The following is a 113,721-nucleotide window of genomic DNA, read 5'->3' on the forward strand; positions in this document are numbered from 1 at the left end:
TCGACCGGCAAGCGCGGAGCCTATTCGACGCCGGCCCGCAAACCCTTCTCCGGCCTGCTCGCTGGCTTTGCCCATGAAGCGGAGCCTGCACAATGACCGGCCCCGTGATCCGCCAGCTCACCACGGCGGAAGTGGAACAGCTTATCGGCTGGGCTGAGGCCGAAGGCTGGAACCCCGGCCTTGACGATGCCGCGGTGTTTCAGGCCGCCGATGTCGGCGGCTTCCTGGGCGCCTTCGCCGAAGGGGAAATGGCTGCCGGGATCTCGGCCGTCCGCTATGGTGAGGACTTCGGCTTCATCGGGCTTTACATCTGCCATCCGGACTTTCGCGGGCAAGGCTATGGCAAAGCCGTCTGGAACGCCGGCCTCAGACACCTTGAGGGCCGGACCATCGGGCTTGATGGTGTGCCGGAACAGCAAGCGAATTACCGCTCAATGGGCTTCGTCTCACAGTACAGGACCATCCGCTACAGCGGACACTCTGCCCACGCGGACAAAGCTGGCGGCATCCGCCCGCTGGAAAGCGCAGACATGCCGGCCGTCGAAGCCTTCGACCGCGCATATTTCCCTGCGCCAAGAACCGGGTTTCTCAGCCAGTGGCTGACGCGGCCGCGCCGGGCGCTTGCCGCGTTCGAGGGCAGCACCTTGCGTGGGTATGGGGTGGCGCGCCCCTGCCGCGAGGGCTGGAAGATCGGCCCGCTCTTCGCCGGAGATGCAGCCGTTGCCGGATCCCTGTTCACAGCGCTCGCAGAAGGATGCGAGGGCGGCATCCATATCGACGTCCCGGAGACGGCCGGAGACTTCATCCGCTTTCTGGAAGACGCCGGATTTGCCCCCGGCTTCGAGACGAGCCGCATGTGCTGCGGTCCAGCCCCTGCCATCCGGCTGGATGGTGTGTTCGGGATCACGACCCTCGAACTGGGCTAGCAACAGATCCATGCGGCCCGGCTTTTCTTAGCCCCGGCGGGCAAGCACCAGATGGCCGGGCACCGGCTCGCCTTCTTCCAGGCGCACGGTGATCGGGTCCATGGCCAGAATGGTGAAGCCATGCGCTTCGAGCACGCGGGTCAGATATCCCTGGGAATGGGCATAGCGCCGCTTCGGGCCGACGAGATAGTCCTTCCCGCCCAGCGCTTCGTCCGGCAGGGTCTCGGTCGAGAAGCCGAGAACGCCGCCCGGGTTCAGCCGGTCTGCGGCGGCTGCCACAATCCGCTCGACCTTGCCGAGATAGGGGAAGACGTCCGTTGCCGCGATCAGGTCATAGACCGGGCGCTGGCCGTCGTCGTCCTCGAACTCCTCCAGAAAGGCGACCGCCTCGCCGACGTAAAGGTCGGTATAGACCTCCCGGTCGAAGGCGATCTCGACGATCTTTTCGGACAGGTCGACGCCGGTCATCACCTCGCAGATATCGCCCAGCGCCTCACCGGTGAGCCCCGTGCCGCAACCCAGATCCAGCCCGGTGTTGTAAGGCCCCGGCGCATGGCTGCGCAGCTGCTCGCGCAGCAGGAGCGGCACGCAGTAGCCGAGCTGATCGACGAGAATGGCCTCGAACACATCTGCATGCTGGTCGAAGAGCGTCGCCACATAGGCTTCCGGCATGGCATCGGGCGCCGTGTCCCGGCCCATGGCGGCCAGGCGCACGCTGGCGCCGCAATGGTCCGCCGGATCGATGGTCAGGGCTTCCCGGTAGGCGGCTTCCGCACCATCCAGATCCCCGGCCTTTTCGAGCTCGAGGCCCCGGTTATAGACCCCGGCCAGCGCATCCTCGTCGAAGGATGCGGTCTCTTCTTCTTCGGCCATGGTCAGCCCTTTCCTGCGTGCGGTATTTCTGATCGCCTCTTACCGCTCTCCGCCCGAAAAGGACAGGCGCAATCACCATGCTGGGGAGCGGATCAAAGATCCGTCAACAGCCGGCTCCAGCTTTCGGAGGCAAAGCCGCCCGCATAAAGATCCCCGCGGCGCGCGGCGTCATTGACGCTGGCAAACCGGCTGCCAATGCAGAACAGGCCGCGCGGGGAAAAGCTGATCCAGCGCTGGGAAAGAAGCGCGCGCATCAGGCTGGGTTTTGCCATGCCCTCGGCCATTGTCAGACCCTCAGCCTCGAAGGCGGCCAGCATGGCGGCCGCGGCGTCGAGCTCCCGGCCCTCTTCTGTCAGCAGATGCAGAACCGTTGCCCTGCGCCCATCGCTGTACCAGGCCAGAGCCGCAAAGCTGCCCTTGCCATCTTTGGCCAGGGCAAAGCGCAAGGTTCCGAGCGCAAGGTTCCGGGCGGCAAGGCCGGTCAGCCAGGCAAACTCTTCATCCGGCCACAGGGGATGAACCGGGAAGCGGGCAAGCAGCGGTCTTGCGGCCTGCAGGAAACCGGCAGCATCCGTTTCTTCCACACCAAGCCCGGTCAGCTCTTCCGGGATAAGCGCAGGCTTCAGCCGCCGGGCAAGAGCATCAACCGCACCACAAGGCAGCAACCCCAGCAAGGGACGCAGACGCGGCAGGCTCTGACCAGCGATCAACCGGGCTGCCGAGGCGGGCCGCATCACCCGCCGCCATGCCAGGCTCTGCGTCGTCAGCACCTGACCGCCACCGGCAATCCAGTGGCTGGCGCTGAGCGGCGAGGCGCTGTCGGACAGAAGGAGATCCTGTGTGCTGGCCCTCAAGCAGCGCGCAATCCGCGCGGCGCCCGACTGCCCCTCCCGCCCTTCCGACATGAAGGAGCACAAAAGCCGCGCCGTGACAGGCCGCCCCTCGACGCTGAAGGCCATGGGAATGGCGAGCACCGCCGCCTTGATGCCGGAACAGGGATGGTCATGCACGAGGCTGCCGGATGCCTCGCTGTAGGATGGGCTGCCGAACAGCAATTCGCCGAGATAGGCTTCGAGCGCGGCCGCATCCCTGACCCCGGAGGGCCGGAACACACGGCCAAAGAGCCCAGCGACGACCGGAAGATCATCCCGACGCATCGGGCGCACCAGGCGGGCAGCCATGGGCTCCGGCACTTCAGCCAGGTGATCATTCAACGCGGCCCGCATCTGGCTCCCTTCCATGTCTGGTAGAGCAAAGCTAACGCGAAGGCATTTACATTTCCGTTTAGGCCGCCGCAGAAAACGGCAATCTTCCTAGAAAAGATCAAGCTGACCGGAATTGCCACCGTCTTCTTGCGCCTTTCTACGGGCGGGACGGGTTTTCGGAGCTTTTTCAGAGGCAGCATCGGGCGCCGCCCCGGCGGCCCGCTCGGTCAGCCCCGGATCATCCTGCGCGGCACTGTTGACGCGGGACGATACGGGGATGAACTCCAGATAGTCATCCGCCACCGGCCGCAGCAGGCGGCGCGCTTCCTCCGCCCTCACCTGCCCCGTATCCAGCCAGGCGTCGAAATCCTGTTCGAAAAGAATGGCCGGCATGCGGTCGTGCACGGCCTGCATGGCGCGGTTGGCAGGCACGGTCAGCAGGGCGCCGGTGTCGATCTCGCCGCCCGACGGATCGGACCATGTGTCCCACAGCCCGGCCACCGCCATCAACCCACCGCCCGCAGGCCGGATGAAGAAGGGCTGCTTTTGCCCGCCTGTCCGCCGCCATTCGTAAAAGCCGTCCATCGGCACGAGGCAGCGGTGATGGCGCATGGCCGCACGGAACGAAGGCTTTTCCGCTGCCGTCTCCGCCCTTGCATTGACCAGGAGGGTAAAGCTGGCCGGATCTTTCACCCAGCCGGGAATCAATCCCCAGCGCACCAGCGCGAACCGCCGCTGGCCATGCTCATGCCGGACGGTGGCAACCGGCTGGGTGGGGGCAATATTGTAGCGCGGCGGAAAGTCCGGCCGGTCCCGGTAGTCAAACAGCTGCTCCAGCGCTTGCGGGGATGACGTCAGGGTGAAGCGTCCGCACATGAAAATCCTTGCAGTGATCTGATTAGTTCTTTGGCAACAAAGGCAGGTTAGGTTCGGGAGAAGTAGAGTTCAACCGGGGGGATGGCATGACGCAGGAGGATCCAGTGCTGGGCACCGGCGATCTGTCCGCCGAGCGGCTTGTCAAAGCCAATATCAACCCGGCGACTGGCCTTGCAACCGACTATCTGAACCACTTCAACGAAGTGGTGATGCTGCTCGAAATGCTCCCGGCCATGCCGGAATGCGCCGAGGACGTGCTCGCCTGGAGCCCGGCGGACTACGAGACCCATTTTGAGAACTCCAGTTTCTCCGAACGCCAGCTGGCCATTGAGGCCTATCATGCCGCCCCCGTGCGTCTGCGCGCGCATCTGGAAACGCTCGTTTCCGGAATCAATTCGGCGGTGCTGAATTCGCAGGACATGATTCGCAGCGCTGTGTCACCGTCGGAGGTCGCCTTTGAGCTGGCGGAGAAGGCGACAAACGAGATCAAGCCGCTGATCGCCATGGCCAGCGGCGTCATCCACGGCCATATCAGCGCGCAGGATGTCCCCGCCCACGAAGGCTCGGAAGCGCAGGCGGAAATCGACGCCCTGTTTGCCTGAAGCCGGTTTGCCTGAACCATGTCCGGGACGCTCCCTCCTCCTCCACTTGTTCCCGGCGTCAGCATCCTCTGCCACAGGAATGGGGACGTTCTGATCATCCGGCGGGGCAAGGCGCCCTATGCAGGATGCTGGAGCCTGCCGGGCGGCAAGCTGGAGGCTGGTGAGACTCCTCTGCAGGCGGCACAGCGCGAACTTCTGGAGGAAACCGGCGTCACCGCAGAGCTGGGAGAGCCGGCCGGAACGCTTACCATCGACAGCCGGGACGAAAGCGGGGCGATTCGGGCCCGGTTTCATCTGACCATCTTCATGGGCGCACATGTTTCAGGCGAACCCATCGCGGGCGATGATGCGGCAGAGGCCTGTTTCAAGCCGCTCTCCGCGCTCGGCAGCCTTGAAATGACTCCCGGCACTGCCGAACGCATCCGGAAACTGATGGCCTGTTGACGGGGCAACCGCGGCCTTGCACCGCCGGTCCTTGCAGCCCATTATCCTGCCGGACAGGCAGGGACCCAATGGACTCCAGCACACACACCAGCGCCCGGCGCCGCATGACCATAAGAGCCCTTGCCGGCCTTGCAGCGGCTGTCCTGATGCTCGCGGCTTTGCCGGTTCGCGCGCAGGATCCGCTGTCCGAAGCCCCTTATGAACGCCAGTTGCTCCGCCTGTCGGAAATCCTCGGCGCTCTGCATTTCCTGCGCCCCCTGTGCGGACGCGATGATGCGCCAAGCTGGCGGGAGCGGATGGAAGACCTGCTGGCAGCCGAAATGCAGGGGGAAGTGCGCAAGCGCCGCCACATCGAGCGCTTCAACCTCGGCTATCGCGGATTTTCTTCGGTGTATCAAAGCTGTACGCCCGCTGCACGGGCTGCCATGAACGCCTATGTCCAGGAAGGCGAGAAGCTGAGCCGCGATGTTGCGGCCCGTTATGCGCGCTAGCCGCGCTCCGTTACCAAAGGCTTAACCCTCCACGTATAATTTGTGGGTGGACGTTAAGAAGGCCTTCACACTCGCTTCCCGCGTAGTCTTCCCATGGTAAGGTCTTCGCAGATTCGGGGAACGGCACCGACTCATCCGAAGCGAAAGCGGCAAAGACCTAAGGGACAGCATGACCAACGACGAATTCAGCGAGATGTCTGCGGACGTCCAATACCTTGAAGACGACGATATTCGCCGTGCTGCGCTTGGTTTCATTCAGGATGCATGGTCCGAGGCGATTGCCTGCGGCGTTGATACGGATGCTGTTGCCCACGCAGCCATGTTTACTGCGCTTGCCGATCTTGTTTCCACTTACGGCGAAGATGCAGTTGCCAAGCTGGCAGAAGGCCTGCCGGAGCGTATTCTGCGCGGTGACTATTCGGTCAATCGCGTCCTTCAGTGACGCCGGCGAACGGCGGAGCGCGAGACACGGCCCCTGCGCTCCCCCAATGATCTTTTTTGATCCTCTGATCAGCCTTTTCCAGCCCGTTACGCTCAGAATACGCCCAGCAGGCTGACAAGGATTCCGGCCGCAAAGAGAATCAGCACGGCACCGGCGGCCCGGTTCACCATTTCAAGCCAGCGGTCTGTAAAGCGATCACGCAGCGCGCTTGCCCCTCCGGCCACGACGGCCCACCACAGGCAAGCCCCCGCCGCCACACCGCAGATCATGCTCAGTGCATCCAGATGCCTGCCCGGCTGCGGAGCCCAGTCGCCAAGACTGCCGAAGATCGCCAGAAACCCCAGGATCGCACCCGGATTGGTGATTGTCATGACAAAGGCAGCCAGGGCATCACGCAGCAGGGTGTGATCGAATTTGCTTTTCTGCGTATCCATGTGCGGATGGCTGCGCAGCACCGCAATGCCAAATACGACCAGAACGCTCGCCCCCACCAGCTTGATGGCCGTCTCGTGCAGTTCGACGAACTCGGCCACAACCGAAATGCCGAAAAGTGCGGCGGCGGCGAACAGCGTGTCTGCCGCAACGGCCCCAAGACCGACGAGAAAGCCAGACCGGAAGCCCCGGTGAAGGGCCCTTCGCAGCGCCATGATGTTCACGGGCCCGACGGGAGCGCTGGTCATCACGCCAATTGCCAGTCCAAGCAGTGCATATGAAAGCGATGGCGTCATGCAGGAAAACTCTGGCAAAAATGGCACATGTGCCTGCGGTTTAACGAAAGGAGGACAGGATGCCAAGCGCGCAGGCTCTTTTGAATGGCCTTTCCGCTGCGGCTGCGTATAGTCGTTGAAAATCTTCCCGGCTGAGTCTGACCATGCTGCGCAACTGCATTGCCACCCTCTGTTTTGCACTCCTGCTGCTTCCGGCTGCGGAAGCTGCGACCGTGAGAACCGAGACGATCCTGGTCACCCCGTCGGAGCAGAATGCCTCCGGTAACCCGGCCATTCCGCCGGAAGATCTCTTGCCCCCAATCCCCGATGAGGCCGGCGCGGATGATGCGGGCGGCCCCATGGATGAGGCTGATCCGGCCGAGGGCATCGAAAGCCCGGAAGAAGGGCAGTCTTCTGAAGTCTCTCCGCAGAACCTGCTCCCTGTCCCCGAGGTGCATTACGGACCCGAGGGCCTGCCGGCGCCTGTCGCCCGCATGCGGGACCAGTTGATGGAAGCGGCCCGCAGCGGCGACGTCGAGCGCATGCGCATGGTGCTCGAAGGCAACGAGATGATGCCGACCCTGTCCCTCGCGGAAATCGGTGACCCGATCGAGTTCCTGAAGCACAGTTCCGGCGATGGGCAGGGCCAGGAAATCCTGGCGATCCTTCTGGACGTGATGGAAGCGGGCTGGGTGCATGTGGACGCCGGAACCCCGCAGGAAATGTACATCTGGCCCTATTTCGCCCGCTACCCCTTCGACAAGCTGACACCGGAGCAGAAGGTGGAGATGTACCGTATTGTCACCGCCGCCGATTTCGCGGAAATGGACGCTTACGGCGCTTGGCTGTTCTACCGTGTCGGCATTGGTCCGGACGGCACGCTGCATTATTTCGTCGCAGGCGAATGAAACCAGCTCCCGGTGAGCAAGGCTTATCGGGAGTTGGACAAACTCCTGCTGTGGCCGTTCAAACGCGGGTGACTTCCGCCCAGACCGAATAACCGCGATAGAGCGAACCGGCCTCAAAGCGCGCCTTGTGCTGCCCGGCAAGAGCCTCCACGGCGCCGGACAGATCCGCCCGTGGCGTGACGTGGAATTTCGCCAGCCAGGCATGCAGCAGGCGGCGGAAGAGGCCCGGCAGACGCTCCTGCTGGCCGAAATCCACCACCGACAGTTGCCCACCCGGCGCCAGCGCCGCAAAGCCTGCTGCCATCGCCTCGCGCCAGGGCGGGATCATCGACAGGGTGTAGGACATGAACACCCGGTCGAAGCTGTCCCGGCCAAACAGGGCTTCTGCATCAAAGTCCGAAGCATCGCCGCAGGCGAGCCGGATACGGTCCTCCAACCCGGCGCGGCGGATATTCGCGTCTGCCGTTGCCAACATCTCGCGCGAAATGTCGAGGCCGTAGAACCGGGCGTCGGGATAGAGCCGCGCCGCCTCGATCAGGTTGCGGCCCGTGCCGCAGCCCAGTTCCAGCACGGAACCACCTGCAGGCGGCACCAGCCGGGCGATCAGCCGGTCGCGGCCCAGAAGGTAATATTTGCGCGTCAGGTCATAGATGTGCCGCTGGTTGCGGTACACGCTGTCCATCAGCGCAGCGGAGGCGCCGCTCTGGCTGCGGGGTTCATCCATTGAAGACATAGAGATGGAACCCGCCATAGATGGAGGAACGGTCGCGGCGGCCCAGCTCAAGGCTCTTCTCCGCCTCATAGGTCCAGCGGTCCAGAATGGCATCGTGCACGCGGCCCGGCAGGAGCGTCGGCTCTGCGGCGGTGCGGAAGATGACGCGGGCGCCGGGGCGGGCGGTGCGGGTGATCTGGGTCCACAGAGCGTTCAGCTGCTCGTCGGTCATCCAGTCCTGCGCATCGAGCAGGACATAGGCGTCGAGTGTGGCCGGAACTTCGCCTTCCAGATGTTCGGTGAAGCTGCGGTTGACCACCTCGACGCGGGAGGCCCGCTCGCGGATGGCATCGAAATGCTCGCGCTTCAGATAGGGCGGCAGCGGACCGGAGGCACCCGTGCTCTCATCCCCGCCCTGCGGCGCATAGCCCCGGTTGAAGGCCTGCCAGGCGAAATAGTTGTCCGAGAGCGAGAAATCACAGGCAAGCTTCTGCAGCCGCTGCTTCAACACATCGGACATGTCGCCCGTCGGGCTGGCGGAAACCAGCGCCTCATACTGGGCGGGCGGAATGCCGAGGCCGTAGAGCGACATCTTCTTGGAGGTTGCCCAGCGCACCAGCCGCTTGTCGAACAGGGGCGCCAGCGCCGTCTCGAAATAGCTGCGCTGCTCATCCAGCGTGCGGGCGCGGACGAAATGCTTCGGGTCGATGCCATAGAGGCGGGCGACGAAATGGCCCACGCCGATGAAATAGCCCAGCAGACCGTGGTGATAGAGATCCCGCGAGAACAGGGTGATGCGGCGGCGGCCAAGCCCGCTGATGCCACGGCCTTCCCAATAGCTGCGGGTTTCCGCATCCAGCTTGTCACGCAGGAAGCGCTCGTAGGCGGCGATGTTCGCCTTCTCGTCCGCTTCGCCGAAGAAGCGATAGAAGCTGTCATGGTTCGGCAGGTGCTGCGCGGCAGCCAGCTTCAGCCGGCCCAGCGCCACATGGGCCCGGTTGAGATCCACCGCCGTGATCGCCGCCGGATCGGCCGTCAGATAGGACATGACGTTGCAGCCGCCGGAGGCGATGGTGACCATGCGCGAATGCGGCTTGAGCTGCAGCGCCTCCAGATCCACATCCGGGTCTTCCCAGATCTGCGGATAGACCAGCCCCTTGAAGGCGAAGGTGAACATGCGCTCCAGAAAGCCCTCGCGGGACGTGGCGCTGGACCGGTGGACGGCCTTCTTCAGTCTGGCTTTCGATGCTTCAAGCGTGCTCACCGGCATTGTTCGCTCCCTCAGGGACTGCCCACCGGCGATTCTTCCGCCGGATAAGAACCTGAGGGGGAGCGATACTGCAGACACGCGACAGAGACATGACGGCCGGGACATGACGGTAGGAACGGCCAGCCGGCCGTTCCGGCGGATCACTTCGCCGTCGTCACCACGAAGTCGGTGCCAAGGCCGGTGTTGCGCAGGAACGACCGGTCCGTGACGATGAGCGAGGAGCCCGGCGTCAGCATGGCGCCAACCTCCTTGCGCACATTGGCGGGCATGTCGATCCGGTCGAGAATGCGCGCCGGCGTCATGCCTTCGGCCTCTTCCGCCACCACGGCCATCCAGCCGGTTTCGCTGTCTCCGGGCTTGAAGCCCAGCGCGGTGAAGATGACGGTGCCGATGGGCGCCTTCGGATCCTTCAGGGTGACGCCTGCCTGATAGATGTCCTTGAACTTCGCCCGGATGCGCAGTTCCGCGTTCAGAGGCAGATCCTCGCCCGCCTCGCGGTAGACCCGCTTCAACAAGCTGAGGCTGTAATTGCCGGTGACCGGCAGCTCGTAGCCTTGCTGGAACAGACGGATTGCTTCCCGCGTCTTGCGGCCCATGACCCCATCGACGGGGCCCGCCTCGAAACCGAGCCGGTTCAGCATGGCCTGCAGGTCGTGGATTTCCCGGCCCGAGGGGCGGGGCAGGATGATCATGCGCAGCGGCGTACCGAAATCGGCCGCAGCAGCGCCCTGCGCCGGTGTCTGAGGCTCGATGGAGCCGGTGACGATCGATCCCGTGCCGCTGTCCGTCATGATGGAACCGCGCAGCCCCTGCCCTTCCGGCAGGATGGCCTCATCCAGGCTCGCCACCGCCGTACCCGGCTGATAGGGCTGCGGCAGCGCGGAATGGGCAATCGCGGCGGGCAAGGCTTCACCATCGGTGATCACCACATGCATGCCGTGCCGGGTCATGGTGAAGAGGTCCTGCGCAAAGCGCATGGGCATGCGCACACAGCCGTGCGAGGCCGGATAGCCGGGCAGCTTGCCTTCATGCAGGGCGATGCCGGACCAGGTCAGCCGCTGCATATAGGGCATCGGCGCGTTGTCATAGAGATTGGAAAAGTGCTTGCGGCGCTTTTCGAGAATGGAGAACACACCCGTCGGCGTGCTGTGCCCGGTCTTGCCGGAGGAGACCGGCGTGGAGGTGACAAGCTCCAGCCCGCGATAGACCTTGAGGTTCTGCTCGCGCAAGGACACGACGATCTGCATCGGATGCTCGGGATCGCTGATCTCAACGGCCCCCTGCAGCGTTTCCGCTGCACCGGCGGTCATGCTGGCTTCGGCAGGCTTCGCCAGCCCCGCGATCTGCTTCAGCACGGCCGGGCCTTCGGCTCTCGCCTGCGGAACTGCGAAATGCATCATGGCAAGAGCACAGCCCGTCATCAGCGCCACGCGCCAGATGCGCTCGCGCATCGCTCCGCCGTCCACCAATCCTGTTGCCGTCTCCATCACCATGCGAGCCTCATCTACGCCATACCCGTCAGCCCGCACTCACCTTACCCACGCTCCGTGTACTTAGGGTTAGGGAACAGGGTTACCGAAGTATGCGAATTTGACCGGTTCCGGTCATAGAAGCTTAACCCTGAACCCGCTGTGGCGCCCGTCACATTTTCGCCGGATTTGAAGAGGGAGAGGCACGCGAACGGCGCGGCCGCAGGCTTCTATGCATCAACCGCCCGAAGTGATGCACCTGGTTCGCGGCTGAACGTCTCCGCCCCCCTCCCCCTCGTGGGGAGGGGTAAGGGGTGGGAGGCTCTGAGCCGAAAACGACATGAAAAACAGTCAGATACCTGAAAAAGCATCAGGAGGAGCAGCTGTGTGAAATTTATGAATACTCTGCCAGCCGGAAAGGCCCTTCCCCCCACCCCTAACCCCTCCCCACCAGGGGGAGGGGGGCTGAAACGCCGTGCCGTAAAGGCCAGACCGCCACCCCGCCCTGCCAGCCTGACAGCTCGGGCTACTTCCCTCAGCCCTGCGGCTGGAGGGCGTCCTGGAAGTGGACGGTTTCGCCCTGTGAGGGAGTGCTCAGCTCGCCCTGCCACATCACCTTGTGGCCGCGCACGAAGGTGCCGACGGGCCAGCCGGTGACTTCCACGCCGTCATAGGGCGTCCAGCCCACGCGGGAGGCGATCCACTCGTTGCGGATGGTTTCCTTGCGCTTCATGTCGACGATGGTGAAATCGGCGTCATAGCCAACGGCAATGCGGCCCTTGCGCGCCATGTTGAACAGGCGGGCGGGGCCGGCGCTGGTCATGTCGACGAAACGCTCCAGCGTCAGCCGCCCGGCATTGACGTGATCGAGCATGGTCGGCACCAGCGTCTGCACGCCGGTCATGCCGGAATGGGAGCCCGGATAGGCGTGGTCCTTTTCCTCGCGGGTGTGCGGGGCATGGTCGGAGCCGAGAATATCGGCAACACCCTGATTGACGCCCCACCACAGGCGCTTCTGATGCGATAGATCACGCACCGGCGGGTTCATCTGGGTATAGGTGCCAAGCCGCTCGTAGCAGTCCGGGGCAAACAGCGTCAGGTGATGCGGCGTCACTTCCGTGCTGGCCACATCACGGTGATCCGCCAGATATTCCATCTCGTCGCCGGTGGAAATATGCAGCACATGCACCCGCTTGCCGAGGCGGCGGGCCAGCGTCACGAGGCGCTGGGTGGCCAGCAGCGCCGCCGTTTCATCGCGCCAGACCGGGTGCGAACGGGGATCACCCGGCACGCGCAGGTTCATCCGGTCGCGCAGGCGCATTTCGTCCTCGCAGTGGAACGAGGCGCGGCGGGTGATCTTCTTCAGGATCTTTGCCAGGTTCTCGTCATCCTCCACCAGCAGGTTGCCGGTTGACGAGCCGATGAAGACCTTGATGCCGGCTGCGCCCGGCAGCTTTTCCAGCATCGGAATTTCTTCGATGTTTTCCGCCGTGCCGCCGACGAAGAAGGCAAAGTCGCAGTGCATGCGGTGATGGCCGGCCGCCACCTTTGCCGCCAGCGTTTCGGCCGTGGTGGTGTTCGGGTTGGTGTTCGGCATCTCGAACACCGCCGTCACACCGCCCATGACGGCGGCGCGGGAACCGGTTTCAAGGTCTTCCTTGTGGGTGAGGCCCGGCTCGCGGAAATGCACCTGCGTGTCGATGACGCCCGGCAGAATGGTCAGGCCCTTGCAGTCGATGACTTCCGCCGCTGTCTCGCTGCGCAGATCACCGATGGCGGAAATGCGCCCGCCGCGCACGGCCACATCACGGATGGCCGTGCCGTCCTGATTGACGATCGTCGCGCCGGTGAGAATGAGATCATGGGCAGCAGACATTGATGACTCCTCTTCCATCTTCGGCGCGGGCCTTGGCGCACGGCTTTTTCTGGCGCGCTTATACGATTGGCAGGGCGCACGGGTCCACAGGCTTTTCGGGAAAGAGCCTGCCCGGCAACGCCGCGCCTTGCCGCCGGGCAGGCGCGGGGCTATCTCAACGGGAGAGATATACGCAGTTTCACTGGAGGCCTTCATGTCCGCTGCCCGTTTTGCCCTTCTGCCTGACCGAGGCCTCGTGCGGGTGAGCGGGCCGGAAGCCACGCATTTCCTGCAGAACCTGCTGACCCGCGACGTGGAAGGCCTGACCACGGGCGAAGCAGCCTTTGCCGCCTTGCTGACACCGCAGGGCAAGATCCTGTTCGATTTTCTGGTGCTGAAGGATGCGGATGGCTTCCTGCTCGACACGCCGGCCTCGCAGGTGGCAGCGCTTGTGAAGCGGCTCGGTTTCTACCGGCTTCGCGCCAAGGTGACGCTGGAGGATAGCACCAGCACCCACGAGGTGGCGGTGGCCTTCGGCGGTGCCCTGCCCGCTATGCCACTGGCGCCGGATGTTCTGGCCGCGAGCGACCCGCGCCTTGCCGCGCTGGGGCTGCGGGTTGCCGGGCCGAAGGGGCTGGCAGGCATTCTGGAAGGCCTCGGCTTGCAGGCGGCAGAGCCCGCAGATTGGCATGCCCACCGCATCGGCCTTGGCGTGCCGGAGGCCGAAAGCGACTTTGCCTATGGCGAGATCTTCCCCCATGACGCGGACATGGACCAGCTGAACGGCGTCTCCTTCCGCAAGGGCTGCTACGTGGGGCAGGAGATCGTCTCGCGCATGGAGCACCGCTCCACGGCCCGCAAGCGCTTCGTCATGGTGGAAGCAGCAGAGGCCCTGCCCGCCATGGGCAGCCCGGTGCTGGCCGGGGAGCAGGAGGTGGGCACGCTTGGATCCTCCTCAGGCGGCCGGGGACTGGCGCTGCTGCGGCTTGACAAGGTGAAGGCGGCCCTCGACAAGGGCGTCCAGCTGACCGCTGCCGGAACGGCGCTTGATGTGACGCTGCCCGGTTGGGCGCGTTTCACCTGGCCCGAAAGCGGCAGCGGCGCAGGCACGGACAGCGCCTGATCAGCCCTTCAACCCTTTCGCCGCACCGGCCCAAGACTGATGGCCCAAGACTGACGGAGCATCCATGGCTGCCGACCGCCCCGAACTTCCGCCCCGCGCCTGGCAGCGCATGCTTTCCGGCCGCAGGCTCGACCTGCTGGACCCTTCGCCGCTGGATGTGGAACTGTCCGACATTGCCCACGGCCTTGCCCGTGTCGCCCGCTGGAACGGCCAGACGCACGGCGACCACGCCTTTTCCGTCGCCCAGCACAGCCTCGTGGTGGAAGACATCGCCCTGCAGCTGAAGCCGGACCTGACGCCGCAGTGGCGGCTGGCCGTGCTTTTGCACGATGCGCCGGAATATGTGATCGGCGACATGATCTCCCCCTTCAAGGCGGTGATGGGCGGCGACTACAAGCTGGTGGAAGGCCGTCTGCAGGAAGCCATCCACAGGCGTTTCGGCCTGCCGGGCAAGCTGCCGGAGGCTGTCAAGAAACTGGCGAAGAAGGCCGATATCATCTGCGCTTACTTCGAGGCGGTGGAACTGGCAGGATTCGGTGATGAGGAGGCAGGCAAGATCTTCGGACGGCCCAAGGGCTTCGGCACCGGCCCGGCCAATGCTCCGCGCCTTGGCCTTGAACCGATGCCCGCAGCTGCCGCCCAGATTGCCTTCACCGAACGCTTCGAGGCCATAGCCGCCCTTGCCGCAAACACGCCGCAGAAGGCTGCGCGCGGGCGGTGACGCAGGGGTGTAAAAAGGTTACTCTTCAAAGACACAGTTTCAGGATGACCAATTGATGCTTTACGTGTCTTCTCTTTCCCGCCTCAAGGAAACGGTGGAGTGGACGGGCGCCACCCGCATGGTCAGCCTGATCAATGCCGGCACGCCGGTGGAACGGCCCCAGTCCATTGCGGCGGACAATCACCTGTTCCTTGGCTTCAACGACATCGTGGACCCGGTGGAAGGCCTCGTGCCGCCCGGCGAAGCGCATGTGAGCTCGCTTCTGGACTTCGTGCAGGACTGGGACAAGGCCGCCCCGCTGGTCATCCATTGCTGGGCGGGAATCAGCCGGTCTACGGCGGGCGCCTTCATCACCGCCTGTGCGCTGACGCCGGATGCGGATGAGGCGGAGCTTGCCTCGGTTCTGCGCGCCCGTGCCCCCTCCGCAACGCCCAATGCCAGGCTGGTGGCGATTGCCGACCGCATGCTTGCCCGCGACGGGCGCATGATCGAGGCGATCCGGGCCATCGGCCGCGGGGCTGATGCCTTCGAGGGCACGCCCTTCGAAATGCCTCTGGCCTGAAGGAGCGGGCGCGGATGAACCAGACCACGGCAACCATCGAGATCGGCCTGAATGCCGTGATCGTTGCCGTGCGCGAGGGCGTGCCGCAGGTCGTCACCTTTGCCGGTGGCGGAGAGGACGAGGCCGAGGGCCTGCCCTTCGGCCCTTTCGATCCGCTGCATCACCGCACCTTTGAAAGCGGGTTGCGCACCTGGGTGGAGGAACAGACCGCCCTCACCATCGGCTATGTGGAGCAGCTGTACACCTTCGGCGACCGGGGCCGCCACATGACCAGCGGCGACAGCGGCCCGCATGTGGTGTCCGTCGGCTATCTCGCCCTCACCCGCAAGAGCGCGGACAGCGAGGATGTGCTGTCGCAGCATCATTCGTCCTGGCGGTCCTGGTATGACTATTTCCCCTGGGAAGACTGGCGTGACGGGCGGCCTGCGATGCTCGACCGCGATCTTCTGCCCGCGCTGCACGCTGCCTCCGGCCGCATGCCGCCGGAAGCGCCACACAGCGGCCTTGGCCGGGCCGAGCGCATCCGCCTTGCCTTTGGCGAGGATGAAGGCAGCTGGGACGAGGAGCGGGCGCTCGACCGCTATGAACTGATCTATGGCGCCGGGCTTGTGCAGGAGGCCCTGCGTGACGGGCGGCCCGAGGCGCTGGCCTGCCCGGATCTGCCGAAATTCGGCCGCCCCATGCGTTTCGATCACCGCCGGGTGCTGGCCACTGCCCTCTCGCGCCTGCGCGGCAAGCTGAAATACCGCCCGGTGATCTTCGAGCTGATGCCCGACACCTTCACCCTCACCGAATTGCAGCAGACGGTGGAAGCGATCTTCGGGCGGCACCTGCACAAGCAGAACTTCCGCCGCCTCGTGGAAAACGCCGAGCTGGTGGAGCCCACCGGCGCCACCTCCACCGCCACCGGCGGCCGCCCCGCCGCCCTCTTCCGCTTCCGCCGCGAAATCCTGAAGGAACGTCCCGCCCCGGGGCTCAGGGTTGGCGGGCGGTGAGGCAAGAGAGACAAAGGCACATCCTCTCCATCGTCATCCCGGATCGCGTAGGCGCGCCCGGGATGACGATGGAGAGGTAGAGGTGCAGATCACTCACTCCGCCGCAGCGAGGCGGGCGACGGGTTGTTCGCGGATCGGCCAGTGGACGATGGCCGCGAGAAGGCCGAGGGCGATGCCGAGCCACCAGACCGCATCATAGGAGCCCAGCTCGTCATAGAGCTTGCCGCCCAGCCAGACACCGAGGAACGAGCCGAGCTGGTGCGACAGGAAGACGAAACCGAAGAGCGTTGCCATGTAGCGCGGGCCGAACATGACCGCCACAAGGCCGGACGTGGGCGGCACGGTGGACAGCCACAGAAAGCCCATGGCCGCCGAGAAGATCAGCACCGAGGCCGGTGAGGCCGGGGCCATGAGGAACAGGGTGATGGCGACCGCACGGGCAAAGTAGATCAGCGACAGGAAATGCGGCTTGGAATGGCGCGTGCCGATATAGCCCGACGCCAGCGATCCAAAGACATTGCACAGGCCGATGAGGGCGATGGCATAGCCGCCCCAGCGTGCCTCAAGTCCAAGGTCGGAGATGTAGGGCGGCAGATGCACGGTGATGAAAGCCACATGGAAGCCGCAGACGAAGAAGCCCAGCGTCAGCAGCAGATAGCCGCGTGTCCTGAAGGCTTCTGAAATGGCCTGACCCAGGTTCTGGTCGGCGCTTGTCCCGGCATAGGCGGCTGCATCCGGCTTGCCGCGCAGGGCGATGGCGAGCAGCGGGAGAAGCGCCATCAGGCCGGAGAAGGCCAGTAGCGTGTTGTGCCAGCCGATTTCGGCAATCAGCCCGGCCCCCAGCGGCGCAAACAGAAACTGGCCCAGCGAACCGGAGGCCGTGCCGACACCAAAGGCGAGGGAGCGCTTTTCCGGCGTCACCGTGCGGGCAAAGGCGGCGAGCACCATGGAGAAACTGGAGAAGGCAATGCCAAGGCCGATCAGCACGCCGCCGGTCATGTGCAGCGCCACCGGCGAGGTGGCGTCCGCCATCAGCCACAGGCCCGAGCCATAGAACACCGCGCCAAGGGCAATCGTCTTCCACGTGCCGAACCGGTCGGCAAACATGCCCGCCACCGGCTGGCCGATGCCCCACATCAGGTTCTGGATGGCGATGGCCAGCGAGAAGATCTCCCGCGACCAGTCGCGCGCTTCGGTCATCGGCTGGAAGAACATGCCCATGGTCGAGCGCGGCCCGAAGGACAGAAGCGCAATGGCACAGCCGCAGATGATGATCAGCGGAATATTGGCCCTTGCAGGCGTTGAAGCTGCGGACATGCCCGGTTTCTCCGATTCACACACTCCGGGCCGTGTGATGAGCCCCTCGCCCGCTACTATGCGCCTGCGCCTTTGTCACTCAAGTGAATGTTTGTGATGCAGGGATGAGAGCTTCTTATGGGCCGTTTGAACAGGGGCTTTGTTTTGGAACGGCCTCGCCTCCAATCCGCAACCCATTGCCAGCACACAAACAAGCCTCTGGAAAATATCATCTTTTCAAAAATATGACACTTTTCTGCAGAAAGTGTGGATTTGGTCTGCGGGCAGGACTATATAAGCTCAGGAAGAGCAAAAGACGGTGGCAGGCAAGGGGCGGTCAGTCCCGTTTTCTTTTACCGGCCATATGCTCAAAATGAGCATAATAGATCTGAGCTCCAAAGGGAGTACGGCCCTATGGCTACCACGCTGATTTCCTCACGTTCCGCCTGCGAGGTCAGGCCTGCAGCGGAGCTGGCGATTGACCGTCATGGTGCGGTGAACCGTCCGGACCTGGCCTATACGGAAGAGGTGGCGCGCGAGACGGCGCCCATCTACGAGAAGGTCAAGCACATCATCCCCGCCATCGAGTGGCCCGCTCTTGCGCCGACGATCCATGCGATCAACAAGCTCAAGAAGGAGCGCAACGCCGTCATCCTGGCGCATAACTACATGACGCCGGATATCTATCACGGCGTGGCGGATGTGGTGGGCGACAGCCTGCAGCTGGCCATCGAGGCAACCCGCACCAGTGCGGACGTGATCGTCCAGTGCGGCGTGCATTTCATGGCCGAGACCTCCAAGATCCTCAATCCGTCGAAGACGGTGCTGATCCCCGACAGCCGCGCCGGCTGCTCGCTGGCCGAGTCCATCACTGCTGAAGATGTGCGTGCCCTGCGCGAGCGCAATCCCGGCGTGCCGATCATCACCTATGTGAACACCTCTGCCGCCGTGAAGGCCGAGTGCGACATCTGCTGCACCTCGTCCAACGCCGTGCAGGTGGTGGAAAGCCTTGGCGTGGACCGCGTGTTCCTGATCCCGGACAAGTATCTGGCCGCCAACGTCGCCCGCAAGACCAACGTGGAAGTGCTGGTCTGGGATGGCGCCTGCGAGGTGCATGAGCGCTTCACCGCGCAGGAGCTGCGCGACTACCGTAAGATCGATCCGGACGTGAAGATCATTGCCCATCCGGAATGCCCGCCGGAAGTGGTGGACGAGGCCGACTTTGCCGGCTCGACCAAGCACATGATCGACTGGGTGAAGGAAAAGAAGCCCGCCAAGGTGATGATGATCACCGAATGCTCCATGGCGGACAATGTGGCGAGCGAGACGCCGGGCGTGGACTATATCCGCCCCTGCAACCTGTGCCCGCACATGAAGCGCATCACCCTGTCCAAGATCCTCGATGCCCTGATCGAGATGAAAGAAGAAGTCACGGTTGATCCCGCCGTCGCCGGCCTTGCGCGCCGGGCGGTGGAACGTATGATCAACCTGAAGAGCTGACCGGCAAGCCGGCGCGTCACCCTGGCGCGCCGGCCTGTCCTGTTTTCTGACCCGCCCGGACCTTCCCTCCCCCATCTGTCCGGGTGCGGCCTTGCGGCCGGAGGCGGAGCTGCCTTCCGGCGCCGTTTGGAAAGCCCCTGCGATGGCAATACGTAGCGAAATCCTGGCCCCCTCCCTGTCTGCGCGCGGCGTGGACGATGTGGTGATCCTCGGAGGTGGTCTTGCAGGCCTGTTCTGCGCGCTGAAACTCAGCCCGCGCCCCGTCACCATCATCAGCAATGCGCCGATCGGTGAAGGGGCCTCCTCGGCCTGGGCGCAGGGCGGCATTGCCGCTGCCGTTTCCGACGGGGACACATCCGAAAGCCATCTCGCCGATACGCTGGCCGTGGGCGGCGGCATCTGCCAGGACAAGATCGTTGCCATGATGACGGCGGAAGCGCCGCGCCGGGTGCATGACCTGCTGAGCTATGGCGTGCCCTTTGACAAGGATCTGGAGGGCCGCCTGCAGGTCTCGCGCGAGGCAGCCCATTCCCAGAGCCGCGTGGTGCGCGTGCGCGGGGACATGGCCGGACGCGCCATCATGGATGCGCTGGTGACGGCAGTGCGCAACACGCCGTCCATCCGCGTCATCGAAGGGTATCTCGGCGAAAGCCTGATCACCGAAGGCCGTTATGTCACGGGTGTGATGGCGCGCCGCCGCGGCGGGCTGGAGCGCCTCGCCTTCCAGGCACCGGCCGTTGTTCTGGCGTCCGGCGGCATCGGCCATCTCTATTCCGTCACCACCAATCCGGGTGAGGCCAATGGCCACGGCCTCGGCATGGCAGCCCGCGCCGGGGCCGTTCTGGCGGATGCGGAGTTCGTGCAGTTCCACCCCACCGCTCTGGATCTTGGCCGTGATCCGGCACCGCTGGCCACCGAAGCCCTGCGCGGCGAAGGCGCGATCCTTGTGAACGCCGCCGGTGAGCGCTTCATGCAGAAGGTGCATCCGCTGGCCGAACTGGCCCCGCGTGACATCGTCGCCCGCGCCGTCTTCCGCGAGCGGGCCGCCGGGCGCGGCGTGTTCCTTGATTGCCGCGAGGCAATCGGCGCAGGCTTTGCCGAACACTTCCCCACCGTTTACGCCACCTGCATTGCTGCGGGCATCGACCCGGTGACGCAGCCGATCCCGATTGCCCCGGCCGAGCATTATCACATGGGCGGCGTGCTCACGGACGCGAACGGCCGCACCTCGCTGGACGGCCTGTGGGCGGCGGGCGAAGTCGCCTCCACCGGTGCCCATGGCGCCAACCGGCTGGCCTCCAATTCGCTGCTGGAAGCCGTGGTCTTTGCCGCACGCATCGCCGAGGACATTCAGGGCCTGATGCCGACCCCGCGCACCGCCTATTGGGAAGAACTGGACGATGAACCCGGCCTGCCCAGCCAGCGCAACCACGATGAGCGCACCGCCATCTCCATCCTGCGCCAGACGATGAATGATCTGGTGGGCGTGGAGCGGGATGCGGACGGGCTGCAGACCGCCCTCGCCCGCATCGCTGCGGCCGAAGCGCGGGTGCAGCGCACCTCCATCCGCAACATGATGATTGCGGGCAAGATCGTGGCCGCAGCCGCTTTCCTGCGCAAGGAAAGCCGGGGCGCGCATTACCGCTCCGACTTCCCGCAGGCCGATCCGGCACAGGCCAAGCGCAGCTTCCTGACGCTGGATCAGGTGAACGCAGCCGCAGCAGGCGCCAGCGAGGCGGTGAAGGACCCGCTGTCTGCCTTTGACCTCGCCAACATGGCCGGAGAAGGCGCATGACCGCCTTCCTGCCCGAACTGCCGCATCTGATGGTGGAAGACGCCGTGCGCGCTGCCCTGCTGGAAGACTGGGGCCGCGCCGGGGATATCACCTCACAGGCCACCATCGGCCCGGATGTATCGGCAAGCGCCGTCATCGCCGCGCGCAAGAACGGCGTGCTGGCGGGCATCGACCTTGCCATCACCGCCTTTGCCCTCACCTCGCCAAAGCTCAAGGTGGACGTTCTGGCCGGCGACGGCGCAAGGCTGACGCCGGGCGCCATCGTCGCCCGCATCGATGGCCCGGCACGGGCGCTGCTGGCGGCGGAACGCGTGGCGCTGAATTATCTCGGACGACTCTCCGGCATCGCCACGGCGACCGCCCGCTTTGCCGATGCGATTGCGCATACGAAGGCGAAGATCGTCTGCACCCGCAAGACGACACCGGGCCTGCGCGCCTTCGAAAAATATGCCGTGCGCTGCGGCGGCGGCTCCAATCACCGTTTCGGTCTCGATGATGCGATCCTGATCAAGGACAATCACATCGCCGTTGCGGGGGGCGTCGCCAAAGCCATCCACTCGGCCAAGGCCTTTGCCGGGCATCTGGTGAAGATCGAGGTGGAAGTGGACACGCTGGACCAGCTGCGCGAGGCGCTGGAGGCAAAGCCCGACGTCATCATGCTGGACAACATGGGCCCGGACCGCCTGCGTGAGGCTGTGGCCATCGCCGGCGGCAAGGTGCTGCTGGAAGCTTCGGGCGGCATCGACGAGACCACCGTGCGCGCCGTGGCCGAGGCTGGCGTCGACCTCATCTCCTCCGGCTGGATCACCCACTCCGCCCCGGTTCTGGATCTGGGGCTCGATATCGGCATCGGGTGATTGGGCAGAACCAGTGCCTTGACCTCTCCATCGTCATCCCGGACGCGCCCCGCGCGATCCGGGACCGGTGAGCCAGAGTGTCAATTGGTTCAGGACGTTATAGAACAGGTAAACCTCGGCTCACCGGTCCCGGATCTCCGCTTCGCTGCGTCCGGGACGACGACGGGGGGCAGTTCTCCCGCCCCTCACATTTCCTGATCAGCCTCAGTTCCAGCCGCCGGCCTTGGTCTTGTAGAAGATGTGCAGGCCGATCTGGCCGCGCTTGTTCATTTCACCGGCCCAGCGCGGCTTCACGTAGGTGGCGTGATAGTGCGTGGAGGCATCCACCATCTTCAGATATTGCTGGCCCGAGACCACTTCCTTGGCAAGGCGCTGCGCCTTGGTCCATGCGGCCTGCGAGGTGATCCGGTCCGGAATGCCGTCACAGGCGAAGGAGAACTGGCACTGGTTGCGCCTGTTCTGGTTCTGATAGACCACTTCGCAGATGGAGTTCGGATAGGCCGGGTTCTTCACCCGGTTCAGCACCACCTGAGCCACCGCGACCTGCCCCTCCTCGGATTCGCCCCGTGCCTCGAAGTAGATCGCCTCGGCCATGCAGCGCTGTTCCTTGGGTTCCACAACAGACAACGGCAACGGCTTCTGCGCCCACCAATGCGGGTTCTGCGGATCTTCCGGCGGCGGCAGGTCCACTTCATACTGTGGACCGAACAGAGCCGTGAACGGATCGCGGGACGTATCGGCCGCTTCCGGCGCATAGGCTGACACCAGCGAGAAGCCGGCTGCAGCCGCGTTGCGCGCCATCATCATGCGCTGCAGATCCATCGGCTCGCCCGCTTCCTCCGTGCCCTTGCTGCGGCCGCCCTTCGGCTGCTTGGCGGCGCTGGCGAACTGATTGCGCTGATCGGCCGTCAGCGGCTCGGGCTTGACGAAGGCAACGCGCGGCATGTCGGCCTGACCGCCGTTTCCAATGAGGCTGGCCATGGCATAGACCGAGCCGGAAGCCTGCTCCAGCATTTCCCGGTCCGGCGCCATGGACATGAAACGGTCGCCCTTGCCGGTGCGGTTGATCCGGATCTCGTCCGGCACTTCCGTCGGCAGCGTCTCGCGCACCAGAGGCTCAAGCCCCTTGATCACGGTGTTCTGCATGCCCTGCGGTGCCGATACAGTGACGCCTTCCAGCGTCAGCTCCGGCGCCGGCAGGGGCGTTGCCTGTGCCAGTGTCAAAGTGGGAGGCAGCTGCGAGCTGAAATCGACGGTCTCCAGCGCCTGCATCCAGGACGGCATGCCGCCTGCTGACATCAGTGCACTGATATCCTGCTGGCCGATGGAGCCGGTGAGACCGATGAAAGCGAGGGGGGCGGCGGCCAGCGCGTGACGGAGCTTGAAGCGCCGGCGCGGACGGATGGGCTTGCCGCAGAGATAAACGGGGCCGAACATACGCAACGCAACTCCAACCTTCCGCGCCTTTACAGGGCCGCGAACGCAACAGGGGACATCCCATCAAGACTTGACCTTGAGTTTGTCCTGTTAACCTTGAGAAGGAGTTAATGCCGCGAAATTTCCAGCCTGCCCCTGCGTTATTTTTTCTTGCGGACGCTGGACATGGTTAAGGCGTTGAATGATTTGCACAGCAAAGCCCCCACCTGCCGCCATACGCCCATGCACCGGCGCTGTAACCAGCACTGTGTCACCCCGGCCAAGCGTAGCGCGAGCCGGGGACTACTCGCTTGCAGAGAAGGGCGATTGCCCAGAGCCTGGCGGCAGGCTCTCGCCCGATGCAAGCCGTTCCGGCGTCAACACCTCTCATCGCTCTGGAAGCGAGTGGTTCCCGGATCTCCGCTTCGCTTCGTCCGGGACGACGCAGAATCTGCGGGACGGCGCGGGAATGTTCCTGTTTGCCCAAAAACAGCCCCCGGAAAGCTGGGCTCGCCGGGGGCTGAAGAAGGATCACATGTTCGGGTAGTTCGGACCGCCGGAGCCTTCCGGCACCGTCCAGGTGATGTTGCCGTTCGGGTCCTTGATGTCGCAGGTCTTGCAGTGGACGCAGTTCTGCGCGTTGATCTGGAAGCGGGGCGCGCCCTCGCCTTCCTCGACCCATTCATAGACACCGGCCGGGCAATAGCGGTTGGACGGGCCGCCGTAGACGTCGTGCTCGGAGGCCTTCTGCAGCGCCATGTCCTTCACCTTCAGGTGGACCGGCTGATCCTCCTCATGGTTGGTGTTGGACAGGAACACCGAGGACAGCTTGTCGAAGGAGACGACCCCATCGGGCTTGGGATAGGCGATCGGCTTGCACTCGGCAGCCGGCTTCAGGCTCTGCGCGTCGGTCTTGCCGTGCTTCATGGTGCCAAAGAAGGAGAAGCCGAACAGTTCGTTCGTCCACATGTCGAGGCCGCCCAGCATGACGCCCATGACCGCACCGAAGCGCGACCACAGCGGCTTGACGTTGCGCACCTTCTTCAGGTCCTTGCCGATGTCGCTTTCGCGCCAGGCGGTGTCAAAGGCCGTCAGTTCGGCATTCGCCTCACCCCGGCCCAGCGCCTCCATCACATGCTCGGCCGCGATCATGCCGGAGAGCATAGCGTTGTGCGAGCCCTTGATGCGCGGCACGTTGACGAAACCGGCGGAGCAGCCGATCAGCAGGCCACCGGGGAAAGAGAGCTTCGGAACCGACTGGTAGCCGCCCTCGGTGATGGCGCGTGCACCATAGGCAAGGCGCTTCCCGCCCTCGAAAGTGTCACGGACGGCCGGATGGGTCTTGAAGCGCTGGAACTCGTCGAAGGGCGACAGGTGCGGGTTCTGGTAGTTGAGATGCACCACGAAGCCGACGGCGACCTGATTGTCCTCCAGATGATAGAGGAAGGAGCCGCCGCCCGTGCGGTTGTCCAGCGGCCAGCCGAAGGAATGCTGCACCAGCCCCAGCTGATGCTTTGCCGGATCGATCTGCCACAATTCCTTGATGCCGATGCCGAATTTCGGCACATCCGCATCCTTGTCCAGCTCGAAGCGGGAGATGAGCTGCTTGGCCAGCGAACCGCGCACGCCTTCGGCAATCAGCACGTATTTGCCGCGCAGCTCCATGCCGCGGGTGTAGCTGTGGTTGGGCTTGCCGTCACGGCCAATGCCCATGTCACCGGTGGCAACGCCGACAACCTTGCCATCGTCGTCATAGAGCACTTCGGCGGCGGCAAAGCCGGGGTAGATCTCCACGCCCAGCTCTTCGGCCTTGGTGGCCAGCCAGCGGCAGACATTGCCCAGCGAAACGATGTAATTGCCGTGGTTGTTCATCAGCTTGGGCATCAGAACATTCGGCAGGCGCATGGAACCGGCAGGTCCCAGCACGAGGAAATGGTCAGCCGTCACCGCCGTCTTGATGGGCGTGTCCTCGCTGCGCCAGTCCGGCAGCAGGCGGTCCAGGGCAATCGGGTCAATGACTGCGCCAGAGAGAATGTGCGCGCCCACTTCCGAGCCCTTTTCCAGGACCACGACGGACAGCTCTTCGCCCTTCTCATTGGCAATCTGCTTGAGGCGAATGGCGGCGGAAAGGCCTGCGGGGCCAGCACCGACAATCACCACGTCAAAATCCATGCTTTCGCGCTCGGGCAGCTCAAGCTCTTCCGTCATCGCACTCTCCCTCTCAAGCACGCCAGACTGCGAACAGACTGGCGCAATTGCAGCAGGCGGCCCCACCCTGCCCGCTTGACTGTCTAAGCGTCGCGTCCTCTTTAGAGCAGCTCAAGTGGACCTGCAATTCCTCCGTTTCGGCTGGTTGAGACTTTACGTTAACGTAAGCGTTAGTCAACCCGTCAGCTTGCCGCAGGAATGGAACCGATATCACGGGAGAGCGGGGCAAGGCATGTTGTGTTTGCGCCATCTCCCGTTACATTGGCGGCATGATCACGTCTTTCTCAGCATCTGGCCTGACGGCCCGGCACATCGAGGCGCTTCTGGACTTTCTTCAGGGCGCCGGTGTGGATGGCTGGGTGGAAGATGACGTCATCGACCGTTTTGCCCAGTCGGCGCTGGAAGCAGAGCAGGCTGCGATGGCGCGCCAGTCGCGCGGAGCGCCGGGACCGCAGGGCATGCCGGCAGCGCCGGGCCGCAGCTTTGATGCAGGCCCTGGCATGGCGGCCCCGCGCGGCGGCGGTTTCAGCCCGCAAGATTACGGTCAGGGTCCGGTTCAGTCACGCATTGCCGGTCAAGCCGCCCCGCCGCCTCTCAATCTGCCGTCACTCAACCGCAATGCCGCGCCCGAACCGCAGGCGCAGGCACCTGTTTCTGCCTCCACGGATCCGGCGGTCATCCCCGGCGAACAGGCGGTGAAGTCTGCCCGCGAAGCGGCAAAGTCAGCCGCAACGCTGGAAGACCTGAAGGCCTGCCTTGCCGCCTTCAACGGCTGCAATCTGCGCCTCACCGCCAAGTCGCTGGTCTTTGCCGATGGCAATCCGTCCGCCCGGGTGATGCTGGTGGGCGAAGCGCCGGGCCGGGACGAGGATCTGTCCGGCGTGCCCTTCATCGGCCGCTCCGGGCAGTTGCTGGACCGGATGCTGGCGGCCATCGGGCTCGACAGATCTTCCGTCTATATCGCCAATGTCGTGCCCTGGCGCCCGCCGGGCAACCGCACGCCGACACCGCAGGAAACGGAAATCTGCCGTCCTTTCATCGCCCGGCAGATCGAACTCGCCAACCCGGACTTTCTGGTCTTTCTGGGCGCTGCGTCCGCCAAGGCGCTGACAGGCAACACGGATGGCATCCGGCGCATGCGCGGGCGCTGGATGGATTATGATGCGGGCGGCCGCAAGATCCGCGCCATCGCGACCTATCACCCGGCCTATCTCCTGCGCAGCCCGCTGGAAAAACGGCTTGCCTGGCGGGACTTCCTTGCGTTGAGACAAGCACTTTCCAGCGCAAGTGACGCAATTGGATGACCGGGCGAGCCCTTAAGTATACCCATTGTTAAAGTTGTATCAGCTAGCTCTATTATGTTGGGCGGGGCATCGTGGGCGATGACAGATACGGCATTCTCGACAAGGCGGCAAAGGCCGGACCAGACAGCGGAAAAGGCGCCGGAAAAACCATCCGTGCCGGACGGCGGAATTGTGGCCGTGGTCAAGCCTGCAGCGGCCGGGATCCCATCCGGTTTCGCAGCCCCCCGCAGGGCCAAGCCTGCACCTGATACGCAAGCGGCTCAGACTGTTCTGGCCATCGACATCGAGCGCCTGACCTGCATTCCGGCGTCCATCAGCAACCTCACACAGTGGGGGTGCCTTCTCTCCTCTCCCGATATCACGCTGCTGCAGAAGAACATCGCCCTGCGCTTCAGCGACGAAAAAAGCCTCCGCGCTGCGACGGTGACGTCGATCAACGGCAATGATGCAACGATTGTCTTTGCAGGGGTGGCGGGCGACGCCGAAAGCCAGCGCAAGGAAGCGCGCCGCGCCGTCTCGATCCAGGTGGTGCTGACGGACCCTGAACGCACACGCCGCGTCACGGGGCGCATCGTTGATGCCGCCCGTTCCGGATGCCGCGTACAGGCGGCCGGCGTCAAGCATCTGGGCAAGACCATCCATCTGCGCGTGCTGGGCATGCCCCGCGCCATCGTGGCGGAAGTCATGTGGTGCGACGATGAGGGGGCGGGCCTGCGCCTCAACTGGGAAGCTGTCAGCCAGCTGGCGGCCAAGACAAAGGCTGATTTTCTCGCGCGCGGCACTATCTAATGCTCACTGGCAGGCATCACCGCCTGCCCTGGCAAGCCGGAACGGGATTTCATGCTGACAGCAATCAAAACCAGACTGAAGAAACTCCTCGGGCGTGGCGCCGCCGCCATTCCTGTGGTCCGCCTGCAGGGCGTCATTGGCAGTACCGGCCCTTTGCGCAGCGGCCTCACGCTCGCGTCCGTGGCCAAACCGCTCGAACGGGCCTTCTCGATGAAGAAGGCTCCGGCCGTGGCGCTGATCATCAACTCGCCCGGCGGCTCACCCGTGCAGTCCCGCCTCATCTATACGCGCATCCGCGCCCTTGCCGAAGAACATGGCAAGCAGGTGCTTGTGTTCGTGGAGGATGTGGCGGCATCCGGCGGCTATATGATCGCCATCGCAGGCGATGAAATCATCGTCGATCCGTCCTCCGTGGTCGGCTCCATCGGCGTCGTCTCCGCTGGCTTTGGCTTTACCGAACTCATCAGCAAGATCGGCGTGGAACGGCGCGTCTATACCGCAGGCACCCGCAAGGTGTCGCTGGACGCCTTCAGCCCGGAGAACCCGGAAGACGTGGCGCATCTGAAGTCGCTGCAGGCCGAAATCCACGACGTGTTCATCTCCATGGTCAAGGACCGGCGCGGGGAGCTGCTCTCACAGGATCCGGATCTGTTCAGCGGCCTGTTCTGGACCGGACGCACCGCCTGCAGTCTCGGCCTTGCCGACAGGGAGGGAGATCTTGTCTCCGTGCTGAAGGAACGGTTCGGCGAGAAGGCGCAGCCGGTGCTGATCAGCCAGCCACGCGGGCTGTTCGGCCGCAGATCCTCAGGCGGCGTTGGCGGCGGCATCGGGGCCACGCTGAACGCAGGCGCCCTGACGGAGGACGTGCTGGGCGCCCTCGAAAGCCGCAGCCTGTGGGCCCGTTACGGTCTGTGACATTTTTTGACCGGAACGCCACATCTTGAGGCCCGTTTTGCCTTGCCTCCGCCACGATCGGGCGGGAGGATTGCACATCATCTGGAGATATTCCTCATGCATCCTCTCGCCATCCTCGCCCTTGCCGGAACCGCCGGTCTCCTTCTTGCCCGCGTCATGCGCCGTGAGATGGCCAAGGTGGACCAGCGCCTGTCGAAGGTTCGTCCCGCGCCGGGCACGCCCATTCCGGTGACGCTGAAGCTCGACCCCAGCACCGGCCGTTACCGGCCGCAAGACTGACTGGGCCGTTACCGGCCGCAAGACTGATTGGGCCGTTACCGGCCGCAAGACTGATTGGGCCGTTACCGGCCGCAGGACTGATCCTCCGGCGGCTGTCACCATTCATTGCGGACTGTCAGCCAGGCACCAGTTCCTCTCCCCCCTTGAGGGGGAGATGCCCCCGGCAGGCTGACAGGCACCCAAATCACGCGCCTGCGTGCGGGTGCGGCTTGACCTTGTCCCGCCTCCGTGGCACCTCTCCGGCCAATCAGGGCGGCGGCCAGCTGCGCCGTGCCCTCTCCGTCTCGAACGACCGGGAAATGCCAGATGCCGAATGAAACCCTTCCGGACCACATGCGCCCTGAAAATTCCTTTCAGGCGCTGATCCTGACCCTGCAGCGCTACTGGGCGGATCAGGGCTGCGTCGTGCTGCAGCCCTATGACATGGAAGTGGGAGCAGGCACGTTCCATCCGGCGACGACGCTGCGCTCGCTTGGGCCGCGCCCGTGGAAGGCAGCCTATGTGCAGCCCTCGCGCCGCCCCTCCGACGGCCGTTATGGCGAGAACCCGAACCGCCTGCAGCACTATTACCAGTTTCAGGTGATCCTGAAGCCTTCGCCGGAGAACCTGCAGGAACTCTACCTCAACAGCCTCTACGCCATCGGCCTCGACCCGTCGGTACATGACGTGCGTTTCGTGGAGGACGACTGGGAGAGCCCCACCCTCGGAGCCTGGGGCCTTGGCTGGGAATGCTGGTGTGACGGCATGGAAGTGTCGCAGTTCACCTATTTCCAGCAGGTGGCCGGTTTCGAGTGCTCACCCGTCTCCGGGGAACTGACCTACGGGCTGGAGCGCCTGGCCATGTATATTCAGGGCGTCGATAACGTCTATGACCTGAATTACAACGGCCGCGAAGGCGCGGACAAGATCACCTATGGCGATGTGTTCCTGCAGGCCGAGCAGGAGTACTCGCGGCATAATTTCGAGCATGCGGACACAGAAATGCTGTTCCGCCACTTCCGCGATGCGGAAGAAGAATGCCGCCGCCTGCTCGCCGCTGGCGAAGCGGCTAAGGAAGCGGCCGGCGCCGATGTGCATCAGATGGTGCTTCCCGCCTATGACCAGTGCATCAAGGCGAGCCACGCCTTCAACCTGCTGGATGCACGTGGCGTCATTTCGGTGACCGAACGCCAGAGCTACATCCTGCGGGTGCGCGAGCTGGCCAAGGCCTGCGGCGGCGCCTTCCTGCAGACGGCAGCGGGCGGCGTCGGCTATTCGGGCTGAGACCGCCTTTCACCATCAAAATCCGGCAGACATGACAGAGGGGCATCCGCGCAGCGGGTGCCCCTTTTTGCCCCTCATACCAGGGCTTTCGATGTTGATACCAAGGCTTTCGATGCTGACGCATCACGTCTTGAAATTGCTCAAGCGCCGCACGGGCTTGACGCCTTGAAATTGGTCAAGCAGGAGACGAGGCATCCAGGCTCTGCTGGCGGGCAATGTTGGCGCAGAGCAGGGCATAAGCATCTTCCGCGCTGACCGCATGGGAAAACAGGAAACCCTGCCCGTAGTTGCAGCCTTCGTGGCGCAGCTGCGCTCGCTGCTCCTGCAATTCGATCCCCTCGGCAATGGCCTCGATACCAAGGCCCGCCGCAAGCCCCAGAATGGCGCGGACGATGGCGGCGTTCTCGCCCCCCTCTCCCATGCCCGCGATGAAAGACCGGTCGATCTTGATGCGGTCGACACGGAAGTCCCTGAGATACCTGAGACTGGAATGTCCGGTGCCGAAATCATCCAGCGCAATGCGGATGCCCGCATCCGAAAGCTGGCCGAGGATCTCCCGCGCCGTCTTGGGGTCCTTGATGAGGGCATTCTCCGTGATCTCGATTTCCAGCCGCTCCGGCGGAAAGCCGGTGTTGCCCAGAATGGTCAGGATGCGCAGCGGCAGCATCCGGTCGTGCAGTTGCACCGGCGACAGGTTGAAAGACAGATAGACATCGTCAGGCCAGCGCAGTGCCGCCTCGCAGGATTTCGTCAGAAGGTGGTCGGTCAGCTCCGGCATCAGGCCGCAGTCTTCCGCGATGGGAACGAAATGCGAGGGAGGCACCTTGCCGAAGTCCCGGTCTGTCCAGCGGGCCAGAGCCTCGAAGCCGGCAATCTTCTCGCTGCGCAGGTTCCAGATCGGCTGGAAGTGGGGGCTGATCTGGTTGCTGGCAATCGCCCCGCGCAGCCGCTGCTCCAGCAGCGTGCGGTGCAGGATCGCCGCGTCCATTTCCGTCTCGAAGAAGCGGAACGTGGAACGGCCGGACGTCTTGGCCCGGTACAGCGCCACATCGGCCCGGCGCAGCAGCTCGACGATGGAATAGCCATTGTCCGGAAAAACGGCGATGCCGACGCCGGAGCCCACCGTGACCTGCCGGGCACCGATGAGGAAGGGCTCCTGCACCCGGTTCAGCACCCGCCGTGCGACGCCCGCAGCCGCGTCCTTGTTGGCCAGAACCCCGGTGACGATGGCAAACTCATCCCCGCCCAGCCGGGCGACAAGCCCGCCCTCGCCCACGGCCTCGATCAGGCGGCCGGCGAACTCCTTGAGCAGAAGATCGCCGAAGCTGTGGCCATAGACATCGTTGACCGGTTTGAAGCCGTCGATGTCCATCATGATGACAGCGCGGAACTCGTCCGGCTCCATCATGTGCACCATGGAAGGAAACACCATTTCGATATGACGCCGGTTCGGCAGGCCGGTCAGCGGATCATGCTGGGCCTGGGCCTGCGCCTCCGTCAGCGAGGCCTCTGCTTCTTCCAGGGCATCGGACAGTTCATGTGTCTTGCGGACAGAGCCAACCCACGCCCCGGCAGCAGCGCTGGACAGAAAGGAGAGAACGATCACAGTGGCATATGGCCAATCACCCTGTTCAGTGGCTAAAGCAGAAGCTGCAACCAAAAATATAATAAACAGAACAGCAGACACAATTACAGGTAAGCAGAACTTGCTACTTGATATCAAAAGTATTATTTCAGACAGACTTTTTGTTACTGGTATTTTTGCCAAGTTAGGGCGAACTCCAAACTGCTCTCGATAGATTATCTCTTGAAGCCCATTGAAAAAGCATGAAACGAACCTCTTAAAACTGCACACGCCCCCGAAACATGCCCCAACGGAATTTGTGCTGAAGGCGGAAAAGGCGCCATTTCGCGGCGCTGCCGCAAGGTTGGGGGTGACATTTTTGGCCGGGCTTGGTAGGCACACGCGCTGCGGTGTGCGAGTGCTTGCCCGCGCCCTGCCCTGATGTTTTCTATCGAAGGTTCAGACCCATGCCCGATCTCCTGCTTGAACTGTTCAGCGAGGAAATCCCTGCCCGCATGCAGCGCCGTGCTGCCGATGACCTGAAGTCGCTGGTCACCAATGCGCTGGTGGAAGCCGGTCTGACCTATGAGGGCGCGAAGGCATTCGCCACGCCCCGCCGCCTTGCCCTGCATATCGCCGGCCTGCCTGTTGCCTCGAAGGCCACCCGCGAAGAGCGCAAGGGCCCGCGCGTCGGCTCCCCGGCGCAGGCGCTGGAAGGCTTCCTGCGCGGCGCAGGCCTTTCCTCCATCGAGGAAGCCACGATCCAGAGCGACCCGAAGAAGGGCGAGTTCTATATCGCCGTCATCGAGAAGCCGGGCCGCCCGGCGGAACAGATCATCGCGGAGGTGATGCCCGGCATCATCCGCAACTTCCCCTGGCCCAAATCCATGCGCTGGGGCTCCGGCACCCTGCGCTGGGTGCGCCCGCTGAAGTCCATCGTCGCCACCTTCGGTCCGGAAACGGAAGAGCCGGAAGTGATCGCCTTCGACATCGACGGCATCACCGCGGGCAACACGACGCGCGGCCACCGCTTCCACGGCAACGAGACCTTCACCGTCCGCCGCTTCGACGACTACATGACCAAGCTGGAAAAGCAGAAGGTCATCCTCGATGCCGACCGGCGCAAGGACGTGATCGTGCATGATGCGCGCGATCAGGCCATGGCGCTGGGGCTGGAGCTGGTGGAAGACGAAGGCCTGCTGGAGGAAGTCGCAGGGCTGGTGGAATGGCCGGTGGTGCTGACGGGCTCCTTCGACGAGGCGTTCCTGTCGATCCCGGACGAGTGCATCCGCCTGACCATCCGCGCCAACCAGAAGTGCTTCGTGCTGCGCAACCCGGCAACGGGGCGCCTTGCCAACCGCTTCGTGCTGACCTCGAACCTGATTGCAGCCGATGGCGGCAAGACGATCATCGCAGGCAACGAGAAGGTGATCCGCGCCCGCCTGTCCGACGCGCGCTTCTTCTGGGAAACGGACCTCAAGACCCGGCTGGAAGACAATCTGCCGAAGCTGGACAGCATCGTCTTCCACGAGAAGCTGGGCTCGCAGGGCGAGCGCGTGAAGCGCCTTGAGGCACTGGCCGCAGAACTGGCCCCCTCATGCGGGGCTGACGCTGACGAGGCCCGCCGCGCGGCGCGTCTGGCCAAGGCCGATCTCGTCTCCGGCATGGTTGGCGAGTTCCCCGAGCTGCAGGGTCTGATGGGCCGCTACTACGCCACCCACCAGGGCGAAAGCGCCTCCGTCGCTACGGCCATCGAGGACCATTACCGCCCGCAGGGCCCGTCCGACCGTGTACCGTCGAACCCGGTTGCCGTCGCTGTTGCGCTCGCCGACAAGCTGGATCTTCTCGCCGGCTTCTGGGCCATCGACGAAAAGCCGACCGGCTCCAAGGACCCCTTCGCCCTGCGCCGCGCCGCCCTTGGCGTCATCCGCATCATTCTGGAAAACAAGCTGCGCCTGCGGCTTGGCGGCATTGCAGCACCGCAGATCGGTGCGCGCGGCGCCGATGCCTCCGCCACCACGGCAGACCTCCTCTCCTTCTTCGCAGACCGTCTCAAGGTCCATCTGAAGGAAGAAGGCGCGCGGCATGATCTGATTGATGCCGTCTTTGCCCTTGGCGGACAGGATGACCTGCTGATGGTCGTGCGCCGCGTCGAGGCTCTGGGGGCGTTCCTAGCCACCGAGGACGGCGTCAACCTGCTGGCGGGCTACAAGCGTGCGGTCAACATCCTCAAGGCCGAGGAAAAGAAGGACGGCGCCGCCGTTTCCGGACGCCCGGTCGCAAGCCACTTCCGCGAAGAGGCCGAGATTGCACTGGCCAGCGCCATCGACACGGCTCGCGCTGCGGTCAGCGAGGCGCTTTCGGGCGAAGACTTCGCCGCCGCGATGGAGGCCCTCGCCGCCCTGCGCGCGCCGGTCGACCGGTTCTTTGCCGATATCCTCGTCAACGCCGATGAAGCGGAGCTGCGCGCCAACCGCCTGAAGCTCCTCGCCGAAATCCGCGACATCGCCGGCCTCGTCGCCGACTTCTCCAAGGTCGCCGGCTGAGTTCAGCCACCTGAAACGAAAAGCCCGCAGCGGAACACCACCGCTGCGGGCTTTCTTTTGTTTGGAGAACATGAAGCTTCTCCATCGTCTTCCCGGACGCAGCACAGATCTGCACCGGCAAGATAAGATGCTGACTGACAGTTGATATCCAACTCATCCCGGCCTTACGCCCCTAACGGGTCCCGGCGCAAGGCCGGGACGGTGCGATCGGGCGTAGACTGCATGCCATAACTTCGGCAGACCGCGTTGAGACGCCTCATGCCAGCCCGTACGGCGCATGAGTAAATTCAATGCGTGATGCGTCAGATCTCAGGGTCTTGGTGGCAGACGCCTCAGAAGGAGATACGTTTTCCGCGCCGTCCCGGCCTTGTGCCGGGACCTGTCAGGGACGAGCTATCGCCAGGTTCGCCCGAAGGCAGCCCCCTCACTGATCACGGCAGAAGCACAAACAAAAGGCCCGGCGGTTTCCCGCCGGGCCCTGAAATTTTCACACCGGAAGCAGCCTTACCCTTACGGGCGGGCGTCGCGGCGGTCGCTGCGGGACTGGACCTGCGCGGCAATCTGGGCCGGGCCGCCGTTCTGCGGGCGGCGCTGGCCGCCGCTGCCGGGCTTACGGGCCTGACCGCCATGCGGCTTGCCATGACCATTGCCAAAACCACCCTTGCCGCCTTCACCACGGCCACGGCCGCCTTCGGAACGGGCACTGTAGCCACGGCCCTGTTCACCACGTCCCTGTTCGCGTCCCTGGCCCTGGCCACGGCCCTGCTGGCTGCCACCGCGTGCCGGGCGCTTGGCAGCACCACGGCCTTCGGCCGGTGCTTCACCGCTGGCGACGGGGATGCGGAGGCCGGTCAGGCGCTCGATGTCACGCAGCAGGCCGATTTCGTCCGGTGCGCAGAAGGCGATGGCATCGCCATCGGCGCCTGCACGGGCGGTACGGCCGATGCGGTGCACGTAGCTTTCCGGCACATCCGGCAGGTCGAGGTTGTAGACGTGGCTGACGCCCGGAATGTCGATGCCGCGCGCAGCCACATCGGTGGCCACGAGAATGCGGGTCTCGCCGGACTTCAGTTCCTTGATGGCGCGGTCACGCTGGTTCTGGCTCTTGTTGCCATGGATGGCATTCGCCTTGAAACCGGCAGCTTCCAGACGGCGCACCACCTTGTCCGCGCCATGCTTGGTGCGGGCAAAGACCAGCGACAGATCGTCGGGGCGCTCGGACAGGCAGTTGATCAGCAGGCTGATCTTGTCGCCGTTCGAGACGAAGTGAACGCACTGGGTCACCTTGTCCGCCGTGCGGCCAGCCGGAGCCACTTCCACGCGGACCGGATCGGTCAGGTAGGAGCGGGACAGTTCCTCGATCTGCTTCGGCATGGTGGCCGAGAACAGCAGGGTCTGGCGCTTTTTCGGCACCAGATTGGCGATCTTGCGCAGGGCGTGGATGAAGCCGAGGTCCAGCATCTGGTCGGCTTCGTCCAGCACCAGATATTCCACCTGGTCAAGGCGCAGGGCGTTGCGGTCGATCAGATCGAGCAGACGGCCCGGCGTGGCGACGAGAATATCGCAGCCACGGGACATGCGCTTGATCTGCGGGCCGATGGAAACACCGCCCATGATGGTGGCAACCTGCAGCGGCGTCGACTTGATGAAGCCGATGAGGTTCTGCGCGATCTGGTTCACCAGTTCGCGGGTCGGAGCCAGGATCAGCGCGCGGGTGGCGCGGGCCGGTGCCGGCTTGGGGTTGGCGAGCATGCGCTCGACCAGCGGCAGGCCGAAAGCGGCGGTCTTGCCGGTGCCGGTCTGGGCCAGGCCCATCAGGTCATTGCCGGCGAGAATGAGCGGGATGGCTTCGCGCTGGATCGGGGTCGGCTGGTCGTAGCCGATAGCGGCGATGGCCTTGAGGATCGACTGGGAAAGCCCGAGAGCTTCAAACTGAGTCAAATGAAAACCTTCAACTGTCGCGCCTGCCGTATCAAAGGGCACGCGCACAAGGTGGACCGGCCCATGATGGACCAGCCTTTCGTGGCGGTTACGGCACGGGCCAAATGGCAATCCGGACCGTCAGAACCCCGCGTGAAATGGGAACCTGGGAAAAGGCATCGCAGCCTCTGGCGCGACGCGGAACGGCTCACGCATCCTGTCTGTCTCCGTCGCGGATCACCTTTCGGGAAGGGCCGGATCTGCCAGACCGCAGGATCTGCGGGCGCCCCGCAACAACATGTGAGGGGCAGGCGCGTGGAGAGGACGCAGGCCGCTCACGCGGCGGCCAAGCCGTATCTTGGCGCCTGTATCGGCGCCTGAAGCCTGAAAGTCAAGATAAAACGGTGCCCTGCGGCGCGAGCCCCAGCCGGGCGGCAATGGTGCGGCGCTCATAATCGACATTCCAGTCGATCAGCACACGCCAGACGGCTTCGGCCTGACCGGCTTCCAGTCCGAGGTCTTCCGCCCGCCCGCGCAGGCGCTCGATCATGGTTTCGATCCGCTCCGCATCAAAGGCTTCGTCCGGGTGCTGCTTGATCTGCGCCATCTGGCGCACATAGGTCTGCCGCTCGGCGAAAAGCTTCAGAAGAAGCTGGTCGATCCGGTCGATCTCGGTCCGGATGTCCCCCTTGGTGACGCAGTCCTTCGCAGGTTTCATTCCAAAAGGCCCTTTGCCTGTCCAAGCCGGAGAGGATGAACGCCGTAGCGCCTGCCGGTGCTGCTGGCTCCGGCAGGCGGACGGGATGGATGGCTCAGGCTTCCGCCTTCTTCTGTGCCTCGACGCAGGCCAGAGCCGACATGTTGACCACGCCGCGCGAGGTCACCGAGCCGGTGAGGATATGCGCGGGCTTGGCCGTGCCGAGCAGGATCGGGCCGACATGCAGGGCCTCCGTCGCCACCTTCAGCAGGTTCAGCGCGATGTTGGCCGCATCCAGATTCGGGAAGAGCAGCAGGTTCGCTTCGCCTTTCAGACGGCTGTCCGGCATGACGCGCTGGCGCAGCAGTTCGGACAGGGCCGAATCGCCGTGCATGTCGCCGTCCACTTCCAGCTCCGGGCATTCCTTCCAGAGGATGTCCAGCGCCTTGCGCATCTTGTCGGCAGAGGCCAGTTCGCGCGAGCCGAAGTTGGAGGCCGACAGCAGCGCCACCTTCGGCTCGATGCCGAAGCGGCGGATTTCCTCAGCAGCAAGCCGTGCCATCTCGGCCAGCTCTTCCGCGTCCGGATCCTCGGAGACGAAGGTGTCGGTGAGGAAGATCGCGCCACGGTCGTTGATCAGCAGCGACAGGGCCGAGAGGTCGCGCACACCGGCCTTGAGGCCGATGATCTGGCGGATATCGCGCAGATGGCGGATGAAACGGCCTTCAAGACCGCAGATCACCGCATCGGCTTCCCCGCGCCGCACGGCCAGCGCCGAAATGACGGTGGAGTTGGTGCGCACGATGGTGCGCGCCGCATCATGCGGCACGCCCTTGCGGCCGACGCAGGAGAAATACTCCTCCACATAATCGCGGTAGCGCGGATCGTCCTGCGGGTTGACGAACTCAAAGTCCACACCGGGGCGGATTTTCAGGCCAAAACGCTCGCAACGGGCCTTCAGCACGTCCGGACGGCCGACGAGGACCGGCACGGCGACCTTGTCCTCGATCAGCACCTGCGCCGCGCGCAGCACGCGCTCGTCCTCACCTTCCGCATAGATGATGCGCTTCGGCTCGCGGGTGGCGGCCTGGATGATCGGCTTCATCACGAGGCCGGAGCGGAAGACGAAGCGGTTCAGCGTGTCGAGATAGGCGTCAAAGTCCTCGATCGGGCGCGTGGCGACACCGGTTTCCATGGCCGCACGGGCGACTGCCGGTGCAATGCGCAGGATCAGGCGCTGATCGAACGGCGACGGGATCAGGTACTTCGGCCCGAAGGTCTCGGTCACGCCGCCATAGGCCCGGGCGGCAACGTCTGACGGCTCTTCCTTGGCAAGATCGGCGATGGCCTTCACCGCTGCATGCTTCATCTCTTCGTTGATCGCCGTCGCGCCCACATCCAGCGCGCCGCGGAAGATGTAGGGGAAGCACAGGACGTTGTTCACCTGGTTCGGGAAGTCCGAACGCCCGGTGCACATCATAACGTCGTCGCGCACGGCCAGCGCGGCTTCCGGCATGATTTCCGGATTGGGGTTGGCGAGCGCCAGGATCAGCGGGTTCGGCGCCATCTTGGCGACCATCTCCGGCTTCAGCACACCGGCGGCAGACAGGCCGAGGAACACGTCGGCACCCTCGATGATCTCGCCCAGCGTGCGCTTGTCCGTCTTCTGGGCAAAGATGCCCTTCCACGGGTCCATCAGGGCTTCGCGGCCTTCATAGACAACGCCCTCGATGTCCGAGACCCAGATGTTCTCGCGCTTGGCGCCGAGGGAGACGATGAGATTGAGGCAGGCGAGCGCGGCGGCACCGGCGCCGGAGGCGACGATCTTCACCTGATCGATCGGCTTGCCGGCCAGTTCCAGCGCATTCTTGACCGCCGCACCGACGATGATCGCCGTGCCGTGCTGGTCGTCGTGGAACACCGGGATGTTCATCCGCTCGCGCAGCTTGGCCTCGATCTGGAAACACTCCGGCGCCTTGATGTCCTCAAGGTTGATGCCGCCGAAGGTCGGCTCCAAAACGGCAACCGCATCGACGAACCGGTCAACGTCGAGCTCGTCCACCTCGATGTCGAAGACGTCGATGCCGGCGAACTTCTTGAACAGGACGGCCTTGCCTTCCATCACCGGCTTGGAGGCGAGCGGGCCGATGTTGCCGAGGCCCAGCACGGCGGTGCCGTTGGAAATCACGGCCACCAGATTGGCGCGGGAGGTGTAGAGCGCGGCCGTGGACGGGTCACGGGCAATTTCAAGGCAGGGAGCGGCAACACCGGGGGAGTAGGCCAGAGCCAGATCGCGCTGGTTACCGAGCGGCTTGGTGGCCTTGATCTCGAGTTTGCCCGGGCGCGGATGCATGTGGAAGAACAGTGCGGATTCTGTGAGATCGCTTCCAGCCGGTTTCTTGTCGCTCATGTCGCCTCTCGTCTCAACAGCGGTCTCAGCCGCCTTTCCCTCAAGGAGGCATGGCCCATCCGCGCGTGCGGTTCAACCTTATTTCGCACCTGCTCCACCGGTTGCAGGCAAAAGCAGCCGTAAAAGCAGGAAGAGAACCAACCCGTTGAGGATATGCCACATGAAATGGGTGCCCAGCGCGAGGCTGTCGCACACCGGCATGTCCAGCATGCGGAAGGTCAGCGAGGCAGCAAAAACCACTCCCGCAGCGGCAAGGCCCTTCGCCAGCCGGGCGCTGGAGCGCCATACCAGCGCCGCGACAACGAAGATGGCGGCAAGCGCCGGAACATAACCGGCCGAAGACCCCACCAGCGGTGCAAAAAGCCGCCCGGCGAAAGGCGATGCGGCGAAGAAGACAAGCGTGACGCCCACCGCCCAGTACCAGCGCAGCCCCAGGAAGCGGTTCAGCGCCGCGAAGAGATAGACATGGATGAAAAGGGCAATCGGGATGACATCCGCCAGCAGCGACCAGCGGTTGGCGAAGGTGTGGAACAGGAAGGAACCGATGCCTGTTGCCAGTGTGATCAGGATCAGCGCCAGAGCCAGCCAGTCGCCCGGCGCCCGCTTGCGCCACATCAGGAAGGCCACCAGCGCCGCCAGAATGAAGGAGGCATTGGTGATGGCATTGACCGGCTCGGACCAGAAACCGGCATCGAGCCGCTCGCAGTAATTGTTCAGCGGTTCCGTCCAGTTCATGCCTTCGCCTCCACGCCTGCGCCTCAGGTCAAATGTGACGCCGGACGGACAGTGGCAAGAGTGCCTGTCCTTTTTTACAGGGCAAAGACGGCAGGCAGCGCCCGCCTGCCGTCATATCCGGACCTTACTGGAAGGCCGTCTCCGCAAAGCTGCGCAGCTTGCGCGAATGCAGGCGTTCCGGCGGCATCGACCGCAACAGCTCCATGGCCCGCATGCCGATTTCCAGATGCTGTGCCACCTGCCGCTTGTAGAAATCCGTCGCCATGCCCGGCAGCTTCAACTCGCCGTGAAGCGGCTTGTCGGAGACACAGAGCAGCGTGCCGTAAGGCACACGGAAGCGGAAGCCGTTGGCGGCGATGGTGGCCGATTCCATGTCCAGCGCAATGGCGCGGGACTGGGAGAAGCGCTGCACGAGGCCGCGCTGGTCCCACAATTCCCAGTTCCGGTTGTCGATGGAGGCCACCGTGCCGGTGCGCATCACCTTCTTCAACTCATAGCCGGAGAAACCGGTGATCTCGGCAACCGCGCTTTCCAGCGCCACCTGCACCTCGGCCAGAGGCGGGATCGGCACCCACAGCGGCAGGTCCTGATCCAGCACATGGTCATCGCGCACATAGCCGTGCGCAAGCACATAGTCGCCCAGCGTCTGGCTGTTGCGCAGGCCCGCACAGTGGCCCAGCATCAGCCAGGCATGGGGCCGCAGCACGGCGATATGGTCGGTGATGGTCTTGGCGTTGGAAGGGCCGACGCCGATGTTGACCATGGTGATGCCGGAACTGTCGGCCCGCTTCAGGTGATAGGCCGGCATCTGCGGCAGCTTGGCCGGCGCCGTGCCGGACGACGGGGTTTTCTGCCCCGCCAGCGTCAGCAGGTTGCCGGGCTCGACGAAGGCGGTGTAGCCGCTTTCCGGATCGGCAATCGCTGCTTCCGCCATGCGGCAGAACTCGTCGATGTAGAACTGGTAGTTCGTGAAAAGCACGTAGTTCTGGAAATGCTCTGCCGCCGTCGCCGTGTAGTGCTGCAGGCGGTGCAGGGAATAGTCGATGCGCGGACCGGTGAAAGGCGCCAGCGGCATGATGCCGTCCACCGGCTCATAGGTGCCGTTGGCGATGGCGTCGTCCATCAGTGTCAGGTCCGGCAGGTCGAACATGTCCGCCAGCGGCCGCTCTCCGGCCAGATCCCCTGCCCCTTCCACATGGGTGCCATCATAGAAGGCGAAGTGCAGCGGGATCGGTGTCGTGCTGTCACCCACCAGCACCGGCACCCCGTGATTGCGGATCAGCAGGGCAATCTGCTGCGTCAGATACTGCTGGAACAGATCCGGCCGGGTGATCGTGGTGCCATGAATGCCGGGACCCGAGACAAACCCGAACGGCAGGCGGCTGTCGAGCCGCGAATGGCTCTCCGTGATCAGACGGATCTGCGGATAATAGGCCCTCACCCGGCCCTCGGGCGCCGCTCCTGCCACGAGATCGCGGAAAGCGTCCCGGATGAAGGCGGTGTTGCGCTCGAACAGCTCCATCAGCCGGGCGACGGCAGCGGCCGCATCGGTGAAGGGTTCCAGCGGCGCAGCGGGCGCCAGCACGAACGGGCGGGGATCCGTAAGGGGATTTCGGTAGGGCCGGTTTTTCAAATGCGTTCTCCTTATTGTTCTTAACCGGACAGGCTCTAACAGAGGCCCGCTTTCGTCAAGCCAAAGACGTCATTTTTTGAAATATTTTTCATCGCGCGAATGATTTTGCAGTTTGATGGGATCGCATTGCAGGGGCATGACAGAGCCAGCATGGTGAATCCGCCCGGACACATCAGGGCCCCGGCACCGCTTTCTCTCTGCCCCCGCTGCCTGGGATCATGGTTAATGCGGACAGGCCCTTCCCGGCCCTGCCGGCCGGAAAAGCACACTATTTCCGCCAGTTTTTCCAAGGCCAAAAGTTAACCTGCCGCACGAGTTTCACAAACCTAAAGAAAGCATTGAAATCAAAAAGAAAAATTAGAGCGCGCCTTAACCCGCGATTTACCAGATCCGGTAACCATGAGCCTCGAAATTGCGTGAGGTGCTGCGTCGCAATGAAAGTTCTGCGTACTGGGGTGTCCTCTGTGACACCCCTTGAAACCCAAGACAATGCCGCCACTCCGGCCTGGCTGAACACGATCCTGAAGGGCGACTGCGTTGCCGCCCTCAGCAAGCTGCCCTCGAAGTCGGTGGATCTGGTGTTTGCCGATCCGCCCTACAATCTTCAGCTCGGCGGCGATCTTCACCGTCCCGATCAGTCGAAGGTGGATGCCTGCGACGATCACTGGGACCAGTTCGAGAGCTTCGAGGCCTATGATGCCTTCACCCGCGCATGGCTGCTGGCCGTGCACCGTGTGATGAAGGACGATGCCTCGCTCTATGTCATCGGCTCCTACCACAACATCTTCCGCGTCGGCGCGATCCTTCAGGATCTGGGCTTCTGGATCCAGAACGACATCGTCTGGATCAAGTCCAATCCGATGCCGAATTTCCGCGGCAAGCGCTTCACCAACGCCCATGAGACGATCATCTGGGCGTCGAAGTCGAAGGCCTCCAAGCCGGTGTTCAACTACGATGCGCTGAAGACCTTCAACGAAGATCTGCAGATGCGCTCCGACTGGCACCTGCCGCTGTGCACGGGTGCGGAACGGCTGAAGGATGAAGACGGGCAGAAGGTCCATCCAACCCAGAAGCCGGAGTCCCTGCTCTACCGGGTGCTGACGGCCTCGTCCCGTCCGGGCGATGTGGTGCTCGATCCCTTCTTCGGCACCGGCACCACCGGCGCCGTCGCCAAGCGCCTTGGCCGCAACTACATCGGCATCGAGCGCGAGCAGAGCTACATCGATGCGGCCACTGCCCGCATCAATGCCATCGTGCCGGCCGAGGGCGTGTCCCTCGACATGCAGAAGGGCAAGCGCGCAGAGCCGCGCATTCCCTTCGGCTCGCTGCTGGAAGCTGGCCTGCTGGAACCGGGCACGGAGCTCATCTGCCCGAAGGGCAAGCATCTGGCCATTGTGCGCGCTGACGGTTCGCTGGTCAGCGGCCAGCACTCCGGCTCCATCCACAAGGTGGGTGCGCTCGTTCAGGGCGCGGAAAGCTGCAATGGCTGGACCTTCTGGCACCTGAAGGACCGGGGCAGCTTCAACCCGGTGGATGACCTGCGCAAGGAACTCAGATCCCGCCTCTTCGCCTGATCCATAGGCGAAAGGCCGGACATTCGCGTCCCCGCGAATTCCCGGAACACCCCCGGCTCCCCGAGGCCGGGGGTGTTTTTTTGTGCGCCAGCCCGGCGCAGGGGGATTGACTCGCTCCTTACATATCCATAATTCTGGATATATGGATGAACTAGAAACCATCGCTGCCCTTGCAGCCCTTGCTCAGGCGACCCGCCTTCAGGCCTTCCGCGCACTCGTGCAGGCAGAACCCGATGGCATTGCCGCCGGTGACCTCGCCCAGCGCCTCGGCGTGCCGCAGAACACGCTTTCCGCGCATCTGACGGTTCTTTCGCAAGCAGGACTTGTCACAGGACTGCGGCAAGGACGCTCTATCGTCTATCACGCGAATCCTGAGCAGCTCAGGCAGATGATGCTCTACCTCCTGAAAGATTGCTGCGGCGGCAAGGCCAGCCTGTGCGAGCCGCTGATCGCCGAACTGACCGGAAGCTACACGGATACCTGTTCTCCGGCCTGTGCCCCATTGCCTGACAGCCGGATGCCATAAGGAGCCTGCCATGACCGAGAAGACCTACAATGTGCTGTTCCTCTGCACCGGCAATTCTGCCCGCTCCATCCTCGCCGAAGGCATCCTGAACGCGACAGGCGGCGGCCGGTTCCGCGCCTATTCTGCGGGCAGCCAGCCGAAGGGCGCGGTCCATCCGCTTGCCCTCAAGACGCTGGATGCCCTTGGTTATCCGGCAGAAGGGTTCCGTTCCAAGAGCTGGGACGAATTCGCCGTGCCCGGCGCACCGCAGTTCGATTTCGTCTTCACGGTCTGCGACAACGCCGCTGGCGAAGCCTGCCCTGTGTGGCCGGGTCAGCCGATGACAGCCCATTGGGGCATCGAGGATCCTGCCGCCTTTGAAGGCGCAGCGTTCGAGAAGGAGCAGGCTTTCAGCCAGGCCGCCCGCTATCTCAAGAACCGCATCAGCGCCTTCCTCAATCTGCCGCTGGCCTCCATCGACGCCATGGCCCTGAAGAAGAAGCTCACCGACATCGGCACCCTTGAAGGTGCCACCAATCTTGCTGAAAAGGTGAAGTGATCCATGTCCCTGTTTGAACGCTACCTGACGCTGTGGGTGGGGCTGGCGATCATCGCCGGCATCGCCCTCGGCCACCTGCTGCCGCAGGTGTTCGAGGTGATCGGCACGCTGGAAATCGCCAAGGTCAACCTGCCCGTCGCCGCGCTGATCTGGCTGATGATCATCCCCATGCTGATGAAGATCGACTTTGCCGCCATCCGGCAGGTCGGCCAGCATTGGCGCGGCATGAGCATCACGCTGTTCTCGAACTGGGCGGTGAAGCCCTTCTCCATGGCGGTGCTCGGTTGGATCTTCATCGGCTGGCTGTTTGCCCCGCTGCTACCGCAGGACCAGATCGACAGCTACATCGCCGGGCTGATCCTCCTGGGGGCCGCGCCCTGCACGGCCATGGTCTTCGTCTGGTCGAACCTGACCCGGGGCGACGCGCCTTTCACCCTGACGCAGGTTGCCCTCAATGATGCGGTGATGGTGCTGGCCTTCGCCCCCATCGTCGCGCTGCTGCTGGGCGTCTCCTCCATCATCGTGCCCTGGGATACGCTGCTGATCTCGGTTGCCCTGTTCATCGTCGTGCCGGTGATTGCCGCGCAGATTCTGCGCAAGGTGCTGGGCACAGGTGATGGCCGGGCGCTGGCGCGCTTTCAGGAGCAGATCCAGCCACTGTCCATCGGCGCCCTGCTGCTGACCGTCGTGCTGCTCTTCGCCTTCCAGGGCAGCCAGATCCTTGCCCAGCCGCTGGTGATCGCCCTGCTGGCCGTGCCGATCCTGCTGCAGACCGTGTTCATCTTCGGCTTTGCCTATATCCTCAACCGGGTGACCGGTGAGGCCCATTGCATCGCAGGCCCTTCCGCCCTGATCGGCGCGTCGAACTTCTTCGAGCTGGCGGTCGCCACCGCCATCAGCCTCTTCGGCTTCAATTCCGGCGCAGCGCTCGCCACCGTTGTCGGCGTGCTCATCGAGGTGCCGGTGATGCTGGCGCTCGTTGCCGTCGTCAACCGCAGCAAGGGCTGGTACGAGGCCTCCCGCGCCGTTTCTGCCCGCAGCATCACAGAAGGACAGGCCTGAACCATGGATGCCACGATCTATCACAATCCCGCCTGCGGCACCTCGCGCAACACGCTGGAGATGATCCGCAACGCCGGGATCGAGCCCACGGTCATCGAATATCTGAAGACCCCGCCCGCCCGCGAGGACCTGGCCGCGATGATCGCCGCCGCAGGCCTCACCGTGCGCGGCGCCCTGCGTGAGAAAGGCACTCCCTTCGAGGAGATGGGCCTTGGCAATCCGGATCTCGATGATGCGGCACTGCTCGACGCGATGATGCGCGAGCCCATCCTCATCAACCGCCCCTTCGTCATCACCCCGCTTGGCACCCGCCTCTGCCGCCCCTCGGAAGTGGTGCTGGAGATCCTTCCGGACACCCACAAGGGCGCCTTCACCAAGGAAGACGGCGAAAAGGTTCTGGACGCGGACGGCAAACGGATCAGTTGAGCACGCTTCTGCAAGCAGCTTTGAAGGCCCGGAGAACCCACTCCGGGCCTTTTTCACATGAATGAGCATCAGGCGTCCTTGCACGTGTGGGCATGTCCTGCCCGGAACGGTGACCCAGATGGACTTGATGCTGGCCGCTTTGGCCTACCGCTTTTTCAGGCAGAACCGCCAGCAGACACAGCCTCTTTCTCCCGAGGAAGCGGCTGCTGCCATGCTGGCCGCGCTCCTGCCGGCCCTTCCCCAGGACAGCTTGCCACCTTCCCCAAGCCTTCCTGTTGAGAGGATTACTGACATGCCTGCAAATCCCACGCCGATCCGGCCCGTCATTCCGGCCAATTTCCTGTTTGGTACCCTACGGCTTGCCAACAATGCTGGTCAGTACAGCATCGAAGACGGCCAGTTTCCGAGCCTCTACTTCATCGACGACGCCGCAAACTTCATCCGTTACCGTCCCTTGCACGAACATGGCTTTCTCATCTCCGAGAAGACAAACCGCGATGTCTACATGTACGCAGGCCAGTGGAACAACGCTCAGACGATTCAGACGAATCTGAACGCTAACACGATCTACTCGGTCCTGCTTGGCAGAGACAAACCAACGATCAATGCCAACCTGCTGGCTTCGCAAGCAAATCAGATGAACACCCAGCAGCTCAACACATTCAACGCGGCCAACAATCCGATACAGGCGGGGCAGAACACGGTCTATATCAACGCAGGTCCCCTGCAGGGTTTGTTCTTCGGTGGCAGCGCAACCGCGACAAATAACAAGTATCAGCCCCTCTACATGCTGGACTTCGAGCACGGAGCGCAGAACAGACCTCACCTGGGCCACTCGGTTGCCATGCCTCAGGCAATTACAGGCTTTTACGAAAGCCGTTTCCCCGGGCTGATGACCTGCCTGATGCAAGCAGGCCAGAGCAAGCAGGAACTGACCATTCCCCTGCCCTCCACAGGACGCAGCCTGCCGATCCCGATCCGCAGCAATGTGGAGTACTTTCCACGCACAATGTTCGATTCCAGCGCCGAGCAGCAATCCTTCCTGATGACAATGATCCGCAGCTTCTCCTGACGGATTGGCAGGCGGCGGATTGTTGCCCGCCGCCTCGCCGCCAATGCCAAGGTGCTGAGATGCTGACGCATCACGCCTTGAAACGGCTCAAGCGCCGCACGGGCTTGACCAACTCCCGATGAGTCAAGCTTATCGGGAGTGGGTATATCCTCACCCAAACGCCACCAGCGCCTTGCGGCGTTTGCCGGCGGCGAGGGTGAGGCGGTCGTTGGCGCCCAGATCTCCGCTGGAAATGCGGCGGCGCGGATCGTCGGCGACATTGCCGTTGAGGCGCACGCCGCCGCCCTCAACCAGACGCCGGGCGTCGCTGTTGGAGGCGGCAAAGCCGGTGGCGACCAGCAGCTCCAGCAGGCCCAGATCCTGCGCCAGCATGGCGAGCGGCAGGGTATGGGTCGGCTCGGCGCTCATCTCGTCACCGGAGAACAGCGCATCGCCCTGCTCCAGCGCGTGGCGGGCGGCATCGGCACCGTGGACGATGCCGGTGACGTGGGTGGCCAGCAGCTTCTTCACCTCGTTGAGTTCGGCGCCTTGCAGATCGGACAGGCGCTCCACCTCGCTCAAGGGCAGCTCGGTGAAAAGCCGCAGGAAGCGCGGCACGTCCGCATCTGCCGTGTTGCGCCAGAACTGCCAGAAGCCGAAGGGCGACAGATGCTCCGGATGCAGCCACACGGCGCCGGCCGCCGTCTTGCCCATCTTGGCCCCGCTCGCCGTGGTCACCAGCGGCACGGTCAACCCATGCAGCTTGCGCCCGTCGCGGCGGCCAAGCTCGACGCCGTTGATGATGTTGCCCCACTGGTCCGAACCGCCGACCTGAAGGCTGCAGCCATGGCGGCGGGAGAGCTCCAGGAAATCCACCGCCTGCAGCATCATGTAGCAGAATTCCAGCACGGTCAGCGGCATCTGCGCCTCAAGCCGGGACTTGACGCTGTCGAAGGTCATCATGCGGTTGACGGTGAAATGGCTGCCGTAATCGCGCAGGAATTCGAGGAACTTCACTTCCGTCAGCCAGTCGGCATTGTCCACCAGCAGCGCGCCTTCCGCGCCGGAGAAATCGATCAGCGTCTCGACCGAGCGGCGGATACCGGCGATGTTGGCGGCAATCTGCTGCTTTTCGAGGATAGGACGCGCCTCGTTGCGGAAGCTGGGATCACCCACCTGGCTGGTGCCGCCGCCCAGAACGATGATGGGCCGGTGGCCGAGTTTCTGCAGCCAGCGCATGGTCATCAGCGGCATCAGGTGGCCGACATGCAGGCTCGCGGCCGTGGCATCAAAACCGGCATAGACCGTGACAGGCCCTTCCGCGAGGCGCGCATCCAGCGCCTCCAGTTCCGTGGTCTGGTTGACGAGCCCACGCTCGAACAGCACCTGCAGAGCTTCGGATTTGAGCGGGCTGGCCGGTTTTCCGGCCTCGATCATATGCTGGGTCACTTGCGGCTTCCTTCGGGAGTTTGCCCCTGTCAGGAGAGCCTTTGAAAACCAAAAAGCCGCCTGACGCGGCGGCTTTTTCGGGTTTGATCAAATGAGCAAGATCCTACGCAGCCGCCGGTATGGAGGTGACGTAATAAAAATACACAAAGGTGGCGGCGGTCTTGATCATGGCAGGATAGATGCCCCGGAACCATCCCGTCTGTCAAGCGGCCATGAAAAGCAGAATTCCGGCGGCCCCGGCATGGAGCCTTCTCCCGTTGAGCCTCACCGCGCCGGCCCACGCTGCAAGCCTTAAAATTATCATTTTGAATCAATAATATAAATACTTTCCAAAAGCGGAATGAATGAGAGCTTGCGGAATTAGGACATTTGACCTAATGATTATTAGGTCAAATGTCCTAATTCGTGAATGTGATGAGCTCCAGATCCACCAGAGAAATCATAACGGCCGTAGCCGACCAGCTTTTCTATGAGCGCGGCTTTGAGGCGGCCTCCTTTGCCAGCATCGCGTCTGAGGTGAAGATCTCGCGCGGGAATTTCTATTACCATTTCAAGACGAAGAACGAGATCCTGGAAGCCGTCATCGCCAAGCGGATCGCAGACCGGGAGGCCTTGCTGCAAGGCTGGGCGGAGGCCTTCCCGCCAGAGGACAGGATCCGCTGCTTCATCGGGATACTGATCACCAACCAGAGCAAGATCATGGCCTTCGGCTGTCCGGTCGGCACCCTGTCAGCAGAACTGGCGAAGCTGAACCATCCGGCACTCGATCAGGCCAATGAGCTGTTCACGGTCTTCCGCGCCTGGCTCAGGCAGCAATTCGAGGCTCTTGGTTTTGCAGGTCAGTCAGACGCCCTGGCCATGCATCTTCTTATGCGCAGTCAGGGCGTGGCCGCGCTCGCCAACGCCTATAAGGATGCCGAATTCGTCCGCCGGGAAGCTGAAGCCATGTCCGACTGGCTTGATCAGCAGATCGCGGCGCTGCCGCCAGCAACCTCCCCCCTTTCCCCCCTTGAGCAGCAGAAAGAGGACTGAAAGATGTATGCCGTATTTCTTGCATTCGGCCCCAACCGGAGCGCCGCACCGGCCCACATGGCCGCCCATAACGACTGGATCCGCAAGGGTTTCGAGGATGGGGTCTTTCTGATGACCGGCAGCCTTGTTCCTGGAAAAGGCGGAATGGTTCTCGCACATCAGATCAGCCGGACAGATCTGGAGGCACGCGTCGCCGGAGATCCCTTTGTCCGGGAGAAGATTGTCAGCGCCGAGATTCACGAGATCCAGCCTTCGCGGCTGGATGAAAGGCTTGCGTTCCTGCAGGCCTGAATACCGCCCGGAGCCTTCCGGCTCCGGGGGCTTTGTGTTTCCGCTCACTCCGCCGCAACCGGAGTGACGCTGGCCGGAGCCTTCCGGCTCCGGGGGCTTTGCGTTTCCGCTTACTCCGCCGCAGCCGGGGTGACGCTGGCCGGGGCCGGTTCGCTCCAGGTGAGAACCGGGCTGCGGGCAGCGCGGGTTTCATCAAGGCGGCGGCGCGGTGCAAGATACGGCGCGCCGGTGAAGCGCTCCGTCTCACCGCGCTTGGCGGACATCACGAGATCCCGCAGCGTGGCGACGAACAGGTCGAGCGAGGCCCGGCTTTCGGACTCGGTCGGCTCGATCAGCATTGCCCCATGGACGACCAGCGGGAAATACATGGTCATCGGGTGATAGCCCTCGTCGATCATCGCCTTGGCGAAGTCGAGGGTGGTGACGCCCGTGTCCTTGAGGAAGCTGTCGTCGAACAGCACCTCGTGCATGCAGGGGCGCTCGCCGAAGGGCAGGCTCATCAGGTCCTGCAGGCCAACGCGCACATAGTTCGCGTTCAGCACCGCATCTTCGGACGCCAGACGCAGCCCGTCCGAGCCGTGGCTCAGCATGTAGGTCAGCGCCCGGACGAACATGCCCATCTGGCCGTGGAAGGCGGTCATGCGGCCGAACGGCTTCTCGCCATCCTTGAGGCCGGCTTCCGTTTCCACCAGTTCCAGCCCGCCTTCCGACTTGCGGACGAAGGGCAGCGGCGCGAACGGGGCAAGACGGCTCGACAGAACCACCGGGCCGGAGCCCGGTCCGCCGCCGCCATGCGGGGTGGAGAAGGTCTTGTGCAGGTTGATGTGCATCGCATCGATGCCCAGATCTCCCGGCCGCGCCTTGCCGACGATGGCGTTGAAGTTGGCGCCGTCGCAGTAGAAATAGGCATTTGCGGCGTGGATGGCGGCGGCAATCTCCATGATGTCCCGCTCGAACAGCCCGCAGGTGTTCGGGTTGGTCAGCATGATGGCGGCGATGTTGCCGTCATTCTCCGCAATCGCCTTCTTCACCGAGGCCAGATCAACCGTGCCGTCGTCCTTGGCGTCGATGGCGACGACCTTGAAGCCGAGGAGCGCAGCGGTGGCCGGGTTGGTGCCATGGGCACTTTCCGGCACCAGCACGATCTTCGGATCACGGCCCGCAGCGATATGCGCGGCCTTGATTGCCATCATGCCGCACTGCTCGCCATGGGCGCCGGCCTTCGGGCTCATGGCGACGGCTGTGGTGCCGGTCAGCTCCATCAGCCAGTCACCCAGCTCGGAGATAAGCTCCACCGCGCCCTTGACGGTGGACAGCGGCTGCAGCGGGTGAATGTCGCCAAAGCCCGGCACGCGCGCCATCTTCTCGTTGAGACGCGGGTTGTGCTTCATGGTGCAGGAGCCGAGCGGATAAAGCCCGCTGTCGATGGCGTAATTGTTGCGCGACAGGCGCACGTAATGGCGCATCGTCTCCGGCTCGGAAAGGCCCGGCAGGCCGATCTTCGCCGTGCGGGCGTGGGTGCCCAGCTCCGCCTCGAAAGCCTCCGGCTCGTCCAGATCAACGCCCGTCACATCGAGGCGGCCGATCTCGAACAGCAGCGGCTCTTCCATGTCGAGCGCACGGTTGCCGGTGAAGGTCTTGGGCCGGAAAGCCGCGCCCGCATCGCCCGCAGCGGTCGGGCGTCCCTGAGTGTTCATGCTCATGCCAGCACCTCCTTGAGCGCGGCTGCGAAGGCAGCGCGGTCTTCATCGGTGTTGATTTCGGTCGAGGCGACAACGAGAAGGTTCGCAAGGTCCTTGTTGCGCGGCTCCAGCCGCGACACCGGCACACCGGCGAGGATGCCCCGTTCGGCCAGCGCCTCGACAACCTGATCGGCCACCTTCGGCAGGGCGATGGTGAACTCGTTGAAATAGGCCTTGTTCAGCACTTCAACGCCCGGCACGGCGGCGAGCAGCTTCTTCAGCTTCACCGCATTGGCGTGATTGATCCGGGCAAGGCGCGTCAGTCCGGCTTCGCCCAGCAGCGTCATGTGGATGGTGAAGGCCAGCGCGCAGAGGCCGGAGTTGGTGCAGATGTTCGACGTCGCCTTTTCACGGCGGATGTGCTGCTCGCGGGTGGAGAGCGTCAGCACGAAGCCGCGCTTGCCTTCCGCATCCACGGTCTCGCCGCACAGGCGCCCCGGCATCTGCCGCATGTATTTCTGCTTCGTGGCGAAGAGGCCAACGTAAGGACCGCCGAAGGTGAGGCCATTGCCGATGGACTGGCCCTCGCCGACGACGATATCCGCGCCCTGCGTACCGGCCGGTTCGATCAGACCCAGCGACACCACCTCGGTGAAGACGGCGATCAGCAGCGCCCCATGGGCGTGGGCCTTCTCGGCAATCGGCTTCAGGTCGATGATCTGGCCGTAGAAGGACGGGGACTGCACGACGACACAGGACGTCTCGCCGTCGATGGCCGCCAGAATGTCCTCGGTGCCCATCGGATCGGCGGGCAGCGCTTCCACCTTGTCGCCGGAGAGGTTCGACAGACCTTCCACCACGGCGCGGTACTGCGGATGCAGCCCACCGGAGAGCACCGCCTTGTTGCGGCGGGTGACGCGGTGGGCCATCAGCACGGCTTCGCCGGTGCCGGTGGAGCCGTCATACATGGAGGCGTTAGCCACTTCCATGCCGGTGAGGCGGGCGACCTGCGTCTGGAACTCGAACAGATACTGCAGGGTGCCTTGCGTGATTTCCGGCTGATAGGGCGTGTAGGAGGTGAGGAATTCGGAGCGCTGGATCAGGTGATCCACCGTCGCCGGAACGTGATGGCGGTAAGCGCCTGCACCCACAAAGAAGGGCACGGAACCGGCAGCGACATTCTTGCCGGCCATGCGGTTCAGGTGGCGCTCCACCTCGATCTCGGACTTGCGCCTGGGCAGGTCGACGAGGCCCTTGAGGCGGGCGGCTTCCGGAATATCGGCAAACAGGTCATCAATCGAAGACACGCCGACGCGCGCCAGCATGTCGGCGCGGTCAGTGTCGGAAAGCGGCAGATAACGCATCGGGTTTACGTCCCTTCATGCGGTTGCGGAGCAACGAGGCGCACCGGACCGGGCGCCACGACGATTTCACATTTCACCGAGTTGGCAATGAAGCACATTTCATGCGCCTTCTCGTGCAGTTCGGCGAGCCGGGCCGGGTCTGGCTGGCTGTCCGCGATGATGGTCATCACGGGGCGCAGGGTGACACGGGTGATGCCCATGCGCCCCGGCGCGATGCGGTGCATTTCCGCCTCTGCCCGGTCCTCATAGGCCTCGATCAAAAACCCGTCGCGGCGGGCGAAATCGAGGAAGGTCATCATGTGGCAGGAGGAGATGGCGGCAGCGAAGGCCTCTTCCGGGTCCACGGCTTCGGGCACCGAATGGGGCAGCGGCACGACGGTGGGCGAGGCAGAGGCTGGCACCTCCACACCGCCGTCAAAGCGCCAGGTGTGGCCGCGGGAGTAGCGTCCATTGCGGAACTCGCCCTCGCGGCGCCAGATCACTTCGGCGGTGTAGAGATGGCCGGGCATGGGTCAGAGCGTGTCCACGTAGGCCTTGTAGGCCGCCTCGTCCATCAGCTCTGCCAGCTCGCCCTCGCTGGAGATGCGCAGCTTCATGAACCAGGCCGCCCCTTCCGGATCCTCGTTCACCATGGCCGGGCTGTCCGTCAGGACGCTGTTGACCTCGGTCACCTCACCGCTGACCGGGGCATAGACCTCGCTGGCGGCCTTCACCGATTCCACCACGGCGGCGTCATCGCCCCGCGACACGCTGCGGCCGACGTCCGGCAGTTCCACATAGACCACATCGCCAAGCTGGCTCTGGGCATAGGTGGTGATGCCGACGGTGGCAACGCCACCGGACACGGCAACCCATTCATGATCCTTGGAGTAATAGGTCGTCATTCTCTGGTCTCCAGACTGGATGATCTTCTGTTTCTGAACGGCTCACGCCTTGGCGGCGCGCACGTAACGGTGCTCCACGAAAGGCATCGTGGTGACGGTGGCTTCCAGCTCCCTGCCGCGCACGATGAGCGCGAGCTTCGTGCCGGGGGCAGAATGGGCAGCGGCGACATAGCCCATGGCGATGGGCTGGCCGAGGGTCGGGGCAAAGCCGCCGGAGGTGACGGTGCCGATGGCCTCGCTGCCGCCGGGCACGCGGATTTCCGCGCCCTCACGCGCTGGCGCACGGCCTTCCAGCTTCAGGCCGACGCGCTTGCGGGCCGGGCCTGCGGCGAGTTCGCCCTGAACACGGGCGGCGCCGGGGAAGCCGCCTTCCTCGCGGCGGCGCTTCTGCAGGATGAAGGTGATGTCGCCCTCGACCGGCGAGGTGCTCTCGTCAAGGTCATGGCCATAGAGGCAGAGCCCGGCTTCAAGGCGCAGGCTGTCGCGCGCGCCAAGACCGATCGGCTTCACCCGCTCATCCGCCAGCAGCGCCTTGACGATGGCTTCGGCAGCGTCTGCCGGAACAGACATTTCCACCCCGTCTTCGCCGGTATAACCGGAGCGCGAGACGTGGCAGCGGATGCCGTCGAAGTCCATCCAGGCCGCACTCATGAAACCGAGGCTGGCTGCTTCCGGCGCATGCTGGGCAACGGCAGCAACAGCTTCCGGCCCCTGCACGGCGATCAGCGCGCGGTCCTCGATGATTTCAAGGCGGACACCTTCGGGGAGCGCGGCTTCGATCAACGGATAGTCCACATCCTTGCGCGAGGCATTGACCACCAGGAACAGGCGGCCATCGCCGTCCTCAGACACCGGGCGGGTGACCATCAGGTCATCAACGATGCCGCCTTCTGCGTTGAGCAGAACCGTGTAGCGCTGCTTGCCGCGGCCAAGCTCCACCATGTTGGAGGGCATAAGAGCCTCCAGCGCACGGGCGGTGGTGGCATGATCCGGGCCGATGAGCCAGGCCTGGCCCATGTGCGACACGTCGAAGAGCCCAGCGGCGGCGCGGGTGTGGAGATGTTCGGTCAGGATGCCGGCGGGATATTGCACGGGCATCTCATAGCCCGCGAAAGGCACCATGCGGGCGCCAAGCGCCACATGCAGGTCATGAAGGGGGGTACGCTTCAGGTCCGCCTCAGGGGCGGCCGCAGAATCAGTCGTGGCCATCAAGGGTCCTCGTCGTCAGTGGCGCAAGGACAGACCTGTAACGGCCCATCCGCACCCCCTCTGTCCGAGTACCTGAGAGATTTCCCGCCCGGCGCACGAATGCAGCCGGAAGGTTACTCCTTCGGTGAGACCTCACGCATCAGCATGCGAGGCCTGCTTTCCAGAGCGTCAAAGCGAAGCGGTCCTTTTGCCTGAGAGTTTCCGGGGCGGTTGCTCCTTCGGCGCTGTCTCAGATCCCCCGCATTGCTGCAAAGCACCTCTCCAGCCTCTCCCGCTGTCGCCTTTTTGAACCGGCGGCACCTGCCAGATGAAGTGCTGGCACCGCCGTTCCGCCCACCTGTCACGACCCAGATGAGCGGCGTGATTGTCTATTCCCGTCCTGCCCTTGTCAATATCCGCCATCCTGAGACGGATAGGTATTCCCGTCCCGTTTGACGGCAAGGGTTAAGAACGTCTGCACATGCCTCAGCGGCGCTTCGTCCGCTGCGGCGCGCCTTCGTCAAAGCCGAAGACGATCTTGAGCGAGGCATCGCGCGGCACCACGAAGGAGTCTTCGACCAGCGACCAGGTTATGGCCGGAGCCCCTGCCGCCGCCGTCACGGGCACGGATAGAAGCTGAGAAACCACCGGGGTGGCATCCGAAACGCCCTGCGGGATGATGGCAACACGCACCGGCAGCTTGATTTCACCGCCCGGCCAGGCGGGACCCGGCGTCACGCGGCCTGCAAGACCGACCTTGATGCGGGTCTGGTCGCCTTCGCGGCGGCATTCGCGGGCCCAGTCTTCAAGATTGGCCTGATAGAGCAGCGCGCGGGCGTCATGCTCCTTGCCGCGCTCATATTTGGTGATGAGGAACGTGTCCGACTGCAACTCGATCGGTGGGCAATAGGGCTGCTTTTCGAAGGCCTGCGGGTCCACCTGGATCGGCCCCTGTCCGCCGCTGACGATCTTCTGCGTCAGGCTGGGGCCTGCCGGCGCACCGCCCGTATCAGCGGAATCACCGCCGCCGAATGACATGCAGCCGGAAAGGAGCCCCGCCAGCGCGGCAAAGGTGGCCACGCGGCCTGCGGCAGAACGGGCGGAAATGCGTTCGACTTGCAGCATTCAGAAGTTCCACTTCACTCGAAACCTGTTCGCCGGTCTATAACAGGCCATATCCGTTTTGGCGAGACGCAGCCTGCCTCTATGGATGCACGGCGCAGAATGCAGGGCTTGCCCGGCAGCAATGCGCATGCTTCCCCTTGACATGCCATGGGGTGATCACTCTATTGCCCCCATGAGCCACGCTCAAGGACCTGACATGACCGGCAATCATGGCGCTCTTCCGGCGCTGGACGTGAAATTGTGTGCACCGCGCGGCTTCTGCGCAGGGGTGGACCGTGCCATCCAGATCGTCGAACTGGCGCTGGAGAAGTTCGGCCGCCCGGTCTATGTGCGGCACGAGATCGTGCATAACCGGTTTGTGGTTGACGGACTGAAGGCCAAGGGCGCCGTTTTCGTCGAAGAGCTTGACGAGATCCCGGCAGACCAGCGCGACCGCCCGGTGATCTTTTCCGCCCATGGCGTGCCGAAATCCGTGCCGGAAGATGCGCGCGGGCGGAACATGTTCTTCCTCGACGCCACCTGCCCGCTCGTCTCCAAGGTGCACAAGGAAGCCGAGATCCACGACCGGCGCGACCGCGAGATCCTGCTGATCGGCCACGCCGGCCACCCGGAAGTGATCGGCACCATGGGCCAGCTGCCGGAGGGCACGGTATTCCTGATCGAGACGGAAGAGGATGCGCGCAACTATCAGCCGCGCACCGGCCGTCAGCTTGCCTTCATCACCCAGACGACGCTTTCGGTGGATGACACCAAGGGCATTGTCGAGGTGCTGAAGCAGCGCTTCCCCGATATCGTCGCCCCGCACAAGGAAGACATCTGCTACGCCACGACCAACCGCCAGGATGCGGTGAAGGTGGTGGCACCGCAGGTGGATGCAATGATCGTGGTGGGCGCCCCCAACTCGTCCAACTCCCAGCGCCTGCGCGAAGTGGCAGAGCGTGCCGGGTGCCGCAAGGCCGTGCTGGTTCAGCGGGCGTCGGACATCGACTGGGCCGATTTCGAGGGCATTTCCAGCCTTGGCCTGACGGCTGGCGCCTCTGCGCCCGAAACGCTGGTCGAGGAAATCATCGCCGCCTTTGCAGAGCGCTTCACCGTGACGGTGAACGAGGTGCGCACCGCGGAAGAAACCATCGCCTTCAACCTGCCGCGCGAGCTTCGCACCATGGCAGACGTTCCCAGCGCAGCCGAGTAGCCCCCAATGGCCGTTTATACCGAAGTTGCCGACGAAGACCTTGCCGCCTTTGTCGCCCGATACGGCGTTGGCCGTCTCCTGTCCTACAAGGGCATTGCCGAGGGCGTGGAGAACTCCAACTTTCTGGTGCGCACGGATCAGGCCAATTTCATTCTCACCCTCTATGAAAAGCGGGTGAACCCGGACGACCTGCCCTTCTTCCTCAACCTGATGCAGCATCTGGCGAAGAAGGGCATCAACTGCCCGCAGCCGCTGGTGGCCGAAGACGGCACCATGCTGGGCACGCTGTCCGGCCGCCCCGCTGCCATGGTCACCTTCCTGGAAGGCATGTGGGTGCGCCGCCCGCGCCTTGAGCATTGCGCCGCCCTTGGCGAAGCGCTTGCCCGGCTGCATCTGGCCGGTGCCGACTTCCCGATGAAGCGGCACAATGCGCTGGATGTCAGCGGCTGGCGCCCCCTCTTCAACCGTTCTGCCGAGCGCGCCGATACGGTGGTGCCCGGCCTTGCCGAAGAGCTTGCCGGCGAACTCGACTATCTGGAAGCCAACTGGCCGAAGGACCTGCCGGGCGGGGTGATCCATGCGGATCTCTTCCCCGACAACGTGTTCTTCCTCGGCAGCGAGCTGTCCGGCCTCATCGACTTCTACTTCGCCTGCACCGACAGCTTCGCCTATGACGCGGTCATCTGCATCAACGCCTGGTGCTTTGAGGCCGACGGCGCCTTCAACGTCACCAAGGCCCGCGCCTTCCTCAATGGCTACCGCAAGATCCGCCCCTTCACGCGGCAAGAGTTCGCGGCCCTGCCCCTGCTGGCACGCGGCGCCTCCATCCGCTTCCTGCTGACGCGGCTTTACGACTGGCTCAACGTCCCCCCCGGCGCGCTGGTGACACCGAAGGACCCCACCGAATATCTGCGCAAGCTGCGCTTCCACCGGGGCGCCATCTCCGCTCATGATTACGGACTGGACGCATGAGCGAGGACGCGAAGGTCGTCATATACACGGACGGTGCCTGTTCGGGAAATCCTGGACCGGGCGGCTGGGGCGCGATCCTGCGTTTCGGCCCGCACGAGAAGGAACTCAACGGCGGCGAGGCGGACACCACCAACAACCGCATGGAGCTGACGGCGGCCATCGAGGCCTTGAGCGCCCTCAAGCGCCCCTGCGCCGTCGATCTTTACACCGACAGCGTTTATGTGCGTGATGGCATCACCAAGTGGATGTTCAACTGGAAGCGCAACGACTGGCGCACCGCGGACAAGAAGCCGGTGAAGAATGCCGACCTGTGGCAGGCTCTCGACGCCGCGCAGCGCCAGCATCAGATTTCCTGGCACTGGGTGAAAGGTCACGCCGGACACCCGGAGAATGAACGGGCCGACGAACTGGCCCGGCTCGGCATGAAGCCCTATCAGAAAGGCCGCAAGGCAGCTGGAGACAGCAACGGATGAAGCCCCTGCGCAAGGCAGATTTCATGGCGGGAGATGACAGCTCCGGGCCGGAAGAGGCTCGGGCCGCCGCTCATTCCCAGGAAGGCGGATCCGGCGCGCATGACAGTGCCGCCGCCCTTGCCCGCAGCGTGTTGATCCTCGCCAATCCGGCTTCCGGCGGCTACCGCCCGCGCCTTCTGCAGGACATTGCCGCAAGGCTGGAAGCCAGGGGCTGCACGGTGACCATCCGCCTGACGCGCCGGGCCGGAGAAATCGGTGAGATCTGTGCCGATCCGGCCCTGCGGACCGGCATTCTGGCGGTGGCCGGCGGCGATGGATCGGTCAATGAGGCAATCCGCGGCTTTCAGCAGAACACGGCAGCGGCCGCTCCGGAGCTGGCGGTCATTCCCTGCGGTACCGCCAATGTTCTGGCCGCCGAGTTGAAGCTTCCGCGCAGCGCCGAAGGCATCGCCCGCATGATGCTGCAACGGCGCAGCGTGCCGCTGCATTACGGCCTCGCCAATGGCCGGCCCTTCGTGCTGATGGCCTCTGCCGGGTTTGATGCGGAAGTGGTGCATGCGGTGCCGCTGGCGCTGAAGCGCCGCCTCGGCAAGCTCGCCTATGTGCTCACCGCGCTCGACATCGCCTTCTCGCGCCATGGGGAAGACCTCTTCGTGCGGATCGGCGATGAGCCGGAGAACGGCGACCATGCGGGCCGGACGCTGACCTGCCGCCTCGCCGTCGTCACCAAGGCCCGCCACTATGGCGGTCCTTTCGTCATCTGCCCGGATGGCGGCGTGACAAGGCCCGGCCTGCATCTTCTGGCGCTGGAAAAGGACACGCCGCTGGCCGCCCTGCGCTTCGGCCTCGCGCTGCTGACAGGCCGCCTGCACAAGACGAAGGGTGTCACGCTGGTGCCGGTGAACAGCCTCACCCTCACCAGCCGCCGCGCCGTGCCCGCCCAGATCGACGGCGATCCCTTCGGCGTCACGCCGCTGACCCTGACGGACGGCAACCGTCCGCTGGCCCTGCTGGTGGGGTGACGCTTACTGGAAGAGCGTTCCGAGCCTGGCCAGCCAGTTCAGCACAAACTCCAGGTTAAACCTCTCCGGCGTCGTCCCGGACGCAGCGAAGCGGAGATCCGGGACCGGTGAGTCACGGCTTATGCTTTGGATTTCATGTGATTAAGCTGCACCCCGGCTCTCCGGTCCCGGATCGCGCGGGGCGCGTCCGGGATGACGATGGAGAGATCGGAGCGTTGCCTGCACCCGGGCGCGAAAAACGGCCGTTTCTGCTGCCTCAAGCCTCGTGGTGCTCACGCAGATACACTGTGGCCTCATCTGCGGTCATGGCTTCGCCGAAGAAATAGCCCTGCGCATATTCGCAGCCGAGCTGGAACAGCTCCAGCGCATCGGACTCGCTTTCCGCCCCTTCCGCGACGATGGACATGCCCAGATCATGGCCGAGGGCGATGATGGAGCGCAGGATGACCGGACGGGCCGACTGGCCGTTGTGCCGCACGAAGGACTGGTCGATCTTGATCGTGTCGAAGGGGAAGCGCTGCAGATAGGCCAGCGAGGAATAGCCCGTGCCGAAATCATCCAGCGACAGCCCTGCCCCCAGACCGCGCAGGCGCTCCAGCACCTTGGCGGCATATTCCGGGTTGGACATGACCATGGATTCGGTCAGCTCCAGCTTCAGCGTGCCCGGAACAATGCGCGAGCGCGACAGGATGGCCTTCACTTCGTTGATGAGGTCATGACGCAGCAGCTGGCGGGAGGAGATGTTGACCGAGAGGAACAGCGGCACCGGCGTGCGGATCTTGTCCTGCCATTCGGCCAGCTGGCGCGCGCCCTTGTCGAGCACATAGACGCCCAGTTCGTTGATGAGGCCGGACTGCTCGGCAATCGGGATGAATTCGCTCGGAGCAATCGGCCCGCGCTTGGCGTGTTTCCAGCGGGACAGAACCTCGAACCCGGCGACGGACTGATCCGAAAGGCGCACGATGGGCTGGAAATGGACGGCGAGTTCGCCTTCCTTGATCGCCTTGCGCAGGTCGCCTTCCAGATCAATGACATTGCGGCCCAGCGGGCGCAGGATCGGGCGAAAGACTTCCTGGCGGTCACCGCCGAGGCGCTTGGCATGGTTCAGCGCGATTTCCGCATCCGTCACCAGCTCTTCGGCCGTCTGGCGTCCGCCTTCGAACAGGGCAAAACCGATGGAGCAGGTGAGGAAGACTTCGCGGTCGCCATAGGTCACCGGCGCGCGCACGGCCTTGCGGAAGGCATCAGCCACCTGGGCAATGCGCCCGGCTTCCTGCTCCGACAGCAGGATCATGCCATACTGGTCGCCGCTGAGCCGGGCGAGGGAATCCTGCGGCTGCAGCATGCGGTCGAGACGGCGGGCGATGGTCAGCAGGATGGAATCCCCTGCCGACAGGCCGATCCCGTCATTCACCTGCTTGAACCGGTCGAGATTGAGCAGAAGCACCGTCGGCTTGGCGATGCTGCTGTCCGCCTTGCAGCGGGCAAGAGCTGCCTCCAGCCGGTCCATGAACAGTTCGCGGTTGGCAAGGCCCGTCAGGTTGTCATGCACAGCGTCATGCAGCAGCCGCTCTTCGGCGGTCTTCTGCTCGGTGATGTCCAGCAGCGTGCCGACGCAGCGGATGACTTCGGCATCCGAACCGAGAATGGGGCGGGCACGCAGGCGGAACCAGCGGAAATGGCCATCTTCAGAGCGCAGGCGGAAATCCTGCTGCACCTTGCCGCGCCGCTGATCCACCACTGCATCCAGCGTGGCGCGGAAACGGTCGCGGTCCTGCGGGTGCAGCACATCCAGCCAGTCACGCGCCGGGCCATCCAGCGTGCCATGGCGAAGGTTCAGCAGATCCTCGACTTCGTGGCCGGTGTAGATGCGGTCACGGTCGATGTCCCAGTCCCAAATGATATCTCCTGCGCCGGTCAGGGCCAGAGCGCGCCGCTCCACATCCGAAATCAGGCCTTGGACGATGGCACCACCTGCAAAGGCGTGCTGCATCACCGTGAAGCCGATGAGAAGCACGATCAGCACCAGACCGCCGCCCAGCGCCGGCTGGGCGATGTCGTTGTTGAGCACGCCCAGAACGGTCATCGCCGAGCCAATGAGCCAGACGATCAGCAGGAACCAGGTGGGAATCAGCATGATCGCGCGGTCATAGCCCTGAAGCGCCAGAACCAGAACCGTGGCAAAGCCGACAAAGCCGATGAAGCCGAGCGACAGACGCGCGATGCCGGCCGCAATCGAGGGATCCCACACCGCGACACCCAGAAGCCCGAGCAGCAGGGTGAGCGTGCCCAGCGCCAGGTGACTGTACCGGATGTGCCAGCGGTTCAGGTTGAGATAGGCATAGAGAAAGATGATGAGGCTGGCCGCCAGCATCACTTCGGCGCTCGCCCGGTAAAGCTGGTCTTCGCCCTGTGTCAGGTTGAACACCCGGCTCCAGAAGCCGAAGTCAATGCACAGATAGGCCAGAACCGCCCAGGCCAGCGAGGCCGTTGCCGGGAACATCACCGTGCCCTTGACCACGAACAGAATGGTCAGGAACAGCGCCAGCAAACCGGAAATGCCGAGAATGATACCGCGGTACAGCGTGTAGGCGTTGACCGTTTCCTTGTAGGCATCGGGCTCCCACAGGCGGATCTGCGGCAGTTCGGGCGTGCGCAGTTCGGCCACATAGGTGACGATGGCGCCCGGATCGAGCGTGATCAGGAAGACATCGGCCTCAAGGCTTTTCTGCCGCTCCGGGGCAATGCCCTGGCTGGGCGTGATCGAAGCCACACGGGAGGTGCCCAGATCCGGCCAGATCATGCGTGACCCGGCCAGCTGATAGAAAGGCGCGACGATGAGCCGGTCGACCTGCTCATCGGAGGTGTTGGTCAGCGAGAAAACCGCCCAGTTGGTGTTCTGCCCGTCACGCGAGGCCACCTCGATGCGCCGGACAATGCCATCGGCACCGGGCGCGGTGGAGACCTGCAGGCGTGGTCCGGCGTCGCGGTAAAGATCGATTGCGCCGGTGAGTTCCAGCGCCTCCACATCCAGCGGCACCGGGATCGGCTCAAGCGCAAGGGCGCGGCCTGCGAACAGGGTCGCAGTCAGCAGCAGCAGTACGGCAGCCAGGAACCGGAGAAATGTCACCGGCAGTTGAAGCGGAGTGGCGAGCATGGCTCGAACAGTTAAAGGGTTGTCGGCCATGTCACAAGATTTCTTTCGAGGCGCCACTGGTCCATTGTGGAGAGGCGGCCGCAACGGCCGGCACCGGATCATCAGCGAGGCGCGCGAAGAGGATATGGTCCTGCCACTGACCGTTGATATTGAGGTAGCGGCGCGCATAACCTTCGCGTGTGAACCCGTTCTTGCGTAGAAGCTGGATCGACGGCCCGTTGCTGGGAAGGCAGGCCGCCTCGATCCGGTGCAGGCGCAACACATCGAAACAGAATGGCGCGATCAAGGCGACCGCGCTGGACATGTAACCTTTTCCAGCGTGCCTTGCGCCCATCCAGTAGCCGAGCGAGCAGCATTGGGAGACACCGCGCCGGATGTTCGACAAGGTCGCCCCGCCCAGAAGCGTTCCATCCTGTGAAAAGAGGAAGAAGGGATAGCTGCGCCCCTCCTTGCGGTCATTGGCATAACGGCGAAGGCGGCGGCGGAAGGCGGGCTTGGTCAGGTCATCCACCGGCCAGAGCGGCTCCCACGGGGTCAGGAAGCTGCGGCTTTCTTCCCGCAGCACAGACCACTGCGGGAAGTCCGCCATCAGGGGCGGGCGCAGATAGAAGCCCTGCCCCCGCAATGTGGGCTCTGTCTCCGACGCTCCGAAGGACAGAAGCAAGGCCACCTGACGCCCCCCTTATCCCGGCCCGGTTCAGGCGAAGGCGCGCTGCGGCACAGGGCCGCTGAGGCGCTGCTGCATCTCGTCCAGTGTCATCATCTTGCCGATGGGGCCAAGGCCCGTCAGCGTCGGCTGGCTGGAGGTGAAGATGTCCGATGCCACACGGCGCACACTCTCGGCCGTCACCGCATTGATGCGCTGCGACACTTCCTCAAGGCTCAGCGTGCGGCCATGGATCAGCATCTGCCGGGCGATCTGGCCGGCACGGGCGGCCGGGCTTTCCAGTGCCATCATCAGTCCGGCGCGGATCTGCGCACGGGCACGGGCAACCTCCTCCTCGGAAATGTCGCTGCCTGCGCGCTCCAGTTCTCCCAGGATCACCGGCATCAGCTCTTCGAGGTTTTCCTCGCCCGTCGCGGCATGCAGGCCGAAAAGGCCCGTGTCGTTGAAGGCCCAGTGGAAGGCATAGATCGCGTAGCACAGGCCGCGCGTTTCCCGCACTTCCTGGAAGAGCCGCGAGGACATGCCGCCGCCCAGCACCGAGGCCAGGATCTGCGAGGCATAATAATCCGGCGAGGCATAGGACTGGCCCTTGAAGCCCAGCAGGATCTGCGCCTCCATCAGCTCTTTTTCCAGACGGCCCTCACCACCGGCATAGGTGGCCTCGCCCACAGGCGCAGCCTGTTCGCCGCTGAAGCTGGAGAACTGATCCTCCGCAATGCGCACCAGCTCGTCGTGATCCACGGCCCCTGCCGCCGAAAGAACCATGTCCGGCCCCCGGTAGCGGTTGGCCAGATACTGGGTCAGCGAATTCCGGTCGAAGCTCATCAGGGTTTCGGGCGTGCCAAGGATCGGCCGGCCCAGCGGCTGATCCGGCCAGGCGGTGGACTGGAACAGGTCGAAGGCCTGGTCGTCCGGGCTGTCCAGCGAGGCGCCGATTTCCTGCAGGATCACATGCTGCTCGCGCGCCAGCTCTTCCGCATCGAAGACGGAGTTCTTGAGGATATCGGCCAGAAGATTTGCCGCCAGCGGCACATCCTCGGCCAGCACGCGGGCATAGTAATTGGTGTGTTCGACGCTGGTGGAGGCATTCAGCTCGCCGCCGACGGCCTCGATTTCCTCGGCAATCTGGCGGGCGCTGCGGGTGGCGGTGCCCTTGAAGGCCATGTGCTCCAGCAGATGGGTGATGCCATTCTGCTCTGGTGCCTCCGCCCGTGACCCGGTCCTCACCCACACCCCGAGCGCCGCAGTCCTGAGGCTCGGCATCCGGTCCGTGATGACGGTCAGCCCATTGGCCAACCGGGTCGTCCTTACTTCCATGCGGTCCTCCCGGGCTCACAGGGGAGCGGGCGGCGTGTCACGCCTGCCCTCGTTTCAGCCTTCCTGCCCTCGGGCATTCCGGCGCTCCGGCTGCGGCAATACTGTTTCACGGCTTGCGGGCCTTTGCCAGCCCTTGTCATTGTTGTGACACATACCCTAGGGCACGGCCAGATGGCAGCTCAAGCAGAAAGGGGCGCAAGCATTCTGCGCCCCTCCCCGCGTCAGTTTCAGGCCGTGCCTTTCACGGCGCGGGCATTTGCCTCGACATGGCGCTCGATGGCGCCCAGATCCGCCGGCAGCACGCTCTGGCGCTCCGGCGCGGTCATCATCGGCTCCAGTTGTTCGGGCAGCGCCGGATAGACACCGCTGGCAGCCTTGACGGCGGCGGGGAACTTGGCCGGATGGGCCGTGCCCAGCACGATCATCGGCGCTTCGCTCGCCCCCAGCTCTTCCGCCACATGCACGCCGATGGCGGTATGCGGGTCGAGCAGGTAGCCGGTTTCCGCATGGGTGCGGGCGATGGTGGCAGCCGTCTGATCCTCGCCGCAGCGCCCGGCTGCGAAGAGCTTGCGCATCTCTGCGAGCGGGCCATCAGCGATGGTGAAGCTGCCGGACTGGGAAAGGCTGCCCATCATGGCCTTCACGGCGGCGCCATCGCGGCCATGCATTTCCGCCAGAAGGCGCTCGAAGTTCGACGAGATCTGGATGTCCATGGATGGAGAAATGGTGGCCGAGACGCCGCGCATCTCGTAGCGGCCCGTTTCCAGCGTGCGCACCAGAATGTCGTTGCGGTTGGTGGCAATCACCAGCCTGTCGACCGGCAAGCCCATGCGCATGGCGGCGTAACCTGCAAAGATATCGCCGAAATTGCCGGTCGGGACGGTGAAAGACACCGGACGGTGCGGCGCACCAACGGCAACACCTGCCACGAAGTAATAGACGATCTGCGCCAGAATGCGCGCCCAGTTGATGGAGTTCACACCCGACAGGCCCACCCGGTCGCGGAAATCGAAGTGGTTGAACATGCCCTTCACGATGGCCTGGCAATCATCGAAGTTGCCTTCCACCGCCAGTGCATGAACATTGGCTTCCGTGGGCGTCGTCATCTGGCGGCGCTGCACGTCGGAGACGCGCCCTTCGGGGAAGAGGATGAACACATCCGTGCGCTCGCGGCCGCGGAAAGCCTCGATGGCCGCACCGCCCGTGTCGCCGGACGTGGCACCAACGATAGTGGCGCGCTGGTTGCGCTCGGCCAGCACATGGTCCATCAGGCGGCCCAGCAGCTGCATGGCCACATCCTTGAAGGCCAGCGTCGGGCCGTGGAACAGCTCCAGCACGAAGCGGTTCGGCGCGATCTGCACCAGCGGCGTCACCGCCGGATGGCGGAACGTGGCATAGGCCTCATCGATCATGCGCTTGAGATCGGCGTCCTTGATGGTGCCGCCGGTGAAGGGGCGGATCACCTCGAAGGCGACGTCCTGATAGGACTTGCCGGCAAAGCCTGCGATGGTTTTGGCGTCAAACTGCGGCCAGGTCTCGGGCAGGTAAAGCCCGCCGTCACGGGCTAGGCCCTGAAGAAGAACATCTGCAAAATCGAGAACAGGTGCGTCACCACGCGTACTGACATATCTCACCGCGCCGGATCCCTTTATGTCTGGCTACAGTCCTGCGCCCTGGCCAATTTGCGGCGGGCGCAGTCAACAGGCGTTTGATCTTCGGCGGGACGGGCGTCCCGGGACCATGACCCATAAGACAGTTTGCCAAGGCGCGCAAACTGCATTTGAGAACATCTGCCCGCCCGGCTCAGCATGGCTGGCGGATGCCCTGCCCCGCATCAGGCATGACCGGCATCGCCGGAGAGCATGGAAGGATCAACGCCGATCTGCCACATCGCCCTCTGCCACTTGGTGCCGATTTCGGTATCGAACAGGATCGACGGATCAGCCGGGCCGGTCAGCCAGCCGTTGGACTGGATCTCCTGTTCCAGCTGGCCAGGCGCCCAGCCGGCATAGCCCAGCGCCAGCATCGCCTGCGACGGGCCGCGCCCTTCGGCCAGCGCCTTCAGAATGTCCATCGTTGCCGTCAGGCAGATGCCGTCCTGAATGGGCAAGGTGGAGCTTTCCAGCTGGAAATCATCGGAATGCAGCACAAAGCCGCGCTCGGTCTCCACCGGGCCGCCGCGATAGACGCTCATGCCGCGCAGGGCATTGGGCAGGCGGATCGACTGGCCTTCCGGCACGATGTTGAGCTGCACCAGAAGATCAGCCACGGACAGGCTGTTGGATGGCTGATTGATGATCAGCCCCATCGCCCCTTCGGAAGAGTGAGCACAGAGATAGATGACAGTATGGGCGAACCGGCTGTCAGGCATGTTCGGCATGGCAATCAGAAACTGCCCGTCGAGCCAGCCTGTGTCCGAACCTTGTGTCATGCAGCCTCCCTTTTGCATTGCACCCCTGTAGAGATTACCTGCTGCCAGGTGATTTGTTAACTTGCTTCACGCCGTGGCGGGCTGCAATTTTTGCAGCGTTCACAGAGTTATGAGCATTCCCCGGCCACAGAAGGGGAGGACGCCGCGCAGGCTTTGCGCTATCACCTATCGCATGTCTTCACGTCAGCCCCACGATCAGACGGCAACGCCCCTTCGCTCTGCAGCACAGCGTCTTGCAGCGGCCTGCTCCGCCCTGCTGCTGGCCGGAACATCGCCCGCCGATGCCATCATTACCGAGTGGCAGGTGATTGAGGGCGGCGCCGTGCGGCTGGTGGTGGCCGGCAAGGCGCCCGATGGCAGCTACGAGGCCGGCCTTGAAATCGCCCTGGACCCTGAGTGGCACACCTATTGGCGCTATCCGGGCGAAACCGGCATTCCGCCGGAACTCAGCTTCGAGGGAAGCGAGAATCTGGCGCATGGAAGTCTCTCCTTCCCCGCCCCGGAGCGTTATGACGACGGCTTCAGCCAGTCCATTGTCTATACGGACAGCGTTCTTCTGCCCCTGCGCCTGACGCCCGAAGCAGCAGACACGCCGCTCAAGCTGGAGGCCAATGCCTTCTTCGGCGTCTGCAACAAGATCTGTGTGCCCGCTGAAGCGCGTTTCACGCTGGATCTGGCCGCCGATCCGCAGCCGGACCGCATTGCCGCACGGCTCATCAGCACGGCCCGGGCTGCCCTGCCTGTTGCCATGCAGGAGACCGAAGGCCCGCGCCTTGTCGGCTTCAGTTTCCGGGAAGGCAAGAGCGCGCTGAAACTCGACATCACCGCTGATGTGGGAGACGCCACTTCGGCCGATCTCTTTGCCGAAGGCGCAGCAGAAGCCACCACCGGCCTGCCCAGGCCGGGCGCGCGGGACGGCAGCAAAATCCGCTGGAGCCTGTCCCTCAAGGGATTGAGCGGGCCGGAAGAGGCCCTGCCCCTGCGCCTCGTGCTGGTGACGGACGGGCGCGCAGTCGAGGCCTCCTATACGATCGACAGCAGGACCCGCAGCATCCGGCGGACGGACGGCCCGGCGCAGTAGCATCCGGCCTGGCGGCATGCCCCCTTCCGCTGAATAGGGCTCGACGCCGCCGCCATATGACCCTATGTCGAAGGGCGGACCGCCCTTGCGTGCAACGCCTGCGGCAGTCCTCGAGCGTTTTTCTTTGGACGTGGAGAGATCCGGATGAGCATCAAGATTGGCGACCGTCTGCCGGACGGCGTATTCAAGGTCATCGGCGGCGACGGCCCGGTGGAGATGAAGGCCAGCGACATCTTCAACGGCAAGACCGTTGTCCTGTTCGGTGTGCCGGGCGCCTTCACCCCGACCTGCCACATGAATCACCTGCCGGGCTTCGTCGAGCATTTCGACGCCTTCAAGGCCAAGGGCGTGGACACCATCGCCGTGGTTTCCGTGAATGACATGTTCGTCATGGATGCCTGGAAGAAGGCCACCAGCGCCGGCGACAAGATCCTTTTCCTGGCCGATGGCAGCGCGTCCTACGTGAAGGAACTGGGCCTTGAGCTGGACGCTTCCGGCTTCGGCATGGGCATCCGCTCCAAGCGCTTCGCCCTCATCGCCAAGGACGGCGTTGTCACCGCCCTCAACGTGGAAGACGCCCCCGGCCAGGCCACCGTTTCCGGCGCCGCTGCGATGCTGGAAGCACTCTGATCCAGTTCGGGAAACCGGAACGGGAACACATAGGCCGGAGGCGCATGTCTCCGGCTTTTTCTTTGTGGGTGAGTCATTTTCCCCTGAGCGCACACCGGTCCCCGGGGCGGCGCAGAGTGTGCGGCTTTATCCGGAATTGCGGCGCAAACGGCATGACGGCTCCGCCCAAGGGCGGCTATCTATCTGATTTTGCGGAAGAAAACTGGATGGTCGGAGTGGAGTGATTCGAACACTCGACCCCCTCGTCCCGAACGAGGTGCGCTACCAGGCTGCGCTACACTCCGATCCAGTCGAGCACCGGGAAACCCGGGCCGGGAACCGCCGGGGCGCTGCCCCGTCGATGTGGCGGGTATTAGCACCGCTTTTTTGACCCCGCAAGCCCCCTCTCGCACATCGGCAAAGAAAGTTTGCCAGTGCTCCACAATCAGCCCTCCGGCAGTGGATAAGTCCCTGCACCGCCTCTCCTGTTTCACGAAATGCGGCCCTGCGCATCATGTGGATGTGTGGAAGGTGTTTGACCGGAAGACTTGCGCCCGCGCCGGGCTTGAGGCATACAGCGCGCCTGAGGCGCGGTGACACACCGCTTGTTCCTCATTCTGGGGCGTCGCCAAGTGGTAAGGCATCGGTTTTTGGTACCGACATTCGGAGGTTCGAATCCTCCCGCCCCAGCCATCCGTCTTCGCTAATTTTGCCGAAGCCCCGCCGAAAGACGGCGTCTACAAGCACCTGAAAATCATCGCAAATCCTGGTCACACTGTTCCGGCCAGACTCAAATCCCTGCCCCGGTCCACCCCACCGCCTGCCTGTTTGCGCTCAAGCGCCTGCCAGCGTCACGCTGCCGGCGGCTTATCCCCGCCTCCCGCGGCCGTCCTATTCTGTCCTCCTCGCAGGCGCGGCCTGCTGCAAGGAGACAGATGCGATGACGGACCGCTTCGACAGCCATGGCGCCGGCCTGACGGCCCCCGCCAGCCACGGCTTTTCCATCACCCCCAGCGACAGCGCCGCCTTGAGCGAAGTGGTGCGCGCAATCTATGTGGGCACCGGCGGCTCGCTCGCCCTGACCCTGCGCAGCGGCGCGGCAATCACCCTCACCAATGTGCCCGATGGCTGCCTGCTGCCGCTGCGCACCACGGCGGTGAAGGCCACCGGCACCACTGCCTCCGGCCTGGTTGGCCTGCTGTGAGCGCCGCCGTTCCCTCGCTCGCGGCGCCCAGCCTCTGTCTGGGGCCGATGCTGGGTCTTGGCCTTGCGGCCCCGCAACAGGGCGGCGGCTGGTGGCCGCGCGGGGCCCTTTATGCCGCCGACTTCCGCAAGCACCGCTATATGACAGGCGGGCGCAGCATCACACCGGCCGCCGCCTTCAGCCTGACGCGCGGCGGCGAAGCCCTCGCCCCTGACAGTACCGGCAGCTATCAGGGTTTTGCCGCCGATGTGCCTGCCCGCACGGACCTTGGCCTGTTTCTCTCTCCGGCCGTCAGCAATGCCATTGCGGACAGCACCGGAACCGGGGCAAGCCTTTCCACCACCGACACATTGAACGGACTGCCCGGCAGCTGGGGGCAATCCCGGGTGGATGGCTCCACCATCCGGGCCCGGCTCACCGCCAAAGGCAGCTCTGGCGGCCTGCCTTACGTGGATGTCCGCTTCTGGGGCAATTCCACTGCCACGGACCTGCAGCTTTACTTTTCCAATGCCGAAGACCAGCACCTCGGCATCACAGCGGGGAGCAGCGCGGCAGTTCTCAGCAACCTGAACCTGGTGCTTGCGGCCGGCAGCCTCGGCAACGTCACCTGCCGCTTGCGTCTGACAGAACTGGCCGCAGGCAACGTCTATCTCACAAAGCAACTCGAAACCGTCGTCCCGTCCGCCGCCGCCCTGGAGCTTGCGCACTTCAGCAAGAACTGGACGGTCCAGAACAGCGGGACGTCGCGCCTCAGATTCGGGCTGGAACTGACCCTTTCCGGCGCTTTCGACCTGACCTTGCGGATCGCCGGTGCGCATCTGGAGCTTTCGCCCGCTGCGAACCTGTCCGCGCGGGGGCTGGCCGCCCCGGTGCCGACGCGCGGCAGCCCTGTCCTGCGGCCGGCGGACACGCTCACCCTGCATCTGCCGCAAGGCACCCGCAGTGTGACGCTGACTGCCGCAACCGGTGCAACGCTGACACTGGACACAAGCGCCGCCACGGCCGCAGGCCCGGCCGGCCTGTCCGTGCCGGAAAGCCCGTTTGGCGCAGCGCCTCTGGTGACGGCTGTGGGCTGGCGGTGACCCGGCCTGTGGCGGCAGCGGCCCGTTTATACCACCTCCCGGTGAGTCTGGCTCACCGGGAGGTGCTCAAGCCCGTGCGGCGCATGAGCCATTTCAAGCGTGATGCCTCAGCATCCAAAGCCTTGGCATAATGCGCCAGCACCGGAAGCCTGATGCGTTCCCGCCACCTCCCGTCACCCCTCTTGTAGCGAATTGACCCGGCGGGCCTTCAGCGTCTCCTCCCAGGCGAAAGCATGGCGGACGATCAGCTCGAGATCATTGTATTTCGGCTGCCAGCCCAGTTCCTGCCGGGCGCGGGCGCTGTCCGCCACCACCTTTGGCGAATCGCCCGCCCGGCGCGGGGCTTCCTCCACCTTGAAATCGATGCCCGAAACGGCCTTCACCGTTTCAATGACCTGGCGCACGGAATAGCCCTCGCCATAGCCGCAGTTCATCACCGCGCTCGCCCCGCCATCGCGCAGGCGCAAAAGCGCCAGCCGGTGCGCCTCCACAAGATCGCTCACATGGATATAGTCGCGCACCGCCGTGCCATCCACGGTGTCATAATCGCTGCCGAACAGGCTCATCTGCGGGCGCCGCCCCAGCGCCGTCTCGCAGGCCACCTTGATGAGATGGGTTGCCTGCGGCGTGCTCTGCCCCGTCGCGCCCTCCGGATCAGCCCCGGCCACATTGAAATAGCGCAGCGCCGTGTAGCGGAAGTCATGCGCGGCGCTGACATCCTTCAGCATCAGCTCCGTCATCAGCTTGGACATGCCATAGGGCGACAGCGGCACCAGCGGCGCATCCTCCGGCACCGGCACGCTGAGCGGATCGCCATAGACGGCGGCCGTGGAGGAAAAGATGAACTTGTCCACCCCGGCCGTGACACAGGCCTCGATCAGGCTGCGCGAGGCGGAGGTGTTGTTGCGGTAATATTTCAGCGGATCGGAGACCGATTCCGGCACGATGACGGATCCGGCGAAATGGATCACCGCCTCGATGCCATGATCCGCCAGCAGGCGGCCCACCAGCGCGGCATCGGCCACATCCCCCACCACCAGCTGTGCCTCAGCAGGCAGCGCCCAGCCGAAGCCGGTGGTGAGATTGTCGAGCACAACAACCTTCTCCCCCGCCCGCACCAGGCAATGGGCCATGTGGCTGCCGATATAGCCGGCGCCGCCGGTGATAAGTGTCGTCATGGCAAATGTCTTTCCTTCGAAACGAAGCCTGCACCGGCGGCAACCCGCCACCGCAAACATGGCAGCTTTGCCCCATGCGGCGGCAGACTGCAAGCACCGCTTCAGCAGATCCATCCAGCCCACCGGCCAACACATAGACCAGCTCACAGGCCAGCCCACCGGCCGATCTCATTTCCGGCAAGCGCATGTTTTTCTTCGGAAAAACAGCCCGCAGACATCAGGCTGCGGCAATTGCATTGCTCGCCCGTATTCGCGTGACCGGTTCAACGCCCTCCGGGCGGCGGGGGCCGCAGCCAGCGGACAATGCCCCGTCTGACGATGCCCCGTCTTCTGGAAATCCGCTCCTGGCCTACAGGGGCATGTGCCCGTGGCATCCGGTCAGGACGGGTATGACGCCGTTCAATATCAAGGCGCCGCAATGCTGCCGCATGACGCCGTGAAGATACGCGGATGCCGCTCAGGCTGTACCGGATCCCGATGCGTCAAGCTTGTCGGGAGCTGGCATCACCTGCCCGCCCCGGCAACAAACCGTAAGACTTGCTGTTTTGTTTATCACCCGGCACGAACATTGACGCGGTAAAAAAACCAACCAAATAAAGTGCGCCCACTATATTCAGGAAACGCATAGAAATACATAAACAGCCATCAAATCAAATGACAAAGGTTGACATGTCTGTTTAAAATTTTAATGATTACGATCATTCTCATACTTGATTTTCACCTGCATTCCGGAGGCAATTTGCCATGCCAATACCATACCTGAACCTTGATCTAAATCTTGACCTAAATAGTGGAAAGACCAGTTCTTTTTGGCGCCGTGCCGCTCTGCCCCGTTTCGGCAGGACGGCCGCCGCATGTCTTTTGCTCTCGTCAGCAATAGTCCTGCCGGGAGCCTCTGACAGTTACGCACAGACCGCGCCGGAGACACCAAGCATACAGGACCTGCGCGAGATCGTGCGGCAGGGCACGGACGAAGCCGCGTCGCAGACCGCAGTGCAGCACCTGGAAGACGCGGCCTCCGCGGGCAACAGGGATGCCCTCCACATCCTTGGTGATCTCTATTCGCGTGGCGGACCGGTGCCGGTGGATGGCGCCAGGGCCGTTGACTACCTGACCCGCGCCGCCGAAGCCGGGAACGACTGGAGTAACGTGCGCCTGGGGGAAATCTACCGGGACGGCATTGACGTTGACAAGGATCAGGCCAGGGCAGCCGCCTTCTTCAAATCGGCCGCAGACAATGGCAATGCTGCCGGCAAGCGCGCCTATGCCCGTGCCCTCATCAGTGGCGAGGGCGTTGCAGCCAATCCGGAAGAGGGCCTTGCCCTGCTCACCGAAGTGGCGGAGACCGGCGACCGCGGGGCGCTTCACAATCTGGGTGACCTTTATTCGCGCGGCGGCCCCATTCCGGTGGATGGGGCGAAGGCCGTTGACTATCTGACCCGCGCTGCAGAAGCCGGAAATGCCTACAGCTATGTCCGCCTGGGCGAAATTTACCGGGACGGCATTGGCGTGGACAAGGATCAGGCCAGGGCAGCCGCCTTCTTCAAATCCGCCGCAGACAACGGCAATGCCAGCGGCAAGCGGGCCTATGCCCGCACCCTCATCAACGGCGAGGGCGTTGAAGCCAATCCGGAAGAGGGCCTTGCCCTGCTCACCGAAGTGGCAGAGACCGGCGACCGCGGGGCGCTTCACAATCTGGGCGATCTTTATTCGCGCGGCGGCCCCATTCCGGTGGATGGCGCCAGGGCCGTTGACTACCTGACCCAGGCCGCAGAGGCCGGAAACGCCGCCAGCTCTCTCCGCCTTGGGGAAATCTACCGCGATGGCATCGGCGTGCCGGCCGATGCGGCGAAGGCGCTGGCCGCCTTCGAGGCGGCCCAGGCGGCCGGCGCATCAAACGCAGCACTCCGGCTGGCCGAGGCCGCGCTTTGGGGCCAGGGCGAACCGCAGGACACGGAGAAGGGCCTCAGCCTGTTGCGGGAGCAGGCCGAGGCCGGAAATGCCTCCGCGATGCTGACCCTTGCGGATGTGCTGCTGCGCGGCGAACTCGTTGCGGCAGACAGAGGCGAAGGAATCCGGCTGCTTGAGGAGGCCGCAGCACAGGGCAACGCCACGGCCCTGCTGCGCCTTGGCAATGCCTACCGGACCGGCCAGTTGGCCGGGCAGAACCCGGGCAAGGCCCTCTCCCACCTGGAGCGCGCAGCAGCGGAAGGCAACAGCACCGCACTGCTTGATCTTGCCCGGGGGCATATGGACGGCCAGTTCGGCCGCCAGTCGAGCCAGGCAAAGGCCGCGGCCTATCTGAAGGAAGCGGAGGCGCGGAACATTCCGGCCGCCGCCGTGCTGGCCGCCGAGTGGATGCTGCGCGGCAAGGGCACCAGGGCCAATCCTGCCGGTGCGCTGGCCAGGCTGGAAAAAGCGGCAGCTGCCGGCAACGCGGATGCGGCACGGCGGCTCGTCAGCCTCCACCGCAGCGGCGCCGGCAAGCAGCTGAAGCCGAATCCGGCCAAGGCGCGGGCCGCACTGGCCGCCCATGCCGCCCTTCTGAGGCCGGACTTTGTGGCACGTGAGGAACTGATGATCCGCGGCGCTTCGGCCAGTTCCCGTGCCGATTTTGCCGCCCTGGCCGAAGCTTTCAGGCAGGCCCCGCAGCAGACGCGCCTCAACCTGCTCACCACCTTGCGCTGGTCCAATGCCAATGCCTTTGTCTATCTCGTGCAGGACGAGATGCAGGCGCGCGGGCTGTACAAGGGGCCGCTCAACGGCCTGCTCACCCGGGACACCATCCGCGCCATCAGCGCGCTGTGTGATGCAGGCCCTTCCGGCGAGCGCTGCCGCCAGGGGCCGCTGACCGGTGACGCCGCCCGGCTCATCGCCGTCCGCCTCGCCGCCGGCGCCTGAGCAAGTTCAAGGCGTCATGCTTCGGCCCCTTAGCGCCTTGGGGTCAGAGCCTTGATATGAGACAAGACCCCGGTGAGCCCGTCTCACCGGGGTCTTGTGTTCCTGCGCACAGCGCCTGAGCCTTGCGGGGCTTGATGCGCCACCGATGCAGAGCCCCGGGACGGGCGCAAATGGAGCAAGGGCACGTGAGACTGGGGCAAGTGACCTTCAACAAAAAGGCGCATGCCAGCACTTATCAACGGCCTTTCCAGTTGAGCCCACCGTAACCCGCTGAATTCAGGAACAAAAAAAATAATCCTTGAAAACTTATCCTCACTCCCCGGACCTGTAGGAATATCTTCCTGTTGTTGCTGGGTGGTTGCAAGCAGCGGCGCCCCGCCAGGCAATGACGGGACGCCAGCGGCCAAGACCTCGACCCGATGAGTTTCGACCATCGGCAGCAAGGCAACCGGATGCGGCGCGGGGCTTCTTCAGGGCGGGCGGCGCCTCCATCACGAGGAACACAGAACAGGAAGGCGCAGACATGGAAGACCGGATCGAAAGCAGCATGGACAGCATGCAATCGGCAGATCTTTACGGTGCAAACTTCAAGGAGGGCAGCTTTCTGGCGCCCCGTGCCGGGCTTGAATACAAGGCCTATGGCATCGAGCCGCGGCAGCACCAGGAAACGGCTGTAACTGCTGCGCTGGAGCAGCAGTTCGAGGAACACCTGCGCGTGTTTGAGGATTTCAAGGCGGTGAATGACGAGCGCCTGCGCGAGATCACCACGCAGAAGGGGGCGGACCCGCTGACCGAGCAAAAGCTCATGCGGATCGAGAACCGCCTTGACGAGATGACCCGCAACCTGTTGCGGGCACAACGGCCCCATCTGGGGCAGGATCTGCCTCAGGGGCCGAACGAGCAGAAGTCAGCCTTTGACACCTATATCCGCAAGGGCAAGACGGACGGCTTCGACAGCCTGGAAATCAAGGGGCTTTCGGTGGGGTCGGAAGCCGATGGCGGCTTCATCGTGCATCCGGAAATGGACGAACAGTTGCACACGTCGCTGAAGGCCGAGTCCCCCATCCGGTCGATTGCCTCAGTGATGACCATTTCCACGGCGGTTTATAAGCGTCCCTTTTCCATCTCCGGGCCGGGCACCGGCTGGGTGGCGGAAACGGCGGAGCGCCCGGCCACCAGCACGCCGCAGATCGCTGAACTTTCCTTCCCGGCTATGGAGCTTTATGCCATGCCGGTGACGACCAAGCAGTTGCTGGATGATGCCATCATCGATGTGGAAAGCTGGCTGGTGCAGGAACTGGCCGATGCCTTCAGCGCACAGGAGACGGAGGCCTTTATCTCCGGCAGCGGCAGCGCCAGCCCGCGCGGCATCCTCTCCTATCCGCAGCAGGTGAGCAGCACCCCTGCCTTCGGCAGCGTCGGCACCAGCCTGACCGGGACCGCCGGAGGCTTCGATGCGAAGAACGGGGCCGATAGTCTGATCGAGCTGGTCCACGCCCTGCCCGCCCGCTACCGCAAGAACGGCGGCTTCCTGATGAACCGCATGACCCTGAGCGCCGTGCGGCGGCTGAAGACCGGGGATGGCAGCTACCTGTTCCAGACCAGCATTGCGGACGGGTTCCGCATGTCGCTGATGGGCTTTCCCATCAGCGAGTGCGACGAGATGCCCGTGATCAGCGCCGGCAGCAGCTCCATTGCCTTCGGCGATTTCCGCCGGGCCTATCTGATCGTGGACCGCCAGGGCGTGCAGATCCTGCGTGATCCCTATTCCGCCAAGCCATACATCCTGTTCTACGCCACCAAGCGCGTTGGCGGCGGCATCTCCGACTTCAATGCCCTTCGCCTGCTGAAATTTGCGGCAAGCTGACGAAGCGGATCACTCCAAACGCCGGTCCGGCCCGCAGACATGCGGGCCGGACCGGTCTATGCTGCGTTAATCTTAATCAAACGTTAAACGACCAATGCCCGTCTCCACCGCTGCTCCGAATTGAAACCGACATTAAACTCAGGTAGCAATATGCTAAGTGATCTGCTGCTCTGCAGACCAGTTCGCGGAACACTTGGGATATTTGCAAGGACGCCGTCGGCTATTCACAGCCCATTTTTCTGGCTGCACGGAGCTGATACAGGGTCTTGGCACGATGATTGCTTGAATTCAGTTCTATTCGTTTGTTCAGGGTTTTGATATGAAGATTGCAAAGATCAGCCCCGGCTATAGCGGCTCGCGTTTGTCGGGGAACACGCCACAGTTGCTGCAAACCGTACAGCACCATGACTGCCCGCCACGCCTGCGTCACCCCTTCGAGGCAATCGAAGAAGCACCAAGAATAAAGATACCGCAAACCCTGCTGCCCTTGCAGCAGGACAAAGTGCAACAGACTTACGCAAGCCCGGACGTCTTTGCCGCACTCACCAGCTTCAGGCCGAAGATCGCCGCGCAAACAGGCGTTGCAAGTCTTGTTGACTGGCACTCTGAATACTCCGGAGCCACCGAAGCCTTCAAACGCGGCATTTCAGCGAATGGAGCAGCGAACTGAAATGAGCGCAATGCTTCAACATGACGGTGATCCCTCATCGAGAACGGTTCTGCCGGGGCTGGAGACAGTTCGTGTCGGCGGGTTTCAGACCGTGCTGGCGGATCGCTGCGAACTGTCCGAATGGATCGCTCAGCGGTGCCGCGCAATCCGGTCCGGCGAAATGATCCTTCCGCCAGCTCTGGTTTTCTCGTCGAACGGCCAGGGCATCGCCCTGCAAGGCACGGATCCCGCCTATGACGCTGCAATGGCGGAAGCAGACATCATACACGCCGACGGAATGTCCGTGGTGTTCGCGTCGAAGCTGCTGACACGCACCCCGATCCGCGGCCGCAGTGCTACGACCGATCTGTTCCATGATGTGGCAAAGCTGGCAGAGCGGGAAGGCCTGCGGTTTTTCGTGCTCGGCTCGACAGAGGCACAGAATACAGCTGCCGTCGAAGCGATGAAACGGCTCTATCCGAAGCTTGCAATCGTTGGGCGTCGGCATGGATATTTCTCCCATGAGGATGAGGAAGCAATCTGTGCCGAAGTCGTCGCAGCGGGTACTGACGTTCTCTGGGTCGGACTGGGCAAACCGAAACAGGAGATCTGGTGCGCCAGAAACCGTCACCGGTTAACAGGCGTCGGCTGCATCAAGACCTGCGGTGGCCTCTACGCATTCCTGACGGGCGAGGCTCCAAGAGCGCCAGACTGGATGCAACGACTGGGACTGGAGTGGATGTTCCGCCTCTGGCAGGAGCCACAGCGGCTATTCACTCGTTATTTGATAACTAATTTGATTGCAAGCTATCGTATATTTATATCCGCAAGAATCCGCTGAAATAAATTCTGAAAAATCTTGTCAAACAGGACTGGCACCAAATGAAATTCAATGAAAACATGATCGTTTATCTTAAAAATCATTTCACTAAAGAATTCAAGTTCTGGACGGAAGGAAAATACTCACCCGACTCCTCGATAGAGTCCCTGTGCGATATGGCGTACTGCCTATATCTACTGGATCATGAAAAAATCATTGACCATTCGGCAAGCAAAAAATTCTCCGAAATTCTTCGCGAGCAGAATTTTCCAGGTTGGGAATTCGATAAATCCAATACACTATCAATCCACAATCTTGCATATGCGTTTGGTACTCTTAATCTTTTACCTAACAAAGAGCTCCTTTACGACAGAGCCCTATTTAACCGCGTGCCAGATTTCGGTTCAATAATCGATCAGAATACGAAGCGACCTGTATTCCCAAGAAAATGGGCTCATCACAGTTGGCGGGTCAGTCACTGGCTTGGTGGAGTACCCTCCATTTTGCTATCCGTTTCAAATAGCGGACACCCTGTAGCAGAAGACTATATCAATTTGTCGCGCACAGTCAGAGAGGCGACAGACTCTCTCATAAATCCAGAAACTGGCCTGATTAAAGCTTACAACAGTGATTTAATTCAATTGATGTTTAGATTTTTCTATTCTGCACGTCATGATCCAGACCTCGGCGACCTCGGCGGCATCGCACATATTCTTTGGATCGACCATGCCCTAGACCGCCGTTATGTCGCACTTGAGAAGCTCTACGAATCCTCACGAAGAAAATTTCTAGAAAGAACTCCCTTCATGGAAAAGGTTCCTTATTGTCTTGATTTCGATATTGTCCAGATCGTACGCACTTCCGGAGCACAACTCAGCGTTACAGATACCCAAAGCATCGATCGCGCCTTCAGTATGATGAAAGACATCGAGAGCTTCTTTGCAGGGCGCATTCCCGACACCTTCACATTGCACAAGGCGCCAGGTGCGCTGGCTACTTGGCATGAATGCGGAATTATAATCAACGGTCCATCGTCCAATCATAAGGATATCATACGTCAGTGCTATTGGCTTTGACTAAGCCATGACAGGAGTTGATTGCCATTGCGGCGATCGACATGCCCACCCATTTGTCTGAGCGATTGTCATGAAAACTGTTTCCGTAGTAATTCCCGCCTACAACAGAGAGAAAACGATCAAAAGGTGCGTCTTATCCGCGCTCTCGCAGGACGTTGATGATTTAGAAGTAATAGTGGTTGACGACGGCTCAACCGACGGCACATCTGAAATCGTTATGTCTATAAACGACAATAGGGTTCGACTTCTTAAGCAAATCAACAAGGGAGCTAACGCAGCCCGAAACGCTGGCATAGACATAGCGGAAGGACGCTACATCGCACTACTTGATTCAGATGATGTTTTTTGTACTGGACACCTTAATCGCTCTATTACCGCTCTTGAAGGCAACCCTAAGAGTGTTGCATTTTCAAAAATAATTGTTGATCGCGGGAATGGTATATCCTTTGAAAAGCCTCCACGCGGCCCTAAGATTGGAGAACCCATTTCCGAATACTTGAGCTGCGATCGTGGCTTCATTCAGACAAGCACCCTTGTTTTTCCGACTTATGTTTCTAAAGAGGTGCGTTATTTAGAATGGCTGCCCTATGGCCAAGATGTAGATTTCGCCTGTAGAATTTCTCATGCTGGCTATGACTTTGTATTTATCGATACAGCAGGGGCGATCTGGTCGGATGTGAGTGACGCCAAGCGCATCTCAGCAAAATCCGACCCCTTAGTCAGAATGAGATGGGCATCCGAGAACAGAGAACTATTAACAGATAAAGCCTTCAATGGCTTCGTGGGCTGGCGTGTTGCTAAGGCGCACGCTGAAAATGGTGCTCTCGTTGAAGCATTGAAGCTTTACTGCAAAGCAGTTTTCAAGGGTACGTTTTATCCGAAACACGCAGCAATCATCTTCCTTCAGATTATGCTTGCTGGTGGACGCTACCGAAATCTGACCGACGCGATAAAGCGAATTCTAAAAAGATGAAGTTATTTAGACTTGTTCAACCACGCGTATGCAGCTTTGTTTGCCGCCTGCCTGGCCTCTGCAAGCGATGACGTGACCCCAATAAGTTGAGCCATTCGGCACTGGAATTTTCCACTTGTGATCCCTGTTGGGAAGAAGAGGAGACTTCGATGAAGGCCTCGAAGTTTTCGCTGCGCGGTCCTTCGGTTCGGAAGCACAGATCGCATTCGTGTTGAAGCAGGCAGAGGATGGTACTCCGATCGGCGAGGTGTGCCGCAAGGCCGGGATTTCCGACGCGACCTTCTATAACTGGCGCAAAAGGTATGCAGGGCTGATGCCCTCGGAGATGAAGCGTTTGCGGCAGCTCGAGGAGGAGAACGCCAAGCTGAAGCGGATTGTTGCCGACCTGTCGCTGGACAAGGCCATGCTGCAGGATGTGCTGTCAAAAAAGCTTTGAGGCCTGCCCGCAAGCTTGTCGACACGATCAAGGCAGACTGGAAGGTTTCGATACGCCGCGCTTGCGCCGCGCTGAAGATCGATCGGTCACTTTATGTCTACAAGTCCAGGCGCGGCGAGCAGGCCGAACTGAAGCTGAAGATCAAAGATATATGCCAGACACGGGTGCGGTATGGCTACCGTCGTGTTCACGTCCTGCTGAAGCGTGACGGCTGGCCCATCAATGCGAAGCGAATCTATCGCCTTTACAAGGAGATGGACCCTCAACTGCGCAACAAGGTTCCCAAGCGCCGGGTCAAGCAAAGCTGCGCGCTGACCGCACCGAGCCGGCACATTCGAACCATGTCTGGCTATGGATTTCGTCCATGACCAACTGGCAACGGGCCGTAAGACCAGGGTTCTGACGGTCGTCGACACCTTCTCCCGCTTCTCACCGAAGGTCGATGCGTGCTTCAATTACAGGGGCGAGGATGTGGTTCAGACACTGGAACGCGTGTGCAGGCAGGTTGGCTATCCGGCCACCATCCGGGTCGACAACGTCCTATGTCGGGAAATTCTGGCTGCTTAGGTCAGCAGGTCGTGTGGCACCCGGCTAGCCGGGTACCCTTAAAAGGTTGCCCAGACGGGCTCTGCCGTCAAGAAATGATCTCATCCATAGCAAACACAGGGTACGCGTGATGGCGGCCCTCACCGTCCTTAATACGAGATCCCAAATCCCAAGCAGAAGGCCCGAACATTATCTACGAGGTCAGATGTCTGCCTCCACGGCTCATGTCAGAGAGAGGTCCTTCCGCCTGGGCTCACCCCTTCGAAGAAGGGGCGATAGGGTCCACCGTGATTGACCACGGCGTGTACGGTGCGCGCCATCTTGGCCGCGATTGCGGTGTAGGCCTTGCTGCGCAGATGTGCGTTGTGTCGATCCTTCGAGATGTAGCGCTCGAACTTGTCGCGGAAGCTGTTGGTCCGCTTGAGAACGGCCGTCTGGCCAGCCATCCAGAGCGTGCGGCGCAGCCGGGCATTGCCATACTTCGAGATCCGGCTCTGGCCGCGGAACATGCCGGACTGCACGGTGGCCAGTTCCATGCCGCAGAACTTCAGGAACTGCCGGTGATGCCGGAACCGCCGCAGATCGCCGGCCTCAGCGAGGATGGTCATCGCATTGATCGGGCCAATGCCGGGGATGGTTGTCAGCAACTGATAGTCCGGCAGATCGGAGAGCAGCTCGACCGCCCGGGCCTCAATCTCGTTGCGTTGGCTGACAAGGCTTCTGCCTTCGGCAAGGACGAGGCGGAACATGCGAACCGCGTCGGAATCCAGTCCGACGGGCAAACCAACAGAGTCTATGGCCGTGGCGTGAATATCTGAAAGCAGGCGTTCTTTGGAAACCTTCCTGCCCAACACCTGCCGGCATCTGCGATGAAAGCTTCCTGGCTCATGGCCGTGATCATCGCCGGTGTTGGATACTTCTCAAGGAACGCCAGGAACCAGTCGGTCCGGGAGCTTCGGTGAAACCGCTCGGCCTTGGGGAAGTAGAGCGGCAGGTAATGCGTCAGGATACGGTGCCATAGCTTGGTCTTCGAACGCGAGACGATCTCGTGGGTCTTTGAGAGCTCCTGGATGTCGGCGGTCCCAACGACCAGCGGATCATGGAAGAACTGCACGGCACCGATCTCCAGCATGTGCTGGATGACCTGAGCGTCTTTCGGGTCGTTCTTGTCCCAACTGTTGTGCAAGGCCTCGCGTGTCCGGGCCAGGCCGGCCGAGGAAACGAGCTTCAGTTCGAACCCGGCCTGTCCGAGATGATGCGCCAGGGGGCTGTGATCGTTGCCGGTCGCCTCGAACCCGATCCGAACAGGCAGGTCGTAACCGACCAGCGCCGCGGATAAACGATGGAAGTCTTCCAGCGTGTTCATATCGTCATACGGCGACGACGCTTCTTCCCCGGGACTCCGATCAGGACCTCATGGCGGTACTTGGAAATGTCGATGGCGACCAGGACGGTCGAAGGAATAGAATGGGTGGCGGTCATAGCCGGTCTCCTCAGCGGTGTGGTTCAGCAAAACCACTTTTGAGACCTGGGACCCGGTTATGGCCACCCGCTGCGCGATATGGAAGCTGCGCGTGCGGCCATAACCTGTCGGCAGAACATGTTCCCGACGTGCTACGGCCGCGAGTTCTGCGGCCGGCCCGACCAGCATCCTTATGAACTCTTCCTGCAACTGGAGGAGATTGAGCACCGGACGACCAAGGTCAGGCGGCCGCAGTCGAACGGCATCGTCGAGCGCTTCCACCGCACCGTACTCGACGAACACTTCCGCGTCGAAGGCCGCAGAACCTGGTTCGAGACCATCGAGGAGATGCAGGCGGTGCTCGACGACTGGCTCGCCCTCTACAACACCAGGCGACCTCATCAGGGCCGAAACATGGGGGGACGGACACCCCTCAAGGCCTTCGTCGAAGGCCTGAAAAAAGCCCCCGAAACGCCTCCGGAAAAAACGAAGGGAGAGACGCTGACAACCAGACCCAAACAGGCTTCAATGCAACCAGAAACCCGAGCCGCCTGAACCAGCTTCAAAACGCGGCACTGTCAGGGGAATGCCGTCTCTGTACAAGCTGACGAGTAAATTAGGTTATGAGCTCAGCCCTTTAATGGGCTGAGCTGCCCAGAAGTCCCAAAGGAGGAGACCTTATCGCCCTCCTTCATTCTGTTCATAATAATGAAGAAAAAGAACAAGAACATCGTCACACTAAAATTAAGGCCTCCAAATACCTCCACAAAACTCATAATCAATAAAATCAGAGAAATTGAAGAAAGAGCACGCCCCTCACAAGAATATGAATTATATATTAATCTAATCGATACTAAAAATATCCATATATATATACTAAATCCGAAGAAAAAACCAAGATTTATCATGCTCGAAATAATCGAACTATGAACTGAATTTGCCCCACTCCAACCCGAATAAGCACGAAGTGATGTTAAAAGGTCTGCATTAAAGGATGCGCCGATACCCTTTCCAAAGGGATCCAATCCCGTAACAAACACAGACGACCAAAGAGTGGTTCGGTCACTTAATGTAAAATCGAAATCGGATGCTAGACTAGAAATAAAAAAGTGGAGAGAAAAATATATAAGTGCTGGAAATAAAAGTGCGATTGTAGTCAAGTAAACAGATTTTCTCACACCACTCCTCTCTCCAACTCTAAGAAAAATCTCCATAAAAATTAGTATAAAAATGCTGAATATAGCAGTTTTAGCTCCAGTCATCATCAGAATTAGAACTAAAATCGAAATAATGAAAGAATTAAACACTCCCCTCCTCCCAACTGGGAAATAATAATAAATAACAATTAAAGTCAAAATAAGGGGTCCAAAGTAGTTCTTATGGTTGAAGAAACCACGCCATAAACCATCATGACTCCCTTTCATGACGGCATAGTCACTCCCTAAAATGGCAAATAAAGCAGAAGTCAACACAGCTACACTAACTAAGAATTGGACTAAACGCACTGAACTCCTTATTCCATTATACTTTATAAGAGCATATGAATAAAATATTGATAAAAATATTGCAATATTGAAAGAAATTCCCTTAATTAGCGCCCCATTTAAGGCAGAAATGATAAATGCCCAAAGCCCAACAGTCAGAACAAAAGGTGGTGCAATTTTAACAGCGGCGAAGGCATCCCGGAATAGAACCAATGGCAAAAGCATTAGAAAGCTAAATATTAAGTCGCTACGAAACAACGATGCAGGATAACGCGCACTTGGGTTAACCAATACGAAATATTGATTGTCGACCGTCTCAAATCGCAACTCCATAGCGGATAAAAGAAAAATCACCGCAAAGAATGTGATGGCATATTTGACCTTCATTACCGCCTCCCCCCCGACAGCCCCTCAAGGAAGACCCGCTTTCCAAAATTTACAAATTCTTTATTGAATATGTAGCTTGCACCTACATAAGCGATAACAAAAATGACAAATGAGGCAATAATATATAAAATATCGCTCATATCAGAGAGCTTTAAAGCATACAAAGGCCCGCAACTCAAAATAGATATTAACATTGGTCTCAATATTGTTAACAAGTAGTCCCTGAAGGGGAACTCGCAGACACTGTGAATGCAAAATCTATAAAAGAAGATTATCAGCATAAAATACAGAACTGCCAATGCGTATGGAATTGAAATTAAACCATACAGACGCCCACTAACGTAGGAGAATAACAATACAAGTGTAGTTACTATAAATGACGAAAATAGATACCTGTTCACACGCCCAGTACCGGTTAACAGGCTACCAATCGGGTTTCCGATACATCTAAATAAGCTCCAAACTGCAACAGCCTCCATAAATGGAACAGCAACTTCCCAATTAGGACCTAGCGCGAGACGTACGACAGGCCCGGCGGAAAAAAATAAATAGAGATATATAGGAAAATTAACGGATAATATTACAAGCAAAGCCTCCTTATACAGCACTCCTACTTGCTTTCTATCCTCTCTAAAAGAAGCCACCATAGGCAAGGTAACCCGATTTATAATTGGATTTAAGGCCATCATAATTTTGAATGATAGATCCCGAGGCTGAGAATAAAGCCCCACCATTCCAGCAGAGAATAATCTGCCGGAGACGATGATATCAGCCTGTGCCCCAAAGGCATTAAGAAGACCTGTGAATAAAATTCTCACGCCAAAGCTAAGATGAGTAGATGCTTTTATTATATCAAAAGCAAAAATTGGATGCCACATAGGCTTAACTACAGAAATAGCCAAAAATGAACTGGCTACCGATAATGAAATAACGCCAAAAACAAGCGAATATACACCATAGTCAAATAACAACGCCGATATAATGGCAACCAATACAGAGATAAACATCGAAAAAATCTCAGCGATCGCGAGACGTCGAAACTGTAAATCCATCTCAGCCAGAGCTTTTACAATCTGAGACACAGATGTGATAGGAAACGATATAGAAAGTAATAACAAAACGTTGGCGAGTTCCGGCTCATTATAAAACTCTGCAATCACGCCAGAAAGAGATATTATAAAAAAAGTTAGAATAATTGAGAACAAAAAATTAACCCAAAATAGAGTCGAGATAATCCTCTCATCCCTAACCTGGAATCTAATCAAAGCCTGAGATATACCTATATCAGACGCAATATTTATAATATTCACTACAGTAACTGCCAGCGCCATTATTCCAAATTCTGATGGCGGGATATATCTTGCAAGAACAAATATCTGCAAGAAACTTAGAAAAACACGAGTAAAAGTTGAGATACCCGACCATCTGACTGACGAGAACTTCTTCTTATCAATACTCATTTATCATTCCGCTCTTGCCTAGAAATTTAATAACATTATTTAACTGCTCGTTATTATATCCACCCGAGAAGTTTTTCCTTGCCAACGCTACTCCCTGTGTTCCTCTCCAATTTCGTAGATTATTTACCGTGCCGGTGAAACGCCACACTGCATTGTTCTCGAGCGCCATAAAATAAAGCCATATATCATCAGCGTTAGGACATAGAGACATATATATATTTTGATCGGTTACTCGTTGATCAAAAATATTCGGAGGGTACAATACCCCGCCCATTCCCGTTGGAAAAACCCTAATTGATGTAACCGGACCATTTTTCAATAATGGCCACTGTTCGTATACAGGAAGGTTTTCCCATACCCCACTCGGTATCAGACGAGCACGATGACAAACCACCATCTTGGTTCCAGGTTCATAGGCGTCAATTAACCTCTCCAGCCAATAAATTGGGTAATAAACATCGTCGTCAGCTATGACTATATATTTCTCCTTAGAATCCTCTATAGAGGGTATTATCTTCTTGAATGACTTTATATCCTCACACTCCCTAATAAAAAGACCCCTCTTCTTTAGTCCAACTACACCTTTAGGCAAAAAAGAAATGTCATTCTTTGATATCCATAGCTCTATTTTATCAAATTTTACAGTCTGATCAAGTAATGATCTAATAGTCATCTCTAAACGCCCAAAACGAGGCGGATACGATGTTAGAGATATACATAAGGGAGCGTCAAGTTTGTGATCTTTTTTTCTCCTCACTTCAGAATTTAGCTTTCGATAAAAAAACACAGAATGCAGATAAATATCTATTAAAAAATGCTTTAAAGCGGAAGCATAAGATCTAAACATAGACATGATAAAAATCCTCAAATTACTTTTAAGCCCCAAACTTACTAAACACGAAATCTACCAACCGATAAATCGGTAGGGTCTTTCTCATTTTCGCCCCTCCCGGGTTTCCGCGCACACGGCCGCCATCCAGCTGGCGAGTTCGGTGCGGTCTGCGGTTACGGTGTCGAAGCCGCCTATGCGGACAGTCTCAAGGCTCCAGCTCATGCAATCTCATCCATCAACACTTAAAACAACACTCTTCGGGCCGGATGCGGACGCCTCTTCTGCAGAAGTGACCGGAAGGCCCCGTTCATAAAGTCCTTTGGCCAGACCTTGCCGCCTGTCCCGGCAGTCCCGCCTCAAATTGGGCAGCCCGTGCTGCCAGATCCAAAATTCCTGTTCCAGTCACGGTCCGGGCACCCTTCAGCCCCTGGCGGACCGGTCCGGGGCGGCAGCCCCACCCCTCAGGCAGGAGGCAGAGGGGCTCTGGAATAATCCCCCGCCACGCTCCTTGCCCGCAGGCAGACATCTGCCGCATGCGCCTTTCGGGCTGCCGTAGTGCGGCAGCCGCATTCCTCAATGCCACGGCTTGTGATGCGCACGCATCACGCCTTGAATTTGCCCGGACGCCGCACGGGCCCGGCCACATCCCGGTGAGCCAGGCTCATGGGGCTCAGGTATAATCCATTCTGTCCGGTCACTGCCAAATATATTCGTGCCAAACATATCCGTGCTAAACATATCAGGAATTCAGGTTACTTTCCAAACATGATGCAAGCACGCATTCATTTTCGGCTCCCCCTGGGGCTGACAGCCTGTGGCCCCGGCCTGCCAGTTGCGGGGCACCTGATCCTCCATGCCCCTTCCCATGACCCCTTCCCTCCAAGCGGCTGATTTACGGGACCCGTCTTCTCCTTTAGAGACTGTTCGCAGTTTGCAGCGTGAGGCTTTCATGATCACTCCCCTTCTCCTCGTTGGCGGTTCGGGCACCCGGCTCTGGCCCTTGTCACGCAAGAGCTATCCGAAGCAGTTTGCGCCGCTGATCGGCGGGGAAAGCCTGTTCCAGGGCTCGGCCAGGCGGCTTTCGGCGGAGGGTTTTGCCGCGCCTGTCGTCATCACCGGCTCGGATTACCGCTTCATCGTCACCGAGCAGCTCGCCGCCGCGGGCATTGATCCCGGCGCGGTCCTGATCGAGCCGGAGGCGCGCAACACGGCCCCGGCCGTGCTGGCCGCAGCGCTCTACATCGCAAAATCCGATCCGGACGGGCTGATGCTGGTTGCCCCTTCCGACCATGTGGTGCCCAACCCGGCCGCCTTCCGCGCGGCCGTGGCTGCCGGCGTGCCGGCCGCAGAGGCCGGGCAGATCGTCACCTTCGGCATCCGCCCCACCCATGCCGAGACCGGTTATGGCTGGCTGGAGCTTTCCGCCGCCGCCGCCAAGGGCGAGCCGGTGGCGCTGAAGCGCTTTGTCGAGAAGCCGGACCGGGACAAGGCCGAGGCGATGCTCGCCGCCGGGTCCTATCTGTGGAATGCCGGCATCTTCCTGTTCAAGGTCTCCACCATTCTGGATGCCTTCCAGGCGCTGGCGCCGGAGCTGATGGAGCCCGTCACCCGCGCGGTTGACGATGCAAAGTCCGATCTCGGCTTCCTGCGGCTTGATCCGGCGGCCTTTGGCCGGGCGCCGTCCATCTCCATCGACTATGCGGTGATGGAGCGCGCCACCAACCTCACGGCCGTGCCCTTTGGCGCCGGCTGGTCGGACCTTGGCGGCTGGGACATGGTGGCCAAGGAAATGGGGCCGGACGGCCGCGGCAACAGCCTCGGCGGCGAGGCCACGGCCATCGACTGCGACGGCACGCTGCTGCGCTCGGACAGCGACGGGCTGCAGCTCGTCGGCATCGGCCTCAAGGATATCATTGTGGTGGCGATGAATGACGCGGTGCTGGTGGCCGGCAAGTCCCGCGCCCAGGATGTGAAGCTCGCCGTCGAGGCGCTGAAGCAGAAGGGCGCACGCCAGGCCGAAACCTTCCCGCGCGATCACCGGCCGTGGGGCTGGTTCGAGACGCTGGCGCTGGCCGGCCGGTTCCAGGTCAAGCGCATCGTCGTGCATCCGGGCGCTGCCCTGTCGCTGCAGAGCCACCTGCACCGCTCCGAACACTGGATCGTGGTGTCGGGCACCGCGCGGGTGACGGTGAATGAGGATGTGCAGTTGCTCACCGAGAACCAGTCCGTCTATATCCCCCTCGGCGCCACCCACCGGCTGGAAAACCCCGGCAAGGTGCCGATGGTGCTGATCGAGGTGCAGACCGGGGCCTATCTCGGCGAAGACGACATCATCCGCTACGACGACATCTATTCCCGCGGGCAAGGCGCCAAGGGCTGAGACCAGGGCTTTCTATGCCGGCGCATCACGCCTTGAAATGGCTCAGGCGCCGCACGGGCTTGACCAGCTCCCGATGAGTCAAGTTCATCGAGCGCCGGTATTACGGGAAATCCCGTTCCAGCTCGGCTGACAGCCAGCCGAGCAGATTCCGCACGGCTTTGCGGGGGGCGGCCTTGGCCGTGATCTTGGCGTGAAACCCGCCGGGAACCGGCACAAAGCCCAGGGGGGCGGCAAGCCGTCCCGTGGCCAGATCCCGCTCGACCAGCCGCCGCTCCGAAAGGGCCACACCCAGCCCGGCGGCCGCCGCCTCAATGGCCAGCATATGGTGGGGGTGCTCCAGATCCTGCCCCGCCTGGAACGTGACGCCGGCGCGGCGCGCCCATTCCTGCCAGCTTCCGGCCGCCTCCATATGCGTCAGGCTCACCGGTGCGGTCCATATGCCGTCCTGCACGCCGAAGGGATAGTCCGGTGAACAGACCGGCCCGTAGGAGGTGTCCCCGATCGGCGTGACACCGGGCTCCACAGCGGGCGTGCGAAGGCGGTCATAGCTCAGCATCAGATCAAATTCGTGATCGGGCACCCGGCTGGGCCCGGCCATCAGCAGGCGGATCTCGATTTCCGGATGGGTCCGGTAGAGACGCGGCAATCTGGGGGTCAGCCAGCGGGTGGCCAGGGTGGCGCTGAGCAGCAGGGTGATATGGTTCCCGTCCACCTCGCCCCTGAGGCCGCGCGACACCCCGTCCAGCTGGTCCAGAACGGCCGTGACCGCCACCCGCAGCCGTTCGCCGCGCGGTGTCAGCTTCAGCCCCGTGCCGGCCTTCTCGAACAGGCTGCCGCCAAGGTCTTCCGACAAATGGGCGATCTGCTTGCTTATGGCGCTGTGGGTGCGCCCAAGCTCCCCTGCGGCGGCCGTGACGGAGCCGAGCCGTGCCGCCGCCTCAAAGGCCGGCAGGGCTGTCAGCGGAGGGAGACGGCGCATCTTTGTTCCTTCCGGTTACATTACCCCGAAAAATATTCAATTTTTTGGGGCATGTCACCTCGGCTACATCAAGAAAAAAGAACAGAAAGCAAGATCATGCCCAGCGTCATCTACCTTTTCCCGAACCCATCCCTCCATGTGCAGGACCGCGCCCGCGCCGGAGACCACGGCTTGCACCGCATTGCAGGCGTGTGGACCCGCATCTGGCTGGAGCGGATCAGCTACCGGCGCATGCTGCGCAAGGAGCTGCTGCCGCAGCCCGACAGCGTTCTGGCCGACGCCGGCCTCGAGCGGTCCGCCGTTCTTCTCGAAGTGTCCAAGCCCTTCTGGCGGGCCTGAAACGGAAGAGGGTCAGGCATCAACACTTCTGCCCCTTGAGCTGCCACCTTCACGCATCGTGCGGGAAGACGTTTCAGGGCTTTGGCACAAATTGGCAGCCGTTGTTTCAATGGCATGGCCTATCTGTTCCCCTCCCCCTTGAGGGGAGGGGTGAGGGGTGGGGGTAGCAGACTGAAAACACGTGGTATTTTCATTGAAGGTGCGCTGGATAGAGACGAGTGCCAGTCAAGCTGCGCTCCGGCGTGAAGACCCCCACCCCTCCCCCCTCCCCTCAAGGGGGAGGGGAAACGAGAGGCCTCAGCCAGAGTATCAAACTACTGAAACTGCTTACCTTTTCCAGCATCAAAGCAGCGTTTGCAGCCTTTTCTTATACGATGTGTGAATCCGGCAGCCTCAAGGGGGAGGGGTAAGGGGTGGGGGGCTCTGAGTCCGCAACCGTCTGAAAGATAGAGATTTTCCTGAATAGGCATCAGGAGGAGAAGTTGTCTGTCATCAATCGATACTCTGCCGGACAGAAAGGCCTTCCCCCCACCCCTCACCCCTCACCCCTCCCCACGAGGAGGAGGGGGGCTGAAACGCCGTGCAGAGTGACCAGACTGCAGCCTTTCCCCAAACCGTCTCCGGCTTCAGGCACGATGTGTGCATGCGGTGGGTACCAGGGGGAAAGGGGCGCTGCGGCAGAAGGAGAGTGCATTCCTTTGCCTTGTGTCTGCTGTAAACATGCCCCGCGAGGGGGCTGAGAAGCCGTGCCGGAACGGGCTCCCTACTGCGGCCATCTTCCCTGTGCAGAACTCCCCCCGGAAACCGGCGTTTCCTTCAAATTGCAACCTCAATGTTTAACAGTTGTTAACGATTGACGGGCCTACTCAGGTGGCATACGGCTAGTCAGGAGTTTAGAGTTGATGCGACCGGCAGCAGGCGAAACCCGCAAGTCATCCGGCACACCGGAGCACAGGCCCTCCGGCCCATCCGCGCCTGCCGATGCGGCCTGGGCGGAGGATCTGCAGGATGAGGCCTGGGAAGACGCAGGGCGATCGGCCCGCGCAGAGGGAGATGGCATGACCACCTCTTTCCTCCTGTTCAAGAATATGTTGTTCTGGGGCTCGATGGCCCTGGTTCTGACAGCGGCCGGTATTGCGGCCTCCATTCTTTTCTGACTTTTTTCACGCGGTTTTTTAAGTGGTGATCTGGACTTTTGCCGCATTGCGATTGCATGCTGCGTGGGGGTGGCAAGCAAACATAAGGAGCGGGATATGTCCGCGCTTGGCTTTGTTGGCGGCCTTGCCGGTGCCGTGGCTATTGGCATCTACGGCCTGATTGCTTTTGTTTTTCTGACTGCCGCCATGCTGGAACTGGCGGAACGCGGGCGCACAAGCCGCCTGGAGCTTTTCCTCGCTCTGGCGGGCGCCCTTCTGTGGCCAGTCTCTCTTGTGGTTGCTTCGGCTGCCGCGGTCCATGCTGTCCGGCGTGCCCGGCGGCGGCGGCAGGCCAATACGGCACGCATGCCCTCCGGCGGCCGCGAAGAGCCGGAAAGGCCCGTCTCAGGCAAGCCCGCGATTGCGCTGGTCGAACGGGACACGGCCAGCCGCGGGGCACACAGCGAAGCGCCGCCTCACCCGAAGCACTCCGCCCAAGCCGGTGGGCGGGATGCAGAGCCTGGCCCTGCCGCTTCCGTTTCCACCTCTGCCAGTTCCACACCTTCCGTCCAGCCATCTGCCATAGGCGGTCCCGTGGTGCGTACGCTTGCGCCCCTGCAGATGCAGCCGCAGCCGCCCTTCGGCATGCCGGGGCCCGACAGCCGCAGCCGCATCATCCTGTCCCCGCGGCAGCTTCTGGGGGCTGTCCGGCTGGGCGAGCCCAGGAGCAGCGCAAGCCGTCTCCGTCTGCGGCAGACCAGCCTCAGCAAGCCGCCGAAAGGCAAGCCAGGCTGAAGATGGGGCTGGGCGGCTGCCGTCTGTCCGGGCGCACAGAAGCCCATACCTGTAGAAGCCCATACCTGCAGGCTCACATATCTACAGAGGCCGGAGGCATTGCGCCTTGAGCCGTTCAGGCTTTCCGGCGGAATATCTGCACCGCATAGGCAATGAAAACCCCGGCGAGCGTGGCGGCAAGGCCGAACCACGTCAGGGCATAGCCGAGGTGATCGTTCTTGAACTTCACCACCGTTTCACCCGCCCTGGGTAATCCGTCCGTCCCGGTGAAGGCGGCATCGAGATCGATGCTGTAGGGCGCGAGGCTGCCGGTGGCGCCCAGAATTCTGGCCATGTGATCCGTATCGCGGGCAAACCAGATGCGCTTTCCGGCGTCAACCGCGGGGGTTGTCCAGTTCGGCTCCTCCCGGCGGCGCAAAAGGCCCGTCAGTTGCTGCTCGCCCAGCGGCGGGGTTTCCAGTGCCGCCATCAGATCCGCTGCCAGCCCTTGCGGCACAAAACCCCGGTTGATCATCACCAGCCAGCCTTCCTCCGTGACGAGCGGGCTGTAGATCATGTAGCCCGGGCCGGACGGTGCGCCGGACTTGACCGGCAGGGATGTGTAGTAATAGGCCGCGCCCGGCAGATAGCGGCCGCTGACGGCCACATGGCGGTAGTCGGTCAGGGGATCGGCGGTGACCTGCGGCCAGTCCTGCGGCCCGGGCGCGGGAACAGCCGGCCGTGCCACATCTGCGCTCACCCGTTCGATCAAGGCTTCTTTCCAGGCCAGCCGCTGCATCTGCCACAGGCCAAGATTGAGGAGAATGGCAAGGCCGATGGCTGCCGCCACTCCCGGAACAAGCAGGCGGCGGACAGCAGATTGGCCGGAGGAACGGGAGGGGCGGTTTGAGGCGGACACGTGCTTCGATCCTGTTCGGCTTGCGGATTGGCTGATACCAATGCTCGATGAGCTTGAGCATTTTCAAGGCGTGATGCGTCAGCATCGAAAGCCTTGGTATGAGACTGCCGGGTTCAGGCCTCGTCCTGGCCCCCCGCATCAAGCCTGCCTTCGGCCGCATCATTGCGGTATTGCATGGCGATCATCAGCCCCTTCAACGGGCGCAGCACGCCGAGGCCGAGGATGACGGTCAGCGGCAGCCAGAGCAGCAGATGCAGCCATATGGGCGGCGCATAGGCCAGTTCCACCGCCAGCACCAGCCCCACCACGATGAAGCCGACGATCATGATGACGAAAACGGCCGGACCATCGCCGCTTTCCGCGGCAAAGGCAAGGTCGAGGCCGCAGGCCGTGCAGGCCGGGCGGGGCGTCAGGAAGCCGCGGAACAGCCGCCCTTCCCCGCAGCGCGGGCAGCGGCATCTCAGACCGGCGGACACCGGATTCTGCGGCGGATAAAGCGCCCTGTCCTGGAAGCTGTTCTGCAAGCTGTTCTGCATCGAAACCTCTCCTGCCCCGCCTGAAAGCGAAAAGCCCGGCCAGATGGCATGCATGCCACCCGTCCGGGCCCATTCTGTTTACACCGGTTTCAGCGCCGCGTCAGTGCGTCGGTACGCCCCATGCGCCCCAGATATAGATGGTGGCGAAGAGGAACAGCCACACCACGTCGACGAAGTGCCAGTACCAGGCCGCCGCCTCGAAGCCGAAATGCTTCTGCGGGGTGAACTGGCCGGCCGAAGCGCGGATGAGGCAGACCGCCAGGAAGATGGTGCCGACGATCACGTGGAAGCCGTGGAAGCCGGTCGCCATGTAGAAGGTGGCGCCATAGATGTTGCCCGAGAAGGCAAAGCTGGCGTGGGCATATTCATAGGCCTGGCAGATCGAGAAGATCACGCCGAGGATCACGGTGAGGGTCAGACCCCACTTCAGGCCCTGACGGTCGTTCTCGAGCAGCGCATGATGTGCCCAGGTCACGGTGGTGCCGGAGGTGAGCAGGATCAGCGTGTTCAGCAGCGGCAGGTGCCAGGGATCAAACGGGGTGATGCCTTCCGGCGGCCAGACGCCGCCGGTTGCCTCGACACGGGCATACTGGATGGCTTCGCTGGTGAAGAGCGAGGCATCGAAGAAGGCCCAGAACCAGGCGACGAAGAACATCACTTCCGAGGCGATGAACAGGATCATGCCATAGCGCAGGTGCAGACTGACCACGCGGGTGTGATGGCCTTCCAGCGATTCGCGCACGGTGTCCCGCCACCAGGCGTACATGACGTAGAGAACGATCACGAGGCCAACGGCGAAGAGGCCCCAGCCGGTGAGATCGGCACCGAAGATGGTGAAATCGGCGCCCTTGGCAGAGCGCATCAGGCCGATCCCGCCCAGAGCGAGAATGAAGGCGCCCATCGAGGCCAGGAACGGCCAGGGGCTTGGGTCCACAAGGTGGTAGTCGTGGTTCTTGGTATGTGCCTCAGCCATGGGCATGCTCCCCGAAGTTCCAAATGCGTTCCGGACGGACCGGCCGTTCAGCGGCCTGACCCATCACAAATTGCTCTCCGCTGCCGGATCCGCAGGTCTGGCAGCGACTGGTTTGACCGGATGTTGCACCGGGTAGAAAGTATAAGACAGGGTGATTTCCTTGACGTGCTTCAGGTCAGGATCTTCGTCCATCGCCGGGTCGACAAAGAACACCACCGGCATTTCAACGCCCTCACCGGCGGCCAGCGCCTGTTCGGTGAAGCAGAAGCACTGCATCTTGTTGAAATAGGCCCCTGCCTCGAACGGCGTGACGTTGAACACGGATGTGCCCGTGGTCACGTCAGAGCTGGTGTTATGGGCCTCATAGGCCACCTGCATGGTCTCGCCCATGCGCAGGGTCACGCTGCGCTGCTGCGGCTTGAAGCTCCAGGGCAGCGCGCCATTGATGTTGCCATCAAAACGGACGGTGATCTTGCGGTCGATGATGGTGCCGCTCTCGCTCTCGGCGCGCTGTGTCGTGCCCCCGAAACCGGTGACCTGGCAGAACAGTTCATACAGCGGCACGGCAGCGAAGGAGGCGCCCACCATCGCAAAGAAGATGGCCGCACAGACGAAAGCCACCTTTCGATTGCTGGCATCACGGCGGCAAAGATCCATTCCGTTCGTTTCGCTGTTCATGAGGGCCTCACAAAGGGCGCTGCAGAACGGCAGCGCCCAGCTTCAACCAGGTGACGAGATAGAACAGAACCACGAGACCGGCCAGGGACAGGCCGATCGCGAGCGAGCGGGCCTTGCGCCGCTTCAGCTGTTCATCGGTGAGCTTGATACCGTCTTCCGTCATGGCTCAAAGCATCCGCCCGGCAAGGCTCTCGCCCAGCATCAGGGCATAGAGCAGGAAAAGATAGAGGATGGAGAAGCTGAACAGCCGCACGGCCGCCTTGCGGGCCGCCTCGCCCTCGCGCTTGCGGTAGACGGCAACCGCCAGCCCCAGGAACACGGCGCCCAGCACGGTGGCGGCCACACCATAGACCACGCCGGCAAAGCCGAGCGCATAGGGGGCCACCGCCAGCGGCGCCAGAATGATGGAATAGATCAGGATCTGGCGGCGCGTTGCCGTTTCACCGGCGACGACCGGCAGCATCGGTATTCCGGCGGCGCGGTAGTCACCGCTCTTGAACAGGGCCAGAGCCCAGAAATGCGGCGGCGTCCACATGAAGATGATCAGGAACAGCACGACGCTTTCGAGGCTGATGCTGCCCGTGACGGAGGCCCAGCCGATCATCGGAGGGAAAGCACCGGCCGCGCCACCGATGACGATGTTCTGCGGCGTCGAGCGCTTCAGCCACATGGTATAGACAACCGCGTAGAAGAAGATCGTGAAGGCGAGGAAGGCACCGGCGAACCAGTTGACCAGGAGCCCGAGCACGAGCACGGAGCCGATCGACAGCACCATGCCAAAGGCCAGGGCCTCGTCCGGCGTGATCTTGCCGGCCGGGATCGGCCGCTTTGCGGTGCGGCTCATCACGGCGTCGATGTCCGCGTCATACCACATGTTCAGGGCACCGGAGGCGCCAGCGCCAACGGCAATGCACAGAAGGGCAACCCCGGCGAAAAGCGGATGGATCGAGCCGGGCGCCAGCATCATGCCGACAAAGGCGGTGAAGATCACGAGCGACATGACCCGCGGCTTCAGCAGGGCGATGTAGTCGCCAACCGAACCCATGCCACCGTTCCAGACGGCGGGGCCGGCAGTCATCCTGTCATTGCTCTCTGCGAGAGACATCGGCTCTTCCTCGTACCTGTGCGTCCTGGGCTCCGCGGCGGGCGCGGAGATGAGGGCTTTGCACCCGCGGCCCTGCGGCCAGGTGCTGCCCTTTCTCTTCGGGTGCCCTGCCGCAGCAGGGCGCAGACAGCTGACCTGTCTGCTGGATCCGCCAAGATTACGGCTTTTCCCGTATGAAGGATCCGGGCGAAATGCCGCGCCCATGCGGCGCGGCATTTCTGTTTCCTGCAGGAGCGCTGCTTACTTGATGCGCGGCAGCGTCTCGAACTGGTGGAACGGCGGGGGCGAGGACAGGGTCCACTCCAGCGTGGTCGCGCCTTCACCCCAGGGGTTGTTGCCCGCAACGCGCTTCTTCATGAAGGCTTCCAGAATGCCGAACAGGAAGACGAACACCGCGAAGGCCGAGATGTAGGACCCGATGGAGGACACAAAGTTCCAACCGGCCAGCGCATCCGGGTAATCAGCATAGCGGCGCGGCATGCCGTTGAGGCCGAGGAAGTGCTGCGGGAAGAACACCAGGTTCACGCCGATGAAGGTGATCCAGAAGTGTGCCTTGCCGATGGTTTCATTGTACATGTAGCCGGAGATCTTCGGGAACCAGTAGTACCAGGCTGCGAAGATACCGAACACGGCGCCGAGCGACAGCACGTAGTGGAAGTGCGCCACCACGTAATAGGTGTCATGCAGCGCGCGGTCGAGGCCGGCGTTGGCCAGCTGCACACCCGTCACACCGCCAACGGTGAACAGGAAGATGAAGCCGATGGCCCAGACCATCGGGGTGCGGAACTCGATGGAGCCGCCCCACATGGTGGCGATCCAGGAGAAGATCTTCACACCCGTCGGCACCGCAATCACCATGGTGGCGGCGACGAAGTAAGCCTGCGTTTCGACCGACATGCCGACGGTGTACATGTGGTGCGCCCACACGATGAAGCCGACCACGCCGATGGCGACCATGGCATAGGCCATGCCGAGGTAACCGAAGATCGGCTTGCGGGAGAAGGTGGAGACGATGTGGCTGATGATGCCGAAGGCCGGCAGGATCAGGATGTACACTTCCGGGTGGCCAAAGAACCAGAACAGGTGCTGGAACAGGATCGGGTCACCGCCACCGGCCGGGTTGAAGAAGGCCGTGTCGAAGTTGCGGTCCGTCAGCAGCATGGTGATGGCACCGGCCAGAACCGGCAGCGACAGCAGCAGCAGGAAGGCCGTGATCAGCACCGACCAGGCGAACAGCGGCATCTTGTGCAGGGTCATGCCCGGCGCGCGCATGTTGAAGATGGTGGTGATGAAGTTGATCGCACCCAGGATCGACGAGGCGCCGGAAATGTGCAGCGCCAGGATCGCCAGATCCACCGCCGGGCCGGGCTGGCCGGAGGAGGAGTAAGGCGGATACATGGTCCAGCCGCCGCTCACGCCGGTGGAGCCCGGAGCCCCCTCCACGAACAGCGACAGCAGCAGCAGCGCGAAGGACGGCGGCAGCAGCCAGAAGGAAATGTTGTTCATGCGCGGGAAGGCCATGTCCGGCGCGCCGATCATGATCGGCACGAAGTAGTTGGCATAGCCGCCGATCAGCGCCGGCATGACCATGAAGAAGATCATGATCAGGCCATGGGCCGTCGTGAAGACGTTGAACATGTCCGGGTTGGAGAAGATCTGCATCCCCGGCTCCTGCAGCTCCATGCGGATGCCGACCGAGAGCGCGCCGCCGATGATGCCGGCGATGATTGCGAAGATGAGATAGAGAATGCCGATGTCCTTGTGGTTGGTCGAATAGACCCACCGGCGGAAACCAGTCGGATGGTCATGAGCGCCATGCGCAGCAGCCGCAGCCATGATCGAGCTCCCTCTTGAATTTCACGACAGGGCGGGCGGCTCCTCTTGCCCTCCGCGCCCCTCTGGATTGAGCGGAAGCGGCGAGAACCCCGCCGCACCCGTTTCAGCTTGAGCAGGTGCGGTGGCCGTGCCGCCGCCCCGGATTTTTCCGCCTCAGCGAGCGGCGACAGCCGTGTTGCGCTCAGCTGCGATGGCCGCCATCAGCTGCTTGTGTGCGCCGTCGATGTCGGTCTTGGCAGTCTCGGCCCAGGCGTCGAACTGCTCCTGCGTGACCACCCGGATGGCGATCGGCATGAAGGCATGATCCTTGCCGCAAAGCTCGGAGCACTGGCCGTAATAGATGCCGGTCTCGCGGGCGTTGAACCAGGTCTCGTTCAGGCGGCCCGGGATCGCATCGATCTTGATGCCGAAGGCCGGCATGGCGAAGGCATGGATCACGTCACCCGCCGTCACCTGGACGCGGACGGTCTTGTTGACCGGCACGACCACATCATAGTCGGTGGCGAGGAGGCGCGGCACGTCGCTCAGGGGAACGCCGCGTTCCTGCGCCGCCTGCTGGCGCTCGTCGTCCTTGAGCATGATCGCTTCAAAGGCGATGCCTTCCAGCGCCTCGTCCGTATATTCGTAGCCCCAGTACCACTGAAAACCGGTGGCCTTGATGGTCATGTCATAGGCCGGGATCTCGACCTGCTTGTACAGCAGGCGGAAAGACGGCACGGCGATGACGACCAGAATGAGGATCGGCACAACCGTCCAGGCCACTTCGATCATCGTGTTGTGCGAGGTGCGCGAGGGCGACGGGTTGGCCTGACGGCGGAACCGCACCATCACGTAGATCAGCAGCGCCAGCACGAACAGCGTGATGATGGTGATGATGCCAAGCGTGAAGTTCTTGAACCAGTGAATGTCGTCCATCACCTCGGTGACAGAGTTCTGCAGGCCAAGCTGCCAGCTGGACATACCGCCTGAGACTTCGGCCATTGCCGCACCGGCGGTTCCCGCCAGCAAGACAGCCGCTGCACCTGCCGCAATGAGACGCTTGAAGTTTGCCTTCACGTCCGCGCTCCCTTCCCTTGCCCGCCCCCCGGGCGGATCATGCTCAATTCGCCCGCCTTGCGGCGGTTTTCCTTGTGTCCGCCCCGGGGCGGCCTGCGCGGCCTGCCCTTGCGGCGGAGATGCCCCATCCCCACCTTGCGGGTTGGGACAGCTTCCGGTTCCGCCTGCAGCACGCCCCGTCCGGAGGCAATCCGGTCATCGGCCGGTTTCCGGCGGGTGCCCTGCTGCCTCGTCGTCAAGGCAGAACCTTCAAACTCTTGCGGGACAGCCAAACCTCCCGCCCGAGGCCGGCGCCCTTTTGGCGCCCTGCATCAGACCGGAGTGTCTCGCGTCCGTTTCGCGTATGATAATACGCATATAACCGCATGCTGCACGATGCGGCCAAGGGAGGAGCGACGTTCTGCCGCAGCCTTTTCACTTCTCCCTCTTCGGGCACAAAAACCACAAGAGAACGGCCTTAGCAATGGGTTTGTCGTGATTTCGCCAGAGCTTGTCCATTTCCCCGCCTTGATCCTTGTCAATATTTTACAGCTTGGCTGAAACCTCCGGCCAGCGGCCAGCTCCATGCACAGGTTGATCAGAATCAACGCAGCCAGCGGCAGGCTGGCATTTTTCCCGCCTCTTGCAGCGTTTCCGCCTTGCTTCTGCCATGGAGCCTATTGAAATGTGGATCACGCTGCCCGCTTGCGGCATTGTGCGTTGAGTTTTAAGAACCTGATTCGCCCTTGCGGCGTTGAATGACCCAGTCGGAGAAAAGTCCTTGCTGACCCGTATCCCGCGCCTTGCCGCTTTTGCCGCCCCGGTTTTTGGCCTCCTGTTGGGCCTGGGGGTACAGGCCATCACCAGCCCCGCCCTTGCCCAGGGCGAGGTGAAGGCTGTTCACGGTGACTGGCAGATGCGCTGCGACACCCCTCCGGGGGCCGAAAGCGAACAGTGCGCCCTTATCCAGAACGTGACGGCGGAAGACCGGGACAATGTGGGCCTTTCGGTCATCGTGCTGAAGACCGCCGACAAGCAGGCGCGCATCCTGCGCGTGCTGGCGCCGCTCGGCGTGCTGCTGCCCTCCGGCCTTGGCCTGCGTGTTGATGAGGCCGATATCGGCCGCGCCGCCTTCGTCCGCTGCCTGCCCAATGGCTGCATTGCCGAAGTGATCCTGCAGGATGACGTGGTGGGCAAGCTGCGCGCCGGCAAGCAGGCCACCTTCATCATCTTCCAGACCCCGGAAGAAGGCATCGGCATCCCGATTTCGCTCGCCGGCTTCTCCGCCGGCTTCGACGCCCTGCCGTAACGCCGCCGCATACCTTCGCGCCTTCAGGACCCGCCTGCTGCAACAGCTGGCGGGTCTTTTCATGCCGTTTTCACACCTCGAAGCCGAAGCCGCGCAGGGCAGCTTCAAGGCGTTGTACCAAGGCTTTCGATGCTGACGCATCACGCCTTGAAAATGCTCAAGCGCCGCAAGGGCTTCAGAGAGCCATCGTGCCACTGCCGGATGAGCCAGGCTCCCGGGAACGGATATCAGACTGCCGTGCCGCCGACCGTCAGCCCGTCGAGCCTGAGCGACGGCTGGCCGACGCCCACCGGCACGCCCTGCCCCTGTTTGCCGCAGGTGCCCATGCCCGGGTCAAGCGCCATATCATTGCCGATCATGCTGACGCGGGTCAGTGCATCCGGGCCATTGCCGATCAGCATCGCCCCCTTCAGCGGCGCGCCAACCTTGCCGTTCTCGATGCGGTAGGCTTCCGTGCAGGAGAAGACGAACTTGCCGCTGGTGATATCCACCTGCCCGCCGCCGAAGGACACGGCATAGATGCCGTTCTTCACCGAAGCGAGGATTTCCTGCGGGTCCTTGTCGCCGCCCATCATGATGGTGTTGGTCATGCGCGGCATGGGAATATGGGCAAAGGACTGGCGGCGGCCATTGCCGGTGGGCTTCATGCCCATCAGCCGGGCATTCTGCCGGTCCTGCATGTAGCCCACCAGAATGCCGTCCTCGATCAGCGGCGTTAAGGCCGAGGGCGTGCCCTCGTCATCCACGGTGATGGAGCCGCGCCGGCCGGCAATCGTGCCGTCATCCACAATGGTCACGCCGGGGGCCGCCACGCGCTGGCCCATCAGCCCGGCGAAGGCGGACGTCTTCTTGCGGTTGAAATCCCCTTCCAGCCCGTGGCCCACCGCCTCATGCAGCAGGATGCCCGGCCAGCCGGGGCCCATCACCACGTCAAACGTACCGGCGGGCGCAGGCACCGCCTCGAGATTGACCAGCGCCCGGCGCAGCGCCTCATCCACACCCGCCTGCCAGGCCTCCGGCGTGATGAAACGGGCAAAGCCCTCACGTCCGCCGCAGCCAAAGGAGCCGGTTTCCATGCGCTCGCCCGAGGCCGCCACCACGGAGATGGACAGGCTCACCATCGGCCGTACATCACGCACCCGGTGGCCATCGGCCCGCAGAATGTCCACCACCTGCCAGGAACCGCCGATGGAGGCCGTCACCTGCCGCACGCGCGGATCACGCGCCCGCGCAAAGGCGTCGATCTCCTGCAGCAGCTTCACCTTTTCCTCGAAGCTCGGCCCCGCCAGCGGGTTGAGGTCCGGATAAAGCTGCACATTGGTGCGGGCGGGCGCTGCGGCATAGCTGCCCGCATGGCCGGAGCGCACCGCCGACACCGCATCCGCCGCCCGCTTCAGCGCCGCTTCCGAAATCTCGCCCGAATGGGCATAACCGGCCGCCTCGCCGCAGACAGCCCGCAGGCCAAAGCCCTGCGACGTATCGTAATTGGCGCCCTTCAGGCGGCCATTGTCGAACACCAGCCCTTCCGACTGCCGGTATTCCACAAACAGCTCCCCATCATCCGCCCCCGCCAGCGCCTCCCCCACAATCCGCCGCGCCGCCTCCATCCCAAGCCCGGTGGCTTCAATCAGATCCGGAATGGCAACGGCAGAAGGGGACTGGCTCATCGGTGTCTTTCAGCTGACTTGCGGAACAGGGACCCGGCACAGAGGGAGCACCGGTTTTGAGGTAACATAGCGGGTTGGATGGGGGAATTCATCCCCTGTGGATGAGCCCCGGTATTGACTTCCGCCAGTCTCAAGCCCCCGGCATTGACCATCCCCCGGCTTCCGGCCATAACCGGCGCAAGAGTTGGGGCTTGCCTCAGGGGTGGGCCGGATGCAGGAGAGAGACGTGATGAACCGTATGGAAACCCCGCGCATACCGGGTGAGGCGCGTCTGCGCTATCTGGATGGTGATTTCCAGATCGAGTCCCCCGGCACCTTCGTGCGCTGTGCCGTGACCGGGCAGTCCATTCCGCTGGACGAGCTGAAATACTGGAACGTGGAGCGCCAGGAGGCCTATGTGGACCCCGCCGCCGCCCACACCCGCTTCGTGCAGTTCGAGGGCAAAGACCTCTGAGGTTTTTGCTGTCCGGGGCCGGTTAGCCCGCTGTGCATGCGGGACAGCGGGGGATCGGGCATGACATGCCCTGCGTCCCTTACGGGTCCCGGCTCAGGGCCGGGACGGCGCGGAGAAATGATTGCCTTCTGGGGCAATTGAGGTCGTTGACAAAGCAAGAGCTCTCCTCTTTCGTCATCGCCGGGCTTGTCCCGACCATCTGCAAGCCATTGATTTGGTTAGATCCTCGGCACAAGGCCGAGGATGACGATGGAGAGGCCGAAGGTTTGTCAGCAGTCTGGATTGCCTTCTGGGGCAATTCCACCTTCTCCAAGTTCAAAGAACGCAGCCTGACCATCCCCACTGTGCCGTCCCGGCCTTGAGCCGGGACCTGTGAGGGTTTCTCTGCCTGCTGGTTCGGCCAACTGTGCCTCAGTCATGGCAAGAGGGCAGGATCTGCGCTCAGAATACGAGCTTCCGTGACATGACTGCCGGATCTCCGCTGCGTCTCTCCGGGAAGACAGCCCCTCCCCTCACCGGCTGCGGAAGGGGCGGCGGCGGAGGGTTTCGGAGATGAGGTCCATGAGGCGGGATTGCGGCTCGATGCGCATGTCCACTTCCAGCACGGCGGAGCGTTTGGCGAGCCAGCGGTAGATCTCGCCTTCTGCGCTTTCGATGCGGGCCATGTCCTTGGCGGTGGTCACAAGTTGCAGGTTGTCCGTTTCGGCTCGGGTGAGAAGGCTTTGCGCTTCGGCTTCCGAATAGGGGTGATGATCGCCGAAGGCGCGGGTTTCCGCCACTTCGGCCCCGGCAGCGGCAAGGCTTGCGAAGAATTTCTGCGGCCGTCCGATGCCCGCATAGGCCAGCACCTTCTGCCCCTCGAACTCCGCGCCATTGGTGGGGGTGATCTTCGCCTCGATGATCGGCAGGCCGCGCCGGGCGGCAAGATGCACGGCTTTGGCGGCGCGGCTGCCCTCGCCCACCACCACCAGAGCATCGGCCTTGCGGATCTGGGCGGAAAGCGGCGCGCGCAAGGGACCGGCGGGCAGGCACAACCCGTTGCCGGTGCCGACTTCAGCATCCACCAGAGCCAGCGTCAGATCCTTGGCCAGCGCCGGGTTCTGGAAGCCGTCGTCCATGAGGATGAGGCTTGCTTCCAGCGTGGCGGCGAAGGCCGCGCCCTCCGGCCGGTTGGCGGCGACAATCGTGGGCGCAGCGGCGGCCAGCAGAAAGGCCTCGTCGCCCACATCGGCGCCGCTGTGCTTTTCCGGGTCCACCAGCACCGGGCCCTTCAGCCGCCCGCCATAGCCGCGCAGCAGGAACACCGGCTTGTGCCCCTCGGCCTGCAGCAGGGCGCAGAGCTTCAGGGCAAAGGGCGTCTTGCCCGCCCCGCCGACGACGAAATTGCCGATGCAGATGACCGGAAGGCTGGCATGGGCGGAAGGCGCCTGATGCATCCGGCGGCCGGAGACTGCGCCGTAAATGAAGGAGAGAGGCGAAAGCAGCGCGGCCTTCAGGCTGATCCTGTCATGCCACCAGAAGGCTGGAGCCGTTCTCATTCCCCGGAAATCCCGTCCCTTGCACCGCTGTCAGCGTAGAGCAAAGGCCGCAGATGTTCCAGCGTGCGATCCAGCGCGCCTGCACCTGCCTCCGCAACGGCAAAGGCACGCGCTGCCATGGCCTTGCGGCCCGGCTCATCGGCCAGAAGCCGGGCAATGGCCGGGCCGAGTTCTGCCGGATCATCGACGCGCACGGCCGCCTGCGCATCCCACAGGTCGCGGTAGACGGCCCGGGCATTGGCAACGAGCGGCCCGGTAACGAGCGGCACGTTCAACTGCGCCGGCTCCACCGGATTATGGCCGCCCACGGGCGCAAAAGACCCGCCGAGGAAGACAGCCGGCGCCAGCCGCAGGAACAGCCCCATCTCACCCAGCGTGTCGGCGATATAGACATCGAGATCCGCCGCTGGAAACGCCCCGCAGGAGCGCTGCGCCGCCTTGAGGCCCGCGCCTGAAGCCAGCGCTGCGATATCACCGCCGCGCACCGGATGGCGCGGCATCAGCAGCGTCAGCAGGCCGGGAAAGCGCTCCGCCAGGTGCTTGTGGGCGGCGAGGACGATCTCATCTTCGCCCGGATGGGTGGAGGCGGCCAGCCACAGCGGGCGGCCAGCCATCTGCGCCGAAAGGGCGGCAACGGCGGCAGGGTCTGCCAGCGGCGGGGCGGCGTCGAATTTCAGGTTGCCGGGGGAGCGCACATTGGCCACGCCCAGCTTGCGGTAGCGCGCGGCATCCGCCTCACTCTGGGCCAGGCACAGGCTGACGCAGCCGAAGACGGCCCGGCCGAAGGCACGGCTTTTCTCCCACTTGGCGCCGGAGCGGGCCGACATGCGCCCGTTGATGATGGCAAGCGGAATGCCCGTCCGCGCCAGCCGGGCGAAGGTGCCGGGCCAGATCTCCGATTCCACCACCAGCGCCAGATCCGGCTGCCAGTGGGCGAGAAACCGGCGGACAAGCTGCGGCGCATCAAAGGGGGCATATTGATGGAAGGCCCCCTGGGGCAGGCGCTGCGCGGCAATTTCCGCAGAGGTGCGCGTCACCGTGGTCAGGAGCACGCTGGCGCCCTCACCCGTCAGCCGTTCGATCAGCGGCAGTACCGAGTTGGTTTCGCCAACACTGGCGGCATGCAGCCAGACCAGCCGGCCTTGCGGGCGTGGGCGGGAGGCCATGCCGAAACGCTCGCCGCGCCGTGCCGGATCTTCCTTGCCCGCCCGCACGCGGGAGGCATGCAGCAGCTTCAGGACCGGCAGGGCCAGCCCTGCCACGGCTCCATAAGCGCGCAAGGGAAAGGAAGCGGCGGCAGCGGCGCGCGCGTCAGCCATGGCGTTTCCCGGTCAGGGCATAGGCGCGGGCCGTCACTTCGTTGAGACCGGCCTCGACGGCAAGGCGGGCCACTTCCAGCGCCACGTCATCGGCATCATTGGCCACATAAATGGGCTCGCCGATGGCGATGGCAGCGCGGCCGAACGGCAGGTTCAGGCTCGCCTTGTCCCAGCTGTTGAAGGTGAGGAAGCGGCTGGTGGCAATGGCAAAGGGCACGATGGGGCGGCCCGAATGGCGGGCCATCTGCACGATGCCCTGTCCGGCAACACGGGCCGGCCCCTTCGGCACATCCGCCGTCAGGGCCATGATGCCGCCCTCCTTCAGCACGCGCAGGCCCTCGATGAAGCCGCGCATGCCGCCGCGCTTGGTGATCTGGTAGGACTTCTGGCTGCCCGAGGCGCGGATCAGCTTCAGGCCCAGCTTCTCTGCCGCCGTGGCGTTGATCTCGCCATCCGCTGAGCGGGAGATCATCACATGCACGTCCCAGTCGTCAGGCCGGGTGAAGGGCATCATGAAATGCTGGCCATGCCACATGGCGCAGATGAAGGGCCGGTGCGGCTGCAGCCGCTCATAGGCATCCGGCGGATCAATGACCATGCTGTTCGTCTTGCGCACAAGACGCAGGTAAGCCGCCAGCAGCAAGCCAGCGGCCTTCAACAGCGCGGGATTCCGGCCGAGTTTCTTAAGCATTCTGTTCCTGACGTCGCGCCCGAGGGATCAAGAGGCTCTCAGGCGGCGGTTTCCGGGTCCAGCAGGCGGTGCATGTGGACGATGAAATAGCGCATGTGCGCATTGTCGACGGTGGCCTGCGCCTTGCTCTTCCAGGCGGTGTAGGCCGTCGCATAATTCGGGTAGATGCCGACGATGTCGAGCTTTTCGAGATCACGGAAGGTCAGGCCCTCCGGGCTTTCCAGCTCGCCGCCGAAAACCAGATGCAGCAGTTGCTTGGGCTCGTTTCCGGTGCTGTTCGTCACGATGTGCTCCTTGCGTCTTGTCTTCCAGCAGTCTGGCGGCAGTTCAGCGGCGGACGGCTTCAGCGCAGCTTCAGGCCGCGCAGAAAGGCCGAGGCCTTTGCCGACAGCGCTTCACCGGCAGCCACCAGTTCCGGGTGCTGCAGTGTCTTACGGTTATAAAGGCATGCAGCGCCGGACCAGTCCGTCAACCGTCCACCCGCTTCCTGCACCAAAAGATCGGCAGCCGCAAGATCCCAATCATGAGCATTGCCTCCGGCAGCCGCGAGGTCCACATCTCCGGCGGCCACCTTGGCGATGCGGTAGGCCAGCGAGCCGATGGTGCCGGAAGGCACGATGCCGCTTCCTTCGGCAGCCCGGTTGAGCAGACCCTGCGGCCCCAGCAGCGTTGCCCCCGTCAGGTTCTCCCGGACGCTCGCCGTCACCAGCCGCCCGTTGAGGCGGGTGCCGCAGCCCGTGACGGCGCTGAACAGCTCGCCCCGCACCGGATTGAGCAGAACCGCCACCACGGGACGTCCGTCTTCAACCACCGCCAGAGAAATGGTCCATTCGTCCTTGCCCGCGAGAAAGGCCCGCGTGCCGTCGATCGGGTCCACCACGAAGACACGCGCCTTGCCGAGCCGGTCGGGCGTATCCGCCGTTTCCTCGGACAGCCAGCCATAATCAGGCCGGGCGGCGAGCAGCGTCTCGCGCAGATAGGCATCGGCGGCCATATCGGCTTCGGAGACGGGCGAGCTCCCCGCCTTCATCCAGGTCTGCGGATCGCGCCCGAAGAAGCCGAGGGTGATTTCCCCGGCCTTGCGGGCGGCCGCTTCCAGAAGCGCAAGATCCGCCAGAAGGCCAGCGTCAGTTTCCGGCAATGGTCAGATCCTCGATGACGACAGAAGGCGTGGCGGTGGAATAGCGCGCATCCAGGTCATTGGCCGGGCGCATCCGGGCGAACATGTCCTTGAGGTTGCCCGCGATGGTGATCTCGCTGACCGCCTCGACAAGTTCGCCGTTTTCGAACCAGAAGCCGGAAGCTCCGCGTGAATAATCGCCCGTCACGCCATTGGCGCCATGGCCGATCAGATCCGTCACCAGCAGGCCGGAGCCGAGGGCACGCATCATCTCCTCCGGGCTTTCCGTGCCCGGATGCAGCGTCAGGTTCGTGGCCCCGGGCGATGTGCCGGAACCGCCCCGGTGCGCCCGGCCATTGGCGGCAAGACCCAGCTCCCGCGCGGTTGCCCCGTCCAGGAACCAGTGCCGCAGGACACCATCCTCGATCATGTCAAGCGGCAGCGCACCGGTGCCCTCCCCGTCGAAGGGGCGGGTGGCTGCGCCGCGCGGCTTGTGCGGATTGTCGCTGATGCGGATGCCCGGTGCGAAGACGCGTTCGTTCATCCGGTCCTTGAGGAAGCTGGTGCCACGGGCAATGGCCGCGCCATTGATGGCCCCGGCCAGATGCCCCAGCAGGCTACGCGCCGCACGCGCTTCATAAATCACATGCCCCCTGCGGGTGGACAGCTTCTTCGGATTGAGCCGCCGCACCGCCCGCTCGCCCGCACGCTGGCCGATCAGCGCCGGGGCGTCCATATCGGCGAAGAAGGTGCGGGAATCGAAGTCGAAATCCCGCTCCATGGCCGTGCCCTCACCGGCCACCGCCGTCATGGACAGGCCAAAGCGGGAGCTGGTGTAGGAGCCGGTGAAGCCGTGGCTCGTCGCCAGCACCATGCCGCCCAGCCGCCAGGAGGCGCTCGCTCCGCCGGAACGGCTGACACCGGAAACGGACAAGCCAGCAGCCTCGGCGGCCAGCGCCATCTCTTTCAGCTCATCGGCAGACGGCTGATGCGTATCCAGAAGCTCCAGCTCCGGCAGCGTCTTCAGAAGGCGGTTCTCTTCCGCAAGACCGGCATAAGGGTCCTCCGGCGCAACACGGGCCATGGCGACGGCGCGGGCGGCGAGACCGTCCAGGTCCTGCAGCGTGTTGGCAGAGACGGAGGCGGTGCGCCGGCCCACGAAGACCCGCAGGGTAACGTCATCGCCCTCGGCCCGCTCGGTTTCCTCGACCTTGCCTTCCCGCACCTCGACGCCCAGGGAAACACCCGTGATGGCCACCGCATCGCAGGCATCGGCGCCCGCACGGCGCGCAGCCTCCACAAGGCGCGCTGCCCGCTCTTCCAGTACCCGCTTGTCGACGAGATCGCTCATGGCTGGTCTTTTCTCCTTGTCATGCCCCTGTTTAAGGCGCGGGCGCACAGGCGGCAAGACCGGCGTGACCGCCGGGGCGGACAAGCAAAGTAAGTTTTTCCTTAAGTAACTGGTTAGTCTTTGATAACCCTGAATCAGATCATCTTTTCTTAACCACGCCTGTTAAGGCAATGCCCACCGGCTGCTGCGTAGATTGATGTCATTCACGAGGCCCACCGCAAAAACAAGGGTCCGATGGAGAGGCAATTGAGACGTCAGACAGCTATCGACGGAGCATTGGAGGCCGGGGCGGGCCGCGCAGAGCGGCTCGACCCGGCAACCCTCCCCGTCAGGTTCGACACCACCATGAGCGCGCCGCCCGCTGCCGGCAGCGCCCGCGTCGATGCCAGGGTCTATCTGGACCGTGACACCGCCATCATCAAGCGCCCGCTGGCCGGACTGCCGCTGACGCTGGTGGTGCCGCTGAATGTCTTTGAAGGCATTGCCGTGGAAATCCGCCCCGCCGGGCTTCTCGGCACGCTGGTTGCGCGGCTCTTCCTGCGCCATCCCGATCCGGCCCTGTGCCTCACGCTGCGCGAGGCGGACAATGCCGAGGATCTGGCCGAAGACTGGGCCGGCTGGGCCGAAGCGCTCAACCTGCCGCTTCAGATCGTGGAGCCGGACGGCAGCGTCTCGACCATTCAGGATGCCGCGCAGCCGCATTTTCCCGCAAGACCCTGCCTGCGGCGCAAGGTCTACGCCCTCACCGGCCACCGCCCCCGCTTTCTGAACCGCCGCAAGACGGGCCGTGGCCTTGCCCGGCAGCCGGTGCACCGCGGCGAGCGCGAGATCATCGCCCGGCACTGAATGGCCGCCGAACGGCATTCAGCTTAGAAACTGGCAGGCGGCCCTGGGCCGCCTCTTCTGTTTTTATTTATTTATTTGAAAATTCCGGAATTTCTTACCGCCGCGAAAGGCATTTTTTTCAATTTCTACGGGTTTGACCTAACGGATATTTTAGCATTTTCTGCGCTAGATCTGTCACCTTCCGGGCAGGAACAAAGTCATATGCATCTTGATGCCGTTACGCTTTCAACTGCAGTCACGCTCATGCTTCTGATGGGCGCTGGCATGCTGATGCTTGTGTTCCGGTTCTCGATCCGCAGACCAAGCGCCCACGCCGACAGCGTCCGCTACTGGTCTGTTGCTCTCGGCCTCATGGGCGTTGGAGTTTTTCTCGTCAGCCTGCGCGGACACATCCCGGACTTCCCAAGCATTGCGTTTGGCAATGGCATCATTCTGCTGGCGATGAGCTTGCGCCTCAAGGCCATCAAGATGTTCTGGAACCGGCATGAGAGCTGGATGGTCACCGCAGCGCCTGCCACCCTTTGGATGTCCCTGTGCCTCGTGCCCGCGTTCTACAACAACTTCCTGCCGCGTGTAGTCTTGGTCAACGCATTGGTCCTCTTGCTCCTGGTCGTGTCGATCCAGGTCACGCGCAAGTGCAATCATGACCAGCTGAAATCGGCGAACTGGCTCCGCGACAGCATGATCTTCGAGATAATGTCGAAGATGACCATGGTTCTCGGCTTCACCTTCATCGGGCTGGATAGCTTTGAAGCTGCAGTCAAATCCAATCTGACCGCGATCTACCTTCTCACGCTCATCATCTCCACGCTCGCCACCATCATCTCCGCCTTTGCGATGATCATCGAACGGGAGGAGAGGCTGCTGCGGGAACAGGCTCTGCGCGATCCGCTGACGGAGCTGTCCAACCGGCGCGCCTTCTTTAATGATGCGGACCGCTGGCTGGAGAAGCACGCATTTGCCGACAGGCCATTTGCCGTTGCCCTGTTCGATCTGGACCACTTCAAGCAGGTGAATGACCTGCATGGCCATGCCGCCGGCGACGAGATGCTGACGATCTTTGCCGATGCTCTGCGCGAGAACACCCGCAAGGGTGACTATGTGGCCCGGCTCGGCGGCGAGGAATTTGCCATCTTCCTGCCGGATACGGACATACGCACGCTTGAAACGGTTGCAGACCGGCTGCGCGCCGACTTTGCCGAAAAGACCGTGCGCAAATCAGGCGGTGTCCTGCATGTCACCGTCAGTGCCGGGATCGCGGCGGGCAGAAGCGGCGTCAATGGCCTGGAGCAGACGCTGGCGACCGCCGACCATGGCCTCTACGCTGCAAAGCGCGCGGGCCGAAACCGGGTTCGCAACGGACATGACAAGTGCGGCGCGGATCTTCAGGAGCAGAATGAGACCGGAGCCTCCTCCGTCCTCCAGGTGCTGCATCTTCCCGTGGCATCCGCTGCCCAGTAGCCGTTACAGACGGCTGACCAACGCCTCCAGGCAGAACCCGGCAAAAACAATCCAGCCATAACGGTCGTTGGAGCGGAAGAGCTTCAGGCACTGATCGCCATCATCGATATCCAGCACCACGATCTGCCAGAAGAGATGCAGCGCGCCCAGCGCAATGCCGGCAAAGGCAAAGGGCCCTGCATCCGCAAAGGCCGCAGCAAGGGCGAAAAGCACCGTTGCGCCGGAATAAAGCACCACCAGCGCGACTTTCGTCCAGGATCCGAACAGCCTTGCGGTGGAGCGAACCCCCACCAGCGCATCGTCTTCCTTGTCCTGATGGGCGTAGATCGTGTCATAGCCGATCGTCCAGAGAATGCCGCCGGCATAAAGCAGGAAAGGCGCCGTATCGAGCTTGCCGAACAGGGCTGCCCAGCCCATCAGCGCACCCCAGGAGAAGGCAAAGCCGAGGAACAGCTGCGGCCAGTTGGTGAAGCGCTTCATGAAGGGATAGATGGCCACGACGAGCAGCGAGGCGAGGCCGAGCACGATCGTGAACAGGTTGAACTGGATCAGCACCAGTCCGCCCACGAGCGCCTGCAGCGCCATGAAGAGCTTGGCCTGTGCGCGGGTCACCTGCCCGGCGGGGATCGGCCGCGAGCGGGTGCGTTCCACCTGCGCGTCGATCTTCTCGTCCACAAGGTCGTTATAGGTGCAGCCCGCCCCGCGCATGGCCACCGCCCCGATGAGGAACAGCAGGATATGCCAGGGGTTGGGATAGGCATTTCCGGCCGCGACCGCCGCCAGCGCGGAGGACCACAGGCACGGCCACAGCAGCAATTGCCAGCCGATGGGCCGTTCCCAGCGCGCAAGGCGCGCATAAGGCCGGGCCCAGGCGGGCAGTTTGGTGTCGACCCAGTGACGCTTCACAGCATCGGAAACCGGGCCCGTGTCGCGGGTGCCGAAGATCTTGAGACTCATGCCCCTTCGTTACCACGACCCTGCCGCCTCTGGCGAGCCCTTGGCGGCGGACTGAAGCCTTACGTCCGCCATGTAACCAGGTCTTCCAATCCCGTTCCCGGCTGCCAGCCTCATCAAGCATGGGCAGTCATGGCCCCAGATCGTCTTCCTCGCCGATCTCGCGCTCATAGACCTCAAGCGGGCTGCGGCCAAAGCCTTCGGACAGGATCAATCCGGCCGCCACGGAATTCTGCGGCGCAGCAGCCTGGAAATGGCGGATGCCGAAGTCGGCAAGATCGGCGCAGGCCCCGCGCAGAAGACGGCGGCCCAGCCCGCGACCGCGGGCTTCCGGAGCGATGTAGAACTCGCCGAAGAGCGCCAGACGGCCGGCCATTTCCACCGAGTGACGGAAGAACGCCACGGCATAGCCCGCAGGCTGATCCCGGAAATTAGCGAGCCACGCCCGGCCAAGATTTGCATCCACCATCAGCATGCGCAGCGCACTTTCCTGCGCCCGTGTCATCGGCAGCCCCGTTTCACCGCGCATGCGGCCGGCGAGTTCGACAATACGCGGCGCCGTGACAGCCGTTCCAAGCAGCAGCGAAAAACCGCCGGGCCGTATCATCGGGCGCTCTCCGGCGTCTCAGCGGATTGCCGCCCCCGGCCTGCCGTGCTAATCCGCGCCGCAACTCTGGAAGGCCCAGCGGCGATGCCGCGCAGACGTGAGAGCTTGCCCATGAATATTCTCCTCATCGGTTCCGGTGGCCGTGAACACGCCCTCGCCTATGCCATTGCCAAGTCGCCGCTCACCTCCCGGCTCTACGCCGCGCCGGGCAACGCCGGCATTGCCGAAGAGGCGGAACTCGTTGCTCTGGACGTTGCAGACCACGCTGCCGTGATTGCCTTCTGCAAGGAAAAGGCGATCGATTTCGTCGTCGTCGGCCCGGAAGGCCCGCTGGTGGAAGGCATCGTCGATGATCTGGCGGCGGCCGGCATCAAGGCCTTCGGCCCCTCGAAGGCCGCTGCCCAGCTGGAAGGCTCCAAGGGCTTCACCAAGGATCTCTGCGCCGAAGCCAATATTCCGACCGCTGCCTATGGCCGCTTTGCGGACAAGGACAAGGCGCTGGCCTATCTGCGCCAGCAGGGCGCGCCGATTGTTGTGAAGGCTGATGGCCTTGCCGCCGGCAAGGGCGTGGTCGTGGCCATGACGCTGGACGAGGCCGAGGCGGCAGTGAACGCCTGTTTCGACGGCAGCTTCGGCGCAGCCGGGGCGGAAGTGGTGATCGAGGAATTCCTCACCGGCGAGGAAGCCAGCTTCTTCGTGCTGTCCGACGGCAGGACCGCCCTGCCCCTCGTGGCGGCGCAGGACCACAAGCGCGTCTTTGACGGCGACGAAGGCCCCAACACCGGCGGCATGGGCGCCTACACGCCGGCTCCCGTCGCCAGCGATGCCGTCATTGCCCGCACCATGGAGGAGATCATCCTCCCGACCATCGAAACGCTGGCAAAGCGCGGCACCCCGTTCAAGGGCGTGCTTTTCGCAGGCCTGATGATCGGTGAA

General features: G+C 62.7%; 103 protein-coding genes, 2 tRNA genes, 3 pseudogenes and 2 riboswitches (2 of these 110 running past the window's edge). Of the genes and pseudogenes, 55 read left to right on the forward strand and 53 right to left on the reverse strand.

Annotated features, from left to right (window positions below):
- Together ACVNHC_RS01530 and ACVNHC_RS01535 are read left to right on the forward strand one after the other, a co-directional pair.
- A protein-coding gene (locus ACVNHC_RS01530) for an aspartate/glutamate racemase family protein (protein WP_457166255.1) crosses the window boundary here: on the forward strand, positions 1-96 show its 3' end. 669 nt of this gene lie to the left of the window's left edge; the window shows 96 of its 765 coding nt (coding positions 670-765); its start codon lies beyond the left edge, outside the window; its stop codon occupies positions 94-96.
- The gene (locus ACVNHC_RS01535) at positions 93-926 is read left to right on the forward strand and encodes a GNAT family N-acetyltransferase (protein ID WP_457166256.1); all 834 of its coding nucleotides are present in this window, start codon (positions 93-95) and stop codon (positions 924-926) included. Before ACVNHC_RS01530 ends, ACVNHC_RS01535 begins: the two co-directional genes overlap by 4 nt.
- 27 nt (positions 927-953) lie before the next feature.
- On the opposite strand, the gene ACVNHC_RS01540 is transcribed toward ACVNHC_RS01535, so the two are convergent.
- The 3 genes from ACVNHC_RS01540 to ACVNHC_RS01550 all read right to left on the reverse strand — a co-directional run bounded on the left by ACVNHC_RS01540 (position 954) and on the right by ACVNHC_RS01550 (position 3,880).
- Complete coding sequence (locus ACVNHC_RS01540; protein ID WP_457166257.1) at positions 954-1,799, reverse strand: methyltransferase; 846 nt, start codon at positions 1,797-1,799, stop codon at positions 954-956.
- 92 nt (positions 1,800-1,891) lie between these two features.
- Positions 1,892-2,980, reverse strand: coding sequence for a GNAT family N-acetyltransferase (locus ACVNHC_RS01545; protein WP_457166258.1), 1,089 nt, complete (start codon positions 2,978-2,980; stop codon positions 1,892-1,894).
- Between the two features lie 132 nt (positions 2,981-3,112).
- Entirely contained in the window at positions 3,113-3,880 is a 768-nt protein-coding gene (locus tag ACVNHC_RS01550; RefSeq protein ID WP_457166259.1) for an SOS response-associated peptidase, read from the reverse strand.
- An 86-nt stretch (positions 3,881-3,966) separates the two neighbouring features.
- Here ACVNHC_RS01550 and ACVNHC_RS01555 point away from each other — a divergent pair, with 86 nt between their 5' ends.
- The 4 genes from ACVNHC_RS01555 (at position 3,967) to ACVNHC_RS01570 (ending at position 5,859) form a co-directional block, all read left to right on the forward strand.
- On the forward strand, positions 3,967-4,482 hold the full coding sequence (locus tag ACVNHC_RS01555; RefSeq protein WP_058897773.1) for a hypothetical protein: 516 nt from the start codon (positions 3,967-3,969) through the stop codon (positions 4,480-4,482).
- Between the two features lie 18 nt (positions 4,483-4,500).
- Positions 4,501-4,926, forward strand: a complete 426-nt coding sequence (locus ACVNHC_RS01560) for an NUDIX hydrolase (RefSeq protein ID WP_457166260.1) — start codon at positions 4,501-4,503, stop codon at positions 4,924-4,926.
- Positions 4,927-4,994: 68 nt separating this feature from the next.
- Positions 4,995-5,417 carry a TIGR02301 family protein gene (locus ACVNHC_RS01565; protein ID WP_058897775.1) on the forward strand — a complete coding sequence of 141 codons (423 nt, stop codon included), beginning with the start codon at positions 4,995-4,997 and terminating at the stop codon, positions 5,415-5,417.
- A 169-nt stretch (positions 5,418-5,586) separates the two neighbouring features.
- The gene (locus tag ACVNHC_RS01570) at positions 5,587-5,859 is read left to right on the forward strand and encodes a hypothetical protein (RefSeq protein WP_050471916.1); all 273 of its coding nucleotides are present in this window, start codon (positions 5,587-5,589) and stop codon (positions 5,857-5,859) included.
- A gap of 92 nt (positions 5,860-5,951) precedes the next feature.
- Here the strand turns inward: ACVNHC_RS01570 and ACVNHC_RS01575 are convergent, their stop codons facing one another.
- A complete protein-coding gene (locus ACVNHC_RS01575) occupies positions 5,952-6,539 on the reverse strand; it encodes a LysE family translocator (protein WP_208977287.1) in 588 nt (195 codons plus the stop codon).
- Positions 6,540-6,730: 191 nt separating this feature from the next.
- Here ACVNHC_RS01575 and ACVNHC_RS01580 point away from each other — a divergent pair, with 191 nt between their 5' ends.
- Positions 6,731-7,474, forward strand: coding sequence for a hypothetical protein (locus tag ACVNHC_RS01580; RefSeq protein WP_457166261.1), 744 nt, complete (start codon positions 6,731-6,733; stop codon positions 7,472-7,474).
- A 58-nt stretch (positions 7,475-7,532) separates the two neighbouring features.
- Here ACVNHC_RS01580 and ACVNHC_RS01585 read toward each other — a convergent pair whose 3' ends face one another.
- The 4 genes from ACVNHC_RS01585 to ACVNHC_RS01600 form a co-directional block, all read right to left on the reverse strand.
- Positions 7,533-8,207 carry a class I SAM-dependent methyltransferase gene (locus tag ACVNHC_RS01585; RefSeq protein WP_457166262.1) on the reverse strand — a complete coding sequence of 225 codons (675 nt, stop codon included), beginning with the start codon at positions 8,205-8,207 and terminating at the stop codon, positions 7,533-7,535.
- Positions 8,191-9,456 carry a DUF3419 family protein gene (locus tag ACVNHC_RS01590; RefSeq protein WP_058897777.1) on the reverse strand — a complete coding sequence of 422 codons (1,266 nt, stop codon included), beginning with the start codon at positions 9,454-9,456 and terminating at the stop codon, positions 8,191-8,193. Before ACVNHC_RS01590 ends, ACVNHC_RS01585 begins: the two co-directional genes overlap by 17 nt.
- A 140-nt stretch (positions 9,457-9,596) precedes the next feature.
- Positions 9,597-10,949, reverse strand: a complete 1,353-nt coding sequence (locus tag ACVNHC_RS01595; protein WP_457166263.1) for a L,D-transpeptidase family protein — start codon at positions 10,947-10,949, stop codon at positions 9,597-9,599.
- 511 nt (positions 10,950-11,460) lie between these two features.
- Positions 11,461-12,801, reverse strand: a complete 1,341-nt coding sequence (locus tag ACVNHC_RS01600; protein WP_457166264.1) for a dihydroorotase — start codon at positions 12,799-12,801, stop codon at positions 11,461-11,463.
- 193 nt (positions 12,802-12,994) lie between these two features.
- Here ACVNHC_RS01600 and ygfZ point away from each other — a divergent pair, with 193 nt between their 5' ends.
- The 4 genes from ygfZ to ACVNHC_RS01620 all read left to right on the forward strand — a co-directional run bounded on the left by ygfZ (position 12,995) and on the right by ACVNHC_RS01620 (position 16,181).
- Positions 12,995-13,903 (forward strand): CAF17-like 4Fe-4S cluster assembly/insertion protein YgfZ, encoded by a 909-nt coding sequence (gene ygfZ, locus ACVNHC_RS01605; RefSeq protein WP_457166265.1) that lies wholly within the window; start codon positions 12,995-12,997, stop codon positions 13,901-13,903.
- 64 nt (positions 13,904-13,967) lie between these two features.
- Positions 13,968-14,624, forward strand: a complete 657-nt coding sequence (locus ACVNHC_RS01610; protein WP_058897781.1) for an HD domain-containing protein — start codon at positions 13,968-13,970, stop codon at positions 14,622-14,624.
- A 55-nt stretch (positions 14,625-14,679) separates the two neighbouring features.
- Positions 14,680-15,186 carry a tyrosine phosphatase family protein gene (locus ACVNHC_RS01615; RefSeq protein WP_457166266.1) on the forward strand — a complete coding sequence of 169 codons (507 nt, stop codon included), beginning with the start codon at positions 14,680-14,682 and terminating at the stop codon, positions 15,184-15,186.
- 14 nt (positions 15,187-15,200) lie between these two features.
- On the forward strand, positions 15,201-16,181 hold the full coding sequence (locus ACVNHC_RS01620; protein ID WP_058897783.1) for an NUDIX hydrolase: 981 nt from the start codon (positions 15,201-15,203) through the stop codon (positions 16,179-16,181).
- A gap of 93 nt (positions 16,182-16,274) precedes the next feature.
- Here the strand turns inward: ACVNHC_RS01620 and ACVNHC_RS01625 are convergent, their stop codons facing one another.
- Positions 16,275-17,498, reverse strand: coding sequence for an MFS transporter (locus ACVNHC_RS01625; RefSeq protein ID WP_457166267.1), 1,224 nt, complete (start codon positions 17,496-17,498; stop codon positions 16,275-16,277).
- 393 nt (positions 17,499-17,891) lie between these two features.
- Here ACVNHC_RS01625 and nadA point away from each other — a divergent pair, with 393 nt between their 5' ends.
- From nadA to nadC, 3 genes are all read left to right on the forward strand, one after another.
- On the forward strand, positions 17,892-18,977 hold the full coding sequence (gene nadA, locus ACVNHC_RS01630; RefSeq protein WP_457166268.1) for a quinolinate synthase NadA: 1,086 nt from the start codon (positions 17,892-17,894) through the stop codon (positions 18,975-18,977).
- A gap of 142 nt (positions 18,978-19,119) precedes the next feature.
- Positions 19,120-20,772, forward strand: coding sequence for an L-aspartate oxidase (locus ACVNHC_RS01635; RefSeq protein ID WP_094462273.1), 1,653 nt, complete (start codon positions 19,120-19,122; stop codon positions 20,770-20,772).
- Positions 20,769-21,629, forward strand: coding sequence for a carboxylating nicotinate-nucleotide diphosphorylase (gene nadC / locus ACVNHC_RS01640; RefSeq protein WP_055455157.1), 861 nt, complete (start codon positions 20,769-20,771; stop codon positions 21,627-21,629). Before ACVNHC_RS01635 ends, nadC begins: the two co-directional genes overlap by 4 nt.
- A gap of 204 nt (positions 21,630-21,833) precedes the next feature.
- Here the strand turns inward: nadC and ACVNHC_RS01645 are convergent, their stop codons facing one another.
- Together ACVNHC_RS01645 and ACVNHC_RS01650 are read right to left on the reverse strand one after the other, a co-directional pair.
- Positions 21,834-23,066, reverse strand: a complete 1,233-nt coding sequence (locus tag ACVNHC_RS01645; RefSeq protein ID WP_058897787.1) for a cell wall hydrolase — start codon at positions 23,064-23,066, stop codon at positions 21,834-21,836.
- 510 nt (positions 23,067-23,576) lie between these two features.
- Complete coding sequence (locus tag ACVNHC_RS01650) at positions 23,577-25,253, reverse strand: electron transfer flavoprotein-ubiquinone oxidoreductase (protein ID WP_457166269.1); 1,677 nt, start codon at positions 25,251-25,253, stop codon at positions 23,577-23,579.
- 269 nt (positions 25,254-25,522) lie between these two features.
- Between ACVNHC_RS01650 and ACVNHC_RS01655 the strand changes: the two genes are divergently transcribed.
- The 5 genes from ACVNHC_RS01655 (at position 25,523) to ACVNHC_RS01675 (ending at position 29,803) form a co-directional block, all read left to right on the forward strand.
- Positions 25,523-26,557: a uracil-DNA glycosylase gene (locus tag ACVNHC_RS01655; RefSeq protein ID WP_123193681.1), complete on the forward strand. Its 1,035-nt coding sequence runs from the start codon at positions 25,523-25,525 to the stop codon at positions 26,555-26,557.
- 78 nt (positions 26,558-26,635) lie between these two features.
- Positions 26,636-27,346, forward strand: a complete 711-nt coding sequence (locus tag ACVNHC_RS01660) for a PilZ domain-containing protein (RefSeq protein ID WP_457166270.1) — start codon at positions 26,636-26,638, stop codon at positions 27,344-27,346.
- Between the two features lie 51 nt (positions 27,347-27,397).
- Positions 27,398-28,261, forward strand: a complete 864-nt coding sequence (locus ACVNHC_RS01665) for a S49 family peptidase (protein ID WP_457166271.1) — start codon at positions 27,398-27,400, stop codon at positions 28,259-28,261.
- A gap of 96 nt (positions 28,262-28,357) precedes the next feature.
- The gene (locus ACVNHC_RS01670; protein ID WP_050471935.1) at positions 28,358-28,540 is read left to right on the forward strand and encodes a hypothetical protein; all 183 of its coding nucleotides are present in this window, start codon (positions 28,358-28,360) and stop codon (positions 28,538-28,540) included.
- Positions 28,541-28,846: 306 nt separating this feature from the next.
- Complete coding sequence (locus tag ACVNHC_RS01675) at positions 28,847-29,803, forward strand: glycine--tRNA ligase subunit alpha (RefSeq protein WP_058897792.1); 957 nt, start codon at positions 28,847-28,849, stop codon at positions 29,801-29,803.
- A 175-nt stretch (positions 29,804-29,978) separates the two neighbouring features.
- Here ACVNHC_RS01675 and ACVNHC_RS01680 read toward each other — a convergent pair whose 3' ends face one another.
- The gene (locus tag ACVNHC_RS01680; protein ID WP_457166272.1) at positions 29,979-31,409 is read right to left on the reverse strand and encodes a putative bifunctional diguanylate cyclase/phosphodiesterase; all 1,431 of its coding nucleotides are present in this window, start codon (positions 31,407-31,409) and stop codon (positions 29,979-29,981) included.
- A 425-nt stretch (positions 31,410-31,834) separates the two neighbouring features.
- Between ACVNHC_RS01680 and glyS the strand changes: the two genes are divergently transcribed.
- Positions 31,835-33,913: a glycine--tRNA ligase subunit beta gene (gene glyS / locus ACVNHC_RS01685; protein ID WP_457166273.1), complete on the forward strand. Its 2,079-nt coding sequence runs from the start codon at positions 31,835-31,837 to the stop codon at positions 33,911-33,913.
- 510 nt (positions 33,914-34,423) lie between these two features.
- On the opposite strand, the gene ACVNHC_RS01690 is transcribed toward glyS, so the two are convergent.
- The 5 genes from ACVNHC_RS01690 to ACVNHC_RS01710 form a co-directional block, all read right to left on the reverse strand.
- Positions 34,424-35,854, reverse strand: a complete 1,431-nt coding sequence (locus ACVNHC_RS01690) for a DEAD/DEAH box helicase (RefSeq protein ID WP_457166274.1) — start codon at positions 35,852-35,854, stop codon at positions 34,424-34,426.
- 370 nt (positions 35,855-36,224) lie between these two features.
- Entirely contained in the window at positions 36,225-36,551 is a 327-nt protein-coding gene (locus ACVNHC_RS01695) for a chorismate mutase (RefSeq protein WP_122519442.1), read from the reverse strand.
- 94 nt (positions 36,552-36,645) lie between these two features.
- Positions 36,646-38,940 (reverse strand): NADP-dependent malic enzyme, encoded by a 2,295-nt coding sequence (locus tag ACVNHC_RS01700; RefSeq protein WP_058897795.1) that lies wholly within the window; start codon positions 38,938-38,940, stop codon positions 36,646-36,648.
- Positions 38,941-39,018: 78 nt separating this feature from the next.
- Positions 39,019-39,675 (reverse strand): ceramidase domain-containing protein, encoded by a 657-nt coding sequence (locus tag ACVNHC_RS01705; RefSeq protein WP_457166275.1) that lies wholly within the window; start codon positions 39,673-39,675, stop codon positions 39,019-39,021.
- Positions 39,676-39,799: 124 nt separating this feature from the next.
- Positions 39,800-41,260: an AMP nucleosidase gene (locus ACVNHC_RS01710; protein WP_457166276.1), complete on the reverse strand. Its 1,461-nt coding sequence runs from the start codon at positions 41,258-41,260 to the stop codon at positions 39,800-39,802.
- Positions 41,261-41,742: 482 nt separating this feature from the next.
- Here ACVNHC_RS01710 and ACVNHC_RS01715 point away from each other — a divergent pair, with 482 nt between their 5' ends.
- The 6 genes from ACVNHC_RS01715 to ACVNHC_RS01740 all read left to right on the forward strand — a co-directional run bounded on the left by ACVNHC_RS01715 (position 41,743) and on the right by ACVNHC_RS01740 (position 46,506).
- A complete protein-coding gene (locus tag ACVNHC_RS01715; protein ID WP_050471942.1) occupies positions 41,743-42,882 on the forward strand; it encodes a site-specific DNA-methyltransferase in 1,140 nt (379 codons plus the stop codon).
- Between the two features lie 142 nt (positions 42,883-43,024).
- A complete protein-coding gene (locus ACVNHC_RS01720) occupies positions 43,025-43,408 on the forward strand; it encodes an ArsR/SmtB family transcription factor (protein ID WP_050471943.1) in 384 nt (127 codons plus the stop codon).
- 10 nt (positions 43,409-43,418) lie between these two features.
- A complete protein-coding gene (locus tag ACVNHC_RS01725; RefSeq protein ID WP_050471944.1) occupies positions 43,419-43,946 on the forward strand; it encodes an arsenate reductase ArsC in 528 nt (175 codons plus the stop codon).
- A 3-nt stretch (positions 43,947-43,949) separates the two neighbouring features.
- Positions 43,950-45,008, forward strand: a complete 1,059-nt coding sequence (arsB, locus tag ACVNHC_RS01730) for an ACR3 family arsenite efflux transporter (protein WP_186415227.1) — start codon at positions 43,950-43,952, stop codon at positions 45,006-45,008.
- A gap of 3 nt (positions 45,009-45,011) precedes the next feature.
- Positions 45,012-45,434 carry an arsenate reductase (glutaredoxin) gene (gene arsC / locus ACVNHC_RS01735; protein ID WP_050471946.1) on the forward strand — a complete coding sequence of 141 codons (423 nt, stop codon included), beginning with the start codon at positions 45,012-45,014 and terminating at the stop codon, positions 45,432-45,434.
- Between the two features lie 118 nt (positions 45,435-45,552).
- Positions 45,553-46,506: a hypothetical protein gene (locus ACVNHC_RS01740; RefSeq protein WP_457166277.1), complete on the forward strand. Its 954-nt coding sequence runs from the start codon at positions 45,553-45,555 to the stop codon at positions 46,504-46,506.
- Between the two features lie 150 nt (positions 46,507-46,656).
- Here ACVNHC_RS01740 and tyrS read toward each other — a convergent pair whose 3' ends face one another.
- Positions 46,657-47,922, reverse strand: a complete 1,266-nt coding sequence (tyrS, locus tag ACVNHC_RS01745; RefSeq protein ID WP_050471948.1) for a tyrosine--tRNA ligase — start codon at positions 47,920-47,922, stop codon at positions 46,657-46,659.
- Positions 47,923-48,348: 426 nt separating this feature from the next.
- Between tyrS and ACVNHC_RS01750 the strand changes: the two genes are divergently transcribed.
- Together ACVNHC_RS01750 and ACVNHC_RS01755 are read left to right on the forward strand one after the other, a co-directional pair.
- Positions 48,349-48,966, forward strand: coding sequence for a TetR/AcrR family transcriptional regulator (locus tag ACVNHC_RS01750; RefSeq protein ID WP_457166278.1), 618 nt, complete (start codon positions 48,349-48,351; stop codon positions 48,964-48,966).
- A 3-nt stretch (positions 48,967-48,969) separates the two neighbouring features.
- Positions 48,970-49,257: a YciI family protein gene (locus tag ACVNHC_RS01755; protein ID WP_050471950.1), complete on the forward strand. Its 288-nt coding sequence runs from the start codon at positions 48,970-48,972 to the stop codon at positions 49,255-49,257.
- A gap of 110 nt (positions 49,258-49,367) precedes the next feature.
- On the opposite strand, the gene gcvPB is transcribed toward ACVNHC_RS01755, so the two are convergent.
- From gcvPB to ACVNHC_RS01785, 6 genes are all read right to left on the reverse strand, one after another.
- Positions 49,368-50,960 (reverse strand): aminomethyl-transferring glycine dehydrogenase subunit GcvPB, encoded by a 1,593-nt coding sequence (gene gcvPB / locus ACVNHC_RS01760; RefSeq protein ID WP_050471951.1) that lies wholly within the window; start codon positions 50,958-50,960, stop codon positions 49,368-49,370.
- Positions 50,957-52,303: an aminomethyl-transferring glycine dehydrogenase subunit GcvPA gene (gcvPA, locus tag ACVNHC_RS01765; RefSeq protein ID WP_050471952.1), complete on the reverse strand. Its 1,347-nt coding sequence runs from the start codon at positions 52,301-52,303 to the stop codon at positions 50,957-50,959. Before gcvPA ends, gcvPB begins: the two co-directional genes overlap by 4 nt.
- A gap of 5 nt (positions 52,304-52,308) precedes the next feature.
- The gene (locus tag ACVNHC_RS01770) at positions 52,309-52,812 is read right to left on the reverse strand and encodes an OsmC family protein (protein WP_050471953.1); all 504 of its coding nucleotides are present in this window, start codon (positions 52,810-52,812) and stop codon (positions 52,309-52,311) included.
- Between the two features lie 3 nt (positions 52,813-52,815).
- The gene (gene gcvH / locus ACVNHC_RS01775) at positions 52,816-53,187 is read right to left on the reverse strand and encodes a glycine cleavage system protein GcvH (protein WP_457166279.1); all 372 of its coding nucleotides are present in this window, start codon (positions 53,185-53,187) and stop codon (positions 52,816-52,818) included.
- Positions 53,188-53,229: 42 nt separating this feature from the next.
- Positions 53,230-54,396 (reverse strand): glycine cleavage system aminomethyltransferase GcvT, encoded by a 1,167-nt coding sequence (gene gcvT, locus ACVNHC_RS01780; protein ID WP_457166280.1) that lies wholly within the window; start codon positions 54,394-54,396, stop codon positions 53,230-53,232.
- A gap of 58 nt (positions 54,397-54,454) precedes the next feature.
- Positions 54,455-54,562, reverse strand: a riboswitch (glycine riboswitch).
- 3 nt (positions 54,563-54,565) lie between these two features.
- Positions 54,566-54,680, reverse strand: a riboswitch (glycine riboswitch).
- A 181-nt stretch (positions 54,681-54,861) separates the two neighbouring features.
- Positions 54,862-55,500, reverse strand: a complete 639-nt coding sequence (locus ACVNHC_RS01785) for a hypothetical protein (protein WP_094462287.1) — start codon at positions 55,498-55,500, stop codon at positions 54,862-54,864.
- Between the two features lie 196 nt (positions 55,501-55,696).
- On the opposite strand from ACVNHC_RS01785, the gene ispH reads away from it, so the two are divergent.
- The 4 genes from ispH to ACVNHC_RS01805 are packed head-to-tail and all read left to right on the forward strand — an operon-like array spanning position 55,697 to position 59,159.
- Positions 55,697-56,692, forward strand: coding sequence for a 4-hydroxy-3-methylbut-2-enyl diphosphate reductase (gene ispH / locus ACVNHC_RS01790; protein WP_457166281.1), 996 nt, complete (start codon positions 55,697-55,699; stop codon positions 56,690-56,692).
- A gap of 6 nt (positions 56,693-56,698) precedes the next feature.
- A complete protein-coding gene (locus tag ACVNHC_RS01795) occupies positions 56,699-57,664 on the forward strand; it encodes a homoserine kinase (protein WP_122519431.1) in 966 nt (321 codons plus the stop codon).
- Entirely contained in the window at positions 57,661-58,137 is a 477-nt protein-coding gene (rnhA, locus tag ACVNHC_RS01800; protein WP_186393076.1) for a ribonuclease HI, read from the forward strand. The genes ACVNHC_RS01795 and rnhA overlap by 4 nt, the downstream gene beginning before the upstream one ends.
- Complete coding sequence (locus tag ACVNHC_RS01805) at positions 58,134-59,159, forward strand: diacylglycerol/lipid kinase family protein (protein WP_019963107.1); 1,026 nt, start codon at positions 58,134-58,136, stop codon at positions 59,157-59,159. Before rnhA ends, ACVNHC_RS01805 begins: the two co-directional genes overlap by 4 nt.
- Positions 59,160-59,415: 256 nt before the next feature.
- On the opposite strand, the gene ACVNHC_RS01810 is transcribed toward ACVNHC_RS01805, so the two are convergent.
- The 5 genes from ACVNHC_RS01810 to ACVNHC_RS01830 all read right to left on the reverse strand — a co-directional run bounded on the left by ACVNHC_RS01810 (position 59,416) and on the right by ACVNHC_RS01830 (position 66,731).
- Positions 59,416-62,289, reverse strand: coding sequence for an EAL domain-containing protein (locus ACVNHC_RS01810; protein WP_432643954.1), 2,874 nt, complete (start codon positions 62,287-62,289; stop codon positions 59,416-59,418).
- A 58-nt stretch (positions 62,290-62,347) separates the two neighbouring features.
- Complete coding sequence (locus ACVNHC_RS01815) at positions 62,348-62,986, reverse strand: GNAT family N-acetyltransferase (protein WP_186424522.1); 639 nt, start codon at positions 62,984-62,986, stop codon at positions 62,348-62,350.
- Between the two features lie 27 nt (positions 62,987-63,013).
- Positions 63,014-64,300 carry a M16 family metallopeptidase gene (locus tag ACVNHC_RS01820; RefSeq protein WP_457166282.1) on the reverse strand — a complete coding sequence of 429 codons (1,287 nt, stop codon included), beginning with the start codon at positions 64,298-64,300 and terminating at the stop codon, positions 63,014-63,016.
- A gap of 227 nt (positions 64,301-64,527) precedes the next feature.
- Entirely contained in the window at positions 64,528-65,934 is a 1,407-nt protein-coding gene (gene thrC / locus ACVNHC_RS01825; protein ID WP_457166283.1) for a threonine synthase, read from the reverse strand.
- A gap of 200 nt (positions 65,935-66,134) precedes the next feature.
- Positions 66,135-66,731 (reverse strand): YqgE/AlgH family protein, encoded by a 597-nt coding sequence (locus ACVNHC_RS01830; RefSeq protein WP_244274451.1) that lies wholly within the window; start codon positions 66,729-66,731, stop codon positions 66,135-66,137.
- A gap of 172 nt (positions 66,732-66,903) precedes the next feature.
- Here ACVNHC_RS01830 and ACVNHC_RS01835 point away from each other — a divergent pair, with 172 nt between their 5' ends.
- Complete coding sequence (locus tag ACVNHC_RS01835) at positions 66,904-67,812, forward strand: protein-disulfide reductase DsbD domain-containing protein (protein ID WP_457166284.1); 909 nt, start codon at positions 66,904-66,906, stop codon at positions 67,810-67,812.
- 144 nt (positions 67,813-67,956) lie between these two features.
- The gene (locus ACVNHC_RS01840; RefSeq protein ID WP_055455123.1) at positions 67,957-68,442 is read left to right on the forward strand and encodes a peroxiredoxin; all 486 of its coding nucleotides are present in this window, start codon (positions 67,957-67,959) and stop codon (positions 68,440-68,442) included.
- A gap of 207 nt (positions 68,443-68,649) precedes the next feature.
- Here the strand turns inward: ACVNHC_RS01840 and ACVNHC_RS01845 are convergent.
- Positions 68,650-68,726 (reverse strand) — tRNA-Pro (locus tag ACVNHC_RS01845).
- 313 nt (positions 68,727-69,039) lie between these two features.
- Between ACVNHC_RS01845 and ACVNHC_RS01850 the strand changes: the two genes are divergently transcribed.
- The 3 genes from ACVNHC_RS01850 to ACVNHC_RS01860 all read left to right on the forward strand — a co-directional run bounded on the left by ACVNHC_RS01850 (position 69,040) and on the right by ACVNHC_RS01860 (position 70,707).
- Positions 69,040-69,114 (forward strand) — tRNA-Gln (locus tag ACVNHC_RS01850).
- A gap of 247 nt (positions 69,115-69,361) precedes the next feature.
- Entirely contained in the window at positions 69,362-69,625 is a 264-nt protein-coding gene (locus ACVNHC_RS01855; RefSeq protein WP_186393072.1) for a spike base protein, RCAP_Rcc01079 family, read from the forward strand.
- Positions 69,622-70,707, forward strand: a complete 1,086-nt coding sequence (locus ACVNHC_RS01860; RefSeq protein WP_457166285.1) for a hypothetical protein — start codon at positions 69,622-69,624, stop codon at positions 70,705-70,707. Before ACVNHC_RS01855 ends, ACVNHC_RS01860 begins: the two co-directional genes overlap by 4 nt.
- Positions 70,708-70,880: 173 nt before the next feature.
- On the opposite strand, the gene galE is transcribed toward ACVNHC_RS01860, so the two are convergent.
- Positions 70,881-71,885 (reverse strand): UDP-glucose 4-epimerase GalE, encoded by a 1,005-nt coding sequence (gene galE, locus ACVNHC_RS01865; RefSeq protein WP_457166286.1) that lies wholly within the window; start codon positions 71,883-71,885, stop codon positions 70,881-70,883.
- Positions 71,886-72,839: 954 nt separating this feature from the next.
- On the opposite strand from galE, the gene ACVNHC_RS01870 reads away from it, so the two are divergent.
- The 7 genes and pseudogenes from ACVNHC_RS01870 to ACVNHC_RS01900 all read left to right on the forward strand — a co-directional run.
- A complete protein-coding gene (locus ACVNHC_RS01870; RefSeq protein ID WP_457166287.1) occupies positions 72,840-74,786 on the forward strand; it encodes a tetratricopeptide repeat protein in 1,947 nt (648 codons plus the stop codon).
- A 523-nt stretch (positions 74,787-75,309) separates the two neighbouring features.
- Positions 75,310-76,653 (forward strand): phage major capsid protein, encoded by a 1,344-nt coding sequence (locus ACVNHC_RS01875; protein ID WP_457166288.1) that lies wholly within the window; start codon positions 75,310-75,312, stop codon positions 76,651-76,653.
- 319 nt (positions 76,654-76,972) lie between these two features.
- On the forward strand, positions 76,973-77,323 hold the full coding sequence (locus ACVNHC_RS01880; protein WP_457166289.1) for a hypothetical protein: 351 nt from the start codon (positions 76,973-76,975) through the stop codon (positions 77,321-77,323).
- A gap of 1 nt (position 77,324) precedes the next feature.
- The gene (locus ACVNHC_RS01885) at positions 77,325-78,143 is read left to right on the forward strand and encodes a WecB/TagA/CpsF family glycosyltransferase (protein WP_457166290.1); all 819 of its coding nucleotides are present in this window, start codon (positions 77,325-77,327) and stop codon (positions 78,141-78,143) included.
- 41 nt (positions 78,144-78,184) lie between these two features.
- Positions 78,185-79,198 carry a hypothetical protein gene (locus ACVNHC_RS01890; protein WP_457166291.1) on the forward strand — a complete coding sequence of 338 codons (1,014 nt, stop codon included), beginning with the start codon at positions 78,185-78,187 and terminating at the stop codon, positions 79,196-79,198.
- A 70-nt stretch (positions 79,199-79,268) separates the two neighbouring features.
- Positions 79,269-80,171, forward strand: coding sequence for a glycosyltransferase family 2 protein (locus ACVNHC_RS01895; protein WP_457166292.1), 903 nt, complete (start codon positions 79,269-79,271; stop codon positions 80,169-80,171).
- Positions 80,172-80,298: 127 nt separating this feature from the next.
- Positions 80,299-81,141: pseudogene (locus ACVNHC_RS01900) on the forward strand (IS3 family transposase); the annotation flags it as partial.
- Positions 81,142-81,380: 239 nt separating this feature from the next.
- On the opposite strand, the pseudogene ACVNHC_RS01905 reads toward ACVNHC_RS01900, so the two are convergent.
- Positions 81,381-82,635: pseudogene (locus ACVNHC_RS01905) on the reverse strand (IS110 family RNA-guided transposase).
- Positions 82,636-82,771: 136 nt separating this feature from the next.
- Between ACVNHC_RS01905 and ACVNHC_RS01910 the strand changes: the two are divergent.
- Positions 82,772-83,170 (forward strand): annotated as a pseudogene (locus ACVNHC_RS01910) (integrase core domain-containing protein); the annotation flags it as partial.
- Between the two features lie 74 nt (positions 83,171-83,244).
- Here ACVNHC_RS01910 and ACVNHC_RS01915 read toward each other — a convergent pair.
- Genes ACVNHC_RS01915 through ACVNHC_RS01925 form a run of 3 tightly spaced genes read right to left on the reverse strand, consistent with a single transcriptional unit; the run spans position 83,245 to position 86,619 of the window.
- Positions 83,245-84,486 (reverse strand): hypothetical protein, encoded by a 1,242-nt coding sequence (locus ACVNHC_RS01915; protein WP_457166293.1) that lies wholly within the window; start codon positions 84,484-84,486, stop codon positions 83,245-83,247.
- A complete protein-coding gene (locus ACVNHC_RS01920) occupies positions 84,486-85,946 on the reverse strand; it encodes a lipopolysaccharide biosynthesis protein (protein WP_457166294.1) in 1,461 nt (486 codons plus the stop codon). Before ACVNHC_RS01920 ends, ACVNHC_RS01915 begins: the two co-directional genes overlap by 1 nt.
- Positions 85,936-86,619, reverse strand: a complete 684-nt coding sequence (locus ACVNHC_RS01925; RefSeq protein ID WP_457166295.1) for a hypothetical protein — start codon at positions 86,617-86,619, stop codon at positions 85,936-85,938. The genes ACVNHC_RS01920 and ACVNHC_RS01925 overlap by 11 nt, the downstream gene beginning before the upstream one ends.
- A gap of 1,108 nt (positions 86,620-87,727) precedes the next feature.
- On the opposite strand from ACVNHC_RS01925, the gene ACVNHC_RS01930 reads away from it, so the two are divergent.
- Positions 87,728-89,158: a mannose-1-phosphate guanylyltransferase/mannose-6-phosphate isomerase gene (locus ACVNHC_RS01930; RefSeq protein WP_457166296.1), complete on the forward strand. Its 1,431-nt coding sequence runs from the start codon at positions 87,728-87,730 to the stop codon at positions 89,156-89,158.
- A 100-nt stretch (positions 89,159-89,258) separates the two neighbouring features.
- Here ACVNHC_RS01930 and ACVNHC_RS01935 read toward each other — a convergent pair whose 3' ends face one another.
- Positions 89,259-90,137, reverse strand: a complete 879-nt coding sequence (locus ACVNHC_RS01935) for a LysR family transcriptional regulator (protein ID WP_457166297.1) — start codon at positions 90,135-90,137, stop codon at positions 89,259-89,261.
- Positions 90,138-90,233: 96 nt separating this feature from the next.
- Here ACVNHC_RS01935 and ACVNHC_RS01940 point away from each other — a divergent pair, with 96 nt between their 5' ends.
- The 3 genes from ACVNHC_RS01940 to ACVNHC_RS01950 all read left to right on the forward strand — a co-directional run bounded on the left by ACVNHC_RS01940 (position 90,234) and on the right by ACVNHC_RS01950 (position 92,407).
- On the forward strand, positions 90,234-90,476 hold the full coding sequence (locus ACVNHC_RS01940; protein WP_055455115.1) for a DUF1127 domain-containing protein: 243 nt from the start codon (positions 90,234-90,236) through the stop codon (positions 90,474-90,476).
- Positions 90,477-91,378: 902 nt separating this feature from the next.
- Positions 91,379-91,633 carry a hypothetical protein gene (locus ACVNHC_RS01945; RefSeq protein WP_055455114.1) on the forward strand — a complete coding sequence of 85 codons (255 nt, stop codon included), beginning with the start codon at positions 91,379-91,381 and terminating at the stop codon, positions 91,631-91,633.
- Positions 91,634-91,729: 96 nt separating this feature from the next.
- The gene (locus ACVNHC_RS01950; RefSeq protein WP_055455113.1) at positions 91,730-92,407 is read left to right on the forward strand and encodes a hypothetical protein; all 678 of its coding nucleotides are present in this window, start codon (positions 91,730-91,732) and stop codon (positions 92,405-92,407) included.
- A 115-nt stretch (positions 92,408-92,522) separates the two neighbouring features.
- Here the strand turns inward: ACVNHC_RS01950 and ACVNHC_RS01955 are convergent, their stop codons facing one another.
- The 8 genes from ACVNHC_RS01955 to coxB form a co-directional block, all read right to left on the reverse strand.
- Complete coding sequence (locus ACVNHC_RS01955; protein WP_457166298.1) at positions 92,523-93,305, reverse strand: SURF1 family protein; 783 nt, start codon at positions 93,303-93,305, stop codon at positions 92,523-92,525.
- A 113-nt stretch (positions 93,306-93,418) separates the two neighbouring features.
- Positions 93,419-93,841, reverse strand: coding sequence for a DUF983 domain-containing protein (locus ACVNHC_RS01960; RefSeq protein WP_457166299.1), 423 nt, complete (start codon positions 93,839-93,841; stop codon positions 93,419-93,421).
- Between the two features lie 100 nt (positions 93,842-93,941).
- Positions 93,942-94,814, reverse strand: a complete 873-nt coding sequence (locus ACVNHC_RS01965; RefSeq protein ID WP_050472237.1) for a cytochrome c oxidase subunit 3 — start codon at positions 94,812-94,814, stop codon at positions 93,942-93,944.
- 63 nt (positions 94,815-94,877) lie between these two features.
- Positions 94,878-95,492, reverse strand: coding sequence for a cytochrome c oxidase assembly protein (locus ACVNHC_RS01970; RefSeq protein ID WP_457166300.1), 615 nt, complete (start codon positions 95,490-95,492; stop codon positions 94,878-94,880).
- A gap of 7 nt (positions 95,493-95,499) precedes the next feature.
- Positions 95,500-95,655: a hypothetical protein gene (locus ACVNHC_RS01975; protein ID WP_019966588.1), complete on the reverse strand. Its 156-nt coding sequence runs from the start codon at positions 95,653-95,655 to the stop codon at positions 95,500-95,502.
- Positions 95,656-95,658: 3 nt separating this feature from the next.
- Positions 95,659-96,597, reverse strand: a complete 939-nt coding sequence (locus ACVNHC_RS01980) for a heme o synthase (RefSeq protein WP_208975589.1) — start codon at positions 96,595-96,597, stop codon at positions 95,659-95,661.
- 240 nt (positions 96,598-96,837) lie between these two features.
- The gene (gene ctaD / locus ACVNHC_RS01985; protein ID WP_050471981.1) at positions 96,838-98,433 is read right to left on the reverse strand and encodes a cytochrome c oxidase subunit I; all 1,596 of its coding nucleotides are present in this window, start codon (positions 98,431-98,433) and stop codon (positions 96,838-96,840) included.
- Between the two features lie 153 nt (positions 98,434-98,586).
- Entirely contained in the window at positions 98,587-99,489 is a 903-nt protein-coding gene (coxB, locus tag ACVNHC_RS01990; protein ID WP_058897829.1) for a cytochrome c oxidase subunit II, read from the reverse strand.
- A gap of 814 nt (positions 99,490-100,303) precedes the next feature.
- Here coxB and ACVNHC_RS01995 point away from each other — a divergent pair.
- Complete coding sequence (locus tag ACVNHC_RS01995) at positions 100,304-100,777, forward strand: invasion associated locus B family protein (RefSeq protein ID WP_457166487.1); 474 nt, start codon at positions 100,304-100,306, stop codon at positions 100,775-100,777.
- 227 nt (positions 100,778-101,004) lie between these two features.
- Here ACVNHC_RS01995 and tldD read toward each other — a convergent pair whose 3' ends face one another.
- Positions 101,005-102,444, reverse strand: a complete 1,440-nt coding sequence (tldD, locus tag ACVNHC_RS02000) for a metalloprotease TldD (protein ID WP_457166301.1) — start codon at positions 102,442-102,444, stop codon at positions 101,005-101,007.
- Between the two features lie 229 nt (positions 102,445-102,673).
- Between tldD and ACVNHC_RS02005 the strand changes: the two genes are divergently transcribed.
- Positions 102,674-102,898, forward strand: a complete 225-nt coding sequence (locus ACVNHC_RS02005; RefSeq protein WP_457166302.1) for a DUF2093 domain-containing protein — start codon at positions 102,674-102,676, stop codon at positions 102,896-102,898.
- A gap of 146 nt (positions 102,899-103,044) precedes the next feature.
- Positions 103,045-103,260 carry a hypothetical protein gene (locus ACVNHC_RS02010; protein WP_457166303.1) on the forward strand — a complete coding sequence of 72 codons (216 nt, stop codon included), beginning with the start codon at positions 103,045-103,047 and terminating at the stop codon, positions 103,258-103,260.
- A gap of 150 nt (positions 103,261-103,410) precedes the next feature.
- Here ACVNHC_RS02010 and lpxK read toward each other — a convergent pair whose 3' ends face one another.
- From lpxK to ACVNHC_RS02040, 6 genes are read right to left on the reverse strand one after another with little or no spacing between them, the layout of a single operon-like run.
- Positions 103,411-104,436 (reverse strand): tetraacyldisaccharide 4'-kinase, encoded by a 1,026-nt coding sequence (gene lpxK, locus ACVNHC_RS02015; RefSeq protein ID WP_457166304.1) that lies wholly within the window; start codon positions 104,434-104,436, stop codon positions 103,411-103,413.
- Positions 104,433-105,755: a 3-deoxy-D-manno-octulosonic acid transferase gene (locus ACVNHC_RS02020; RefSeq protein WP_457166305.1), complete on the reverse strand. Its 1,323-nt coding sequence runs from the start codon at positions 105,753-105,755 to the stop codon at positions 104,433-104,435. The genes lpxK and ACVNHC_RS02020 overlap by 4 nt, the downstream gene beginning before the upstream one ends.
- Positions 105,748-106,446, reverse strand: coding sequence for a lysophospholipid acyltransferase family protein (locus tag ACVNHC_RS02025; protein ID WP_457166306.1), 699 nt, complete (start codon positions 106,444-106,446; stop codon positions 105,748-105,750). Before ACVNHC_RS02025 ends, ACVNHC_RS02020 begins: the two co-directional genes overlap by 8 nt.
- A gap of 38 nt (positions 106,447-106,484) precedes the next feature.
- A complete protein-coding gene (locus tag ACVNHC_RS02030) occupies positions 106,485-106,730 on the reverse strand; it encodes a DUF4170 domain-containing protein (RefSeq protein WP_019963126.1) in 246 nt (81 codons plus the stop codon).
- A 59-nt stretch (positions 106,731-106,789) separates the two neighbouring features.
- Entirely contained in the window at positions 106,790-107,587 is a 798-nt protein-coding gene (locus ACVNHC_RS02035) for a 3'(2'),5'-bisphosphate nucleotidase CysQ (protein WP_050471987.1), read from the reverse strand.
- The gene (locus tag ACVNHC_RS02040) at positions 107,574-108,917 is read right to left on the reverse strand and encodes a TldD/PmbA family protein (RefSeq protein ID WP_457166307.1); all 1,344 of its coding nucleotides are present in this window, start codon (positions 108,915-108,917) and stop codon (positions 107,574-107,576) included. Before ACVNHC_RS02040 ends, ACVNHC_RS02035 begins: the two co-directional genes overlap by 14 nt.
- Before the next feature lie 246 nt (positions 108,918-109,163).
- Between ACVNHC_RS02040 and ACVNHC_RS02045 the strand changes: the two genes are divergently transcribed.
- The gene (locus ACVNHC_RS02045) at positions 109,164-109,763 is read left to right on the forward strand and encodes a DUF6101 family protein (protein WP_457166308.1); all 600 of its coding nucleotides are present in this window, start codon (positions 109,164-109,166) and stop codon (positions 109,761-109,763) included.
- Between the two features lie 201 nt (positions 109,764-109,964).
- A complete protein-coding gene (locus ACVNHC_RS02050) occupies positions 109,965-111,224 on the forward strand; it encodes a GGDEF domain-containing protein (protein WP_058897835.1) in 1,260 nt (419 codons plus the stop codon).
- 3 nt (positions 111,225-111,227) lie between these two features.
- On the opposite strand, the gene ubiA is transcribed toward ACVNHC_RS02050, so the two are convergent.
- Both ubiA and ACVNHC_RS02060 read right to left on the reverse strand, forming a co-directional pair.
- Positions 111,228-112,181: a 4-hydroxybenzoate octaprenyltransferase gene (ubiA, locus tag ACVNHC_RS02055; protein ID WP_050471990.1), complete on the reverse strand. Its 954-nt coding sequence runs from the start codon at positions 112,179-112,181 to the stop codon at positions 111,228-111,230.
- Positions 112,182-112,308: 127 nt separating this feature from the next.
- On the reverse strand, positions 112,309-112,785 hold the full coding sequence (locus ACVNHC_RS02060) for a GNAT family N-acetyltransferase (protein ID WP_094462318.1): 477 nt from the start codon (positions 112,783-112,785) through the stop codon (positions 112,309-112,311).
- Positions 112,786-112,896: 111 nt separating this feature from the next.
- Here ACVNHC_RS02060 and purD point away from each other — a divergent pair, with 111 nt between their 5' ends.
- Positions 112,897-113,721 carry the 5' portion of a phosphoribosylamine--glycine ligase gene (purD, locus tag ACVNHC_RS02065; RefSeq protein WP_457166309.1) on the forward strand. Its footprint extends 438 nt past the window's final position, so the window shows 825 of its 1,263 coding nt (coding positions 1-825); the start codon lies at positions 112,897-112,899; its stop codon lies off the right edge, out of view.

The organism is Pannonibacter sp. Q-1 (assembly GCF_054073275.1).

Coding starts and splice junctions, on each gene's coding strand:
- ACVNHC_RS01700 (WP_058897795.1), bottom strand. CDS start 38,940: ATGAGCGACAAGAAACCGGCTGGAAGCGATCTCACAGAATCCGCACTG.
- ACVNHC_RS01535 (WP_457166256.1), top strand. CDS start 93: ATGACCGGCCCCGTGATCCGCCAGCTCACCACGGCGGAAGTGGAACAG.
- ACVNHC_RS01920 (WP_457166294.1), bottom strand. CDS start 85,946: ATGAGTATTGATAAGAAGAAGTTCTCGTCAGTCAGATGGTCGGGTATC.
- glyS (WP_457166273.1), top strand. CDS start 31,835: ATGCCCGATCTCCTGCTTGAACTGTTCAGCGAGGAAATCCCTGCCCGC.
- ACVNHC_RS01655 (WP_123193681.1), top strand. CDS start 25,523: ATGATCACGTCTTTCTCAGCATCTGGCCTGACGGCCCGGCACATCGAG.
- ACVNHC_RS01665 (WP_457166271.1), top strand. CDS start 27,398: ATGCTGACAGCAATCAAAACCAGACTGAAGAAACTCCTCGGGCGTGGC.
- ACVNHC_RS01725 (WP_050471944.1), top strand. CDS start 43,419: ATGACCGAGAAGACCTACAATGTGCTGTTCCTCTGCACCGGCAATTCT.
- ACVNHC_RS01715 (WP_050471942.1), top strand. CDS start 41,743: ATGAAAGTTCTGCGTACTGGGGTGTCCTCTGTGACACCCCTTGAAACC.
- ACVNHC_RS01610 (WP_058897781.1), top strand. CDS start 13,968: ATGGCTGCCGACCGCCCCGAACTTCCGCCCCGCGCCTGGCAGCGCATG.
- ACVNHC_RS01650 (WP_457166269.1), bottom strand. CDS start 25,253: ATGACGGAAGAGCTTGAGCTGCCCGAGCGCGAAAGCATGGATTTTGAC.
- galE (WP_457166286.1), bottom strand. CDS start 71,885: ATGACGACACTTATCACCGGCGGCGCCGGCTATATCGGCAGCCACATG.
- ygfZ (WP_457166265.1), top strand. CDS start 12,995: ATGTCCGCTGCCCGTTTTGCCCTTCTGCCTGACCGAGGCCTCGTGCGG.
- ACVNHC_RS02025 (WP_457166306.1), bottom strand. CDS start 106,446: ATGCTTAAGAAACTCGGCCGGAATCCCGCGCTGTTGAAGGCCGCTGGC.
- ACVNHC_RS01875 (WP_457166288.1), top strand. CDS start 75,310: ATGGAAGACCGGATCGAAAGCAGCATGGACAGCATGCAATCGGCAGAT.
- ACVNHC_RS01970 (WP_457166300.1), bottom strand. CDS start 95,492: ATGAACAGCGAAACGAACGGAATGGATCTTTGCCGCCGTGATGCCAGC.
- ACVNHC_RS01635 (WP_094462273.1), top strand. CDS start 19,120: ATGGCAATACGTAGCGAAATCCTGGCCCCCTCCCTGTCTGCGCGCGGC.
- ACVNHC_RS01570 (WP_050471916.1), top strand. CDS start 5,587: ATGACCAACGACGAATTCAGCGAGATGTCTGCGGACGTCCAATACCTT.
- ACVNHC_RS01945 (WP_055455114.1), top strand. CDS start 91,379: ATGCGACCGGCAGCAGGCGAAACCCGCAAGTCATCCGGCACACCGGAG.
- ACVNHC_RS01695 (WP_122519442.1), bottom strand. CDS start 36,551: ATGAAACCTGCGAAGGACTGCGTCACCAAGGGGGACATCCGGACCGAG.
- ACVNHC_RS01830 (WP_244274451.1), bottom strand. CDS start 66,731: ATGACACAAGGTTCGGACACAGGCTGGCTCGACGGGCAGTTTCTGATT.
- gcvH (WP_457166279.1), bottom strand. CDS start 53,187: ATGACGACCTATTACTCCAAGGATCATGAATGGGTTGCCGTGTCCGGT.
- rnhA (WP_186393076.1), top strand. CDS start 57,661: ATGAGCGAGGACGCGAAGGTCGTCATATACACGGACGGTGCCTGTTCG.
- ACVNHC_RS01820 (WP_457166282.1), bottom strand. CDS start 64,300: ATGGAAGTAAGGACGACCCGGTTGGCCAATGGGCTGACCGTCATCACG.
- ACVNHC_RS01930 (WP_457166296.1), top strand. CDS start 87,728: ATGATCACTCCCCTTCTCCTCGTTGGCGGTTCGGGCACCCGGCTCTGG.
- ACVNHC_RS02050 (WP_058897835.1), top strand. CDS start 109,965: ATGCATCTTGATGCCGTTACGCTTTCAACTGCAGTCACGCTCATGCTT.
- ACVNHC_RS01925 (WP_457166295.1), bottom strand. CDS start 86,619: ATGACTATTAGATCATTACTTGATCAGACTGTAAAATTTGATAAAATA.
- ACVNHC_RS02020 (WP_457166305.1), bottom strand. CDS start 105,755: ATGGCTGACGCGCGCGCCGCTGCCGCCGCTTCCTTTCCCTTGCGCGCT.
- ACVNHC_RS01950 (WP_055455113.1), top strand. CDS start 91,730: ATGTCCGCGCTTGGCTTTGTTGGCGGCCTTGCCGGTGCCGTGGCTATT.
- ACVNHC_RS01915 (WP_457166293.1), bottom strand. CDS start 84,486: ATGAAGGTCAAATATGCCATCACATTCTTTGCGGTGATTTTTCTTTTA.
- ACVNHC_RS01675 (WP_058897792.1), top strand. CDS start 28,847: ATGCCGAATGAAACCCTTCCGGACCACATGCGCCCTGAAAATTCCTTT.
- tldD (WP_457166301.1), bottom strand. CDS start 102,444: ATGAGCCAGTCCCCTTCTGCCGTTGCCATTCCGGATCTGATTGAAGCC.
- ACVNHC_RS02060 (WP_094462318.1), bottom strand. CDS start 112,785: ATGATACGGCCCGGCGGTTTTTCGCTGCTGCTTGGAACGGCTGTCACG.
- ACVNHC_RS01595 (WP_457166263.1), bottom strand. CDS start 10,949: ATGGTGATGGAGACGGCAACAGGATTGGTGGACGGCGGAGCGATGCGC.
- ubiA (WP_050471990.1), bottom strand. CDS start 112,181: ATGAGTCTCAAGATCTTCGGCACCCGCGACACGGGCCCGGTTTCCGAT.
- ACVNHC_RS01615 (WP_457166266.1), top strand. CDS start 14,680: ATGCTTTACGTGTCTTCTCTTTCCCGCCTCAAGGAAACGGTGGAGTGG.
- ACVNHC_RS01935 (WP_457166297.1), bottom strand. CDS start 90,137: ATGCGCCGTCTCCCTCCGCTGACAGCCCTGCCGGCCTTTGAGGCGGCG.
- gcvT (WP_457166280.1), bottom strand. CDS start 54,396: ATGGCCACGACTGATTCTGCGGCCGCCCCTGAGGCGGACCTGAAGCGT.
- ACVNHC_RS01555 (WP_058897773.1), top strand. CDS start 3,967: ATGACGCAGGAGGATCCAGTGCTGGGCACCGGCGATCTGTCCGCCGAG.
- ACVNHC_RS01580 (WP_457166261.1), top strand. CDS start 6,731: ATGCTGCGCAACTGCATTGCCACCCTCTGTTTTGCACTCCTGCTGCTT.
- ctaD (WP_050471981.1), bottom strand. CDS start 98,433: ATGGCTGCGGCTGCTGCGCATGGCGCTCATGACCATCCGACTGGTTTC.
- nadA (WP_457166268.1), top strand. CDS start 17,892: ATGGCTACCACGCTGATTTCCTCACGTTCCGCCTGCGAGGTCAGGCCT.
- ACVNHC_RS01940 (WP_055455115.1), top strand. CDS start 90,234: ATGCCCAGCGTCATCTACCTTTTCCCGAACCCATCCCTCCATGTGCAG.
- ACVNHC_RS01855 (WP_186393072.1), top strand. CDS start 69,362: ATGACGGACCGCTTCGACAGCCATGGCGCCGGCCTGACGGCCCCCGCC.
- ACVNHC_RS01965 (WP_050472237.1), bottom strand. CDS start 94,814: ATGGCTGAGGCACATACCAAGAACCACGACTACCACCTTGTGGACCCA.
- arsC (WP_050471946.1), top strand. CDS start 45,012: ATGGATGCCACGATCTATCACAATCCCGCCTGCGGCACCTCGCGCAAC.
- ACVNHC_RS01750 (WP_457166278.1), top strand. CDS start 48,349: ATGAGCTCCAGATCCACCAGAGAAATCATAACGGCCGTAGCCGACCAG.
- ACVNHC_RS01645 (WP_058897787.1), bottom strand. CDS start 23,066: ATGTTCGGCCCCGTTTATCTCTGCGGCAAGCCCATCCGTCCGCGCCGG.
- ACVNHC_RS01575 (WP_208977287.1), bottom strand. CDS start 6,539: ATGACCAGCGCTCCCGTCGGGCCCGTGAACATCATGGCGCTGCGAAGG.
- ACVNHC_RS01720 (WP_050471943.1), top strand. CDS start 43,025: ATGGATGAACTAGAAACCATCGCTGCCCTTGCAGCCCTTGCTCAGGCG.
- ACVNHC_RS01785 (WP_094462287.1), bottom strand. CDS start 55,500: ATGCTGCAAGTCGAACGCATTTCCGCCCGTTCTGCCGCAGGCCGCGTG.
- ACVNHC_RS01560 (WP_457166260.1), top strand. CDS start 4,501: ATGTCCGGGACGCTCCCTCCTCCTCCACTTGTTCCCGGCGTCAGCATC.
- ACVNHC_RS01620 (WP_058897783.1), top strand. CDS start 15,201: ATGAACCAGACCACGGCAACCATCGAGATCGGCCTGAATGCCGTGATC.
- ACVNHC_RS02040 (WP_457166307.1), bottom strand. CDS start 108,917: ATGAGCGATCTCGTCGACAAGCGGGTACTGGAAGAGCGGGCAGCGCGC.
- ACVNHC_RS02005 (WP_457166302.1), top strand. CDS start 102,674: ATGAACCGTATGGAAACCCCGCGCATACCGGGTGAGGCGCGTCTGCGC.
- ispH (WP_457166281.1), top strand. CDS start 55,697: ATGACCGGCAATCATGGCGCTCTTCCGGCGCTGGACGTGAAATTGTGT.
- ACVNHC_RS01890 (WP_457166291.1), top strand. CDS start 78,185: ATGAAATTCAATGAAAACATGATCGTTTATCTTAAAAATCATTTCACT.
- ACVNHC_RS01880 (WP_457166289.1), top strand. CDS start 76,973: ATGAAGATTGCAAAGATCAGCCCCGGCTATAGCGGCTCGCGTTTGTCG.
- ACVNHC_RS01740 (WP_457166277.1), top strand. CDS start 45,553: ATGGACTTGATGCTGGCCGCTTTGGCCTACCGCTTTTTCAGGCAGAAC.
- ACVNHC_RS01795 (WP_122519431.1), top strand. CDS start 56,699: ATGGCCGTTTATACCGAAGTTGCCGACGAAGACCTTGCCGCCTTTGTC.
- ACVNHC_RS01835 (WP_457166284.1), top strand. CDS start 66,904: ATGTCTTCACGTCAGCCCCACGATCAGACGGCAACGCCCCTTCGCTCT.
- tyrS (WP_050471948.1), bottom strand. CDS start 47,922: ATGATCGAGGCCGGAAAACCGGCCAGCCCGCTCAAATCCGAAGCTCTG.
- ACVNHC_RS01585 (WP_457166262.1), bottom strand. CDS start 8,207: ATGTCTTCAATGGATGAACCCCGCAGCCAGAGCGGCGCCTCCGCTGCG.
- ACVNHC_RS01805 (WP_019963107.1), top strand. CDS start 58,134: ATGAAGCCCCTGCGCAAGGCAGATTTCATGGCGGGAGATGACAGCTCC.
- ACVNHC_RS01895 (WP_457166292.1), top strand. CDS start 79,269: ATGAAAACTGTTTCCGTAGTAATTCCCGCCTACAACAGAGAGAAAACG.
- ACVNHC_RS01660 (WP_457166270.1), top strand. CDS start 26,636: ATGACAGATACGGCATTCTCGACAAGGCGGCAAAGGCCGGACCAGACA.
- ACVNHC_RS01960 (WP_457166299.1), bottom strand. CDS start 93,841: ATGCAGAACAGCTTGCAGAACAGCTTCCAGGACAGGGCGCTTTATCCG.
- arsB (WP_186415227.1), top strand. CDS start 43,950: ATGTCCCTGTTTGAACGCTACCTGACGCTGTGGGTGGGGCTGGCGATC.
- ACVNHC_RS01625 (WP_457166267.1), bottom strand. CDS start 17,498: ATGTCCGCAGCTTCAACGCCTGCAAGGGCCAATATTCCGCTGATCATC.
- nadC (WP_055455157.1), top strand. CDS start 20,769: ATGACCGCCTTCCTGCCCGAACTGCCGCATCTGATGGTGGAAGACGCC.
- ACVNHC_RS01705 (WP_457166275.1), bottom strand. CDS start 39,675: ATGAACTGGACGGAACCGCTGAACAATTACTGCGAGCGGCTCGATGCC.
- ACVNHC_RS01550 (WP_457166259.1), bottom strand. CDS start 3,880: ATGTGCGGACGCTTCACCCTGACGTCATCCCCGCAAGCGCTGGAGCAG.
- ACVNHC_RS01565 (WP_058897775.1), top strand. CDS start 4,995: ATGGACTCCAGCACACACACCAGCGCCCGGCGCCGCATGACCATAAGA.
- ACVNHC_RS01770 (WP_050471953.1), bottom strand. CDS start 52,812: ATGCCCGGCCATCTCTACACCGCCGAAGTGATCTGGCGCCGCGAGGGC.
- ACVNHC_RS01975 (WP_019966588.1), bottom strand. CDS start 95,655: ATGACGGAAGACGGTATCAAGCTCACCGATGAACAGCTGAAGCGGCGC.
- ACVNHC_RS01885 (WP_457166290.1), top strand. CDS start 77,325: ATGAGCGCAATGCTTCAACATGACGGTGATCCCTCATCGAGAACGGTT.
- gcvPB (WP_050471951.1), bottom strand. CDS start 50,960: ATGAGCATGAACACTCAGGGACGCCCGACCGCTGCGGGCGATGCGGGC.
- ACVNHC_RS01670 (WP_050471935.1), top strand. CDS start 28,358: ATGCATCCTCTCGCCATCCTCGCCCTTGCCGGAACCGCCGGTCTCCTT.
- ACVNHC_RS01540 (WP_457166257.1), bottom strand. CDS start 1,799: ATGGCCGAAGAAGAAGAGACCGCATCCTTCGACGAGGATGCGCTGGCC.
- ACVNHC_RS01600 (WP_457166264.1), bottom strand. CDS start 12,801: ATGTCTGCTGCCCATGATCTCATTCTCACCGGCGCGACGATCGTCAAT.
- ACVNHC_RS01590 (WP_058897777.1), bottom strand. CDS start 9,456: ATGCCGGTGAGCACGCTTGAAGCATCGAAAGCCAGACTGAAGAAGGCC.
- ACVNHC_RS01755 (WP_050471950.1), top strand. CDS start 48,970: ATGTATGCCGTATTTCTTGCATTCGGCCCCAACCGGAGCGCCGCACCG.
- ACVNHC_RS01840 (WP_055455123.1), top strand. CDS start 67,957: ATGAGCATCAAGATTGGCGACCGTCTGCCGGACGGCGTATTCAAGGTC.
- lpxK (WP_457166304.1), bottom strand. CDS start 104,436: ATGAGAACGGCTCCAGCCTTCTGGTGGCATGACAGGATCAGCCTGAAG.
- gcvPA (WP_050471952.1), bottom strand. CDS start 52,303: ATGCGTTATCTGCCGCTTTCCGACACTGACCGCGCCGACATGCTGGCG.
- ACVNHC_RS01980 (WP_208975589.1), bottom strand. CDS start 96,597: ATGTCTCTCGCAGAGAGCAATGACAGGATGACTGCCGGCCCCGCCGTC.
- ACVNHC_RS01545 (WP_457166258.1), bottom strand. CDS start 2,980: ATGGCTGCCCGCCTGGTGCGCCCGATGCGTCGGGATGATCTTCCGGTC.